Genomic DNA, 115,343 nt, shown 5'->3' with positions numbered 1-115,343 from the left:
TAATAAGCGTTTTTTAGAACAGGAGGGAATGACACCTACCGAATATAGGATGCTCTTTGAAAGTAGATTGGATAAGTAACGTTCATAAAAGGCATTTAACCTTTCAACCACTAAAATCTATCAATTTTTTCTGGTAATTTATCAACTTTGGTGAGAAATCTATCAACTTTCTTAAAAATCTATCATTCGACAAAAAACTATACTCCCATTTCAAAAAAATCGGAGACATTATGTCCCCGATTCTGTGTTTAGATCTAAAACTTTTTCTCGTTGTTTTGTTAATGTAAAGAATGCGACCGATCCGATCAGTGAAGTAAGAAATAACGTAGCACCCATCGGCACTGCTGTTGTTTCGTCTATGCCAACTAGTGGAGAAACAAAAGATCCTAATAAAAGCGGCAGCAAGCCTAATAATGCACTGGCACTTCCCGCTCGATGTCCTTGCTTTTCCATCGCAAGGGTAAAGGAGCTTGTCAAAATCATTCCCATTGATGTCATATAGATAAAAATCGGAATGACAAGTGTTGCAAGCGGGCCTTTCATAATCGTCATGATTAAAAGGACAGTCGTTGCAGTGACAGCTGTTATAACAGCGACACGAAGCAAGCTTTTTTCATGAAAAATTCCACCTAAACGTCCAATCATAAAGCTTCCTGAAATAATGGCTAATCCATTAATTCCAAATAAAATACTAAATGCTTGTGGAGAAACATCATATATACCCTGATAGACAAAAGGTGTCCCTGAAACGTAGGCAAAACTTCCACCATGTATGAACCCGACTGTCAGGGCATACCCAATAAATGAACGATCTCTAATTAAACTTCCCATCGTACGAACAGAATGACCTACTGTGCTTGGCATTCGCTTCTCAATTGGTAAAGTTTCCGGCAACTTTAATGAAATAATTGTCACAATAATAATGCCTAGTATACTTAAAAAATAGAAAATGGTATGCCAGCTTGCAAAGGGTAATAACAAGATAGCACCACCAGCGATCGGAGCCAACATCGGAGCTGTCGCATTAATAACCATTAATAACGCAAAGAATTTTGTTAACTCTTTTCCACTAAATACATCTCTTACTACAGCACGCGACAGAACAACACCAGCTGATGCTGTAAGTCCCTGTAGGAAACGGGCAATAACCAATACAATTATATTCGGTGCAATCGCACAAAAAAGTGATGATAGTGCAAATAGTGATAGTGAAACCATTAAGGGTTTCCGTCTACCTTGTGCATCACTTATTGGACCGACAATTACTTGACCAATGGCAAGGCCAATTAAACAAGTTGTTAAACTAAGCTGTACAAGCGAAGCACGAGCTCCCAAATCTCCAGCGATATCTGGAAAACTAGGCAAATACATATCAATATTGAGCGGTCCTAATATACCTAGTGAACTTAAAAGAAAAGCTAATGCCAACCGCTCTTTTCCTGTTGGATTATGTAGCATATAATTTCTTACACCTCTCATCTTACAATTTCCTCTATCTATCCTACACCTTCCATTAATAGATTGAAAGCAAAAGAAAAACTTCAATTCTTATTTCAAGAGATTGAAGTACTAAGGTTATTATTTCCCATTTAGTGCTTTTTGTAAAAGAATCATTTCCTCAGCCAATTTATTAATACGACCGATTACTTCGGCATTTTTGATTTCATTCTCTTCGTTAAAATCATCATTTTGCACAAATACATTCCCTACAGGAACGACACCTTTTAAGTAACTTAAAATTGGCTTTAAATGATATTCCGTGACCAAGAAATGTTTATCGGTACCACCTGTCGTAATCATTCCTGTAACTTTCGATTTAAAAGCATCAATTGGCAGGTGATCAAATAAGTTTTTCAATGCTCCGGTAATGGAAGCTTGGTAAATTGGTGTACCAAAAATAAGAAAGTCTGCGTTTTGAATGGTGTTTACAACCTTGATTGTATCGTCATTATAGTAACTAAGGGGTGTTCCATTTACGAATTCAACTTCGTATTCCTTTAGATCGACTAACTCAATTTCGATTGTGGGATCAGCAGATTTTGCTGCCATAAGAACTTCATAAACTGCCTTTGGTGTTTTTGAACCAATTAGTGAACCTGATACACCGACAAGTTTCACGCTACCTACCTCCTATTTAAACACACTTGTGCTGTGAAGAGGCTGAACTCTTGATGAAGGATCAATATATTTTTTTGCATTATTAATGGCAATTGGTGCTTCTCCCAGCCCTACTGCAATCAATTTAACCTTTCCTTCATATGTCGCAAGATCCCCTGCAGCATAAATGCCTTCGATATTTGTTTCCATTTTTGAATTTACAATAATTGAATTTTTCTCCATATCTAAGCCCCAGCTTTTAATTGGCCCTATTGATGTGATATTTCCATAATTGACAATCACATGGTCGACTTCAATTATTTCTTCGTTACCATCCTTACTTACAAGTACAATTTGTGTTATTTTTTCACCATTTCCAATAAGTTCTTTGACAGCATAAGGAATCTTTACAGACACATTCGATTCATGTAATTTATCTACACTGCTTTCATGTGCTTTAAATTCTGCTCTTCTATGACATAATGTTACTTCCTTAGCAAAACCATCTAACATTAATGACCAATCTAGAGCAGAGTCTCCACCACCACAGACAAGTACTTTCGATCCTTTAAATTCATTTAGATCTTTTACAGAGTAATGTAGGTTTTTGCCTTCATATGTAGCTGCATTTTCTACATTTAGTTTTCTTGGCTCAAATGCACCTATTCCTCCGGTGATTAAGATTGATTTTGTATAGTGTTCACCTTTCGTTGTTGTTAGTGTAAAAACATCCTCTTTTTTAGATATCGTTAATACTGTTTCATTTAAGCATACGTCAGGTGAAGCATAATTTGCTTGTTCAATTAAATTTTCAATAAAATCCTTGCCAAGAACTTTTGGAAAGCCTCCGATATCATAAATATATTTATCAGGATATAATTCTGCAACCTGACCACCTAATTGTCCTAAGCTATCTATTATTTTCACCGACATTTTTCTCATACCTGCGTAGAAACTTGAAAACAATCCTGTAGGTCCGCCACCAATGATTGTAATATCTGTAATTTTTTGTTCCATCATGTTTCTCCTTTCCCTAAATTAATGGGTAAAAATCTTAGTTGCTATAGCAACCATCAACAATATGCTTCCTTAATAAGTTGTAAAATACATTCCGGTTTTGTGTACACATTAAAGAATTTGACTTTGTATCTATTCAGCAAATCATTAATATCTAAAAATTCCTTAGAATGACTATATAAAATAATTGGAACATCTTTAGAAAATTGCTCAAGGTGATCCTCTAAATCTACTACTTCTGTATCAACAAGCATCACTACTTTCTTATCTATTTCGATATCTTGACCTTCCATGATGGTTAGACCAGGATCAGTTTTAATAAGTAAACTCAAACTTTTTTTAATATGAGGATTATTGGAAACTATAGCAACGGTAATCATGACATGATCCCTCCTTGTTTTTACTATACATGAAAAGAAAAATTTCTCCTTCATGTAAATGGATGATATTTTCCTCAGTCAAAGGTCGTAGATGTTCTCATTTCGTTTTCGGCCTGAATTTTCCACTGTTAAATATCCGGTCACCCTGTGTCAGTACAAAGCAAAGTTTTCTTTCTTCCTTTTTGTTATATAAGTAGTGCAAAAATCACCAATTTAAGATATCTTTATAGTATCGATCATTTATCTACCATTTCCTTTCAACCTAGTAGCGAACATGAAAAGTGAGGTGCAATTTATTGGATGTAAAAGAAGCTTACAAACTATTGGAACTACCAGAAAACTCAACAATGGATGAAGTTGAAAAGCAATACATGACATGGATCAAAAGAGATCGGGCCCTCCAAGGTGTACCGAATGATGAAAAACCATTTGATATGGCCAAAATAACGGATGCCTATAATACTATTAAACAAATAAATGTATACGGTTCCATCACTAAAGAAGAAGACAAAACATTTAAGGATAAGCTCCAACACTTTCTTCATTATCATAAATTACACATTGCCGGGGCCATCATTTTACTTATTTTAGTCGGTTCATTTATCCAAACATTTGTAAATAATTATCAAGAGAAAAAAGAGTTAGCTAGTCTTCCCCCTGAAGACCTTGGCATTATGCTATACGGTGATTATTTTTCACTTGGAAGTGATGTTTCTCCTGTTTCAGAAAATGTCCTTTCTATATTTCCTTCGTGGGAGAGAGTCACAACAAACTCTAGTTATGCACCAACAGAAGTTAACGACACAATGGATGCAGGTAATCAGCAAAAGAGTGTGATTACACTTATGCAAGATCAATCAGATGTATACATTGTCGGTGAAGAAAATTTTGAACAGCTCGTGCAGCTTGAATTATTTCAGCCACTTGAATCTTCTATTAAAGATCAGGTATCAGAGGATCACCTTATTTATGGAAAATCACCAGAAGATGAAACAGAACAAATTTATGGTGTAGTAATTGATAATCAATCTCTATTTAAAGGGGTTGAGGTAAAAGAAAACAAAAGAATTGCGGCTATCAGAGTAGATGCGGATAAGAAGGATAATGCGCTCAAACTAATGACAGAATTAACAAAATAAACACACATGGGACAGTTTGATTATTCAAACTGTCCCATGTTTCGAATGAAGCTTTTTATTTACAATGTCACACCGGTTTTAAAAATACCAATTTCTCTAAAATGATTTTTCTCATTATTTACTTTTTCGCCACTCGCAACCTTGATGACATATGAAATAAAATCTTCAAGCAGCTTTTCCTGTGATTGCCCATCGATAAGTGTTCCTGCATTAAAATCAATCCAGTGCGGCTTAGTTTCATAAATTTGTGTGTTTGTTGAGATCTTTATCGTTGGTACAAATGTACCTAAAGGTGTTCCTCTTCCAGTAGTGAATAAGACTAATTGACAACCAGCTGCAGCTAAAGTTGACGAAGCCACTAAGTCATTACCCGGGGCACTTAATAGATTTAGTCCACTCGTTTTTAGAGTCTCTCCATATTTTAGGACGTCGACAACTTGTGATGTACCCGCTTTTTGTGTACAACCAAGAGATTTATCCTCAAGAGTAGTGATACCTCCTGCTTTGTTACCTGGAGATGGATTTTCATAAACCGGCTGATCATGACGTTCAAAGTATCGTTTAAAATCATTGATAAGGTCAACGATCTGGTGAAAGACCTTTTCATCCTTCGCTCGCTCCATTAATATTTCTTCCGCTCCAAACATTTCCGGGACCTCAGTTAAGACTGTTGTTCCTCCCTGAGCAACTAAATAATCTGAAAACTGACCTAACAATGGATTTGCAGTAATTCCAGAAAAGCCATCTGAGCCCCCACATTTTAGTCCAATTTTCAATTCTGAAAGAGGAATTTCTTCACGCTGATCGTCTTTGGCATTTTCGAAAATTTCAAGTAATAGCTTTACTCCTTCTTCTACCTCATCTAAGACATCCTGCGAACTTAGAAATTTTACTCGATTAGAGTCAAAATCCCCCAATGATTCTTTAAATTCCTTAATCTCGTTGTTTTCACAGCCTAACCCTAATACTAATACCCCACCTGCATTTGGATGCTTAACAGCATTACCTAAAATTGTCCTTGTATTAACATGATCATCTCCAAGCTGAGAACATCCGTAATTATGCTTTAGCACTTGAATATGTTCAAATGGAGTAATATTTCCGACTTTTTCCTGAAATACCCGTATCATTTGATCAGCAATTCCATTTACACATCCTACCGTTGGAACTATCCAAAGCTCATTACGGATCCCAACCCTTCCATCCTTCCTTCTAAATCCTTTAAAAGTAGCATTATTTTTTGAAATTTGTTCCGCTTGAAACTTTGGAGCATACTCATATTCTTCTACACCTGATAAATTTGTTTTTGTATTATGAGTATGCACCCATTCTCCTGCTTCAATAGATTGTGTAGCATGCCCAATAGGAAAACCGTACTTGACGACATTTTCCCCTTTAAGGATTGGCTTTAATGCGAATTTATGTCCTTTATTAACAGTCTCTTTTAATTGGATCGTGGAACCGTCTATTTCAAGTAGCTGATCCTGATCAATTTTCTGAATCGCTACTGCAACATTATCAGTTTCCTTTATCTTAATAAACGCTTTCATTTTTCTCACCCTTTTGTTGCAAGAATTGTGTTAATGCCTCAGTCATTCCGTATTGATTAATGGTCTTTAACTGAGTCGCTACTGATTCAGTTAGATGAGGAATTTTTGATAAATTCGTTCCCCATAGCTTCTCATTAGAAAGAATTGTTAAAGCAAGTTTTTGGATGTTGTCTGCATATAACGACCAACATTCGGTAAATAAGTGTAAAGTAGATTCATCATCGACAAGTGTAATCGACTCATCCCCACGCTTTCCTTTATAAAAATACAGCAATGCACTTAACGAGAATACAGTTGCTTTAGGTAACTCACCAAATCTTTCAATATAATCAACTAAAGTTGGTAAAATTCGTGCTTGAAACTTAGAAACTGAGTTTAAGGAAATACTAGATAGATAGTGGTGAATAAATGGATTTTTAAAGCGATTTAGAACATCTTCTGCAAATTGGGACAAATCTTCATCTGAAAAAGGTAAGGTTGGGATAATTTCTTCATAGATCACTTTTTCAACAAATTGCTTTGTTAGATCACTTGTCACTGCTTCACAAACAGTATTAACACCACATAAATAAGCAACAGGTGTCATTGCAGTATGGGCACCGTTTAAGATGCGCACTTTTTTTAGTCTGTAAGAGCTTAAATCATCAACAACATGCACATATAGACCTGCCTGCTCCGCTGGAAATTCTTCTTTAATAAATGATGGTCCCTCAATAACAAAAAGATGAAATTGTTCTCCTACGACCATTAATTGATCAATATAGCCAAGCTCCTCTGTTTTTTCTTGAATTGAATCCTTTGGATATCCAGGGACTATGCGATCGACTAATGTATTACAAAATGTATTCGCCTCTTCAACCCATTGGGAAAAACCGGATTCCAAGTTCCAAGCGTCCGCGTAGGCAAACACAATTTTTTTCAGTTCATTTCCATTATCTTCGATTAGTTCACATGGAAAGATAATAAAGCCTTTATTTTTGTCCCCTTGAAAAGCTTGGTAACGTTTATATAAGAAGGCAGTTAATTTACCTGGGAAACTTTTTTGAGGGCGATCTGTTAGAAGATCTTCTTCACGATATTGAATACCGGCCTCTGTTGTATTTGAAACAATAAATCGCAAATCCGGATTTTCAGCTAACTTTAAATAATCATCATATTGGTTGGTAATATTGATCCCCCGACTTATACTATCAATGATTTCATGCTCACTTACAGGCTTATTTTCTTTAATTCCCTGCAGATACAATGTATATAAACCGTCTTGTTCATTAATGGTATCAACTGCACCTTTTTTAGTGGATTGAACAACAACAACCTGGCCATTGAACAAGTTTTTCTTATTCATGACATGGATTTGCCAATCGGTAAATCCACGTAAAAAATTACCTGTTCCGAATTGCAATACTTTTTCAGGAAATGTGGTATACTCACTTACTATTTTTTTCGATAACTGATCCATCTCCGTACCTCCCGGTTCATTCATGCACACGTTAACATTCTTTTTTGAAAAAATAGCTGAGCCCATGACAAAAGCTCAACTATTCGACTTTACATCGGCAACTGAATGCCGACTTACAACATTTGTTGTAAGAAAAACTGGTCCTTCCTCATCGTTACCTGCATCCAATACTTGTAACAACTTTTCAGCCCCTGCGATACTAATTTCCTCAATTGGTCTTTTCACCGTCGTAAGCGCTGGAGAGGTATACTCTGAGAATCCAATATCATCAAACCCTATAATTGAAATATCAGCTGGAATAGCAAGCCCTGCTTCATTTATCGCTTTCATCGCACCAATTGCCATATCGTCATTAGAACAAAAAACAGCAGTAGGGCAATTGTCGAGAGCTAATAATGTTTTCATCCCTTCATAGCCACTTTCCATATTATAATTACCCTTTACCATATACTCAGGGAGAATCGGTAGCTGACATTCCATTAATGCCTTTAAAAAGCCTTCCTTTCGTTCTTGCGCAGACTTAAAATGGGGAGTACCCTCAATGATCGCAATATGACGATGTCCATGCTTAATGAATAACTGAACTGCCTCATACACACCTTCTTGGTCATTTGATAGCACATTTACTACAGAGCGCTCTTCGATTTGTCTATTTAAAACCACTAGCGGTATTTCTTTTTCCATCACATGATAGATAAAGGCATTGTCAATATCGCTTTGGCTCATTAAGATAATGCCATCAAATCTTTTACGGGTAATCATGGAATAATCCTTCATATCCTGGATTCCCTTTATATATAAATTATAGTTTTCATCAATGACAGTATTCACACCTTTAATTGTTTCAGACAAAAAACTGGAAGATGTCCCATTCGATATACTTGTGAAAAACAATCCAATTGTATATGATTTTTGTAAAACCAAGCTTCTTGCATGCACATCGGGTGAGTAATTTAATTGATTGGCAATTTGAATGATTTTCTGTTTTGTTTTTTCCTTAATTAGCGGACTATTATTAAGTGCGCGTGACACGGTTGTGTGTGAGACATTTGCGATTTTTGCAATATCCTTGATTGTAACTCCCACTTCAATACCTACTTTCAAGTTCCTTTTCAATTAGGGTATCACATACCTTACCCTCGTACCATCAGTTCCTCAAACTGAAAATATTCTTTCGCGTTATGATAGGAAATTCCTTGAACAATTTGACTGAGTAATTCCTGATCATGCGGTACTTCTCCACTTTCCACCCATTCTCCAATTAACATACAAACAAGTCTTCTAAAATATTCATGTCTTGTATAAGATAAAAAGCTTCTTGAATCTGTTAACATTCCAATAAACTGACTGAAGATCCCTACATTTGCAAGTGCCTTCATTTGATCCAGCATTCCTTCTTTATGATCATTAAACCACCATGCTGTACCAAATTGGATTTTCCCTTTAATCCCACCGCCTTGGAAGCTTCCGATAATACTAGCAAGCACCTGGTTATCTCTAGGATTCAATGAATAAAGAATGGTTTTTGGAAGTGCATCTTCCTTATCCAGTGCATCAAGCAGCTGAACCAACGGTTTTGCGATAAGATCGTCATTCATGCAGTCAAACCCTGTATCAGGACCTAATATTTCAACCATTCTCGTATTATTATTTCGTAGGGCGTTAATATGTAATTGCATCGCCCATCCTAAGCTTGCATATTTTTTCCCTAAGAAAACAAGTGTATAAGATTTATATTTCATTTCTTCTTCTAATGTTACTTTTTCACCTGCCAGTGCCTTTTGGAAGACGGCATCGACTTCCTCTTTGTCAGCATTCATAAACATAGCAGTGTCAATTGCATGATCTGATACTCTTCCACCAAGGGAATGGAAGAACTCGACTCTTTCTTCAAGTGCTGATAAAAACTGATCATAACTTGTAATCTCTTTGCCTGATACTTCAGATAGCTTACTAACCCATCCACAATAGGTATCACGATTAATTTCTAACCCTTTGTCAGGTCGGAAGCTTGGTAACACCTGAACATCAAAGTCATCGGCAGCTTTTAGCTTTTGATGAAATTCTAGTGAGTCGGTTGGATCGTCTGTTGTACAGATGACTTCAACTCCAGACTTTTTAATTAACTCTCTAACAGAGAACTCTTTTTGATTTAATAATTCATTTACTTTTTCCCATATCATTGGAGCTGTTTTTTCATTTAATATTTCAAATATACCAAAGAATCGTTGAAGTTCTAAATGTGTCCAGTTGTAAAGCGGGTTTCCTATTGTCATTGGTATTGTTTTTGACCAAGCTAGAAACTTATCATAATCACTCGCATTACCTGTAATATAATCCTCATCGATTCCATTCGCTCTCATCGCTCTCCACTTATAATGGTCTCCATATAGCCATGCTTCAGTGATGTTAGCAAACTTTTTATCTTCATAAATTTCCTGTGGACTAAGGTGACAATGGTAATCAATGATTGGTAAGTTTTTTGCATATTGATGATATAATTCTACCGCTACATCATTTGATAATAAAAAATTCTCTCCCATAAACGTACTCAAATTCTTCAGCCCCTTTGTTTGATTGAAAACGTGAACATTTTATTGAATTCAAAACAATGAATCTATTAAATCACATAGTAACTCAATAATGCACACGTTAACATTTAACTTCATTATAGATGATACAGGAAAATACTTCAATATTTTCCTGTATGATTATTTGCCTCTTTTTTGATAAGTCCATTGATGTCTTCTTTCATTTGAAAAAATTCAGGACGCTCGTTTGGTGTTTGATTTGGTGAATGAATCGTTAACATGAGCTGTCCGTCAAAGGTGTGAAATAACATCCCATGTCCACCATCTTTTTGAAATAATTCTTGTTCATGATGAATCCAAGGCCCTGTTATATTTCCTGTTTGCGAGTATGATACTCCTATGGCATAGCCATTTTTTCCTCCGCTGGACCATAACATCAGTAATTCTCCCTTTTTTGTTTGATACAAAAAAGGACCATCTGTAACATAATTTTGGTCATGAGCCGGTACAGTCCACTTTGCTTCACTTGCTTTGAACAATAGGACAGGGTCACTAATGGCTGTTCTTAAATCCTTGGAAAGCTTGATTACACAAATTTCCCCATCTTGTACTTGCAGCCATTCATGACAAAAGATTAACCACGGCTGTTCGGTATCATCAACATATAACGTTCCGTCAAGACATTCCCAATTTCTGGGAGTAATGGGCTCATCCGTTAATGGAGTGAATGGTCCTTGCGGTTGATCAGCAATAAGAACCTGAGTTCCACGACATTGATTTTCAGCCTTAAATGACGCAAACATATAATATTTTTCATTATATAGATGAACCTCTGGTGCCCAAAAATGATGATCTGCCCAAAAGCTTTCAGCAGGTCTAAAAGCAGAGTAAGGTCCTTCCCAGTTTTCTAAATCTTTACTTTTATATACGTTAAAGCCAGTTCCCTTCCCTTTCCACACATTTTCATCTGTTGTTCCGTATAAATAATACGTTTTTGTCTTGGAATCAGGGAGAATAAATGGATCACGTATACGAATATCATTTTTTTTCAGCATGCTGGACACCTCTTTTTAAGAATCTATCAACTTTTGCCAATAATCTATCATCTGGCAATATTCGACTCTACCAAAAGGGTCAAAGCACATACCTTCATACTTTGACCCTCATGTTTATTTTAGATTTTCAATTAGTGTTTCAGCCTGAGAAATTAGGATAGACTTTGCTTTGTTAGAAACACTCTTCTCTGCGTTCTTGGCATTTAACTCTTTGTTAAACTTTTCTAAGAATGAAATACCTTTCTTATTTGAACCTTTGTCAATATGATGCTGAGCCTGCTTTAAAGAATTTTCCAACTTACGTACAAGAGATCCTCTTACCTCACCTTTTTCAACATACATATTCAGTGTGTTTTTTAGTGCAGTAACTTCACCAGGCATAGACAATTCTGGAGTTGGCACTTTACTCCAATCTGTATCTGAACCAAAATAATAACTTGTATAGGATGGCTGATTATAGCCTACGTTTTGCCATGCAATACCTGTTCGATATTGTGGGTCATGCATTAATGTATAAAGTTTTCGATCTGTAACCTCAGAACTTATGTAAATTCTGATCGCCTCACTATCCTCTGTTCGAACGAGCAATTCTTCTCTCCAATCACCGAAAATGTCAGCAACTAAGGAAGGGTTTCCCTTTGTATGGTTATTTGTTCTTGTATCTGTTGCTGTTAATACTGTCCCTTTTTTCCAATCTTGGATGGTAGGAGTTTCATCGATTGATCCATTTACAATTTGAATCGTCATGTCAGTCGACCATTTTATATTCATATTTGTTCCTGGACCTGATGTATTGATTTTTGAACCATTTGCTGTCCAAAGACCAACTGCCCATGTTTCAAGCCCCTTGTGGTCAGGATCAACATCACCTATCATACCTCGACCGGTATCTTTTCCTGTATATCCACCATAGATTACTTCTCCTGTTGCTGCGTCACGAAGGGCATAGCCATAAGGAGCATATCTACCACCTTCATGAACCATAAAGATTTCAAGCCCGTCACGTTCAGGGTCAATATCTGTTACATGTAACGCATCACCATGACCTAAACCTGCTGTTACTCCAGGGGTTGCACTTTCCGGTGGCATCACATCACTTGAGCTATATAATAATGAACCATCATGATCAATTGTAGCAGATCCGTAAACAATTTCCTGTTTTCCATCTCCATCCACATCTGCAGTACTTAATGAATGAGCACCTTGAGTTGTAAGAGTTCCATACTCTTCACTTGTACCTAATCGTCCATGTGGTCCGTCATTGAACGGATTTGTCATTGGTGTCCAACCGCTGTCAACATCCCACTGTTCTTTCAAGTGCTTTCCATCCCAAGTATAAGCCACCATTGTTGCTCTTGTGTAATAGCCTCTTGAGAAGATAGCAGAAGGTTTTTGACCATCTAAATAGGCAACACCAGCTAAAAAGCGGTCAACGCGATTACCAGGCTCGATTCTGGACATGGCATAATCTCCCCACATCAAGCCATCGTCATGACGTTCATGTTTATAACGAATTGTTTCAAGCTCTTTTCCTGTTTCTCCTTCGAAAACGGTTAAGTACTCAGGACCTTTTACAATAAACCCTTCAAAATCTCTTAAGTCGTTGCGTGTACTTCGACTTGGAGCATATTCATCAATAAAGTAATCAGCCAGTGCTTCAGCATCCTCAGTCGATAATGGATAATCATATTGCTTTTCAATTCCAAAGCATTCCTCAAGGGTTGCCGGCCAATTTCCATTAACAACTTCTTCATGATTATGCCAATTTTTAAACATATCCACTACATGGTTATAATAATCTTCACTGCTCATCCGATAGTCATCTTGGTTGCTATAACCTGCTTTTTGGTCTTCTTTTAGCATAGTTATGTATTTTTCCGAGGTTACTTGCCCATTTTTATCATAATTGATTACTTTTGTTCCAGGAGCTGTCTTGAACATCAACTCACTTTTTCCATCACCGTCAAAGTCATACACTAAAAATTGTGTATAATGGGCACCAGACCGAATATTGACTCCAAGATCAATTCGATATAAAAGCTTTCCATCAAAAGTGTAGCAGTCAATATACGTATTTCCCGTATACCCTTTTTGTGATACATCTTTTGAGTTAGATGGATCCCACTTTACAAAAAATTCATATTGTCCGTCGCCATCAACATCACCGACACTCATATCATTGGCTCTATAGGAATATGCTTCACCACTAGGAGTGACTCCGTCAGCCGGCTTTTTAAGTTTTAGATCATAATATGTATCTTTCCAAGGTGATGCGTTACTGCTTTGATCTATTTCTTTTCCGTCTTTAACAGCTGACACATAGTATTTTGATGTTGCTGTCCCCTTTTCATCTAAAAAGTTCGTACTGTCATTAACAGTTCCGATCTTTTTCCCGTCACGATACACATGGAAATTTACACCCGTTAACCCCGAGTCAGAATATCCAGAGACTTCACTTGCGAGTAGTCGCCAACTTAAAAAGATTCCTTCTGATGTCCTTGCAGCTACCAGCCCTCTGTCGAGATATTCCAGTTGAACTGCATTTTTGTGATTTGCTTTAGGTACAGATGCCAATGTACCACTTTGAAAACCAGTCATTACAAGAGGAGCTGCGATTGATAAGGATAAAAGTGTTTTCGTTAAAGAATGTTTTTTCAAGCTTTCTTCATCACCTTTCGCTTATTTAGGGTATAGAAAAAGTGTACTGATTACTTGATGGGGACAATTGCGAGAGTAAATAGAAAAATAGTAGGTCATCTAATGCTTAAGTAACTTTTTCTTTTTGTTCTGTAAAAGAACTTACTAGAAAACAATGATCCTCCTTTTTGTAAGCACTTTCAAAAAATGAAACTAATGCCCATTATAAGGACTATGCTAGTTGATTCATATAAAAAAAACCGTTATTTTCCTCAGAAAAACAGTGTTGTTAACCCTTAAAAAGAAAAGGGGCCGACCCAAAAGTCTAGATTTTACACCTTGGGTTAGCCTTTTTTCATACTTTGATCTTTTAACTCAGACAAACGTAAAAACCGGGACGTTCCATTGCGCTCCAGACACTTGCTTTCCGCGGGGAGGAAGCTGAGCCTCCTCGCCTTCGGCTGTGGGGTCTCAGCCTTTCCTCACTTCCCGCAGGAGTCAAGTGTCTTACGCTCCATTCCACTATCGAACTAAAATTGTATTCATAGAAGCAACACTCCTACGGAAACAGTCTTTTTTAAGAATAATTAAACAACAAAAAAATCGTCCCATTTTGTATAATTTAGTTACCACACCAAATTAGCCAAGAAAGGAACGACTTTTTATGAAATATGAACATATCTCTTCCGTTAATTATAACATGAATCAGTTAGTTCTTCCATTAGACCTTGAAATTCTCATCCCTCAAAACCATTTATCTACCAAGTCTTCTTTTCAATTGTAGAGTTACTGCGTGAAAAAGGATTAGTAAAGCTAGAACACTATTTTTTTGATGGGACGAAAATAGAACCAAATGCAAATCAATATACTTTTGTTTGAAGAAAAGCCACTGAGAAATACGAAGAAGTTTAGATGACAAATATCGTCAACTCGCTTACAAATTGAGCACATCCTTGATGAAGAGGAAAAGTCCGCCCCTTCCGCGGAGCGAGAAGAAAAACTGAAAGAAACACCGATTACTTCGGAACAGATTGAACATAGTATTAAAAAGTTAGAAAAGCATATAGAAATTTTCAACAAATAAGAAAAAAAGGTGCTCAAAAAGTCGTCGTTTAACGACCTTTTGAGTCACCCTCTCTCTAAACAGCTAAATTTACTTAACGGTCAGCCTGTCACTTCCAGTTATGGTTACACCTGAATCAAGGTAACCTGTTAAAGATACTTCAACTTCACCTTTTATGTTGTCTAATGCAGCTATAATTTCTTGACGGTTCACTTTAATTGTAGCCTTCTTACTATTTCCACTTACATTTCCAAAAATGGTTTTTCCATTTACATGTAGTTTAACGGCTTTAATATTTCCTTTATTATTGGATGTGAAGTCTACTTTAATCGTAACAGAGTTTTCCCCACCCTTACTTTTTACATTAATTACTTCAGGGTTAACTTGAACACCAACTCGTTCGACTTTCCCCGTATGAATAGCCGGGAACTGTGGTTTTTCCATGTCCTGACCTAAAAAGTAACTTGGATGTGGAGGTTGATTATATCCTACATTCTGCCATGCGATAGCAACCCTATATTGGGAATCATGCATGAGAGTTGGGATACGGTGCTCTGTCACAGCAGTTGTTGTATAAACACGCAATGCACTGCTATCGTTTAATCTCCAAATTGCTTCCTCTCTCCAGTCTCCTAATAAATCAGCTTGAAGGGCAGGATTTCCTTTTGTCCAGTTATTTGATGTTACTTCAGAATCTGTTACTAAATTATCCAGACTATTTGTTTCAGGATTCCATTTATCAATTTTTGCTGTACCTAAACCATATGTTGGGCTGCCTTGTGTTTCATCAAAATCATGGTCTAACAATTCACGAAGTAAGTCTCCATCCCACCAAATTGCAAAGTTTGATGTTGGGATGTTTGTACTGATTTTTTCGCCTTTTGCTGAATACATTCCGCCTGTTCGATCATTCCACGCTCCACCAATTGCCCAAGCTTCTGCACCTGGATAGCGGGGATCTACATCAGCTGATACACCTCTACCTGTATCCCTGCCTGTTTTTACACCCCAGATGATTTCACCAGTTTCTCCATCACGGAACGATAATCCATAAGGTGAACTTGAGTTTTCATGTACGCCAAAAATCTCCAATCCTGGTCTCGTTGGATCTAAATCACTTACATGTTGAGCATCACCATGTCCCCAACCTGTCGTATGCAAACCTGTTCCATCATGATCAATTGCTGCTGCGCCATAGATAATCTCGTCCTTACCATCAAAATCGACGTCTGCAATACTCATGCTGTGATTCCCCTGTCCTCTGTAGGCTTCATTTCCGGAGGTATTGCTATCAAAATTCCAAAGTTTTGTCAGTTCTCCATTTTTAAAGTTATAAGCTGTTAAAACAGCTCTTGTGTAATAACCACGAGCCATGATGATACTTGGCGTCTTTCCATCTAAATACGCAACTCCGGCAAGAAAGCGGTCAACCCGGTTTCCATAACCATCTCCCCAATCACTAACATTGCCTCGTGCTGGATCATATTCCGTTGTTGTTAACGCTTTACCTGTTGCACCTTCAAATACAGTTAAATATTCAGGTCCACTTAAAACGTAACCTCCTGAATTTCGGTAATCAGCATCAGCATCTCCGATGACTGTACCTTGTCCATCCTTTGTACCATCTGCTGTTTTCATCACAATTTCAGATTTACCGTTTCCGTCAAAATCATATACTAGGAACTGTGTATAATGAGCGCCAGCTCGGATGTTTTTACCTAAATCCAATCTCCATAAACGCGTTCCATCTAATTTATATGCATCAATATAAACGTTACCTGTGTATCCGGATTTTGAATTATCTTTCGAATTAGATGGATCCCATTTTAAAATAATTTCATATTCGCCATCTCCATCAAGATCACCAATGCTTGCGTCATTCGCATTGTATGTGTATTCCACACCATCAGGGGTTGTTCCGCCTTCTGGTTTTTGCAGAGGAATGTCAAAGTATTGATTGCTTAATACATTGGCTTTATCTGCTGTTTGTTGTTCTTTTCCATCTATAACTTCACGAACCTCATATTTAGCATTAACTGTTCCTTTTGAATCAACAAAATTTGTACTAGATGTAATTGGTTTATCATTTACTTTTTTACCGTCACGGTAAAGGTTAAAGGCAGTATCCTCAGAATCAGTACCTAGTAAGCGCCAGCTAATAAAAACCCCTTCATCTACCTTAACGGCAACAAGATCACGGCCTAACTCCTCCATTTGACGAACCATTGTATTAGCAATTGGTGTTTTAAGAGGAGAAGAAATTTTTGAAAATCCCCCTACATTTACTGCACGTATTTTGTAATAAAAATTTGTTGTCGTAGCAACAGAATCAACAAATGTTGGCTTTGTTGATGTACCAACCAAGGAATAAGATCCATCCTCTGATTTTGAACGATAAATATAGTACATAACTGCATCTTCTATTGCTTTCCATTTGAATTCAACTGAATCATTGGTTGCCTTCGAAAGGACAAGATTTGATGGTTCATTTGGAGCTTGGACTTCTTCATCATATACATTGACAGTTACTTCATTACTTGGTGTTGATTCAACATCCTCTTCATTAATTTGTGTCACCGTATATGTGTATGTAAGCCCAAGTTGTGCAGTCGTATCTATGAATTCACCATTTTCCGTACTTCCAATTTTTGTTGCCGTTTGTTCTTCTTCTAGCTTGCGGTAGATATTATAGCTTTTAGCACCATCAACCGTGTTCCATTTTAATGAAACACTTGATTCTGCACCCAGCTTCTTATCCACTGCCTCTAAGCCATCTGGTGCAATCATCGGGATAATTTCTAATGAATTAATTCGCCCGTTCTCTCCAATTGCAATATTGAGTTGTCCATCAGTAACCTCTGTATTCGCCTTAACCTCTTCGAATTTTCCGGCACTGGAGGAAATGGACCCATTTGATTTCCCTTCTATCGAGAAGCTTGTTCGATTTGAAGCAATTTGATCACCGGTTTTTATTCTAACTGTGTATTCCCCGTTGGGAACATCCACCTTAAATTCCTTCCCGCCAGCAAGGGCAAAATCCCTTAGCAAAGCATCAGGCTCACCTCTATCACGAAAATCAACAGAAGAGCTGAATCCATACCCCTTTTCAGTACTGTAAACCAAGGTATTTGCTACTTGGTTATACCCTTCTGCAACAGGACTTGCAGCAGATCCAAAATCAAATTTTAAGTTATTTGTCGCAGTTTCTGCAGCTGTAACAGATGGTGTGGCTAATGGTGCAAGTCCACTAAACATCGATGTTAACATCACCGTACTTGTTAATACAGAAAACTTTTTCGTTAAACTCTTCCCCACGAATTATTACCTCCCATTTTTTAATCCCCTGATGCCGATAGCTATCTACATCATGTCACTTTTTGAAAAATCCACCCCCTGGTACTCCAAAAATGTAAACCCTTACAATTTTGGAGGTTATAAAATTAAATCTTTTATAGTTTAAAATATATAGGTCTGGAAAAACATGCAGATAACAGGTTTTATCGTTTAAAAAACAGAGGAGTTCACTTTTCATTAGCAGGTATTTTAATAATTATGGCGGATTCCTCTCTGTTTATGGTTGATATATTTCTAGCAGTGGTTGATTTATCGCTCCAAGCAGCTATGTACCTACTACTAAACTTACAAAAAGTAGAACCCCTGATAGTAGCTTCTATCAGGGGTTCATTATCTGGATTTAACTTATTGTCACTTCTCCCTGAGCTGCCCCAGTCGTTTGCTCGTCTTTCATTCGAAATGTGATGACCTTGTGCTCAAAAGGTCCAATTTCGTATTGACCCTCCTCAAGCTGTTGGCCTGTCACACTATCAATTCCACTATCTGGTATAGACACAGTTCCGCCAGCTCCGTCCATATTTACAATCACCCAAATAGTTTCGCCGTTTCCAATTCGCGGAGCTACAATCGTGCCTCTTGAGACATCTGTTTTAAGCTGTACATTTGCTTCTTTTGCATAATGATCAATAAGATTCTTTAGTAAAAGGTCTCCCGATTCTCCTGATGGAAGTGAACCAAGCATGACAATTTTCCCTTTACCGTATCTGTGCTCAGTCATAAAAGCTTCTCCATCAGAGTTACCGCCCCATATTGTACCCACTGCTCTTCCAGCCGTAGGTTGAAAAACAGAACTCCATAAACTTAACGGAGCTTTAACTCCATTAAATTCACCATACGTTTCAGTTCCATCCATTGGATACGTATAAAGTGTTTCAACTCCAGCTAATTGCTCAAGCTTTCCTAACGCTGCATCTGTATGGATCGTATGGTGTTCTGTTCTTCCTCCAGTAAGTGGACCAACAATCCATATTCCGCCTTCTTCAACAAATTTTGTAGCTTGTTGCAGATAATCATTAGACACATAGTGGACAAAAGGTGTGAATAATAATTTGTATCCTTTTAAATTCGCACCCTCAGGAAGCAAATCACGGTGATAACCTGCAGAGAGCACTCTCTCGTAAAAAGGTATGATAAGAGAACGATAATCTAAATCTTTATGTGGCTCTGTTTTCATAAAAGCTCTTGCTCTATCTGAATACGTGATCGCTACCTCCGCTTGTAAGGGTCTAGTTGATGTAATGATTGATTCAAGCTCTTTCCTTGCAGCTTCTACTTCTTTTACATTTTCAAAACCAACAGTCGGCTTTCCCCAAGCACTAATAACAGACCCGTGCGGCTGTTCACAGCCTGTACGTTGCTGTCTCCACAACCAATAACAAAACGCTTCCCCGCCTAACGCATATGAAGCGACAGCCTCTGCTTTTAAATAACCATTTGGATGAGGAGCCGCATAACTTTCAAGTGATGCACTATGTGATGGGCTTGTTTCCATAATCCAATAATCTTGACCTGATTTAAAATTTCTCCATAAATCACAATTAAATAAATAAGAGGCAAAATTACTTCGCTCAGCATACGTATCAAATGATGCAAAATCGAGATGCTTGTATAACCTTTCATTATCAACATGAAAGAAGGTTGTGCTATTATGTGTAATTGGTGCTTTCGAATATTGACGGACAATCGCTGCCTGCTCATCTGAAAATTCAGCAATTTTTTCATATGAAAAAAGTTGATACATTGTACTTAAACTTGAGTTATGAAGAAATGGAGTTGAGATTGGCTGTGGAACCTGATCAAAGGAATGATAATATTGACTCCAAATATGAGTTCCCCAAGATTTATTTAATGTATCAATTGTTCCATACCGCCCTTCTAACCATTTATGCCACAATGTTTTACATGTTTCACACATACATTCACTTACATGGCATTTAAACTCGTTATCTAGTTGCCAACCAATCACACCAGGTAAATGGCCTACAGCTTTTGCTATTTCCCCGGTAATGATAGCTGCTCTTTTTCTAAAATAAGCATTGTTCGTACAAATATGCTGCCTCGATCCATGGCTCATTACGTTTCCTTTTGCATCAACATGTAATCTTTCCGGATGATTGTGTGTTAACCAAATTGGTGGAGTAGGTGTTGGCGTACACATAACCGTCTCAATTCCATGATTGTATAGTCTTTCAATGATATTAACAAAAAAGCTTAGATCAATGTTTCCCTCTTCCTTTTCCATCGAGGACCAGGCGAATTCCCCGATTCGCACAACATTAATACCTGCTTCTATCATCAAATTAAGATCTTCTTCAATTGTTTCCTCATTCCACAATTCAGGATAATACGCTGCTCCATGATATAGTTTTTTTGCCATTTGTTGACTCCTTTACAAAATTAAGATCTTATATCTTCATCCTATAAAAAACCACGAAAAACCGTGGTTCTAACAAAATAGAGCTCTTACACTCTATTAACATATCCAGCGATAGGTAATTGAAGCTCTCTCATCTCCTCAATCACCAATTTCCCTACCTCTTTTGCTCCATGTTCGCTAAAGTGAGTATTGTCTTCAATTCCATTTGGATAATTCGGCTGTTCGTTTGGTTTAAAGATGGTAAAGAGTTTCTTAGATCCCTCTATACCTAATTCCTCATATAATTCCTTCGTCTTAGCCCATAAATCAATGAGAGGAACATCAAGTTTTTCTGCTAGCTGCCTCATTGCATTTGGATATTCTCCTAGTGAGTTTTCAAGCTTTCCCTCTTCATTAAATCTTCTCCGGTGAACAGGAGTGATTAAGATAGGAACTGCTCCTTTAGCACGGGCTCCTACAATATATTCTGTTAAGCTTGTTTGAAAAGTTGAGTAAGGCTCTGTTCCATATGATTTTTGATCATTATGTCCAAACTGAATAAAAAGAAAATCATTTGGTTGAATTTCGTTCAAAATAGCTTCAAGCCTTCCTTCTTCTATAAAGCTGTTTGAGCTTCTTCCTCCCATTGCCTTATTAATAATCAGAACATTCTCAGAAAAAAATTCGTGAAAGGTTTGACCCCATCCTGCCATAGGTGCCTCATGACTCGGGCAATTCGCAACGGTTGAATCTCCTGCTAAATAGATCGTATATAAATCCTTCATATAATCTCCTCCGCTCAGACAAAGAACATTAATTATACACTTGTCTATTACTCTTTATTAATTCAGCTAAGAAAACGAGAGTTAAACCCTGCCCCCATCCTTGAATTCGCTTATAAGGGACTTCCTTGTAGCCATCAGCATCGTTCATAACAGCTGTTCCTGCAGATACCTTAGATACTTTACCGTCCTCTTCAATCTCATTTACGATGCCATTAATGGATTTTTGAATGATTTTATTGTATAAAGAACCTCTTTTAAGAAGTGCAGCTGCTATTGCAGCTGATCCGGAAATCTCTTCATACGAGGTTGGATCATCAACGATCGTATGCCAAAGACCACTTTCACCTTGAAGTCTTACCAGGGCACTGAGCTGATCACGGAGAGAGCAATCAATAACCATATAAGACGGATCTTGAACCTCAATTAATTCAAGAGCCTTCGCCATCGTTAAAGCAGCCCAACCATTTCCGCGCGCCCAATAGATGGAAGACATATGATTTTTTGCGATATTATCCCAGCCGTGGTAATAGAGATTTGTAACAGGATCCTGTAAAAATTCTTCATGACCGTGGTATTGCTTTAATCCGTCCCTGAAATAGTCTTCGCGATCTAAAAGTTTCCCGACTCTCACTAGGAATAATCCAGCCATCATCATCGTATCTACCCAAGCCTGTTCAGGGAAGACATCTTTTACAGAGTTAACCGTATGCTGAAAAATACCATCTGCAAATCGCGCTGCATCATTTTGAAGATAATTTGCCATTTCTTTAATAACATTTAAATATTTTTCATCTTCTGTTACGTTATATAGAGTAATCAGTGTGTGGCCAATAGATACTCCATTAATTGAAAGCTTTGGTAAACCATCCTCAAGCCTTTCATCAACCCATGCTTTTAATAGATCGATATATTCCTGCTTTTCTGTAGCTTCATAAGCAGCCGCTACCCCATAAAAGGCAACTCCGCCTGGCCAGTCCCAGTTAAAATCCATCTCAAATGTTCGTTTTACTACTTTATCTATCAATTCGATCATTTCACTCTCATCAAACTGCAATTTTGGCATTCTCTCCATCCTCCAATTCATCCCTTTTGTAGAATTTCATTTGCTTGCTCTCTAAACTTTTTTGCTCCCTCTTCTGGTGTAATTTTCTTATACATAATTTCATCTGATATATTTTTTAAGACTTCAATTACCTGGGAACTTCCCGTTGGATCTGGCGGTTGCATTTCATTTGTTATCCCTATTGCTTTCTCAACATAATGAACGATTTTCAATTCTTCTCCTGAGAGCATCGGCTTTATTTCTTCAGAAACTTTAGATGAAACAGGGACACCTCTTTCACCCTTCATCATTTTATTTGCTTCCACATTGTTTACAAAAAAATCAATGAATCTAGCAGCCTCTTCTTTATAATTAGAGCTTTTTGGTATGGATAATAGCATGCTTGGCTTTAAGAAAAGTGCGTTATTTTTGTAATGCTCAGGTGGTAAATTTAATTTCAGAGGTGACTCAGTTAATTGATCAAAGCTTGCATATTGATTGGAATAATTCCACGAAACTGCCGACTTTCCATTAACAATTAAGTCATCTTCCATCACCCTAACAGCAGCTACCTCATTCGGAGTAGGAAATGCCCCTGCTTCGACCAGCCTTAACTGCATGTTAAAATAATCAACAAATAACTGATCATTTTTATATGCTAGCCCTGTTCCTTTTTTATTGTAAAATTGTTCACCTTTTGTCCTTAAATAATAAGGAAAGAAAATATCAGGTGGGTGCATTCCATTTGATCCATAAACATTTGCTTCTTCCTTTATGTCTAAAGCTATTTGCTCCATATCTTCCCAAGCCCAGGTATTATCATTAATTTTAACACCAGCTTTATCCAACAACTGCTCGTTTGAAATAACGGATAGTACATTAATTCCAACAGTAAAGCCATAAAGCCCCTCGCCCATTTTCCCGCTGTTCACAATACTTTCCTTGATAGAAGAAGTATCAATTGTATCGTTCTTGATAAATGGTGTTAAATCCTCAAGCAAACCTTTTTCACTGTATTGTGATAAAAAAGCCATATCCATTTGGATAACATCAGGAAGTTGATTTCCAGCTGCCATAGGTGCGAGATTTTTCCAATAATCATCCCAATTTGCGAATACAGGTTCAACGTTAATTGTGGGGTTTTCTTTTTCAAAGAGCTCAATAATTTCGTTCGTCTCCTCATGTCTGGGGTGGCCTCCCCACCATGCTACTTTAATTGTGATTGGTTCTTCATCGTCAACACTTCCGATTTGATTTTGATTAGACTGACATGAGGTTAATAAAAACAATAAAAATAGAATAAGAATTAAGAGATAGGTGTTTTTCACAGTTATTCATCCTTTGTAAATGCTTACATGTATAGTTATAGTTTAGTAGGATTCCGTAGAGTTTTTAATGAAAAATACAGATTGAAATGATGAAAAAACAGTGGTTTCTTCATCATTTCAATTGTAAGCATTTACGTTCAATCTATCTAGCTAAATCTTATTCTTCATTGATGGACTGTCTCATTTTTATGGTTAATACTATTAAAAGCATTCATTGCCGGCTTAGACATAACCAATGCTAATACATTTCCGCTGCAAACAATCATGAGTGGTGGAGCAAACGAAAGCAAAATAACTAACCCAACACTACTAATAAGCATGATAAATGTTTTGAATGGATTCATAATCATCACAAAAAATGAATTTTTTAGGACATCAAAAACCTTCATGTTATAGTGAACATACATTGGAAACATATAAAGTAAAGAACAAACAAAAATAAGGGAAATGATTAAAAAAGGAACGTTCATCAAGTTTTGAACCATTGGAGAAGCTTGTTTAAGAAATTGAAAATCGATAAATAGGATAATACCTACCACCGATAGAACCGCTCCAAACATATTGCTTTTCAAAAACTCTTTTTTATAAGAGCCCCAAAAAAGTGAAAACACCGGTGCCTCTAAATCACCCATTGCCCATCTTCTCACAACGGCAAACATGGCAACTGTTGCGGGATAAAAACCAAGGACAACGAAACCCAGCAAGGAAAAACCGATCCACAATATATTTAAAAGTGCTAATCGTGAAATCCATTCCAGTATGTTGTTTACGCTACTCATCATTCCATGTGTTTCCATCGCTCTGCACCATTCCTTTTTTAATAATTTCTTTAAACTATCAATTAAAGGGTTAGGCTTAGACAGCTTAACCCTTTAATCCACTTGTACTAATTCCTTCAACTACATGTCGTTGGAATAAGAAGAAGATAACAAATACAGGGATTAAAGACACGATCGACATCGCAAACATGGCACCCCAGTTTGAAACTGTTTCATTACTTAAGAACATATTTAATGCCATAGATACTGTGTACTTATCTGGACTATTTAAGTAGAGTACTGGTCCTAGTAAGTTATCCCATGTCCAGTAAAATGAAAAGATCGATACAGTAGCTAACGCCGGTCTAATTAATGGTAAAATAATCTTATAGAAAATCTTAAATGTTCCACATCCATCTATTGTTGCTGCTTCATCTAATTCTCTTGGTATTGTTCGAATAAACTGAACCAAAAGGAAGATGAAGAACGGGTGACCAAAATATGCCGGAATGGCAATCGGTTTAATGGAGTCAAGCCAACCTAATTTTGAAAAGATAATGTACTGAGGTATCATAACAACCTCATTTGGCAGCATAAGTGTAACCATCATAATGGCAAACCAAAAGCCTTTTCCGAAGAAACTCATCCTCGCAAATCCGAAAGCAATTACAGCTGAAGAAATGACTTGACCTATCATCGTTACGATAACAAGAAATACCGTGTTCTTAATAAAAACAGCGAATGTGTTCCCGCCAATTCCTTCCCACCCTTGAGCATAATTTGATAGAATAAACGGATCTGGAATGAGCGATTGTGCCGTCACGAAGATTGAATCACTTGGCTTAAAGGAACTCATCAACAGCCATATAACAGGGTAGAGCATAAGAATAGCAAACCCTCCAACAAGGATGTGATAAATCCACCACTTCGGCTTTCTTGCTTTCGGTATTTCAAAGCGCTTAGTAGTTGTATTGATTTCTGTATTCGTTTGCATTCTTATTTCCCTCCTTCCGATTCATAGTGAACCCAAAACTTCGATGTAGCAAAGATAATGGCTGTTAGGATTCCCACAATAATGAGCATGATCCATGCCATTGCTGAAGCATATCCCATATTAAAGAATTCAAATCCTTGTATGAATAGATATAGTGAGTAAAGTAGTGTACCATCTAAAGGACCACCCGTTCCCTTCGAAATGATGAAGGCAGGAACAAACGTCATAAACGCTGCAATGGTTTGCATGATTGTATTAAATAAGATTACAGGGCTTAACATTGGAAGAGTGATTTTCGTAAACTTCTGCCAAAAATTCGCTCCATCAACACTTGCCGCTTCATAATAAGTCGCTGGAATACCTTTTAATCCAGCCAAGAAAATTAACATAGATGAACCAAATTGCCATACAGATAAGAAGATAAGCATCCATAGTGCTGCTGTTGGATCACCGAACCAACGAACGTCTGGAATACTAAAAAACGCTAGCAATAAGTTGATAATTCCTTCATCACCAAAAATATTACGCCACATAATGGCAACGGCAACACTTCCTCCAATTAAAGAAGGTAAATAAAACAATGTTCTGTATATACCTACAGCTCTTGATGCTGTATTAAGCACCATGGCAATTAATAAAGCGAACCCAAGTCTTAAAGGAACTCCAGCAAACACATAGATAAGAGTTACTTTAAGGGATTGCCAGTATCGCGGATCTTCGGTGAACATTTTTTTATAGTTTTCAAGACCAATCCATGTTGGAGTAGCGAAAAGGTTATATTGTGTGAATGATAAGTATAATGAGGTAATAATTGGGATTAACGTAAACGCTAAAAAACCAATGATAAAGGGACTAATAAATGCGTAGCCTTTCATATTTTGTTTTAGGGCGCGTGCACTCATACGATCATTTCCTTTCTCCCAAATAGTGATGATGTTTTAAAGTCTAGTAGCTGATCGTTTGATGACCAGCTACTAGTGTTTTAATCACTATTTATTTTGAGATAATATGCTTTCAGCTTGCTGTCTAAATTGTTTTGCAGCATCTTCCACCTTCAACTGACCATAACTCATTTGTTCTGATATGCTATCTAGAAGTTCAATAATTTGACCTGCTCCGATTGGATCCGGACCATCAAATGCTGAGCTATTTTGTTCAGCCCATTCAACACTGTCAAATACTTGAACTTGTTCTGGTGACAACACCGGCTTAAGTTCCTCCTTCACGACAGAAGAACCAGGGATACCACGATCACCTAAATTTAATTTGTTGGCTTCAACATTATTTACGAAAAAGTCGATAAACTTCGCTGCTTCTTCTTTTTGTTTGGAATTCTCAGCAACAGACCAGAACATACTAGGCTTTAAATATAGACCATCACTTGTGTTAGGCCCTGGCATATTTTGAATTTTCAGTGGTCGATTAGCTACTTGTTGGATACCAACGAATTGGTTCGACCATTGCCATATTCCTAATGCTTCCTCTTTTACAACCGGATCATCCTCTAAGCCCTTTAATTGAGCAAGGTAATCAGGAGTTGGAACAGCACCATCTTTTACTAAGCCAGATGTCATACTAAAGAAATCAATAAACATTTGGTCATCTTCATATCCTAAAGCAGTACCATCTTTACTATATAAAGACTTACCTTGTGTTCTTAAGTAGTAGTTAAAGAAAACATCCGCTTTCATACCTGTGTCCATAAAGAGACCGGCGTCTTTTGCTTTTGCAGCAATTTCTTTATAGTCATCCCAAGTCCAATCTTCAGCTAAAGAATCAACACCAATTTTCTTCAGTAGTGCTTCATCATAATGAAAACCTACAACGTTTACTCCTAAGTTAAAGCCGTATAACTTGTCACCAATTTTTCCACCGTTAATATAATTTTCAGTAAAATTTGTTGTATCAATTTGATTACCAATATATGGATATAAATCAGCTAACTGTCCATTTTCTGCATATTGCGAAAAATACGAAAGATCCATTTGAATAATATCAGGAAGCTGTTGCGCAGAAGCTTGAGGCGCTAATTTCTTCCAGTAGTCATCCCAGCTTGCATATTCTGCTTGAATCTTTACACCAGGATTTTCTTTTTCATACATGTCAATAATTTTCAATGTGTAGTCATGTCGAGGCTCAGATCCCCACCATGCAATACGGAGTTTGATTTCTTCCTTTTCACTTCCACCACCTGAATCAGAAGATTCTCCAGAAGAACTATTACTTCCACCGCTGCAAGCTGCCAAAGCAAAGACCATGACAACTGCTAACAACCCAAACAACCATTTCTTCATTTCCCTTCCCCCTTATCTTTTCTGTTACCGCTTACAAACCCTATTTTATAAGGTTTATAGGTCTTTTGAAATGCAAAAAACAGATAACTCTGTTTAAAAAACAGTGAATTGTGATACCTATTTTTTATACAGTTTTATCTCTTTTTAATTACGGGTATTTCAACCTATGAAAAAACTCACAATCCAGATCAATAGATTGTGAGTTTGACTAATTAATTGACCTTCTTGTATTCAGAAGGAGAATAGCCTGTAAATTTCTTAAATACTTGGCTAAAATATTGTGGATTATCTCCAAATCCGATGCTTTCAGCTATCGCAAAGACCTTGATATCTTCCATTAATTCTATTTGTTCCATTGCTTTATGGATTCGCTGATGTGTGACATAACTAGAAAACTTTTCACCTGTTTCCTGTTTAAAAAGTTTGCCTAAATAGTCCGCGTTCATATATACCTTATTTGCGACCCATTTAAGTGACAGCTCCGTATTAGCAAGATTTTTCTCCACGAGGTCCATCATCTTCTGAATAACCTCTGAGTGGTTGGATTTATGTTTTTCATAATAATGTTGAGTAATTTCATTTGCAGTGGCTAAAAAGAATTCTTTCATTTGTTGAATTGTATCCATTTCCAACAATGATGACATTTTCCCTGTATAGGATTGAATCCGTTTAGAATCAGTTTGTTGAATCATCACTAAAAATAACTGCATTACATATGAGCGTGCTAATCCGTTGGAAAGCCTTTTGTTAGCAAGTTCATGAAAAAAGAGTAAGATTTCATTTTCAACTTTTTCGATATTTCCGGATTTAATAAACAGACATAAGCTTTGTCCATCATACTCATAATCTGTTAATTTCGTATCCTGCTGAATATCGTTTTTCGTAATAATGCTTCCTTCCCCTAAATAAAAACGGTGATTTAAACATTCTAGTGCCTCTAAATATAGTTTTCTAACATTTGTAATGCAATCCATTTCGCTAATTGCAACCGTCATGTGCATTTCATAGATTTTATAGAACTGATTTCGTAAATGTTCAATTTTACCTTGAAGAATTGAAAAATCCTGTTCAGCAACAAGGAATAATGCATATTCTCCTATATTCGTTGATAACACGGATCCAGAAAAAAGATCTTCCCCAAGGTTTTCGATGACAAACATATGCTCATAATGATATTCTCCTTCAATACGGAAAATGATAAGCCTAATAAATTCGTCATGAAAATTGACTCGTAAAAGCTTCTCATAAAATTGAAGACTTTGATTGCTATCTAACTTACTTGTAATAAATTCCTTAAGCAACTGCTTTTTCACATACGGCTGGATCTGATCCAACCGACTCTTCATATCAAAGAGAGACTGCTCTTTCTTTGCATCATTTGATAAATCATTCATAATACTTGTTAGTGCTTCAACAATGCTCTTTTCATTACAAGGCTTTAATAGATAATGCTTAACTCCATGCTCCATCGCTTGCTTAGCATAGTCAAATTCGTTGAAACCAGACAAAATAATAAATTTTATTACTGGAAATTCTTTCGATACTCTTGTAACTAATTCCAAACCATTCATAATCGGCATTTTAATGTCACAAATAACAATATCCGGTTTCTCTCTCATAATAAAATCATAGGCTTCACACCCATTACGTGCAGTTCCAATTAATTCTGTTCCAATCTCTCCCCAATTGATAATACTTGAAATACCTTCTAAAATAATTCTCTCGTCATCGACAAGTAATACTTTATACATAACTCCACCTCGTTTGATATGGAATGACAATGAACACCTTCGTTCCCATATTTAACTCGCTATCAATTTGCAATCCATACTTTGACCCGAAGACAAACTTTATTCTAGAATCAATGTTACTAAGCCCAATCCCATTCCCACTTGTCTTAAATTCTCCCTTTCGCACTTGTTCAAGTTTTGCTTTGTCCATTCCCAGTCCGTTATCTTCAACAGAGAGATACAGATTTTCCCCTTCTTTATAGGCTGAGACTTTTATTTTGCATGGCTCCATCATCATTTCAAGTGCGTAGTTAATCGCATTTTCTACAAGTGGTTGGATAATCAGCTTAGGTATAAGACATCCTTTAACATCTTCGTGTATGTCTAAAGAAAAATCCAAGCGTTCCTCGAATCTGAATTTTTGTATTGTAATATAATGCTGAACCATCTCAATTTCTTCTTGAACGGTAATCACATCATTTTTTAAACTAATCGCATTCCTTAACAAAAAGCCCAATGATTCAACCATTTTTGATATTTGATTCTGTTTATTAATCTTCGCTAACCAATTAATAGATTCAAGTGTGTTATAAAGAAAATGTGGATTAATTTGAGATTGCAATGCTTTAAATTCTGTATCCTTTATAAGAAGCTGTTTTTCATAGTTTTCATTGATTAAGTCATTTATCCGTTTGATCATGACAATGAAATTTCTGTGAAGAATGCCTATTTCATTTTTTTCTTCGGATGGTTTTAACGTATCTACAGCTTTGAAGTCACCGGTTTGCACGACTTTCATTGCTGAAACTAAGTTTTCAATTGGATCTGTAATTCTTTTTGAAAAACGAATGAAAAAGTAGATTGAAGATAATAAAATAATAAAAAATAAAAAAATGACCATAAACTTAATCGTTGTAACCTTAGCAAACATCGTTTCAAATGGTAATACATTCCAATACGTCCAGTTAGCATACGTAGAATTTGAATATGTGACGAAATAGTTTCTTCCATTTAGTTTTTGAATTTGATAACCTTGCCCATCCGTTACAGATAAATTTAATTTATTTAGCTGAATAGATGTTTCTTCAGCAAAAAAGATATCATCTCCATCTGAAATCGCAATACGCCCTTCTTGTCCTCCCCACTCCCTTGGAAGTTCTTTAACAATGTCATTTAATGATACCTCAATGATTAATGTTCCTAAGTTATCTAGACTGAGATTTTGATATGACCTTAACTGCCTTGCTGAAAAAATAGTATTTTGGGATTCTTTCAGAGAGACCCAGATGTTTCTTCCATCTCCTTCTTTTGCTTTCTGTTCAAGATAATCAGCATTTTCATAGAGAATAGATGCCGTAATTTTTCCAGCTTGATACTCTTTCCCATTTGTATCAAATAAATGAATGGATTGAATATATTCCTCAGACCCTATATAGCTTGTCAAAGTATCTCTAATTTCCTTTTCAATTTGGTATTGATCGTAACTGGTCAGCTCTTTCTTTGCTTCAATTAATGCTTTTTGAATTTTATTATCAGCCAATACTCGATAAGAAACTTCTTCAATATTTTTTAGTTCATCTTCAATCCGGTTTGAAGACATGATTAAAACTTGTGAGGATTTACGATAAATTTGTTCATCATAGCTATTAAAAGCGTATTGAAAACCTAAGATAATGAATGATAAACAAACAACCATGATGGTTGAAATAATGATAATTAACTTATACTTTATCTTTAAGTTATTGTATCTTTTACCAATACATTGCTTTAAGTTTTTCATTATCTTAGGACTCCAATGTTAATTATTTTTGTCTGTTTTCTATTACTGTGAAATTTCAAAGAAGTAACGGTAACCGCTTTCAATTTAAGGTAAAAAGACTTGAATGAACAGGGTTGTTTCCCTGTTCATTTTTATGCTTTAAGAGGGTACCCCATTGTTGACATTAAGGCAAGTCCAGGTTGTGTAGAGTCCAGGCGACTATATTGAACAATAATCGGAAGATCACTTTCTACTTCTATAGAATAAGGCACACCAACTGGTATTTTCTCACCGTTTAATTCTATGGATGAAGTTCGAAGGTGGTTACTCCTTTTCCCTTGGATCACAACTGGAATCCTTTCCATAGGCTCACGATCTTCAAAATAAATTGTAATAAAGACTTGAGCATCTTTTTGATTACAATTTAGAATACAGATGGATTCGTGACTAACTAATTCTCCAGTACTTAGCGGTGGAATATATCCATCAGGTATTATCCAATGTGTTTCTCCTTTACCAGTATACATATAAATGCCTCCTTAAAAATGAACTGATTAGCCCATTATATTTATTATATTATTTTTATTTAACATTGAATACCCTTACATTCATCCTCTTAAAGAGAATGAAACAGCCATTTTCCCCTTATTATATACACTATTTTTAAATAGACATATATAATTTTCAGACGAAAAAGTTTAGAAAACAGTGTATTTTGCAAGATTAATAAAGTACAAGATCAAAAGGTTCATTTCGATCACAGGTAAGGATGCCATTTTTTACAGTTAACCTAGCAACCTGGATAGACGAACGTTTTGCGTCATATTCATCTAATGAAATTTCTTCATTTCTACCTGGATGTGTGAAATAAAAAATAAAGGCTTCTTTTCCTTGAACATGAACATCTGCATGATAACCAAATGTTTTATCATCAGGTTTTTCACCAGGCTGATCAAGAATCGTTGTATTGTACTCCCAAACCTCACAATCATTTGACTTATAAACCGCTTGACCAGCCCATTTATCAACGATCATCCAATGCAATTCCTAAATCAGTTCCGTGAACCCAAGCTACTCCCTCACAATGTACAGTTGCCCTTCGATTTGTATAGATCATCCACCACTCTTTTTCCTCTTCATTCCAAATAATCGTTGGATCTGCTGCACCATCAAAGATTGGATCACGAAACAAAGGTGCTTTTGGTGATGTTAGAAGACTCAAGCAACTTCACTCCTTTAATCAACTTTAGCATCTAATTTCAAAACAATTATTTAGTAATAGCCGTACAAAAATAGTGCACTATCCTAAGGATAACGCACTATTCCTTGTTCTAAGTTATTTCAAGTCTTCCATTTTTACAGCATCCATATCTGTAAACGTATAATTCTCACCAGCCATTGCCCAAATAAATGTGTAGTTGCTAGTTCCTACACCTGAGTGAATTGACCATGGTGGAGATAACACAGCTTGTTCATTCTTAACAACTAAATGTCTCGTTTCTTTTGGTTCACCCATAAAGTGGAATACTCTTGAATTCTCATCCATATCGAAATAGAGATAAACTTCCATGCGACGATCATGTAGATGTGCAGGCATTGTGTTCCACATATTGTTTGGCTCTAATAAAGTCATTCCCATCATTAACTGACAGCTTTGAATGCCATCTGCATGAATGTATTTATAAATAGTACGCTTATTTGATTCACTATCAGATCCTAAATGATTTGGCTCCGCATCTTCAATCGGTGCTTTTTTCGTTGGATATTGTTTATGTGCCGGTGTAGAAACAATATAAAATTTCGCTGGATCTGAAGAACTTTTACTTTCAAATAAAACCTCTTTGTTACCTAAACCAACATATAAACAGTCTCTTTTATTTAATGTATAAGCTTGCCCATCAACTAAAACCGTTCCTTCAGCACCGATATTAATGATGCCTACTTCACGTCTCTCTAAAAAATATTCTGTTTTCAGAGTTTCCTGATCTTCTAGTTTAAGAGCCCCAGTTGTTGGGATGGCTCCCCCAGTTACAACACGATCATAATGAGAATATGTCATATTGATTTCACCTTGAACAAAAAGTGAATCCATTAAAAAATCGCTTCTTAATCTTTCTGTTGTATATCCTTTAAAATCTGTTGGGTTTGTCGCATGTCTAATTTCCATATTTTCTTTCCCCTTTCAATTTATATTAACTTTAAAAGTAGCAACTTATGAGCTCATCCATCCACCATCAACGCATAATATATGGCCATTCACATAACTTGACGCTTCAGAAGCTAGAAAGATGACAGCACCTTTTAGATCTTCAGGAGTGCCCCAACGGCCTTGAGGAATACGGGATGTAATGTACTCGTTTCTCTCTTTATTTGCTCTAAGTTGTGATGTGTTATCTGTTTCCATATAGCCAGGAGCGATAGCGTTTACATTCACACCTCTACTAGACCATTCATTTGCAAGAGATTTTGTTAATCCAGCTACAGCATGTTTGCTGGCAGTATAAGCAGGAACTCTTAAACCCCCTTGGAAAGAAAGCATCGATGCCACATTGATGATTCTCCCTGAACCATGTTCAAGCATATGCTTTCCAACCTCTCTGCAAAGTTGAAACACAGAGTGCTGGTTAACCTTAATCACTTCATACCAATCATCATCAGAAAAGTTCTCTGCATTTTCTCTTCTAATAATACCGGCATTATTTACTAAAATATCGATTCTATTTGTAATCTGTATCGCTTCAGATACTAACTTCCCGGCAGCATGATCTTCTGACAAATCAATTTTCAAATCATGAAAGGTACCGCCAATAGATTCAATTTTATTCCGCGTCTCTGTCATATCACTCATACCGGCACCTATAACGGTTGCACCTGCTTCTGCTAATCCAACTGCCATGCCTTGACCTAAACCACGGCTTGCTCCTGTTAATAGAGCAACTTTTCCCTTTAGAGAAAAAAGTGATTCCATTTCTACCCCTCCTCTGTTTATTATCGTACTTAAATGTTCGATATTGTTCAGTATAGTTTGATTATAGCACAAATAAAAAAGATGACAACGATTAATTATTCGTTTGTCATCTTTTCAGATAAAAATTTTGGCTATTTTCGGTTACATTGTTGTTTTTAATACGGTTAATGATTAAAAATTAGTTCGTTTCATTGCGCTGCAGACACTCGATGCGCCGGGGAGGAATCTGAGCCTCCTCGGCTTGCCTGTGGGGTCTCAGCCTTTCCTCACTTCCCGCAGGAGTCGAGTGTCTTCCGCTCCATTCCACTATAATGTTTAAATAATATTTATAACAATCTTTGCGAAAACAGGGTTATTTTAAAATGATAAATTAGATTTTTTAAAACGTTTGTTAATGTTCGTTTTTCGAATAACTTTACTTCATTATTCAACCAAGATTATTTCAGATTTCAGAAAACTTATATGACTTTCTTTCTAATCAACCTAAATAGGATTAGTCTCTTATTATGAAAACTTTTAGAATAAAACAATAAAAAACCTTCTGCCCAAAAGCAGAAGGTCACCTCTATTATAATACAAACGCAAAATAAGCTATAAAAATAAGTGCTAATACATAGACAATCGGGTTCATTTCTTTATGTTTTTTTAGTGTCAGCATTGTGATGGGATACATAATAAATCCTAGACCAATTCCCGTTGCCACACTGTATGTTAGAGGCATCATGATGATTGTTACAAACGCCGGTATCGCAATTTCAAGCTTTTCCCATCTTATGTGACGGACCTCACTTGCCATTAGTGCTCCAACAATAATGAGTGCAGGTGCAGTAACTTCAGACGTAACAATGGAAAGCAACGGTGAGAAGAATAAAGCAACAGCAAAGAACCCTGAAACAACAACTGATGTAAATCCTGTTCTTCCTCCGGCAGCAATACCCGCTGATGATTCAATAAATGAAGCTGTTGTTGAAGTTCCCAAGACAGAACCTGCAACAGATGCTGAAGCATCTGCTAGAAGTGCACGGCCAGCATTCGGAATTTTATTTTCTTTTACTAAACCTGCTTGATTGGCGATGGCAATCAATGTACCAGCTGTATCAAAAAATGCTACGAAAAGAAACGTAAACACAACGGCAACTAACTCAATTGAAAAGATCTGATCTAATTGCAGCAAAGCTACACCAAAAGTCGGCTCTAAACTTGGGATAGCTCCAACTATTGCTGCCGGCTTCTCAATAATCCCAAACAACATCCCTACAATTGACGTAAGAACCATTCCATAAAATATACCGCCACGAATATTTTTCACCATAAAAATTACTGACACGATAAAGCCAAATATCGTTAATAAGGTTGGCCCTGATTGTATATTTCCAAGTGATACAAATGTTGCTTCATTTGCTTGAATAATACCTGAATTTTTCAAACCAATAAACGCTATAAAAAAGCCTATTCCAGTACCTATTGCAAATTTTAAATCTTGTGGAATGACCTCAATTATTTTTTCACGTATCTTAAAAACACTAAGAATGACAAATAAAATACCTGAAATAAACACACCTGTTAAAGCTGTCTGCCAAGGTATTCCCATTCCAATGACAACTGAGTAGGTAAAAAACGAGTTTAGTCCCATACTAGGTGCTATCCCAATTGGATAATTGGCTAATAGACCGATCAATAAAGTTCCTATAATAGCTGAAACAGCTGTTGCGGTAAATACAGCCCCTTTATCCATTCCCGCTTCTGATAATACGATAGGATTCACCACTAAAATATATGCCATTGATAAAAAAGTCGTCAATCCTGCTAAAATCTCTTGTCGATACGTTGTTCCTCTATCTGAAAACCGAAAAAACTGTTTCATCATTAACCTCCAATATCTTTTTTCAAACAAAAAAAGCCTTAGGATTAATACCCTAAAGCTTAGAAAACAAAGATTACACACAATGACCTACCAGCCAGTGTTCATATGTAACCCTTGTAGTCATGCTATTTAAGGTAGCTTGGTAGAAACGTTTAGGCCATATCCCTAAACTTATACAAGGTAATATATTATATTGATATAAGAAATCATTTTAAAGATAAATTGACCTTTCGTCAATGTAAAAAACTCTCAAATTTATTTCCTTATATGAAAATAATATTCCAAAAAAGACAAAAAGCTTCAATTCCCTCTCGTCTGAAGAAATTGAAGCTTTCTTAACATCCACAATGAAAAATATATTATTCTATTAAACAACTTTTCTAAAATCAATATGTCTATCAAGTTTTCTTTTAATCCGTTGTAGAGCATTGTCGATAGATTTCACATGAGTATTAAGTTCTTCGGAAATCTCTGCATATGAATGACCTTCCATATATAGCATTAATACACTTCTTTCTAAATCACTTAATAACTCTTTTATCTTTGTCTGAATTTCATTAAGTTTTTCTTTGTTCATTAAAAACACTTCCGGATTTGTGACATTGTCTCCAGTCAGAACATCCATAAGGGTATAAGAAGATTCCTCATTCATCAATGGCTTGTCCAAAGAGATTGATGAATTAAGTGGGCTATGTTTTTGACGGGAGGCTGTTTTGATAGCTGTGATAATCTGCCTTGTAATACATAATTCTGCAAAGGCATAGAAAGAAGCCATTTTTTCTTGTCTGAAATCTCGAATTGCTTTATATAAACCGATCATACCTTCCTGAAAAAGATCTTCTTTATCAGCACCAATTAAAAAATATGATTTCACCTTCGAACGTACAAGATGTTGATACTTACTAATTAAAAATGATAATGACTCACTATCCCCTCCATGAGACATTTCAATTAATATACAATCTTCTAATGAAGAATAACGCTCAACAGGCTCTACTACGGTGTTCATACTCACTCATATCCCTCCTATTTTCTTCTGAGTTTTTGATGATCAATAGACAAGTAGATTACCACTACTTACTTTTAGCTTTGTAGTGTTCCTACAACTCTTAACATGTTCTATTCCCCTTAATTCCTTATCAGTATGTATAAGTTTACATGCTGAAATCTAAAAACGTTGTCGAAATTTATAAGGGATTACAAATTATTTTCATTTTCGATGAGAAGTTATGTTGATATCTGCCCAGAATTATATAATTCAACAAAAAAACCCTTCATTTCTAAAGGGTTTTTTCTATTATCATTTAAACCATGTATTATAAACCCAATTCCCTGCAAAGAGAAATAATCCAAGGAGGATATTACCGCGTCCCATGAATTTTGTTGCTTTAGCTTCTTTCTTCATTTTTTTATTTTTATAAGACGGGTAATCATAACGCATAATAAAGAATCCTGTAATAATGAAAATTGCAACAAGATAATTCATGTATCCAATATACAATTTTTACGCTCCTTCTCATTCTGTGAAAGATATTATTTAACTTTCATACCAATTCGGCGGATTTTCGTTGTGCAATTAATCGTCACATTCAGATCTCTATATAATTTATGCCAATTATCAGGTGTTTTCACTTGAGTATCCCAAAACCTGGGGTGTTTTGCTCTAATATATTCACCAAACCCGAATATGTCAGACTCCTGCTCTTGTGTTTTCTTTATGAACGCTTGAATTGACTTAATCGTATTTTTCGAAGTAACATCCTCAATTTCCTTAATTAGTTTTGAATTATCTAATTCCACATGTTCAGGTGCATCCTTTTCATCTATTTCCGCTTCATATTGAAGATTAACTGTAATTATTGGTCGATCATTTATCAATTTTGTGTCTATTTTAACAACTCTGCTAGACACTCTTACCATCACATAATCTTCTGTGTCAGGTATTTGGACAAAAGCTCCATATCCACCTGTACCATTTCCTCTAACAGCCATAAAGTTGCCAATTTCAAGAGGATCACTGATTCCTACCATTTTATCTCCACTAAAATAGGCTAGCCCTTTAATTTGAATATTTTCCTCTTTTTTTATCGTTATATATGGCAAAAATGAATCCTGGCCTTTACTCGATAGGATCGTCCAAAACTCACCGATAAAATCTGATGGGAATTTCCCTAAATCTACTGCATTTTCAAGCATTGATGATAGATATAAACCCGGAACACGTTCAAAGGTTGGAGTGATCTTCATAAACGGGCTGGCTTCTCCTTTTGAAACAGCAAGCCATGCGGTTCTTCTAATTTCTGAATTACGTCGAAAAAAATCATTGATTCGTTCTACTCCATCTCGTGCTAATTCCTCACTAATGATAAGAATTCTTAAATGTCCTAAAAAAATTTCATCTGATATTTCCTGCTCCAAATTCGCTAGTGCATCATCTAGCGTATGTCCGACAACTTCAAGAATCCACACCGGATCTGCATCTCCTCCTCCGCTCTCTGGTCCCAGTGGAATTTTTCCCGGAACAGCAATTTGGAAAGTTACTTTAAACATTTCATTCTCTGGACCAGAAAATGAATTTGAAAGATGTGACACATTTTCTTCTTCTTGTTCAGCTTTTCCATCTGTTTTATCAATAGCAATACCAAGAACGACCGCACGTTTCTCTATATCTAAGCTATCCCAACACCCTGACAGAAACACAATGCAAAAAAAGAGAAAGAAAACTTTTATGATTATATTTCTATGCTTTGGAGGTTTGTTCATTGTTTTCTCTCCGTTTTCTTTTGACAGAATCTATGAGTAACAATAAAATAGGAAAACCAATTGTTAATATCAACCCAATTTGACCTACAGCTCTGATAATTTCATACATTTGTAATACATTTTGAGGAATCATCGCTAGAAAAAAGAAAAAAGGTAAAATAAAGAAAGACAGCATTTTATGATCGCTTAATCCTATTAATTGACTTAGCATATGAATCGTTAATTTATAGCTCGTTAATAAAGTAGTAAAAACTGATACAACCCAAAGAGCTAAAAAAATAATATCAAGCCTTTGCAGAATGTTTCCTGGTAATGATGTCGTTCTTGCTAGTTCAAGGGTCGGCCATATTAATTTCTTAGTCTCCTCTGTACCGAATACACTCACTGTCGCAATAACAATAAGTGTATATAAACCGCCTGATATGATGATTGCCCATATACTTGCCTTCATCGCTTTGCTAGCTTGTTTCATTGAAGGAATTATAATTGTCATCACAAATGATCCTTGAAATAATGCTGCAATAATAAAAATTCCTGAAATAATTAAGTGCATATCTGGCTCATTTCCCCATATCGGTTGCAAGTATAAGAAATTTGCATTTTTTAACGATAAAACAACAATGATTAACCCAGGCGCCAGGATAAAAGGTAAGTAAAATAATTGAATATAAGCGAAAGTGGTCATATCATGTCTTGTTGTAACAGCAGCCAACACTAACATAACAAACACTGTAACTTCTAAAGGCGTATCTTTTAAAACCGCAGAAATAACAACAGAACCGAACTCACGAGATGCAAGCCCTGTTAAAATCGAGAAAAATAAAACAAATAATCCTCCCAATAGCCGACCAAGCCACTTTCCAACGATTTTTTGACTGTAACCTATAATGGTGAGGTCAGGATATCTCATGCCTAAAAGGGTAATGACAAACAATCCAATAAAGGCCAAAACAATTGCAACAATTGTAACTAAAGGTGCACCTGTATTATTGGCTTGGACTGCAAATAATGGAAGGGGCAGAACCCCAACTCCTATAATTGTACTTATCAATATACCTGATGCAGAAGCTGTTGTAATTTCTTTAGGTTGTTCCATCTTCATCCCCCTTCCTGAGTTGTTTTCCATCTTTTTCAGAATCTGAAGTACTGTGAGTTGGCTGGTTATTTTTCGTATTATTTCCGCCTATCCGATTATCATTTTTAGTGTGTAAAAATGATGGACGTTTTGGCATCCACCATAATGGCCCACGAATGATAACGTCCTTCATCCCCTCGTTATTGAAAGGAGATACCGGGCTCATATACGGTACGCCAAATGATTTAAGTGAAAGCATATGATTAAAAATAAAGATAACTCCAACAACAACACCATATAAACCAAATACGCCGGCTAAAATAACAATTGGAAACCGCAACATTCTTAAAGCAAATGCAGCACTATATGCCGGAGTAGCAAATGATCCGATCGTTGTCATGGCAATCACTACAACTGTTATCGGACTAGCAATCCCTGCCTCAACCGCAGCCTGTCCAATAACAAGAACTCCGACAATCGATAAAGCTCCACCAACCTGCTTAGGAAGCCTGACAGTTGCTTCACGTAAAACTTCCATGGCTACTTCTATTAAGAGGACTTCAATAACAGCCGGAAAGGGAACGCCAGCTCGGCCACCTGCAACGGCAACAGCAAACTCCGTTGGAAGTAACTCAGGATTAAAAGAAATAAACGAAACATATATAGAAGGAAAGATTAGTGAAAACACCAGTGCTAGAATCCTTGCAATACGAACAAAACTTCCCATTAAGTAACGGGAAGAGTAATCTTCAGCTGTTTGATAAAACTGATTGAAAACAACCGGTACGAGTAAGGCAAAAGGAGACCCATCAACCATAATTGCCACTCGCCCCTCTAAAATGCCCCCGACTACTTTATCAGGTCTTTCTGTCGATTGAACTTGTGGAAATGGAGACATGTGATTATCCTCAATAAATTGTTCGATATAACCAACATCTAAAATCCCGTCAATTTCAATTTTTGATAAACGGTATTCTACTTCTTTTATCAATTCTTCCTCTGCAAGACCTCTTACAAAACATATGGCAACCTGAGATTTTGTCATTTCTCCAACACTAAGTGTTTTAATAATAAAATCCGGTGTTTGCAGCCGATATCTGAGCAAGGAGATATTTGTACTAAGTGTCTCAATAAATCCTTCTCGAGGTCCAAGTATAACCTGCTCTGTTTCGGGTTGATTTATGGCACGTTTTTCTACTTTTCTCGTTCCAATCTGAAAAGCCTCTTGAAACCCATCAATTATAATGATCGTTTCACCTTTTAAGATACTTTGTACAAGTTCTGCTTTATTGTTATTTAAAAGAACTTTACTATGATATAGGACCTCATTCATCAATGTGTTTTGAAGTGTATCTCTGTCAATATTTTTTCCTGATAGATGTGTCGGTACAGACATTAAAGGTTTTAATATATCCTGATTTAATGATTGCTGATCAGCAAAATCTGAGAGGTAAAATAATGCCGCAGGATATGTACCAAAAATAGTGAATTTACGGATATTAAAGTCATCATTATCTCCAAGAATCTGTTTAAACCAATTCAAATTCATTAATAAGCTATTATCAATCACTTCATCTTTTTGGGCTTCTAGCTGGTCATGGGGCAATTGTTGTTTGTAATGGACATTTTCCCATTTTTTCTTTGATAATTGAAACCGTGATTTCATAGTTGTTCGCCCCTAAACACAAAGATTCTTGATGATAATTTCTCCATATAATGTGAAAATATTCCTTTTATGATTTAAAAACACGACTTTACGCCAAGGATGGCGGAAGTTAATGACCTATCCTACAATTTAGCTCTTTAAATCGTTAAACATGCTAAATGTATAAAAAAGCATTCGTCTCTTAATCAACGAATGCTTTTATTACAAGCAATATCCACCAATCTATTCTTTTACTCCGCCACCTCAACATACACACCAACAATCTCAAAGGTATCAGCATACTCACTTATCGTATAAGTATCTAAATTCCATGATTTCCCTGGTTTTAAATCGTATATGGATTGAATTTGACTGTCTACAATGGATCCTTTTTTATCATAAAACTGTATATCTACACTAATATATCGATATTCCTTATCTGATGAATTTTTAATGATACCACGTACTGTTGTTTCATAATCACCCTTGTTAATCTCCATTTCAGTGAATTCCAATTTATACGATTCCTGTGCTTCTTCTATCGGTAAGGCATCTGTTAGTGCCTCATCATACACTTCTACAACATGAAATTGTGGTCCGACAAAATAACCTGTAAGCACGGCAATCCCAATGAATAGGAGAAAGCGCAGAAGTCCGAACTTCTTTTTTTGAGGTACTCCATTTTTCTTCAGTTTGTCATAAAAATCAATCTGAAAAGTTAAATCTCGTTTAAAGGAGTCTGCATCATCCGGCGGCAAATCAGAAATTTCAATTTTCGTTCCAGCAAAAAATAACTCCATTGACACATAATGGTTTACTTGTTTCATATAAATATATTCTAATTTCTCATAAGCAACTTCCAACACTTTGGATTGATTAATTTCATTATGGTAAATAAATAATGCGCGATCATCTGTTAACAAAAATAAACCTTTGTAACGATCAATACCACCTGTTGTGATATTAAGTATCGTTTCGTCTTCATATAAAACATTCTGTAATTCATCTACTTCACGATATGAAAGAAATTCATTTGCTTTGGAAAATTCTCTAATCTCTTCTCTTATGTAGTCTATATTTTTCAAGTAAGTGATCCTCCCTTTCCCTACACTAGCACTCTAGAATTATTTTAGCTAAAGGTTTACCTGCCGTGCATAAGTCAAATATCATGAATTATGTTTTTAAAAATCTTTCAGATCTTTTCATTTAGTAATATATATGTATTTAGACCTATAAAAATATAACCTTTAGCAAAATAGCCAAATAAAAAAGAAGTCTAATTCTATGATTAAACTTCTTTTTTATGAATATATTGCAGCTCCTACAACTCCTGACATAATAATGACTAAAGCAGGGTGAATACGAAGCTTTATTAAAGAGAAAAGTGATAAGGCAAAAATAAGTAATAAACTAACAGAGTGCCAAGAGATTGAACCAACTAAGTTGTTGCTTATAGCGAATTTAATGGCAGCATAGCCAATTAAACCTGTAATAATTGGACGTAAGCCATAAAAAGCAGATTCAACATGCTTATTTTTACTTATTTTATAGAAGAATGTCGCAATGATGATAACAAGTAGCAGCGACGGAATAACCATGCCTAACCCGGCAGCGATGGCACCTGTGATTCCTTGAACCTGATATCCTACAAAAATAGCACTGTTTGTTGCGATTGGTCCTGGTGACATCCCTGCAATTGCAATAACATCTGTAAACTGTTGAGTCGTCATCCAGCCCTTATTCATAACCTCCAGCTCGATGACAGGGATCATGGCATATCCTCCACCAAACGAAACAAAACCAATTAATAAAAATGTCCAGAATAGTTCTAACAGTATCATCTTAAATTCCATCCCCCATAAACCATTCTAGTTGCTGTGTTTTAGGTGAGTTCTTTTCTTTTTTCCCATCTACGGAATAACCTAACTTTCGTTTTATGTTAACAAGAACGATACCAAGGATAATACCTGAAAAAATAATTAAAACCGGATGTAAATGAAGGAAAAACAGAACAGCCATTGAACCAAATGAAATAACAAAAGTAGTTTTATCAATGATTGCCGTTTTACCGATCATATAACCTGCATATACGATTAAAGCAACAATAGAAGCGCGAATTGCCTGAAATGCCGCTTCTATTTTCGGATTATTTTGAACTTGTAAAAATACAATACTTAGTATGACGACAATTAGAAAGGTTGGTAAAAACACCCCCAGCAATGCGGCAATTGCACCTTTTATTCCTCCTATTCGATACCCAATAAATGTTGATGAATTTATAGCAATTGCACCCGGAATCGATTCCGCGATTGCAAATACATCTGCAACATCTTCATGACTGACCCATTTCTTCTTATCTACAACTTCTCTTTCGATAAGTGGGATCATGGCATAACCACCGCCAAAGGTGACCGGACCAATTTTTAAGAACGTCCAAAAGAGCTGAAATAACTTTTTTGTTTCATCCTTCATATTTTTCTCCTTTCAAGTTTCTATTACTATTTTTTAAAAAAATTTTTAATTGGAATATTAATCTATATATTTATATGTTTTGTTCTTATCTCTACGATACCATGCTTTTACGAGCAGGCATATTGCAACAAATGCATAGCATATAACGGATTGTTATAGTTAAGTCAATTTTCTTAATCCACCTACCTGAGGTATTATAGAATTAACAAATATATTATCTAATTGGGAAGAGGAGGGAGTTTTCTTGAACATAGAAAACCTTAAGATGTTTTGTTTAGTAGTTGATGAAGGTAGTATTAGTCAAGCAGCCAGACTAAGCTATGTTTCACAACCTGCTGTTACAAGACAAATTCGCCAATTGGAGAACTTCTATGGCACCTTACTATTTGATCGGACTGAAGGCAAATTAACTGTCACCACAACCGGAAAAATGCTTTATCCATTTGCCAAAGCGATAGTAGACGATTTTAACCGTTCGAAAGAAGTGATTCTACAGGCAACAGGAGAATACAATTCAAGCCTCAGAGTTGGGGCATCATTAACAATTGGTGAGTATTTATTGCCAAGCTTGCTTGGTCGTTTTAAAAAACAAACACCTGATATAAAAGTATCATTAACAATAAGAAATACCCCAAGTGTATTAGAAGATTTGTCGAATGACGTCATCGATATTGCATTAGTAGAAGGAATTGTGGAGGATAAAAGTTTTATTGTAGAGAAATTTGCTGATGATGAATTAATTCTCGTTTTCCCAACAGACCATCCTTGGAAGGAAAGGTCAGAAATTAATATAGAGGAATTAGCTCACGAACGAATGATTTGGCGTGAGTCACTTTCAGGCACTCGACTCATTGTTGAAAACGCATTAAACGAACACGGGATTTTAAATAAAATAGAAAGTTATATGGAAATCGGAAGTACACAAGCAATTAAGAGTGCTGTTGAGGCAGGACTTGGAATTAGTATTTTACCAAGATTAACGGTTACAAGGGAATTGGAGCAAGGTGTTCTACAAGAAATGAAGATTGAAGGTGTACATATTAATCGCAGATTATGGCTAGTTAAAAAGCCGCAGAGATTCAATAGAGATGGAGTTACAAAGTTTGTTCAGTTTATTCAGGACAAGCACTACTAGAAAGATCATGTTTAATTTTAACGAAACAATTAAGCTTAATTCCTCAGAAAAAAGGAATTGAGCTTTCTTTATTTAAAAAATCTAATTACCCCTTCTAAACTAATGAATTATCGTACCAATAACACCAGCACACAAAATCACGATCACCGGGTGAACTCGGAAATATAATAGAGATATTAAAGAGATACCGAAAATGAACAAGAGACTTACCATATCCCATGAAATTGAGGTTGAGATCACACCATTTGAAAGAGCTAACTTAATCGCCGCATACATAATAAGACTTGTCACTATTGGGCGCAAACCATAAAAAGCAGATTTCACAAGTTTATTCGAATGGAATTTATAGAAAAATAAAGCAATGACTAAAATGAGAATTAACGATGGCAAACTCATTGCAATAGAGGAGATAATTGCACCTGGTATTCCAGCAACCTTATACCCTACAATCGTTGCACTATTAGAAGCAATTGATCCCGGAGTCATTCCTGCCAAGGCAACTGCATCTGTAAAATCAGTTGTCGTGATCCATCCCTTACCCGTAACCTCCCTTTCTATCACGGGAAGCATTGCATATCCGCCACCAAATGATACAGTCCCAATCATAAAAAACAGAATAAATAATTGTAACAGCATACTACTACCTCCTACATTCCTGCCTGTTGCTTTAACGATTCTTCTTTATGCTCAATCTCTTCATCTTCATTTTTTTCAAACTTTACTAGAATACCTAAATTTTTTTTAATTCTAACAATGATAATCCCTAAAAATGCTCCTAAAAAAATAACGAAAATTGGATGCAAGTGAAACATCAACATTGCCACTATCATGGTAACTGCCAAAGTAAATGTCGCCTTATCCAAAATCGATGTCCTTGCTATTTTTATCCCGGCATATACAATTAAAGCGACAGTTGCAGCTCGAATACCAAAAAACGCTGATTCCACATATGGATTATTCTGAAAGGTTGAAAGTACTCCACAAAGCACAAGCACGATCATAAAGGTTGGAAGTAAAGTTCCTAATGTCGCAGCAACCGCTCCCCTTATGCCGGCAATTCGGTGTCCGATAAAGGTAGCAGCATTTACTGCTATTGCTCCAGGAATTGTCCCTGCAATAGCAAAAACATCTGTTAAGTCCTCACTTTTGACCCAATGTTTTTTATGAACAACTTCTTTTTCTATTAAAGGAATCATTGCATAACCGCCACCAAATGTTACAGGTCCTATTTTGAAAAAAGACCAAAAAAGTTGAAAAACTTTTTCCCATTCTCCCTTCATAAATATCCCTCCTTCCTCATTATTTAACAAAGTGAATTATTTACTTTCTTAATTTCAATTGATCTACTATTACGATATCACGAAGGATGAACATGGTAAATTGCAACAAATGCATAGGTTATAACAGAAGGTTATACGTAATTAAACACACCTGAGAAGTTGAAGATGAATAACAAAAAAGTAACCCTACGAAAACAGATACTGATGCGACCTTTTGAGTCACCCTTTTTTGCAATGGTATTAAGCGTGATTGTTCAATATTTCCCGGAAATCAAACATGGATTGACTCATATAACTTGAGTCAATCCACTTTAAATTAGTTCACAACTGTATTTTTTTGGACATCATTTAATTGTTGAATCATTTCTTGCAACTTCTCTTCTGTTAAGTTTCCATCGCTAAAATTAGATAAAGCTCGTAACGGCATATATTTCATCATTGCTTCCATCATATCTGAGAATTCACCTTCCTCCTCAGTTGCAGCAGCGAATGGGCTTCCTTCCTGCGCTTTCCCTAACAGTTCTTTAGCTAGTGGAGCGACTTTTGGATTTGCAAGTAAATCACCTACTGTTGTATTACGATGAACTAGCAACGGAATTTCTGTAGTCGATTCAACTGTCACTTTTTCTGTTAGGACAATTTCTTTTGAGCTTTTCCCTACTAATAATTCGAATTCTCCACTTTCTACATGCCAATCTTTTAATTCTGTATTATAGTAAGCAAATGAACGTTTATCTAGAGTGAAGGTAACTTCTTTAACTTCACCAGGTTGAAGTTCAACTTTTTCAAAACCTTTTAACTCCTTCTGAGGTCTGCTTACACTGCTTGCCACGTCTTTCACATACAGCTGAACAACTTCTTTTCCTGTAAAAGCTCCTGTATTTTTCACATCGACAGTCACACTAAGTGTTTCTGTATCATTTATTTTATTGGCACTTACACGCAAATTGCTATATTCAAACGTTGTATAGCTTAAGCCATAGCCAAACGGGAATAATGGTTCCACATTTTTTGTATCATAATAACGATAGCCGACGAAAATTCCTTCGCGGTACTCTACTTTGTCTCCTTCACCCGGGAAGAACAAGTAAGAAGGATTGTCGCTTAATTGTTGAGGGAATGTTTCTGCAAGTTTTCCGCTTGGATTTGCATTACCGAATAAAATATCTGCAATGGCACCTCCAAGAGCTTGACCCCCAAGATAGCCTTCAAGTAATCCTTTTACTTTGCCTAACCAAGGCATTTCAATCGGTGCTCCATTACTTAGTACAACAACAATATTCGAGTTCACTTCAGCAATTGCATCAAGTAGACGCTGTTGATTTTCAGGGATGTGTAAGTGTACACGATCATATCCTTCAGATTCATAACGATCAGGTAAACCGGCAAACAAGATAACAGTATCGGCTTGTGAAGCTACTTCCTTCGCTTCTTCAATTAATCCTTCATCGATTGCATCTTTATCACGATAGTATCCTTGAGCATATGAAACATTTGCGTTTGAACCAGCAGACTTTTCGATTTCCTCTACAATATTTTCAAGCTTTGTCGGTTTAATATGAGAGCTTCCCCCACCTTGATATCTTGGTGCCTTTGCAAATTCACCAATTACTGCAAAACTTCCTTCTTTTTTAAGCGGAAGGATGTTTCCTTCATTTTTTAATAACACCATGCTTTCTCTCGCTGTTTCTCTTGCTAGCTGATGATGTGCTTCTTGATCATATGTTGCATTTTCTTTCTTTTCTTCAACAGCTTTAAAAATAATACGTAAAATACGTTCAACTGCCGCATCCAGCTTTTCTTCAGTTAATGTACCATTTTGAACCGATTCGATAACCTTATTCTCACCGATTCCTTTTGAAGCAGGCATTTCAAGTTCAAGACCATTTGCAAGAGCTACGTCACGTTCATTTACAGCTCCCCAGTCAGAAACAACAAACCCTTCAAAGCCCCATTCTTCTTTTAAGATGTCGGTTAATAGATAGTTGTTTTCAGAAGCAAATTCTCCATTTACTTTATTGTAAGAACACATAACGGTCCATGGCTGTGATTGTTTTACTGCTCCTTCAAAACTAGCTAGATAAATTTCACGGAATGTTCTTTCATCAACAATAGCATCTGTTGACATTCTGCGATGCTCCTGGTTATTCGCTGCAAAATGCTTTAACGATGTTCCAACACCTTGGCTTTGTACACCTTTAATATGATTAGCTGCCATTTCAGATGAAAGATATGGATCTTCTGAGAAATATTCAAAGTTACGGCCACATAAAGGAGAACGTTTAATATTCGCACCAGGTCCAAGAAGTACTGCAACGTCCTCTGCCTGGCATTCCTCCCCTAAAGCCACTCCTACTTTTTGAATTAAATTGCGATCCCATGAGCTTGCCATTCCTGCTGCAGATGGAAAACAAGTAGCAGGTACGCTATCAAATAACCCTAAGTGGTCTGCGCCCATTTTTTGTTTACGTAATCCGTGTGGACCGTCTGTAACCATGATAGATGGGATGCCTAGTCTTTCAATCCCTTTTAAATTCCAAAAGTCCTTTCCAGAACAAAGACCTGCTTTTTCTTCTAATGTCATTTGTGAAATAAGTGCTTTCATATCTTTTGTCATCTTAATCCCTCCATGAGTAATCCATATTAGAAAACGCTTTCTACAAAACTATAAGGTTATTATATACAACGTTCCCATCACTCTTTGGTAATATATTAATTTTTTTAGCTGTTTTTTAATATTTTTTACACTTTATGATATGATTTAGGAAATTAGGGTTTGAAGGAGACTGTTATGAAATTTCAAGATTTACAGTTTATTTGCAAAATGATATATGAGTCATTTAGCATTCCTGTTATTTACATAGATGAACATGGTAAATTGGAGTTTATTTTTACTTCTTCCGCTTTTGAAAATTCAATTCACACATCTCAACGAGAAATGTTGAAACAATTTTTTTCACATCATGATCACGATCCATTTCCACTTTTGGTCAAATCGGAATACTATGAGCATTACTTTATGATTCAAGTGAGAAAACATGACGAATACAAAGGAACAATTATTGTTGGTCCTACTCTTCCTCCTGACCTTACAAATGATAGAATAGTTGCACTTGTTAATGATATGAATTTGCAAAAGGATTTAAGAAAGAAACTCATCCATTATTATGAATTACTTCCTCGAATGTCCACTATGAAATTCATTAATATTAGTATGCAACTGTACTATATGCTCTATCAAAAAACACTTGATCCTGCAGATATCATTTTAAAAAATATTGAAATGGGAGATCACCTATTACAAATTGAGGATCCTCATGTGACCATTTCACAACAACGTGAAAATGTGTCGTTTCATCATGATTTTATGTACGAGAAAAGGCTATTTCAATATATTCGTGAAGGTAGGAAGGATGAATTTTTAAAAGTATACAAACTTAGTCCTGAAAAAGGAGAGGTAGGAGTATTATCGAAGAAAAGTCAGTTACGTAATAGTAAAAACCTCGCCATTACTGCCATTACTCTAGCTACACGTGCGGCAATGGATGGTGGACTACATTATGAGATTGCCTATACACTTAGCGACTTGTATATTCAAAACCTGGAAGAATTACAAGATTTAAAATCAGTTGATGCTTTTATGGAACAAGCCTTAAGTGATTTTGCTGATCGAGTACGTAAACATAAACAACAAAAGTACTCTAAACCGATTAATATGTGTTTAAATTATATTTACACAAATTTGTATGAAGATTTAACCCTTACAAGACTGGCTAACCTTGTAGAAATGCACCCTAATTATTTATCAGCTCTTTTTAAAAAAGAAGTGGGAATTTCTATTGCTGAATATATCCATCGAACAAAAATAGATGAGGCGAAGTCGTTGTTAACATTTACAAACTATTCATTATTGAAGATTTCTACGATTTTAAATTTTCATGATCAGAGCTATTTTACAAAGGTGTTTAAAAAATATGTGGGGGTTACGCCGAAGAAGTATAAAAATTCTACAATCAATACTTAAATTACAAATTATGAATAAAACAGCTCAATTCCTTATTTAGAAGAAATTGAGCTTTGTTTTAATTAATCCTATTATAGTTATTTAATTGTAAAAGCTATTTAAACAAACTCCTTTGGATGACGTTTTTCTAGCTCAGGTACAGCATAACCTCTGCCTGACTCAATTAGCCACTTAGTATAATTCTTTAATGCCCCTTTTGCATGGTATGGTCCACCTTCTATCATAACCGTTCTCATTGGATCAATATCCGAAGAACTAGTTGCCATCATTTCATCATGCCATTCATTTAGATAATAAACCGCATCTTTACAAACATCAGGTCTTTCACTAGCGATATTATGTTGTTCATGAGGATCTTCTATAAGGTTAAACAACATTTCTTTATCAAACAGGTGATATCCATCATGGTATGTCCGTACATATAACCAGTCGTCAAATCGTACACTTCTCTGACAAACATGTGCACATTGGGAGACAACTAAGAACTCTCTACCATTCTTCTTCCCATTTTTAATGGTATTTGCAAAACTTTTCCCATCCCAATTAGGTGCAGGATCCTTATCAACCATCTCAGCAATAGTTGGTAACAGATCAAGATGATAGTGTAATTCATTGTCTACTTGACCTTTTTGATACCCAGGCCAACGAATAATCATTGGGATATTGCATGTTCCTTGGTCAGCCGTACCATGTTCTCCATATATCCCTAGTTCTCCCATATTTTCACCATGATCAGCTGAGATGATAATAATGACTTCTTCCATAACTCCTTGCTTTTCTAAAAGCTCAAAAATCATACCTATCTGATTATCCATATGCCGAACACCACAATCATAACCGTCAATCATTTTTCGCATCTCATCCATGTCTCTAATTTCACCTGGATATCGTGGATACTCAGGCTTTGTTTGATTATTGAACATGTTTATTTCATTTACGCTATGCGGACCTACTTTTTGCTTATGGTTTTCAAGCACTTCTTCGGTTAACCACGATGGTAAAGACTCATTATTAAATGGATTTCCAAAATCCTCAGGTGCTCGATAAGGTGTATGTGGATCCCAATAGTTTACATAAAGCATCCAATTGTCTTTATGACCGTTTTGCTCAAGCCAATTTAATACGACTGGAGTTACCTCCTCACCAGATTCCATCCCACTTTTTCCGGTATTATGCATCTCATTGAACCCTGCATAGAATGTCCATGCAGAATGACGCTCAGCAAATGGACTAATAAGTGTCGTTTTCATTCCTAAAGATCTAAATAAAGCAGGAAAACTCTGTGTAGCAAGAGTGTCCTTAAATTGTCTATCTACTCCTTCATGACGTACATCAGCAGCTGTTCCCCCGTGACCTACAACTCCGGAATGTATACCTAACTTTCCTGTCATAAGGGCTGTACGTGACGGTAAACATGGAGCGTCAGAAGTATAATAGTTTGTAAATCTTATTCCTTCATTTGCAATTCTATCAATATTTGGTGAAGTATTACGATGGTATCCATAACATCCTAAATGACTTGGTGTTGTTGAGTCTAAATCTAAAAATAGTACTCTCATAAAATTGGTCTCTCCCTTATATTTAATCTTACCCTTTAACAGCTCCTGCAATTCCATCAACAAAATATCGTTGTAAGAATAAGAAAATAATAATAATTGGTATTAATGCGATCGTTCCACCAGCAGCTATTCCTGTCCAGTCAACAATATTTTCTCCACGCAACGTATATAATCCAACAGCTAATGTGCTGAGCTCAGGTGTGCTAAGAGTTAGTACTAAAGGTAAAAGAAATGAATTCCATGTCCAAACAAATTGCATAATGATAACGCTACCAATTATCGGTTTCGATAAAGGCATTATGACGTGAATGAATGTTTGAAAGAAGTTGCATCCATCGATTATTGATGCTTCCTCTAATTCTTTTGGCACAGCTCTAAAGAAACTAGCAAAAAGTAATACAAACAACACGTGACCACCACCAGATTCTGCAAGGATGATCCCGAGAAGTGAATTCATTAGTCCCATTTCTTTTATCAATTGAAAGATTGGAATAATTGAAAATTCTAAAGGGAAAAATATACTTGCTCCAAGAATAGCCATAAATATTTTTTTACCAGGGAATGAATATCTACCAAGTGCGTAACCACATGTCGCTGTTATAAATAACACAATTACAATAACCGCTACAGTTATTATGACTGAATTAATAAAATACCGATCAAAATTTCCTGCATCCCATGCACGTGTAAAATTTGATAAATTAAACGTTTCAGGAATTAAACTTAACCCTTTCGAGAAGAATTCCGAATCACTTTTGAAAGACGCTGAAACCATCCACAAAAAGGGATATATCCATATAAATAAAACAGCAATTAATGTAGTATGAGTAACGATTTTACTTAATTTGCTCAATTATTCCATCCCCTTTGCATTTTGTTTAAATGGACGTTTTATGATTGCTTGAGCAATGCCAATGAACACAATCGTTAAAGTAAAGAAAATCGCAGCTGCAGATGCGTAACCTAATCTTGGGAGACCCATTTCACTCGAAAATGCATAACGGTATATATAGGTTGATACAACATCCGTTGCAAAAAATGGTCCTCCGTCAGTCATTGTCTTGATTAAATCAAATACTTTTAAAGAACCTGCTACATTCAATAAAAGTATTACAACACCAATTGGAATAAGTTGTGGGAGCGTAATATAAAAGAATGTTTTTACATGTCCCGCACCATCTACTTTTGCTGCCTCATACAGTTCTTTAGGTATGCTTTGAAGTCCTGCTAACCAATAGATCATGTTCATTCCAAGATTCTTCCATACATAGATTAGAATAACAGTTGTCATCGCCATTTTCGCATCACTTAACCAGTTAACTGGTTGATCTATTAAATTTAGTTTCATTAAAGCATAATTCACAGCACCATCTGAACCCCAAATATAAACCATAATAATCCCAACAATTGAGGCAGTTGTAACAACAGGAATAAAGAAAAGAGTACGATATGCACTTGCAAATCGGAGCTTAGGATTATTTAAGATAAGTGCAATGAACAATGCAAGAATAAGTAGTAATGGTACTGCACCTACCATGAAAACAAAACTATTTTTATATGCATTCCAAAAGTGAGGGTCTTTTATGACCTCTTTAAAATTCTCAAGGCCTACGAAAGCTACATTCGAACTTAATCCTGACCAGTCTAACGTCGCATAGTACCAGTTAACAATAATTGGCCAACCTTGGAAAAGTGCATAAAAAATTAGATTTGGCAAAATAAAAAGCCAGCACCACAAGTTCGTTTTTCTAGATAGTGATCCCTTTCGAACTTTTTTAACTGTTTTGGTAGAAAGTACTGTATCTGTATTGTTCATCTTATCCCTTCTTTCTTTACAAATTAAAGGCGAGTATATCTTCTAATAAACCCGCCTTTAATTGAATTTATTTTAGTTCTGCATAATCCTCTTCAGTGTAATTTTCCAATGGATCCCAATTAGGAAATTCAAAATCTGATTTTTCCACTTCTATTCCTTTTTCACTTGCTGTCGTAAGTGCATTGTTCCAAGCTGTTCCTAATTGTTCTGAGTACCTACTTAACTCACCTTCAAAATCTGATACAGCACCAGCTACCACTCCACCAAGAATTTCACCAACATTTGGACTCACATCTTTAAACTCAGCAAATACCGCTGATGTATTTGGGTTTTTGACACTTGGATTAGGAATTACACGTCCAAACTCTTGAGATATATCATAATACTGTTGTAATTGCTCAACTTTGATATATTCTTCATTAATTCCTTTTACAATCGAGAATGCTCCACCCTTCTTTACTTGTTCCTGTTGAAAATAGTCTCCACCATAAAATTCCTTGAGATATAACGCTGCTTCTTCTTGATGTTCTGATGTAGCTGATAAGCCCATCCATGCTGAATTACTTAAAATTGGTAATGAACCTTTTTTTCCCGAATCAGGAACTGGAGGTGCCATAACTCCATACTCTAGATCAGGATTTTCTTTGTTCCAAACACCAATGCACCAAGCTCCTTGCACAATAAATCCTGCTTGTCCTTGTCCAAATAACGCTCTCGCCTCTGGCGCAGAAATGTTCATCGTCTTCGGATGGAAACTCCCATCTTCCTTAATATCATTAAAAAGGTTAAATATATTTAGAACAGGTTCACTATCATACGTTGTCTCATTTGTTGCTAGACTAATAGGTGAATTTGCGTTTATTCCACTTCCGTCTAGTGATGACCAGTCTCTTACAGTCTCCATCCAGCGATTACTTTGTTTTCCACCTTCAATGATTCCGTAATATTTTCCTTTACCAGCTTCTGTTATTTTCTTTGCAGCTTCTCTATATTCTGAATAAGTTTTAGGTGGTTGCTCAGGATCTAAGCCTGCCTCTTTAAATAACTTTTTGTTATAGAAGATTAGACTGCTAGGTACATAGGCTGTTTCTGGGATTGAATAAACCTCACCATCAACCATGGTAATTCCATTTTGGAATGTACCTTCTACAAAAATATTTTTAAATTCATCGTCAATATATGGTTCAAGCGATTGATACCAACCATCTTTTACCAATGTTGAAAGCTTCATTCCTGATGGAACAGGAAACAAATCCGGTGCCTCTCCAGAGTTTACAGCTGTTAAAATAGTATTTTTATATTGATCAATTGTAAGTTGTGTATATTCCACTTTGATATCGGGATATTTTTCCATGAACTGTTTATGGAATTCCTCACGGATATCTTTCGTACTGTCACTCCAATCCATCACACGTAAAACAACTTTGCCATCCTTTTCTCCGTCATTTCCACCTGTTTCTTCACTTGATGACGTACAAGCAGTTAGAGAAAAAACGAATAAAACACACAATAGCAATATCAACCACTTTTTTTTCATCGTGTAATTTCTCCCCTTTGATTTTTTCTCACAAGGTATGTAAGCGCTTAAACACCTTGTTGTTGCTAATTATAGTTGTCTTCATGACTAATGGTCCATGTACGATATTATGATTTCATGTACATTTTTTCAGAATATTTAGTGTTTTACTTCACTTCCATTTAAAACGAAAAAGAATCTACCAACCTGTGATATATAAGGTTGGTAGATTCTTTTTCGTTGTTAACGTATAAAATAATTCTTGGCTAGTTCAACACAACACGAAAACCACAATTACTTGTAGAACTATCAGGAGTATTAGAACTTCTTGCAGCTACGCGGTATCTATTGCAGTAAGATATGTGACAAAGAAATGACCCGCCACGCATGGATCGTTTCCCGGTTGGTTTTGTATACCTCGGATCCCTATTATTTGTCTGAGTATGATACTTTGGTGTAAACCAATCACTGCACCATTCCCACACATTACCTGACACATTGTATAATCCATAACCATTTGGCTCATAAGTGTCCACTGGTGCTGTACCAATATATCCGTCATCAGCACTGTTTACATTTGGGAATGTCCCTTGCCAAATATTACATCGATGCTCCCCCTCCGGTTCTAGCACATCTCCCCAGGGATAAGTTTTTTGAATTAGCCCACCACGAGCAGCATACTCCCACTCTGCTTCTGTTGGTAGCCTCGTACCTGACCACTTGCAATAAGCGTTGGCATCATTCCATGAAACATGTGTTACAGGATGGTTCATTCTATCATTTATAGAAGAATCGGGCCCTTCTGGTTTATTCCAATAAGCACCTTCTACAGGTAGCCACCAAGGTAATCCTTGTGGAAATTGGCGAACTTGATCTTTTGTTTTTTTGGATGCTAATAAGTGAAAAACAAACGACCATCCAAATACCTCTGCCTCTGTTTTGTAGCCTGTTGCATCAACAAATGCTTTAAAATCTTGATTTGTAACAGTATACGGAGAAATGTAAAATTCATTTATTTTAACATTGCGGATAGGACCTTCACCATCAGCTGGAAAACTCTCTTTTGTATCAGTTCCCATCAGAAACTCTCCACCTTTTATATGAACAAAGTGTGATGTATCGATTCCATTTTGTTTTATTTTAGGAGTTTTACTTTCTACCTGTTCTTCACTTGTGCTTCGACTTACACTACAACAAGATTTTTGCACCTTTTCCACTACTATTCCTCCTTTCTAATTCGAAAAAACAAATTAATAATGATCTCTAGTCATTTTTTATATTTTTCATAAATAAATTATACCTTAGTCTAGTAAAATACTAAACTAAGGTATAATAATCCTTTTTTTATTTAAAATAAGTTACTCATCATCTTTCTAGTAAACGCAATTCTGGCTTCATCAATTTCTTCAGGAAACTCACTAGGATGTTTTTGTTTCAACTCATTAAATTGATGTTCTCTTCCAGTTTGAACAAGTCTTTCTCCATAGTTTTTAAGGTATCCCTTCGCATGGTATGGCCCGCCTTCCTTCATCACAGTCCATAGAGGATCAACGTCATCACCCGATTTGAGCATCATTTCATCATGCCATTCATGTAAGTAGTATGTTCCTTCCATACAAATATTTTTGTTTTGTTCTGCAACATTGTTTTCTTCTCTTGGATCCTCTTTAAGATTAAATAGCATTTCTTTATCAAATAAATGATATCCATCATGGTATGTTCTCATATATAACCAATCGCCGAAACGTACACTACGTTGTGCAACGTGGGCACATTGAGACACAACTAGGTAGTCGCGTCCACAATCTTTTCCTTCTGTTAATACAGAGGCATAACTTTTTCCATCCCAATCTGGTGAAGCCGGTAGCTCAAGCATTTCTGCAAGTGTAACAGGTAAATCTAAGTGGTAATGCAATCCATCATCAACAATACCTTGTTGCATACCAGGCCAAGAAATAATCATTGGAATGCGGCATGTTCCGTCATCAGCTGTACCATGCTCTCCATAAATTCCTAATTGACCCATATTCTCACCATGATCAGCAGAGATAATGATAATCGTGTCTTCCAGAATCCCCTTTTCTTGTAACAAGGCAAAGAGTCTGCCGACATGATCATCAAGGTATCGAATACCACAGTCATAACCATCAATCATCGCTCTTAAATCGTCCATGTTTTTGATTTCACCAGGACTTCTTGGGAATTTCTCACTTTCTACATTCGTATACGTATTTCCGTTATGATCAATAACTAATTCGTGTACTGTATGTGGGCCCACAGCTTCCTTGTGCTTTTCTAATGTTTCTTCATTTGCCCATTCTGGTAGCGGCTCTTCAGCAAAAGGATTACCAAAACTCTCAGGTGCACGATATGGTGTATGTGCATCCCAGTAATTTACGTAAAGTAACCAGTCATCTTTTTCTGCATTTCTATCTAACCAATCTGTTACAACAGGTGAAACTTGTTCAGCTGATTCCATTCCAAACTTACCAGTATTAATAATTTCGTTAAAACCGGCATAAAAATTATATGTTGCATGTCTCTGAGGGAATGGACTAATTAAAGTTGTATTTAATCCTGCTCCTAATTGTAAGAAAGAAGGAAGAGATCCCCCAACTGATAATCGACCAAAAAGGTTACGATTAACTCCTTCAAGTTTCATATCACCAGCTGTTCCCCCATGGCCTACTAAACCATTACGAATCCCAAATTGACCTGACATCAATGCAGTTCTAGATGGAGCACACGGTGCATCTGAAGTATAGTAATTATTAAAACGAACGCCTTTTTCTGCAATTTTATCAATATTTGGTGATGTATTACGGTGATAACCGTAGCATCCTAGATGACGTGGGCTTACTGAATCTAAATCTAAAAATAAAATTCTCATAATTTCTTTTCTCCTCTTTCTTTATTCTAGTTGCATGTGAGTTATTATATTTTCTCTAGATAATTAAGCATCTTTTGCAAGGTCATTATTTGAGTTATTCCTTTTTCTTAAATCTTCTATTATTTGTCCATGAATTTTATCCAGTTTATAGAACTGCAGTAATATAAGAACTAATGCAAAACTGATGACCGGAAACCATATAAAGCTAAATTCAATCGCTTTCAAAGTTTCAGTGGATTGTTGAGTTAAAGCCGGGTCATAATTATACATTGCTAATAACCAAGCTCCAGCAGCTCCTCCTATCCCCATTCCAAACTTAGCTGCAAAGGTAGAACCTGAGTATAAAAGTCCTGTAGCACGAACACCTGATTTCCACTCACCATAATCAATCGTGTCAGCAATTAGAGAGAATAATAGACTCGGAACGAACCCTAAACCTAACCCGCCAAGCCCTACACCAATTAACAATAATGGTATGGATTGTGTAATTGAACTGAAGTAAATGATTAGAGATCCTACAATTGCAACGACAATCCCAAACTGCATGGTTTTCTTACCGCCAAGTCTCTTAGTAACAAACGGAATTAACAGTAAGGATACAATCGTTAAATAATTTAAAGCCATGACAACAGGTACAATATCTTCTCTTCCAAAGTTATATTTAAGGAAATAAACGGTTGTTTGGTTACGAATTATAAACACGAAGAAGAAAGCAAGTTTTGCAGTAAAAATAATTAACCACGGTATATTAAACGCTTTCATTCCATCTTTTAAAGGTATACTCTTTTTACTACTATTATAGTATTCTCTTTCTTTCGTGTTTTTGAAAGCATTGATAAACATAGGAATTGATATAATACCGAATACTGTCATTGTTAACGCGAAACCTTTAGCATCATTACCATTTCCAAGGTAAGCAACTAAAGGTAACGTGGCAACCGAAACTATAAAACCACCAATTTGCCCGAAAATCATACGAATAGAAGTTACTTCATGACGCTCTTGTGGATTATTTGACATGCTTGGTAGCATGGCTGATAACGGAATGTTAATAAATGTATAAATAAGGCCTAATAAGATGTAACTAGAATATGCAAATAAGATCTTTCCTTGAGTATCTAGGTCTGGAGTTAAAAACGTTAAGACACCTACTGCTGCAAACGGGAGAGCCAACCATAGAAAATAAGGTCTACATTTTCCCCACTTCGTACTTGTTCGATCTATTACATATCCTGCAAGTAAATCTGTTCCAGCGTCGAGAAACCTGACGATCAAGAATAAAGTACCAACAACACCTGCACCTATACCATAAACATCTGTATAAAAATAAAGTAAATAAGTTGAGACCATCACAAAAATTAAATTTGAAGCTGTATCTGCTAAACCATAACTTATTCTTTCTTTCCATGAAACTTGATCTACTTTATACATAAGTAACCCTCCCATATTTGTGTTAAATTTGAATCAAAGTCAAATGCTTGATTACTTTTATAGTACAAAATATTGATTCTAATTCTCTGCCACCACCTTTACACTAGTTAAGTCTGTAAACTGTACTTCAAATGGTCTAACTTACGATTTTCCTAAAGCGCCTTAAACCATTACAAAATCATTGTGTTTTGAGAAAACATCACAATAACTGTAAACGCTTAATCTCCTTGTTGGTAATAAGTATACGAGAAATGTCGATTTAGAGTCCATGTACGATTTATCGATTTCATGTATGATTTTTTACAACCTTTTATTTTTCTATATTTCTAATAATGGAGATCATGTATAGTAAATTTATAGAAAATCATTTGGGTTGGAGGGATTCATATCATTAACATAATGGGAGTTTTCTTTGATAATTTAATTCCAAATTGGCATACACAAAAAGAAAAAATTGATTACAATGTTTTTATTTTAGTAGTAAAAGGAAAAGTCAACTATTCAATAAATGGAGAACAGATTATTGCTGAAAAAGGAGATCTCGTTTTTATTCCCTCTGGAACCTTACGTGGAGCAAAGAATCATGAATCTGGTGAGCATCAAAAATACACTGTTGCGTTTACAATGGATGAAAATGTAAACTCTTCAAATCCATTTCCTATTAATAAAAAATTTCATAAAATTAAAACAAGGAACCCCGAATATGTAAAGCATCGTTTTGAGAGATTATTCGTCGATAGTAGAGGTGATAGAAAATTCCGATCCTATATATGTGTCGGAATACTTCAGGAATTACTTGGAATGTTTGCACGAGAACTAGATAACCCTACAGTTACACCAAGCAAGGTAAAATACACGTCTATCGTTGAGAACTACTTATTAGAAAATTATCGTAAAAACATTGAAATTGAACAGCTGGCAAAGTTGATTAACCGATCACCAAGTTACACTATATCAATCTTTAAGGAACTAATGGGTCAATCTCCCATTAGATATATCCATCAATTAAGAATTATTGAAGCATGTAATCTCTTATTAAATACCGATATGACAATCGTAGCTATTTCTGATTATCTCGGATACTATGATCCTTCCTATTTTTCTCGCATGTTCAAAAAATTAACTGCTATGTCTCCTAAAGAATTTGCTATGTATGGACATCAGGTTGAGGTTGCTGCTTTATTTTCATAAAAGGATTCAAGGAAAAAAATAAAGAGGCTGGGACATAACTAGCTTCAAATAGTGAGAAAGGTGAATTTGAGGATACTCAAATTCACCTTTCTCTATTTATGAGGAAAATTCTTCTATTACCTTAGTTGTTGGCAGTGAATTTTCTTAAATTCACTGCCATTAACGCGAGTCCCATTTCGTTTTCAACCTTCGGTTTTCCTCGTACCGAAAATCGAGTGAAACGCAAATTGGCCTTCAAGAATCCAAAAACTGGTTCCACATCGATTTTACGTTTTCGATAGATGGCACTCGTTTCTTCTTCTGAAAGCTTCACTCTTACATATTCTTTTTGCTGTTCCCATTTTTCATTCACCATTATTTTTCGATTGTTACCTTCTTTTGCTTTTGTACATGATGAACGGAATGGGCATCCTGTACAGTCCTCAGATTCATAGATTTTATAATTCCGTTTGAAGCCTGTACGGTTATTACGGACAGAATGATATTGAAATTCAAGGCGTTTCTGATTAGGGCATGTATATGTATCTGTTTCCTCATCATACTGCCAGTTGTCGGGATTAAATTTGTTTTGTTTGTGCTTTTTCTTTTGTTCTTTCAAATACATATTATACGTAATAAGTGCTTCTCGTTTTCTGTTCAAAAGGATATCATTATAGTTTTGTTCACTACCATAACCTGCATCTGCGACAAGGTGTTTTGGCAACTCGAAATAATGCTGCTCAATCTCATCTAGAAATGGAATTAACGTATGCGTATCTGTTGGGTTAGAAAATAAACTATAGGCAAGCGAGTATTGACCTTCCGTGGCGATTTGTACATTATAACCTGCCTTCAATTGTCCATTTTTCATATAATCGTCTTTCATTCGCATAAATGTTGCTTCTGGATCTGTTTTAGAATAGCTATTCCGCGCACCAAGGATTTCAAGGTCTTGTTGGTATTTCTTTTTTCTCATGACAAAATCAATCAACTGTTTACGGATTTGTTTTGGGTATTTACGATCATTTCTTAAAGCTTTTCGTTCTGTAACGTCTGACGATGCTTCAATTTGTTTATCATATGCGGTTACGACATCGTCCACTTTTTGAACAACTTCAGTGAGCTCTTCTAATGATAACTGTTCATCGCTTTCACGTTCAATTTCAGGTATGATTTCGTTCTCAAGTAGCTCATGGTGTAGCTGGTTTGACTTTTCAATTAAACTTTGATGATATTTCTCAACCGATTTCTTCCAGACAAACGTAAATTTATTCGCATTCGCTTCAATCTTTGTACCATCGATAAAAATCGCTTCTTGATCGATAAGTTTTTCTTCAATTAATTGACAACGGAATTGGACGAAACACTGGCGAATTAATTCTTTCACTTCTGGTTGAACACGGAATCGGTTGATTGTACGGTAGCTGGGTTCATATCCTTGAGCTAACCACATCATACGGATACTGTCTTTTAATAGGGATTCAATTTTACGTCCTGAAAAAACAGATTGTGAGTAGGCGCATAAGATAATTTTTAGCATCATGCGTGGATGATAGGCAGGGCAACCCTCATTTCGAAGAAATGGTTCGAACGCTTCATGAGGAATACTTTCAACTAAATGATGGACATGGAAGGCGATATCATTTTTTTGTAATTTTACTTCTAAATCTAAAGGCAGAACTAATTGATTCATGGTATAATTTCTAAACATAAGGACCCTTCTTTCGGATGAAATTTTGTGTGGTAACTTTATTTTATCAGAAGTGGTCCTTATTTTTATTCAAAAAAATCAAAGCCGGTGAAATTTTACTCGTCGTAAAATTTCACCGGCTTTTTCATTTCAGAGTGGGTTTTGTCCCAGCCTCTTTAACTATCTTATTTATTTCTTATTCATACCAATAAGGTTCTCTATTAAAACCTAACATCCGGTTGATGACGAACTACATCTGATGTTTCTACATAAAAAGTTAAAAGCCTCTCTTTTAATGCAGATATAATATCAGTATACTTTTGCTCATTGATCCGGTTTTCTACTTCATTTGGATCTTCTTTTAGATCATAGAACTCATCCTGTTCATATAATCGTTTAACATACTTATAGTCCTTTGTTCGTACCATGATTGCTTTCGTGTGTTCCGGTCCTTCACTACGCTGCATTTTCAACCTTGGATAGTAAAGAGCTCCAGGTTGTTGTTGATCAGTGGCTTCTAGTTCCATACAATGGGTTTCTCCGTGTAATCTTCCACCTTGACAGAATACTGCATCTCGATGTTCATTTACTTCACCAGCTATTAAAGGAATGAGTGATTGTCCAAAATGAGTGTGCTCTGGTTGAATCCCTACCAGATCTTCTACTGTTGCTGGAAAATCTATTAATTCAACTAGTGCATCTCTTACACCTGGTTCTACCTTATGAGATGAAGGTAATTTTACGATAAATGGTACCCCACTTAAACTATCCTCAAATGTGTTTTGATTTTTTTCTACTATATTAAAATCCCCTGTATAGTCACCATGATCCGAAAAGAAAAATATGGCTGTGTCATCATATATACCTGCTTCTTTTAAAGCATCCATAATCATCCCAAACTGATGATCTACTCTTGCACACATGCCGTAGTACGTTGCTCTTAGTTCATCCCATTTTTCTTCAGGCCAGGATTCCATATTTTGAATGTCAGCTATACCCTTTAACATACAAGGTTTCCCTTCAAAATTTTCAGGTGGCTTCACTCTTTCAGGAAGTTTGTTACGATCAATCATACTAAACCATGGTTCTTCCACAACATAAGGTGGATGCGGATACATTAGTGGCAGGTAAATACACAATGGTTTATCTTCTGGAGCATTTTTAATCCGATCAATCGCTCCGTGTATATACCCCCAATCATAATCTGCAAAACCTTGTAAGCCATGACCTTCCTCAAGTTTCCCTCCATAAAATGAATAATAATCAGGAGAATCCGGTTCTCCACGCCAATTATCATTTAACGTAGCAGAAGTCAGTTTCATCGTTTGATCAGGTACAAATTTTTCGTCACAGTATTCCGAAAAGTCTGCATTTTGTGGGATTAAGTCATTTTTTCCTCCCCACCAAACATGGTAACCGTTTTGTTTGAGTGTGCGCAATAGAACAGGATCTTCCGTCTGCATCATATGGAAAATTGTTCTGTTCCCTTTTACATGCGGATACCATCCGCTCATAAACGAACAGCGACTTGGTGTGCAGACAGGGTTCTGGCAGTAAGCGTTCGCAAAAGATACGCCCTCCTTTTCTACTAAGGCATCAAGATTCGGAGTAACAGCTGCTTGATTTCCTAAATGTCCCATGACATCGCTTCTCCATTGATCTGGGTTGAAAATAATGATATGTGGTTGCTTTTGAGTCATAATAAACCTAAACCTCCAAAAAATTAAATTTTTCGTGCTTTAATTTCTGCTACAATGCTCGCATACTTATCGCTGTCTAAATTGTGAAAGATCATAGCAATAATACCGATGACTGATGCAATGACAGGTACGATCGTGACTGAGAATAAAATACCATGAAGTGCTTCAGGAGTCTGGGTAGCGTTTGCAATATAACCTGTTGAAGCTAAGATAATTCCCGATAATGCACCACCAATCGCCATTCCTACCTTTTGAGTAAAGATAAAAGCAGAATAAATTAACCCTTCAGCTCTGAGTCCTGTTTTCCATTCCCCATATTCAACCGTATCAGGAACCATTGCCCATAATAACGGCCTAGATAGTCCCATACCTACAGCGGCGATCCCACCAAATAAGAAGATTGAAAGATTGCTTGAATGATAGAAATATAGACCTAACATCCCTAAAGAAGTGATGATTTGACTTACTATCGCTAAGTTCCTTTTTCCCATCCACTTAACAAATAATGGACTAATGATTACAAACATTGATGTGATCGCAAGTGTTACTAGTGAATAAATCGCAAACATGCCAACATTTCCATAGTTATACTTAAAGAAAAATAGCATTGCTCCATTTTGAATCGTAAATGAAATGGTATTTGTGACAATAAAAATCAAGATAATCAATAAAGGAAAATTTGATCCAATCACCTTTGCTTTTGCTGCAAATGTATACTTTTCTTTATTGGCAGAATTCTTTACCTGTTCATTTCTCTCAATGCCTTTTGTTCCAAAAAATGTGATGATCAACGTAATAATCGTTACAATTCCAAAAATTCCGGATACGACTAAAAAACCAGTACTTTCTGATGAAAAGGACTTAACAAATGGTAAAGTAGCACTTGTTGCGATGAGTGTAGCAACGGTTCCAAAAACAACTTTAATAGATGATAGAGTGGATCTTTCTTGATAATCCTGTGTAATAACAGTCATCATAGAGCTGTATGGAATATTAACAACTGTATACATTAACCCAAAAAATATATATGTTGCATAAGCGTAAACAAGCATACCTGTGTCACTAAAATTTGGTACTGTAAAACATAATACACCTGAAATAGCCAAAGGGACTGCTCCAAATAATATATATGGTCTGAATTTACCCCACCTGCTGTTTGTCACATCTACAATGATTCCTGCAGTAACATCCGTAATCCCATCAATTAATCTTGTAATTAAAAATAATGTTCCTGCCGCTGCTGCTGATATCCCAAATACATCTGTGTAGAAATAAAGTAAGTATGATGAAATCACCATAAAGAAAAGATTTAAACCAAAGTTACCAATAGCATATTGAATTGACATTTTTAATCCTGCTTTTTGTGGCTTAAGATTCATTGATTGGTCTTGGACTGTTGCGTGTTGCATGCTCATCTTTGTACCCCCTTAAGGTAAGAAAATTTACGAAAACTCTTATGCCCTAAAATCTTTAAGCGTTTTCATTAAATGAAGTTTAAATCTTTTCTTTCCTTTCGTTTGGTACTTTTTTATTATTTTTGGTGTTTTTTATTATAATTTCATAATATCCTAATTTAGTAACAAAAAGACCCTTCTAAACAGGATTAGAAAAGGTCATTTGATACGAAATTAAATTAAATTTCCTCTATCTTTATATTGTTTGGGGGTGAGGCCTGTTACCTTTCGAAATACCTTAGTGAAATAACTTTGATCATTAAAGTTTAACAAAACACTAATATTTAAAAACGATGTGTCCGTCAATATTATTAATTTCTTAGCTTCTTCAATCTTTTCCTGTTGGATATAATTTTTTAACGTTTGTCCAACCTCCTTTTTAAATTGTGAAGATAAATGGACTGGACTTACCCCAACAAAATCTGCTATCTGTGTAATGCTAATATTGTCATATAAATGCTTGTAAATATATCGAAAAGATTGATTGATCATTTCTGAATACTTTGCTTGATTGCTCTTCTGAACACGTTCTGCCAAGTCAAAGAATGATTCGTCCCGTACGTTATTTACACTATTCACATCTATCGCATCTTCAATATTCTGTATATAGACATCACTTAACGTTCTTGCAAAATCCCATTCCAACCCGCCTTCTATTGCTGCTCTGGTAGCCAAGGTTATTCCACAAATCGCCAAATTCTTTTGACTTCTTACATAACTTTTTTTTGCTAATATCCCTGCTTCTCCTAATTTTCTCTTACCTAGGATGCTCACCAAATCTTCCTTTCGCCCTTCTCTAATACATTGAAGCATTTCTATTTCGTAGAACTCAGGAGGATGAAAGGATTGCTCTTCCCGACGTCTAGAGACCTCCAATTCGGGAGGATTTTTCGGTATTTCGATATTCAGTTCTTGTTGTTGATATTTCACTTCGTTCGAATTCAAACGTTCGTTATACAGTAGAAAAAATAACATTTTACTTATCAAAAGTAGCTGTTCCTTATGAATCACCGGGAGGCTTTCATAATAAAAAATGAGCTCTTGTTTTCCTGTTATTTTTGAATAGTCATGTAATAGTCCGTCAATTACCTCCTCAGGTAGCTTACGAGATATTGAAGGGCCAATAATAAACTTTCCTATTTCTTCTCCATCTGTTTCCATCGACATCATAATAAAATTTTCAAGAAATTGGTTTCCTGCTAAAAAAGGGATATTAGAATTTTTACATTTTTGATTTATTAATTCTGTAAAATACTCAGTTGAATATAAGGGATTTATTGATGATACACTTGTAAAGGTATATAAAACCTTATCCTTTGAATCTATAAATTTGATTGGAACCTTAAACGATTCAAATAAAAGTTTGGCTATATATTCTATGTCATATGGTTTTGGAGCTCGCATTTCATATACCTCACTTCTTAAATTCATGACAACATTTTCATCAATTTTCAAGAGAACGTCAAGCATGGAAACTCTTCAGGAAACGTTGTACCATTCAGTCCCCAAATACAAATCGAAAATCTAAACGTGTAACTTCCCTTAGCTCTTTAACTGCAAAATCTAATTGATAAAACTCTTCCCTTTCTCCAAGGTGGTTAAGAAATTCGTTCCTTTGAATGGTCAAATCTAATTTATCCCGATCAAAAAGTATCTTCATCTTTTCAGTACCCTCCAACACCACACCATCAGATTCTTCTGTAACCTTCATAACTGGTGTAATAAAACGCTCAACAATTGATGTTGGTCTTTCTGTGAAAGAATATGTATCAGACAAAATCATTTCAGGAATATTCTTCTTTTTCCATATAAACTTCCTAGATAATCTTTCTAGGTTTCCAACTTCATATGCTCCGGCAAGATCCATTTCAAGTACATCATCTTCTTGACTTGTGACAAAATGAATAGCAGAAGCATGACATGATGCACCCTCTGACTGAAATTGATGATTTATGATTGGTACAGAATGTCCTTGTGAACCATTACATAAAAATGTATACCGCTCTTGATTAAAATATCCCTCACAATACATTCCACTTCCTAAGTCCTTTAAAAATGTTTCCCCTTTAGCTTGCAGTATAAAATGTCCAACATCATTATGATTATGCGGCTCATCATTATGACCACCTTTGCTGGCAAAAACGTACTCATTATGTCTTGAAATGAACCACTGTGAATCTTTCAGGTAGTATGTCGCATTTCCCCAAGGTTTTCCTGATTTATTTTCATCAAACCAAATTAAATTTCTAAATGCTGGTGCCCACCTGCTGCAATGATCATCAGTATATGCTGCACGAAGCTCTGTTTCAGGGACTTCAAGCTTCGGAAAAACGTCCTTTAAATAATGACTTAAGCCTAAAAAGACAGATCCTTTTTCTGTCGAATCAGAGAAATTTACAACCTGATTTTTATAAATAAAACATTTCTGTTGGAAGGTAGCTATTTGATGGACCTTTTCTATTTGAAACAAATCGATTTCTCCGCATGTATTTATCTTTAGTAAGTCGGAGAAATACACATAAAAACCAAAGCCATATTGCCAGTATCCATATCCCTCCATGCATGCTCCATCTTCATTAAATCCTATTAAGTAATAAGACATAGCTTGAAGAACTCTATCAAGTATAGAAGACAACATGTGATGATCATTTACAACATACAGAGCAGCAGCTCCAATTGAACCTGCACAAACTGCTGCCCAGTTATGGGTCGATTTCTCCCATTCGAATGATTGATGTTGAAATGGTTCTAGGACTCTTCGGTACACTTCCTGCTTCACTCTCTTTTGAATAAGCGGATCTAGAACATGGTCCAATATATGGCTTATTTCACTAAGTGCGAATGCAGTCTCAGCAGCAAAAAGATCAATGCTATATCGCGGATTTTTTATAGTTTGAAGAAAAGTATCCTTAAGTTCACCGTCCATCTCAGGACTGTTTTTCAAATGTGCAGGTAAACACCAGGTGTACTCATTACATATAGACCAAATTGTCTCTTGTAATTCCCTCAAATAAACGGATTCGGTTGGTTCTAATAAAGTCATGAGGGCAAACGTATTTAGGCGCCTTCTTTTGGCAAAGTAGCTTTTTTCATATTCAAGTCTCGAGCCTGTTTCTCTGAAGATCGTAAATTCTTGAAAGGTTAGTTCCTTCATTGGGTTTTGGAGCAACCTTTCTGCTTCTTCTCTAATTTCTGTTAATATTGAATTGTATGATGTTTTTTCTTTTATACATTCAAACCAATGTGTTTGTTCTTTCTTTGATGAGAAAAACAGAGTTGAGGATTTACTTTCTGATAATGACTTCATAACCTTATTACGTTCAATGAACAAAGGATATTCACCTCTCAATTAGGTTTATTATTTTTACCTTATGAAAAAATAAAGAAACCTCATTCAAAAACCCTTCCTATGCAACATCTTCTCTAGTTTCAAGAGGTTTTTAAATTAACGGATTCCCCATAAGTTAGCATGTCAAAAGACTTCTATTTAACATGCTATTGTAACTTACTTGCAGGAGAAATAGATTCCCACTTTTTAAACGCTTACAAAAAAGGGCAATGTAATAGTTTTTACTTCTTCTCTCCCTATTCAGCATTTTTTACTATAACTTTCACGATAAACCTAGTAATTTTAGAGAGTTTGCGAGTATGTTCATCATTTCAATATTTATTAAGCCTTCTTTTGTATGTGCAGGTGTCAAGCATACTACACGCCCACCACCATAGGCATGCGTCCAACCTGCAATAGTGTTTCCTTTAGGTGAAACTGCTCTTAGAAATACGTTTGTGTTGGCTTCATCACAAGTAACAAAATAATGTTCATCAAGTAGCACAAAATGGTCTTTTACGATCGCAGGTTCACCTGTTGGTTGATAACTGACAAGCTCGTGCTCACTGGGGTGAAAATCAAATTTGCCTCGAACCATTTCATAATACTTTCCTAGAGATTCATATGATGACAATCCCGAGTGCCATACAAACCAACCGCCACCTTGTTGTACATATTGACAAACTTTCTCCTCAAGTTTGTCATCCATCCAGAATTCAACATTTTCATCTATAGGGTTTAGCTTATTCGCTTTGTATAGGACAACAACATCTGGCTGTTCCAGTAATTTTACTTCTAATTGTTCTGCCTTAATATACTCTACTTCTACCTCTTGGAACATTTTTATTGTTTTATTAAGTGAAAGTGAGATGTTCTCTTTCTGATGATAATAGTCACCTATAAGTGCAAACACTTTCTTCATTTTGACCTCCTTAATCTTTACCGAAAGAAGATAAGAAAACCTGGACTAATACTTTTCAACCCAGGTTTTAAGCAATACTATGAACTGCACAAGGTTATTTCGGTTCTTTCGACAATTATAAAGGGTATCTCCGTAAATTCTATTAAACTTTCAATAAAAAAAGCCAACGTCTATCTTTCCAACTCATAGGCAATCTCTTCAATACTTTTGTCAGTAAACCCTGAGATGGATTGCCTTGTTTCTAGACTAATTTTTCTCCACCAAACCAAAGCAACACATCTAGCATATGTTACTTAAAACAAATCTATTAATAAAAAACACTGATCATCACTTTCATGGTAAGCAAATTCTGTACTATCCATAGACTGAATAATTTTTTCTTTTAAATTCGATAAAGGAATATCTTTATTGTCTAAGAGCAAAGGTTTTAAATGATTAAACCCAAAGGGATCTGTTACACCATCCGTATAAAGTAGTATTCTACTTCCTCTTTGATATGGGATTGATGTTGTTTTAAATTCTATACCCTCAAAAGTTCCAATGGGAGGAAATGATGAATGAATCTCTTGAATTCCTGTAGAGTCTTGTAAAAATGCAGGAGGATGCCCCCCATTTATAAAGTCTATCTTTTGTGCAGCTGTATCAATTAATAGGTAAATAAATGTACAATAATACATTGACTGTTCACTATTTTGAAATAAATTGTGAAGATATTGATCCAACTCTTTCACAACAGTTTGAGGATTTCCATCTACTGAAATTAATCGCTGAAACAATGACTGAAGAGACATTGTAATCATTGCTGAAGAAATACCATGTCCCATTACATCTAGAATAATTATTCCATAGCGGTATTTGTCAATCTGATAAATACCGTATATGTCTCCGGATAGTTCATTAGAAGCTTTATAATGAGATTCTATATGTATATATTCATTTAATATTCGATCTGTTAATGCTGTTTTTTGTATTTTTCTAGCAAGCTCTAATTCTCTTTTTGTTTCAATTTTAAACGTTTGATTTTCCTCGTATAATTTCAGTAGTTCCTTTTGTTTTTCTTCCAATGACTTTAACGCAGTTTGCAGGTCAGAGACCGCTTTCTGTTTATCCAATAAAGCCGTTTCTAATTCCTTTTTTGTATCAAGTAGAACATTTTCATATTCATTTCGTTTTTTTATCGGAATAAATATACAATCTATAACATTTCGTCCATCACGTACTCTTTTATGAGCATTTACCAGCACAGGAATTTCTGTTCCATTGTTTGCTTCTAGAGAAATATACAATTCATCCACTCTTTTTCCAATTTGAACAAGTGGCACAAAATATAGTTGATAAAATATTCGTGCTGATTTAGGTAAAATTGTATGTACATGCTGATCTATTACCTGATCGGAAGAATAACCGAGTAACTCGCATAGAGTTTGATTAACTGATAGAATTACGCTATCTTCGGATAATGATAGAAATCCACTTGGTGCGTAGTTCAACTGTTCATCCATTCTTGTCTCCTTAATGTTTATTATTATCAGTTATAGAACTCTTTAAGGTATTGTTGAATAACGTGTATCGTTTCTTCAGGGTGACTCATATGTGGACAATGACCAACCGCTTTTAACTTTATAAATGTACTATTTGATAATTGATCGTTAAGATATTCTCCAACCTCAGTTGGTGCAATAATATCGTTTGAACATTGCATAATGAAGGTAGGAACAGTTACCTTAGATAGATCCCCACGATTATCAGAGAAAAATGTGGCTTCAGCAAATTGGCGGGCAATGACTGGATCTGTTGAGCAAAAACGATCTTCAAGAGCCTTTGATAAAGAAAGGCTATCAGGATCATTAACAAGTGTAGAAGCAAACATATTTGCCCAACCAACATAGTTTTTTTCCATCATTTCAAGTAACCCCGACAAATCTTCTTTTTCAAAGCCCCCATAATATGAAGGAGGATCGTTAAGATAACATGGAGATGGACCTATCATTATAAGGTTAGAAAAATAATTGGGCTTTTTTATTGATGCTAACATTCCAATCATACTGCTAACTGAGTGACCAACAAAAATCGCATTTTCCAAATCTAAGGTTGAGCAAACCTCTAACACATCTTGCACGTATCCTGATAATGTACGATATCTATCTCGGTCATATGATTCCAAAGCTGTTTTGCCCATACCTACATAATCAAATAAAATCACTCGATACTTGTCTATAAAGGCATCTTTAACTTCTTTCCAAACAGTCTGATCGCAACCAAAGCCAGGTGCAAAAATGATTGTTTTTTCCCCTATTCCTTCAATTTTCACATTGTTACGAAGCATGATATTTTTCATAAGGTTCCTCCCTAAAATGATACCTTATATTATCTTAACATTCTTTTCTATCATCGGTTTCTTTATTATTTGAAAAATTTTTATATTTAAGTATAGCTATATAAAAAAACCTAAGACCTTTACTATAAAGGGCTTAGGTTAAACTTTTATCTCATAGAAAGTACTTCCCTCTCATACTTCTTTACATCTTCCAACCAATTCTCCTTTACTGGAACACCATTTTGCTCACAATAGTAATCCCAAATTGCACCAAATGGATATGTTTTAAATTCTTCCATTAATGCTAGTCTTTCCGTGAAGTTTCCTTCTTCTTGAAGCTGTTTTAAGTGGTTGTTCGGTACAAGCATTGCATAAAGTAGAGATTTAATCATATTACGTGTTCCGATTGTCCATGCTGCTACACGATTAATACTTGCATCAAAGAAATCTAGACCGATCATAACTTTGTCTAATGCGTCGTTACGAACGATTTCAAGAGCGATTTCTTTTAACTCGTCATCAAGTGTGACAACATGATCACTGTCCCAGCGTACTGGTCTTGATACGTGTAATGCTAGTTTATCACTGTATAAAAGCATAGAAGAAATTTTGTTTGATACCATTTCTGTTGGGTGATAATGTCCTGTATCCAATAAGCAAAGTTTGTTATTTTTTAATGCATAACCCATGTAAAATTCGTGGGAGCCCACAACATATGCTTCTGAACCAATTCCGAATAATTTGCTTTCAACAGCATCGATATTATATTGTTCATCTATTTCTACTTCAAAGATTTTGTCTAAAGACTCTTTTAAACGTACTCTTGGTGTTAAGCGGTCACTTGGTACATCTTTGTAACCATCCGGAATCCAGACATTTGTTAAAGCTGGTGTTCCTAACTCTTTTCCGAAGTATTCAGCAATTTTACGGCTTGCGATACAGTGATTAATCCAGAATTCACGGATTTTCGGGTCTGGATGTGATAGCGTTAGGCCATCTTCAGACTTTTCATGTGAAAATAATGTTGGGTTAAAATCAAGTCCCAATCCATGTTCTTTTGCCCAATTCACCCAGTTTTCAAAATGTTTTGGTTCTAATTGGTCACGCTCTACAACTTCTCCATTTGTTTCAGCATAGATTGCGTGAAGGTTAACGCGGTGTTTACCCGGAATTAACGATAGAGCTTTTTCTAAGTCACTTCTTAATTCTTCCGGAGTTCTTGCTTTACCCGGGTAATTACCTGTTACATCAATACCTCCTGATAACTCTCCTTTGTTCACTTCAAATCCGCCAATATCATCACCTTGCCAGCAATGGATTGAGATTGGTACTTGTTTTAATTGCTCAAGTACTTCCTCTACATTAATACCCCACTTTTCATATTCCTTTTTGGCTAATTCATAGCTTTCTTTTACTGACATTTTTATCATCCTCTCACGTATTGTTGTTTATATGTTTTTACTTCAAAAGAGTCTTTAATTGTTGCTCTTGCATCTTGAATTGTCGTAATTTCACCTAAAGCCATAAATTGTGCCACAATATTTCCGATAGCTGTAGCTTCGATTGGCCCTGCACAAACCTCTTTATTCGTCACATTTGCAATCATTTGGTTCAGCATTTCATTTTGACAACCGCCGCCAATGACATTAATTCTTGGGAAGCTTTTCTCAAAAATTTCCTCAATTTCATTAATTGCTTGTTTATAGCTTTCTGCTAAACTATCATACACACATTTTGCCATTTGCCCTGGAGTTTGCGGAATTGGCTGATTTGTTTCCTGACAATACTTTTGAATTTCTGCCAGCATATTTTCCGGCTTTAAGAAGCGGTCATCGTCTACATTTACTATTGAATTAAATTCTTGTTCTTTTTCTGCTAACTGGACTAACTCCCCAAACGAGTATTCATCATGATAGTTGCGCTTTACTTCTTGAATCATCCAAAGCCCCATAATATTTTTCAGAAAACGGTAGCGATAATCAATCCCACCTTCATTTGTGAAGTTGTATTTAAGCGCTTGCGGGACACAAATTGGGAAACGGTTTTCAACACCGATTAATGACCATGTACCAGAGCTAATGTAAATTGTGTCATCAACCTCAGGTACTGAGATTACTGCTGAGCCCGTATCATGTGTTGCCGGCAATACCACTTTCATATCAAAACCAAACTCTTCGACAAGCTCCTTAGAAAGTGTTCCCAACACCGTTTTAGGTGGTAATATTTCATGGAACATCTCTTTGTTAATCCCCAGCTTCTCAAGAAGCTCATGATCCCACTTTTTTGTAAAGGCATTAACAAGCTGAGTGGATGTTGCATTTGTGTATTCGTTAGCCTTTTTTCCTGTTAATAAAAAATTAAAATACTCAGGAATCATTAGAAATGACTTAGCTTTTTGTAATACTTCCGGTGATTTTTGCTTTAACGCAAACAATTGATAAATGGTATTGAATTTTTGAAATTGAATTCCTGTTTCAAAGTATAATTTTTCCTTTGGAATGAGCTTAAAGACCTCTTCCATCATTCCATCTGTTCTTGGATCTCTATATGCGATCGCATCTGTTAAGAGGTTGTCATTCTCATCAAGTAAGACATAATCTACCGCCCACGTATCTATACCAATACTATCCGGCTTGATACCGAGTTCATTACACTTTTTTATACCCAATTTGATTTCCTGAAATAATGCCTTAATATCCCAACAGAAATGTTCATTTCTTTCCACAATCTTATTTTCAAAACGATGAATTTCATCTAAATTTAATTTTCCATTAGCTAAATGTCCAAGTATCAATCTTCCACTTGAAGCACCAATATCTACAGCTAAACTATATTTACTCATTTCTGCACCTCACTTCCGGAAACGCTTTCTTTCATTTTATTTTAAAGTATTTTCACAAGCATTCCTATATCTTTATTCATTCATTTTTATGTCCTTATTTGCCAATACTAATAGAAAATAAAAAAGTCATATCTCTTACCTTTTACAGTAGAGATATGACTAATTTTTTAATAATTGTTCTCGAAACTTCTTTGGTGTATAACCGAATTTGCTTTTAAAAACTCGATAAAAATAACTGATATTTTCATATCCTACCTCTTCTACGATGGAAGAAATAGATAATGAAGTATTCTCTAACAATTCCTTTGCAATGGTTAATCTTTTTTCTTGAACAAGTTCTTTAAACGTATAGGTTGTTGCTTTTTTTATTTCTTTACTTAAGGTGTAATGAGGTTGTTTCAGCTTTTCTGCCAATTCATATAAAGAGGCATGTCGAAAATGTTCTTCAATATATTTTAATGATTCTACAATAATATATTGCTTATTCGTATCCTTGTTGTATCTCACCTTATCAGAATGCTTAATGAGCTCTATCATTAGCAGGCCCATATATAATTTAATCGTTGATTCTGATAACACGGTGGGATTCATAATTTCCACGATAATTTTTCTAATAAGCTCCTGGACACTTTCAATTTCTGATACAGCAAAATATAAATATTGCCCTTGTTGTGTTTGGTCGAATAGGCTGCTAATTAAAAAGTTTGAAATTAAATTTTCTGTTGTTAAGTAAGAAAAAATAAACGAAAAGAATTCCGGTTTAATAATAAAATTAATAATTATATCCTCTTCATTACATGCCTCAAGTTCATGTTCAATATGTTGATTAAGAAATAATAGATCTCCCTTTTTCAGTTTCAACCTCTCATTTCCAACCGTTTGGGTAAGAGAACCATTAAATACATAATTCACTTCTATATAGTTGTGTTTATGCTTTGGAAAGTGCACAAATCTAGTATGTTTTCGTACCATGATCATTGTGTTCTGATTCAGAAATCGTTCTCCTTCAACAATGAAATTTTCCTGACTAGTATAGAGGTCCTTTTGAACTTCCTGTTTTTGCTGAAGCATTATTTTTTCTTCATCATTTAGTTGTAAAAGCTCGTGTAAAAGATTTGCACTCATCTTGATCCCTCTTTTTTTCTAGCAAAAAACGGAATAGTCTGAGCTACCCCGTTTTATACATTTATACAGCAATAAGGATAAGTTCGTGATAAAAAAACTTACTTTATCTCGACTGTTTTTACCCGGACGCCTTTTTCCTCTAAAGCTCTGCAATATGATTCTTCAATATGATCATCTGTAATGACATAACCAATTTGTTGTATATCCGTAATTTGGGCAAACGTTCTTACACCAAACTTTGTGGAATCTGCCATAAGGATTGTTTGGTCTGCGATTGACATCATTTGTCGCTTTAATAACGCCTGCCATTCGTTTGAATCACTTAAACCTGCATCAATATGTACCCCTTTACATGAAAGAAATGCTTTATTCACATGGTACATATTGAGTGACCTTTCGGCTAATGGACCGACATAAGAAAGTGAGTTAGGCTGAAGCATGCCTCCAGTTGAAATGACACGAACTTGTTCTTTTTTGCTGAGCTCGACTGCAACTTTAATGGAATTGGTTAGTACTGTTAATGGTACATCCGGCATTTCTTTAGCCATATACCATGCTGTTGTACTGGCATCAAGAACAATTTGATCACCTGGCTCTATCAGCTTTACTGCCTCGATAGCAATCGATCTTTTTTCTGAAGCATTTGTAATTTCTCTTTCTGCATAGGAAACTTCCGTTTGTTCATCCTGTATACTGACAGCTCCGCCATGACTGCGGCGTAACAGATTTTCTTTTTCTAATCTTTCTAAGTCACGTCGTATTGTTTCTTCGGTTACTTTAAAAATCTTGCTTAACTCCGTTACCCGGACACTTAGTTTTTCATTGACAACTTCAACAATTTTTTTATGTCTTTCCGCTACAAGCATTAAAAATACCTCCCAGTACTGCAATAAGAAAATAAAGATTGAGGTCTGAGCTTACTTTGCGAAAAGAGACAGCTCTTATGCTTGTAGGCTCTAGATACTTATTATACAAGAGTATAAGTTAAAACGCATATTTTTTCATACTAATGCGCTTTCATTTATTATAGGTAAAAAACAAGGTGTAATAGAATTTTTCTCCTTATACACCTTGTTTTTACAAATACATATTATCTAGTAAACGCTGCCGGTACTCCACCATCAACTGTCAGCATACAACCCGTTGTACGATCTGATTTTGAAGAAGCAAAGAATAAAATCGATTGTGCGATATCTTTTGGATAGATATTCACTAATAAAGTTGTACGTTTGCGATAGTGTTCTTCTAATTGATCCGGGTGAATTCCGTATGCTGCTGCACGCTCTTCTCTCCAGCTTGATCCCCAAATAGCAGATCCTTGAAGTACTGCATCTGGAAGTACAGAGTTTACGCGGATTCCAAACTCTCCACCTTCTGCTGCAATACATCTTGCAAGATGAGTTTCCATCGCTTTTACAGAGCTGTAAGCAGCTGCATTTTTACCTGCATATACAGAGTTTTTCGAACCGATGAATACCATGTTTCCGCCAGTACCTTGTGATTTCATTTGTTTGAACGCTTCACGAGCTACTAAGAAATATCCAGTTCCTAGAACGTTCATGTTTAAGTTCCACTCTTTTAATGAAGTTTCATCGAATGGGCTTGAAGTTGCAAGACCTGCATTGTTTACGATAATGTCCACACCACCGTAAGTTAAAGCAGTTTGTTTGAATGCTTCTTGAACTGCTTCTTCACTTGTTACATCCATTTTCACTGCAAATGCGCGACCCTCACCATATTGCTCATTGATTTCTGCTGCTACCTTTTGAGCACCCTCTAGGTTAAGATCAGCGATTACAACATGTGCACCTTCTGCTACAAATTGACGGCAAGTTTCGCTACCGATACCGCCAGCACCACCTGTTACGAAAGCAACTTGTCTTGAAAACTCAGCTTCTGCAGGAGCTAAAGATAATTTGTAAAGCTCTAATAGCCAGTATTCTACATTAAATGATTCATTTTCATTTAAAGAAACAAAGTTTCCTAAAGTAGTAGATCGTTTCATAACCGCGATCGCACGGTGATATAAAGCACCACTTACGTTAGCCATTGGGATGTTTTTACCTGTGTTCACCATTCCGATACCAGGAATCAAAATAACACGTGGAGCTGTTTCAGAAATTTGATCGCCTTCGTTTTTGTTTCTTTCGAAGTATGCTTTGTATTCTTCTTTAAAACTTTCGATACCAGCTTTTACTTTTTCTACTAAACTAGCAACATCTTGTTCTTGAGGATTCCAGTCGATGAATAGTGGTGTCATTTTTGTGTGAACTAAGTGATCTGGACATGCTGCACCAACTTGAGATAATTCAGGAGCGTTATTGCTGTTTACGAATTGTAGAACATCTTCAGCATCATCATATGTTAATAGCATTTTCTTTTCTTCGCTAACTGCACCGCGAATCACTGGCATAACTTGTGCTAAAGCGTTTTTACGATCTTCTTCAGCAAGTGCTTCGTATTTTTGTCCGCCAAATACATTTTCTTCTACTAATTTAGCTTGAATATATTGTTCTGCTTCATTAATAACAGAAATTGTTTTTTCATAGCTTTCTTCAGCAGTTTCGCCCCAAACAACTAGACCGTGTTTTTCCATTAATACTAATTCTGCGTTTGGATTGTTTTTAACACCTTCTGCGATCATTTTTGAAAGTGTGAATCCCGGGCGTACATATGGTACCCATACAAAACGATCTCCGTATATTTCTTCAGCAATTTGGCGACCGTTGTCTGCACAGCATAGTCCAATGATAGCATCCGGATGTGTATGGTCAACATGCTTGAATGGTAAGAATGCATGTAATAAAGTTTCAATTGAAGCTCGTGGGTGTTTGCTATCGATCATACAGTGTGCAAGGTAAGCAACCATTTCTTCATCTGACATTTCATCACGTTCGATTAGTGGACGAATATCTTCCATTCTTAAACCGGTGAAGTTGTGCGCTTTCATTGTCGCTAAATCAGATCCACTACCTTTAACGTACATCACTTCAACGTCACGACCTCGGAAATCTTTTTCAATTGTTTTCATTGAAGTGTTTCCGCCGCCCCAGTTACAAACAGAACGGTCTGAACCGATTAGGTTTGAGCGATATACTAGCTCTTCTACACCTTTTGATATTGAAGCTGCTTTTTCTTTATTCCATAAACTTTGTACCACTTTGTTTCCTCCTCTATTTTATTTGCATTTGTTTTTGTTTGATTATCTGTTTTTAATTATATACTATGTTTGTTTGTTTTTGAATATATTTTTTGTTTATTTTTGAATTTATTTATCTTCAACAAGAATATAGGTTGCTTTTATAGGACCGTGAACCCCTACAATGAGATTCAATTCAATATCAGCACTATTACTTGGTCCTGTAATAAAATCAATGCAGGAAGATATGTTTTTCCCTTCTTGGACTTGCTTATTAATGTGTGCAGTAGCTTGCGTCATTCTTGGTACAAGAGTACTTTTTGGAACAATGGCAATATACGTTTTCGGTAATAAGCTAACTGATCTCCCTTTGTTTTCACTGCTGAATAAAACAACTGTCCCTGATTCTGCAAGAGTGATATCACTAAAAGTGATACCCACATCAGCCTTTTCTGCTGCCTCTATGTTTTTTTCTTTAAGAACCGGATCCCAAATGTGTACATCAATATCCTCTTCAGGAAGCTTACTTAACAGCCCCTCTTCTAATCCAAACTCTTTATGACGATCATCCTTCCAAGTTACAACACTTCCGGCTTCGTACTGCTTTAACACATCACGGATTTTTTGTGGGAGTTGCTCATAATTCGTCTCAATAAATTGGGTATGAATAACTTCACAATGTTTTTTCAGAACCTCAACCAATTCATCTTGTGTGGCATCTTTTAACACATCATATTGAGGGGTTGTCGTCCATTGTGGTTTTGTGACTGTTTTCACTCTTTCTCTTCCTAATTTTTCAGCTATTGTATTGAGAAATGAATCGCGATTTGTGATTTGTCCTGCTGCCATCTTTTTATTCCCCTCCTTTTTCTCTCTTTTTATACCAGTCTCTAAATCTCTCTTTACTTGGTGCCGGGAAATCACGTACATCTGTCCAAGGCTTCATTGGACCTGGTCCTTTTTGAATACTGTTTTCTTTTGTAAAAGGCGCCATGACCGATGAAGCGGATTTTGTACCTGTTTTATAAAGACTTGGTGAACTTGCTGCCAGCTGAAAGCCTTTCATCGCAAGCTTTTCACCAAATGGTGATTTCTTTTCATCTTCAACAATCTTTCTTCGATGTTTAATTAATAGTTCATGAAGTGGAATTTTCACCGGGCATGCATCTGTGCATGCTGCACATAAAGATGAGGCATACGGCAGCTCCTTGTAATCCTCATAACCGCCAAGCAAAGGTGTTAAAACTGCTCCAATTGGACCAGCGTAAATAGAGCCATACGAATGTCCACCTACATGACGATAAACTGGACAAACATTGACACAAGCTGCACAGCGGATACAGTGAAGTGCACTTTGGAATTCAGTTCCTAGTATGTTTGATCGTCCATTATCAACAATAACCAGATGGAATTCTTCAGGCCCATCAACATCACCATCGTCTTTTGGTCCAGTTAATCCTGTAATATAACTAGTTAATTTTTGTCCAACAGAGCTTCTGCATAGTAGACTTACCATTATATCTAGCTCTTCCCAAGTTGGAACGATACGTTCCATACCCATAACCGTAATCTGAGTTTTCGGTAAAGCGGTTACAAGTCCTGCATTTCCTTCATTTGTGACAAGACTTATAGACCCTGATTCAGCAACAGCGAAGTTACAACCTGTAATACCAAGATCAGCACTTAAGAAATCTTGTCGAAGTTGTTCTCTGGCAAAAAGGGCAAGCTCTTCTGGAATTTCCGATTTATCATAGCCTCGTTTTTCTTTAAATGTGTCACGAATTTGCTCTTTGTTTTTATGAAGAGCAGGAACAACGATATGTGACGGTGGATCATGGTCATCAAGCTGAAGAATATATTCACCTAAATCCGTTTCGATTACTTCACAGCCTGCATTTTCGAGTGCGCTATTTAAGTGTATTTCCTCTGTAACCATTGATTTTGACTTTACAACTTTTTTCGCTTGTTTTTCTTTTGCTACCTTTGTGATGTACTCATTAGCCTCTTCTTTTGTTGAAGCAAAAAATACATGACCACCACGTTTTTTTACATTTTCACTTAACTGCTCCAAATAGTAGTCAAGATTCTGAAGCGTGTGCGACCTGATTTCTTCGCCAAGCTTACGCCATTCTTCCCAATTCCCCAGCTCTTCTGTTGCCAACAGCCGTTTTCCTTGCATTCTCTCTTGCGCAGATGCAACCGCATTTCGCATAAAGGAATTGTTTACACCTTTATCAACTCGATCAAAAAACTTTTCATCGCTTATTTTCATCGCCATTTTACTTCACCTCGCTGTTCAATACTTCCGCTATATGCATAACCTTAATTTGCTTCCCTTTTCGATTAATTCTGCCACCGATATTCATTAAGCAGCCGCAATCAGCACCGATTAATACTTCAGCACCTGTTTCTTCTATATGTCTCACCTTTTCATCTACCATTTGCTCTGAAATCGGAACCATTTTGACAGAGAATGTTCCACCAAATCCACAGCAATCATGACTGTTAGGAAGTGACTTTACATCTAAGCCTTCAACATTGTCTAAAAGCTTTCCGGGTGCATCCTTTACACCTAGTAACCGTGTCATATGACAGGATTTATGATACGTCGCACAAGCTGGTAAACTAGCATTCACGTTTTCTACTTTTAACACTTCTACAATAAACTGTGTTAATTCATATGATTTTTTCGCTAATTTCTCTGCTCTTTCTTTCCATACCGGCTCATTTTCAAACAGATGGCCGTATTCTCGTAACATCGCAACACATGAACCAGAAGGTCCTACTACATAATCTGAGTTCTCAAACGTGCGAATCATGTGTTTTGCCACTTCTTTCGTTTCTTTATGATAGCCGCTATTAAAAGCGGGTTGTCCACAGCAGGTTTGCTGTTCCGGAAAATCAACTTCACACCCAAGCTTTTCTAAAAGCTCTACAGTATGTTTCCCAACATTTGAATAAAACACATCTGCCAAGCATGTAATAAATAAGGATACTTTCATTTCCTAATTCCCTCCATTCATTTAGGAGCAGTCTTTTTTATAGATTATACTACTAAACCCACAAAATATCACCCGTTTTTATTTGATTATTTTGTTTTGTTTTTATTTGTTTGGATTTTTGGGGTTTGTGGGAAGGTTCAAAAGTAATTTAAGTTAGTTAGTAAAATACTTGAGTTGCAGTGCAAAGTAGATTTTATCCTTCATTTTCTCTTTGGGATTTGGCTTTTGGCATTCTATCTTAATGAAGGACCTTTCTTTTGTGGAGAGACCTGCTTTTGTCCTTCATCACTCGTATGAAGGACTTTTCTCTCTTGATGTGCCCTGCTTTGTCCTTCATCAACCTTATGAAGCACTTTTCTCTCGTGGATGTGCCCTGCTTTGTCCTTCACCAACCTTATGAAGGACTTTTCTCTCGTGGATGTGCCCTGCTTTGTCCTTCATCAACCTTATGAAGGACTTTTCTCTCTTGATGTGCCCTGCTTTGTCCTTCATCAACCTTATGAAGGACTTTTCTCTTGTAAAACAGCTCCCCTTTGTCATTCATCAAATTAAAGGACAAATCTGCACCCCTTACCACACTTCTTTAACGCTACCTAAAACAAAAAAGCTGCTGAGTTTTATAAACTCAACAGCTTTTCCAATGAATTATTCTGTTTTAGTTACTTTTTCTTTTTCAGCTTTTGCTTCTGTATCTTCAGTTGCAGCCTCTGCATTTTCTACGGCAGCTTCTGATTTATCCTTTTCAATAACTGATTTCATTTCACTATAGTCATACTTCGAACGGTCAACTGGAGTGAAATCTTGTGGTGTGTAGAAGCGTAATAGGTCCCCTTCAACAAGCTTGTCAGAGTAACTTAATTTCATCTCAACAATTTCTTTTTGTTTTAACGCCTCTTCTGTTGCTTCTACTTTCGTACCAGTTGATGAATCATAGTATTTTCCACCAGTGTATACTACTTCTGGACTTACAAAGTCACCATTTCTAAATGGAACCAGTTCATCATGTTCTTTTGATAATAAATCTGTTCCAAATTGTACATACTGCTTTGTATCAATACCTAGTAAATGCATTAATGTAGGAAGAAGATCAATTTGACCACCGTATTGATGCATCGTTCCGCCTTCAAGGCCAGGTGCATGAATGAACAACGGCACTCTTTGAAGATCTGAACTTTCTAATGGTCCAACTTCTTTTCCTAGAACTTTAGACATTGCTTTATTATGGTTTTCTGAAATACCGTAATGGTCACCATACATGACAACAATTGTATTTTTATCTAAACCAGATTCTTTCAGATAATCAAAGAATTCTTTTAAAGCCTCATCAGCATAGCGTACTGTCTGGAAATAGTTATCAACAGACGGATCTCCAGTAGTATGAGGTTCAATTGTTGCTAATTCCTGATCCATTTTATACGGGTAGTGGTTTGTTACAGTTATAAACTTTGTATAAAATGGCTGTGGCAATGATTCAAGTAACGTTTCTGATTGCTGGAAGAACGGCTTATCCATTAAGCCATATTCTGCAAGATCTTCTGGTTTTAAATCATAATAACTTGAATCAAAGAAATGATCATAACCAAACGACTTATAAATTTCGTCACGATTCCAGAACGAGCCTTTGTTACCGTGGAATACAGCCGAAGTGTATCCCTCTTGACCTAAAATAGCCGGTGCAGACTGATACGTGTTTAAGCCTTTCGTTGAAAAAGCAGATCCTTGTGGAAGACCAAACAACGAATTTTCCAGCATAAATTCAGCATCAGCTGTTTTTCCTTGTGCTGTTTGATGAAAGAAATTATCAAAATACAACGTATTAGAATCTTTTGTCAGTGAATTCAAGAAAGGAGTTACTTCCTCTCCATTTAACTTATAATCGATAATGAAATTTTGAATCGATTCTAAGTGAAGATAAACAACATTCATTCCTTTTGCAGCACCAAAGTATTCTGGATTCGGGCTTGCATAATTAGAACGAGTATAGTTAAGCACTTCTGTAATATCATTACTATCTGCCATTGCTCGCTTAGCAGATGCTCTTGTACTTTGTACAGCATCATAAATCGTATAGTTGTACATACCTAAATACTTTACAATATAGTTTCGGTCAAATGTTCTTGTTAATAGCTGTGGACGATCTTTTTCAGCAAGTCCAAGGTTAATGCTCATAATAAGAAGTGCAGCTAATAGAACAGAACCCACTTTTCTAAGCTTAATGACTGGTACTTGTTTGTTTTGTCGACGGAATAAAATTCCTAACACAAGTATAATAATTGGATCCAAGAAAATTAAAATATCTGTTGTATGCAATAGTGAAGTTACACTAGTACTAACATCCCCAAAGTTTTGCGTTTGAGTCAATGTTGGAAGTGTAATAAAGTCACTAAAGAATCTGTAGTAAACAACATTGGCAAACAATAAAAAGCTCATTAAAAAGTCGAACACAATTAACCATAGTAATTTTCTTTTTCTTGATAATAAGGATAATCCAAGGAACAATAAAGCTGATCCTAATGGATTAAAAAATAATAGAAATTCCTGCAAACCATTTTCTAAGCCTAAATTAAATTCATTATGTTGAACGAAATATGTTTTTATCCATAATAATAAAACAGCTAAAAAGAAAAGGCTCATATAATTATTTTGGATGTTATTGATAAACTTCCTCATTATTTCACCTCTTGTTCAAATTCGAAAATCAAAGTCATTCAATTATTCTATTAGATTTTCATCATAAAGTAAAGGTCTTGCTGTTAGTCTTATTTTACCAAATATCCTTTGTGAGCTTGATATAGGTATTTAAACATATTTCATTTAATGTAACTAATTATGATCTATTGACCTATGGTTCTCTTTTTTTTTGTAGAATAATATAATTTATTTTATTAGTATTAAGTTATAGGAGAAATTGGCTTTAGAGTATATAATATACATATAATATGTTTGATCTTTCACAATATTGAGGTGGCCGCCATTGTCATATAAAAAAATTATCCTACTTACCATAGCAATAGGGATTATCCTATTTTTAATTCCATACTGTATTCCCATCATTTTAGCACTGATCACAGCTATCTTATTAGAACCCGCTGTTCAAGTTGGTATACGTTCATTGAAAATAAAACGACAGTTTAGTGTTACCCTTGTCTTTATCTTGTTTCTGCTGGTGTTCGGGTTAAGTGGCTACTGGATCATCACAACATTAGTCGTTCAATTGTTGGATGTTACAAAAAATTTCCCAGACTATTATTACCTTTTCGCGGATGAAGCACAAGCGTTAATTAAAGACTTTCAGGGTTATTATATTCAAATTCCGAATGAGTACCTATCAACAATTCAACAAGCAATTGAATCGCTAAAGGATTTTGTATTGGGATTAGCAACATCTATTACAAAAAATTTATTTGATTTTATCGCATCTATTCCATTAATTTTGGTTCACACGATTATTTACTTAGTAGCCATGTTCCTATTCTGTCTAGATTTACCAAAAATCAAGACGAGAGTTCTAAGTATTTTTTCTGATTCTTCTAAGGAAAAAATTGATTTGGTTGTTACTCAATTATTAAAAGCTTTTATTGGCTTTTTTAAAGCACAGGTTATCTTCTGTCTCATTACATTTATTTTGTCATTTGTAGGGCTTCTTATCTTAAATGTAAAATATGCCCTCGTTTTATCGCTATTAGTTGTTTTAGTCGATATTTTGCCAATTTTAGGGGCTGGTTCCTTCCTCGTTCCTTGGGCTGTATACAATTTTGCTTTCGGAGACACACAGCTTGGCATAGGTTTAATTATACTTTTCGTTGTTATTACCATTGTCCGACGAGTAATTGAACCTAAAATCTTAGGAGCCAGCATAGGGATCAGTGCTCTCTCCGCTTTGATCAGTATGTATGTTGGCTTTGAGTTAATTGGCTTTATAGGATTGATTGCAGGTCCAGCGCTCATCATCATCTTGCAAGCTTTGTATCAAGCAGGTTTTATTAAATTAGGGAAATTAAACAAAATATAATATGACTTAAAATCTTCTATTTATACAGTGAAACACATGCTTATAAATAGGAGGTTTTTTTATTAAAAAAACTATGTGTTAGCAACCACTCATAAGTCATGCAGGGGATGATCGACAGAGGTTTAAGTAAAGCTTTACAAGCTCGTGGCACAATTAATAGAGATTTTAAGGTATAATAAAGGTGTTATTGTTATAATGATATGTGATTGAACGTCTAAAAAAATAATCACCTACACACCAAGAGAGGTAATCTATAATGAGCACAGAACAATTAAATCTACAAGATCTAAAAAAAATCAAAGTAGAATTAACACGATTTATGATGGCTTATCAATTTGCTTTAGATGAATTAAATACGAAAATTAATATTTTAAAGGACGAATTCACATATATCCATGACTATAACCCAATTGAACATGTGAAATCGCGTTTAAAGTCACCGGAAAGCATCTTCAAAAAAGTCATAAAAAAGGGATGTCCTTTGTCTCTTGACTCTATTAAGGACAATATTCGTGATATTGCAGGAATTAGAATTAATGTTTCTTTCATCTCTGACATTTATGAAATTAGCAACATGCTCTCACGCCAAAAGGATATTCATGTCGTCGAATATAAGGATTACATCAAAAATCCAAAGCCTAACGGATACCAAAGTCTCCATATGATCTTAGAAATCCCTATATTTATGTCAGATCGTGAGGAAATCGTAAATGTAGAGGTTCAAATCCGGACTATTGCAATGGACTTTTGGGCAAGTTTAGAACATAAAATCTACTATAAATATAATAAGGAAATTCCGAAGAGATTAAGACAAGAACTTAAGGAAGCAGCGACTGTTGCAACACAGCTTGATCAAAAAATGGAGCGTCTTAACCGGGAAGTGAATGCGTATAAAGAAACAGCAGCTGAGCAGGATAAAACAGACTCCATTATTACAATTGAAAAAAATAAATTTCAGCTACCAATGGCATTAATTGAATCGTTCATTTCAGAGAAATAGTTTTTATTAAAATACCGTCAACCTTTATAGGAAGACGGTATTTTTTCATGTTCACCTTTTTATCGCCTTCAACAACATAGCTTCTCCGCAAAACGACATCACTTTGTTTTCCTCTGTAACAATTCGAAATTTATGTTTTACTTTTTCCGGGGCATTAAGAATAGTATTAGTTACTTTCTCTTTTTCTTTTTCGGACAACTGCATACGGTCACACCAGCCCATAAATTCAAATCTTTTCTCAAAACGAGAGATTTCATGAATTTCAAAACCGGCTAATTCTATCTTCCCGATCCACTCTGTTTTTTTCCAAGCTCGATAATGACTATAGTCTCTCAATTTTTCAATCTTATTATAAAAGTGATCGAACTCATCATTTTCGGGTGCAACATTATCATTTAATAAAAATTGTCCACCACATTTTAACACACGATAAACTTCTCGAATAAATTTTTCAATGTTCGGGAAATGGTGAGGAGCAATACGGCAAGTAACAATATCAAAGGCTTCATTAGAGAATGGCATTTTTTCAGCATCACCTTCAACAAACAAAACGTTAGAATGGCCGTTAGTTTGAATGAATTTTTCAGAAGCAGTCAGCATTTCAGGTGTTAAATCCATTGCAGTAACCTGTCTAACAACGGGAGCAAAAGCATTTGCTGTATGTCCACCTCCAGTTGCAACATCAAGAACCTCTTCGTTTCCAGTTATAGAGGCCATCTCCAGCAACATCTTCAAATCTGTACCTTTTCGGTGTATTTGACTTTCTACATAATCATTTGCACTACGACCAAACTGCTTTTTCACATCATTTTTGTTATTCAACTCGTTCTCCTCCATCTCTCGATTTCATTTTTTCCATCTTCTACTTTATTATAATGACTAGGATGCGATAAGAAAATTACATTCAGTTTATGAATTAAGATAAGGAAAAGTTATAATGTGATTGAAACCTTATATTTTTTTGCTTTTTTTGCAAAGATTGTTGCTTTTACGATAATATTTTTACATCTATAGTGGAATGGAGCGGAAGACACTCGACTCCTGCGGGAAGTGAGGAAAGGCTGAGACCCCGCAGGCGAAGCTGAGTTATCATGAACGAAACTAGCTCCTTACTCGTAAATTCGTAGGTTAATTTGGTAAGAATGTTTATTGGTAAGTAAACAAAAACCAAATCAGAGCTACATTACGGAAGGAGCTAGTTATTATGAAGGATACCATAAAATTTGTAGGTTTAGACGTATCAAAAGAAAAAATTGCTGTCGCTATTGCAGAAGAGGGCCGTGAAGAGCCTAGATATTACGGAATGATTGCACATACACCTGAAGCAATAAGGAAATTAATGAAGAAGCTTGGAGAACCTCACACTCTACGAGTGTGTTATGAAGCAGGACCAACTGGATATCCATTATATAGATTATTAACCTCGTTGGGTGTCCATTGTGAAGTGATTGCTCCGTCATTAATTCCTAAAAGGCCAGGTGAGCGTATAAAAACTGATCGTCGGGATTCAATTCGAGTAGCGGCGTTATATCGATCAGGTGAATTAACTTCTATTTATGTTCCAACTCCAGAAGACGAAGCTCTCCGAGATTTAGTAAGAGCACGTGAAGATGCAAAAGAAGATGAGCTAAGAGCTAAACATCGTTTAACTAAATTTTTATTACGTAATAATATTAAACCACCAACTGGGGTTAATAAATGGACTAAAAAGTACCGCGAATGGTTAGATGCTTTGAAGTTTGAAAAGTCCTCTTTACGAGTTGTTTTCCAAGAATATTATCACCAAATAAAAGAATTAGAACAACGTGTTCGAAGGCTCGAAGAGGAAATTAAAGTACAATCTATTGAAGGTGTTCATGCACCAATAATTCAAGCCCTACAAGCATTAAGGGGTGTAGCCCTTGTAACGGCTACTAGTCTTGCGGCTGAAATTGGTTCATTTAGGCGTTTTCGAACTCCCAAAAAATTTATGGCTTATATTGGGCTAATTCCGAGCGAATCCTCTAGTGGTGATAAAAGAAGACAAGGAGATACGACAAAAACAGGAAATCGACATGTTAGACGTTTATTAATTGAAGCTGCATGGAGCTATAGATATCAACCTGCAGTTAAAGGGGAATTAAAAAGACGTCAAGATGGTCAATCGCCAACAGTTCAAGCGATATCCTGGAAAGCTCAAAATCGACTTCATCGAAAATATTTTCGACTAATATCTAGAGGGAAAGAACACGGTAAAGCAATTACTGCAGTGGCAAGAGAGTTGGCAGGTTTTATTTGGGCTATTGCACAAGAGGTAGAAGAGGCTTCAAGAGCTTGAGTATTAAATAGGTCTTTAAAATTCGATTTATTAAAGTTTTTTAAATGATTCAGATTTTGTAGATTTTAAAATAGATCCATGAGAATAGGGCTCGAAGGCAAAGTAAAATACCGGAAAGGAAAATCCACGCGCCTCCTCTGTGCTAATCTTAATTAGATTAACGCACGCGCCGAGTTAGTGGAAAAGTCCTTTATACGGAAAGATAAATTGTGATAACCCACGAATATCAGGATGCTAACCGCAGTAGAGATTTTGCCTTCGTGCCGTATTCTTATCGTCTATTCAAATAAAGTAATCAGGAGGTAAGGATAATTCATTATTTCTTCCTTAGCTTAACGCAGTATCTCAACTCTAAGAATAGCAGTCAAGGAGAACACTTGACAGCCATTCTTAGAGTTGAGGATGGGTTAGTAAGCTAAAGAAGGAGTTAATCTAGCCTGAAAGGCTAATAGGACAACAAAGTAAAGAAGCCGAAAATAGCTTCTCTTCTTAAAGATACCCAAAAATCATTCAATTACTAATTTAGAGTGGGAGCCTTGACAGTTTCGTTCATATCAGGAGGCTCAGCTTCCTCCCCGTGGAAAGCGAGTGTCTGCAGCGCGATGGAACGAACTTATTTTTACCATAAACTGTAGTAAAAGCAACAAATTATGCCCTTTATTTAAATAAGAGGCGCAAAAAAATCCTTACCACCTCATTTTTCGAGATGCTAAGGATCTTCTGCTCTTAATTAACCTAAACCTATTTAGGTAATAAACCAACCATTTGCAATCCATAAACAATTCCATCTTTATCAACAGATTTTGTCACATGTTTTGCTACAGCCTTTACTGATTCTTCAGCATTTCCCATTGCTACACTATTTGTGATTTTTGAAAGCATATCAATATCATTTAAGCCGTCCCCAAAAGCATATTGGCGTTCTGGTGAGAATCCCAGTCTTTCAACGAGCTTTTCAATTCCTTTTGCTTTGGAACCTCCATTAGGTAGAATATCTACTGAAAGAGGATGCCACCTGATAAAATCAAAGTCTTTGAAGGTTTTTTCGTATTGCATTTCTTCTCCTTCACGACAGAAAAGAAGTGATTGGTATAAATCACGTCCTTTATAATAATGCGGGTCATGAGTAGGGAAATGATTAACTTTCAATGTGCTAATACTTTCATTAATATACTCATGCTCAGGAACATTTGCTTTCATATCTTCATGGTCCATAAACACAACCGGATGTTCATTTAAAAGGGCTGTTTCTGTTAATTTTTCAAGTGCTTCTATATTCAACGGGTTTGAGTATACGACATCTCCATTTAATACAACATACTGACCGTTGTAGCTTACATATGTATGAATATCCAATTCCTCGCGCAAATCCTCAAACATAAAAGGAGCACGACCAGTTGCAATTGCGACTTCATGCCCCAGATCCTTTAATTGAAAGATCGCTTCCTTCGTAGAGGCTGGTAACATTTTATCATGTGTCAGCAATGTTCCGTCTATATCAAAAAATATTACGCTGCGATTTGTCATCGTGATTCCACCTTTCGTTTTACTTACCACTTGTCATTATATAGTAAAAAAATGATATTTTACATAATACTGATTTCATACTGTTCCTCTTTCAATAAATTGAACAGAAAACTCTTGATGGGTAACCTCTGAATGTACCGCTTGAAGAAACATATTTTCCCCCATTTCCTCAAGGGGTAATTCAAAAGATGTAATGTTCATCATTCTTGCAATCGGTTGATTATCAAATCCAATGATCGCAAGCTGTTTTGGAATCGACAGTTGGGAATTTTGGCATGTAGTTACAATTCCAGCTGCAACCTGATCATTTGTCACAATTAAGGCAGAAGGAGGAGAAGTCATTTTCAGCACTTTTTTGATCACTTTCTCACCGTCCTCAAAATAAAGACAATGATCCATAATATACTTTCGATGGTATTCTAACTGATGCTTGGTCAAAAAGTCTTTATAGGCTAATTCTCGCTCACGGCTATTTGTTCCATACTTTCTTCCAATGCAATAGCCAATGTTTCTATGCCCTTTTTGATACAAATACTCTAGTGCATCAGTAAATGTGTTATAGTGATTGATAAATGTTGTAGATAACTCTTTTCCCTGAATATTTTCACATAATACGATTGGTCCATATTGTAAATGTTCTTCAATAACAGAAACATCACAACTTCTTGAACATATAATCAGAGAATCAATTTGCTTATGCTTCAGCATTTGTAATGCTTCCAGTTCTCTACTTTCCTGATAATCTGTTTGAAACAAAACTAATTTATAATTATTTTCAAGTGCCTGCTTTGCGATCCCCTTTAAAAGAAGAGCAAAATAAGGATGATCTGAATATGGCAGGACAACCCCCATTAATAGTGTTTTTCCTCTGCTTAAATGAACAGCATTCATATTTTTATGGTAATTACTAGTTTCTATTGCCTTTAAGACGGCATCCTTCTTTTCCTCACTAACATATGGATGGTTATTGATGACACGAGAAACTGTTGTGACCGAAACCCCAGCCATTTTAGCTAAGTCTCTAATATTTGTCATATTCTCACCTTTACTCGTTTTGACAGTTTTCTTCTGATTTCATTCTACCATTAGCTTCAACAAAATAATCGTCGAAGTCATGAATCGGTTTTACTTTTAACGATTGCCCGGAACTTTTCATACACAAATAAGCTGCAGAATAGATAACAAAACATAATAGGATTAGTCCAAACACAAGTATCTCTCCTCGCTATTATTTCTTGGTTATGAGTGTAATGTATGAAACGCGTTCCAGGTCAATAGGTGAATATCAATTTAATAGCCTTAACTTGTAAGTAAGGCTTTTATCTTTATCTATTAAAGCATTTTAGTAGGCAAAACCAGTTATCTGCAGAATACCAATATGAGGTTTCCTAGCTTAAAAGAAAAAACGCAACGTAATTTTAGCCAATACGTTGCGTTTTTCAAGCCATATTAACAGTACTAATTTTTCTCATTGTCTTCTTTATAACTTTATAAAAATAGAAAAAGGAACAGTATACACTTAGTGAACCCAGAAAGAAGGCAATGATAAATGTAAACTTCAGGCTTAAAACAATAAGAATTCCATTGATGATAGCAACTCCTGCTGAAGATATGGGATTTCCTATTGTAACCAACAATGAACTTTTTAAACTCGGTAGAAGTTTCATTTCAAAGTGTACGATCATGGAAAAGAAATAAGTGTTCCATGTGAAAAGGAAAGCTGCCAATCCAATAAACATGTAGGTAAAGATCATTGATTGTTGATAAAAAAATACGAAGTAATTTAAAAATAAACTAAGCCATAAAAAACCAAATATAAACCCGCCTTTAACGCTCTGTTTGTAGTTTTCTTTGTAGTATTTCAAAAATGCTTGAAATATCCGTACATCTCCCTCACCCAATATCCATCTTCTTACTACTGCAAACATGGCACATGTTGCGGGAAAAAATAATAGTGGTAGTAAAATCGCAAAGGGCAGCAATTGCAATGACATATGTGTCATATCATTGACCATAAGGCTTAACATAATATAAACGATAGGGAAATTTAAGAAGAGCCATATTAGATTAGTAAAAGTGAATCGTGTAATGAGAACAGATATTTTATAAAAACTTCCCATCAAACCGTTTATTTCCATTATTACATCCTCCTCACTGGTAGACCCCATTAAGATTAATAACGATTTTCCCTCTAGAAAATCAGTAAATGGTTATACAAAACGTGTATTAACTCTAGGAAAACCATTTACTGATTAGGTTGAAAGTGGTTATGAATTACTTTCTACTTTAAACGTACACTCAGTTTCTTAACCGCTTGATTAGGTAGTAAACGAACACCTTTTTCCGTCTTCTCAATTGATAGACCTTCACATGAATGTACCTCTTGAATCCCTCTTAAAAACATACTCCAATGATTCGAAGTACCATTCGTTGAAATATAGATTGTATTGTCCTCCCGTTTTGCTTCCACACTAAAGCTTTCAGTTCCATTCTTGTCATATATAATTGTAGATGTCTCTATTCCTTCTTCCAATTCAAATAAATGGATCTCCACATTATCCTGGTAATGATAATCAGGTCTATATTCTTCCTGACCAATTGCTACTAAACTATTTGGGCGAACATATAAAGGTAAACTTTGATATCCATGTACTTCTTTTCTCCAAGTGCCTCCATCTACTGTTTCCCCAGTTAAGAAATGCGTCCATGTTCCTGATGGGAGATAAAAAGAAACTTGGCCGTCTTCTGTAAAAATTGGGGCAACCAATATGGAATCTCCAAGCATGTATTGACGATCTAAATTCTCAACAGCAGGATCATCCGGAAATTCCAGCAGCATCGCTCTCATGACAGGGTATCCTTTTTGTGAAGCATCACAGGAGGCTGAAAACAAATAAGGCATTAATCGGCATTTTAATTTAGTAAAGAAACGAAGTACATCAACAGATTCTTCATCATATAACCAAGGTACCCTATACGATCTGCTTCCGTGTAATCGGCTGTGGCTAGATAATAATCCGAATGCGATCCACCGTTTATATATATCCGCAGAAGAGGTACTTTCAAATCCTCCTATATCATGGCTCCAGAATCCAAAACCGGACATACCTAATGAAAGGCCACCACGTAAACTCTCCGCCATTGCCTCATAGGTAGAGTCACAATCACCACCCCAATGAACCGGGAATTGTTGTCCTCCAGCTGTTGCTGATCGTGCAAACAAGGACGCTTCACCTTTTCCTCGCGTCTCCTCCAGTAATTCAAAAACAACCTTATTGTATAAATAGCTATAATAGTTATGCATTTTTAGCGGATCTGATCCATCATAATAAACGACATCTGTTGGAATTCGTTCACCGAAATCTGTCTTAAAGCTATCAACTCCCATATTGAGTAACTTTTTTAAATAAGACGTATACCATTTGCATGCTTCAGGATTTGTAAAGTCAACGATCCCCATACCTGGCTGCCATAAATCCCACTGCCACACACTTCCATCTGCCTTTTGTAATAGATATCCCTTTGAACTTGCCTCATCAAACAGCTTTGAACGTTGACCGATGTATGGATTAATCCAAACACAAATATTTAATCCCTTTTCTTTTAATCGTCTCAACATTCCTTCAGGATCTGGGAATACCCGTTCATCCCATTCAAAATTACACCATTCATACTCTTTCATCCAGAAACAATCAAAATGAAAAACGTGTAATGGGATATCTCTCTCCTTCATCCCATCTACAAAATGATTAACTGTTTCTTCATCATAATTTGTAGTAAATGATGTTGTTAACCAAAGTCCGAATGACCATGCAGGCGGCAATGCTGGCTTACCAGTTAGACTCGTATATTTTTCCAAAACCTCCTTAGGAGAAGGACCATTAATGATAAAATACTCTAAATATTCTCCACTAACGCTGAACTGAACTTTGGATACTTTTTCTGAACCGACTTCAAATGACACATTTTCCGGATGATTCACAAACACACCATATCCCCGATTAGTTAAGTAGAAGGGGATATTTTTATAAGCTTGCTCTGTGCTGGTTCCTCCATCTTTATTCCATATATCAACGCTTTGGCCATTCTTTACGAATGCGGTAAACCTTTCTCCTAAGCCATATACAGACTCACCTACCGACAGACCCAGTTGTTCTTTCATATAGGTTTCATTATTTCTAGCTTTCACATATCCCATATTCCGTGGACCACTGCTTGTTAATCTTCCTTTACTATTAAAAAAATCAACTGACCATCTATTATGTTTATTAATCCTTACTGTTAAATCACCGCTCTTTAAGCTTGCTTCCTGTTCACTCTCTTCTATTTCAACATTTGATTGTAAAGAAGAATTTATTTTAAACTCCGGTCCAAGTTGTTTTCCACCTTTAAAGTGGTACATTTGAACCCTAATCACATCAGGCATTGGTGAAGAAAACTGCATTGTAATTAAAGGACCTGTTAACGTATCTCCTCTTGTTTGGATATGCTTGTATGGTGCATACACAGTTAAAGATTTTTCATTCCTTTCAATTGCATTCACTTCATAAGGGCTGTATATTTCAATACCTTCTCTATTTAACCAATTTCCATTACTAAACTTCATTTATATCCATCTCCAATTCATAGGTTTATTCTTTTACTGATCCAAGGGTAATCCCATGGATAAAAAATCTCTGTAAAAATGGATAAACAACTAACACCGGCAGCATTGCAATAAATATTTTTGCAGCATTTAATGTTCTGTTTGATAGTTCACTCATCCGTTTATATTGATCCTCAGTCATATTCGCAGGATCAAGTACAACGGTTAGTTGCTGAATATATGTTTGCAATGGATAAAACTCTTCTCTTGTCATAAAAATTAATCCATATAGAAATTCATTCCAATGATAGACAATACTAAATAAACTAATTGTTGCTAGAACCGGAATAGATAAGGGAATATACAATTTGTATAAGATATACCAAGGTCCTGCCCCATCTACTAGGGCAGCTTCTTCTAGCTCCTTGGGTAAATTACGGAAAAAGTTAATAACCAAGATGATATTAAATACAATTGTTTGAGCCCCACCTACTAAAACAAGTGACCATATGCTATTAAGTAGGTTATATTCTTTAATCGTTAAGTAAAGAGGTATTAAACCGCCATTAAACAACATTGTAAAAATAAGCAGCCACATTAACACATTCCGCATTTTAAAGTCTTTTACTGTTTTAGAAAGTGGATATGCCATTAGAGGGACAATAAGAAAATTAAGACCTGCTCCTAAAACAACTCTCTGAATAGAGATCCAAAACGACTCAAAAAATTGAGTATCGCTTAATAATTGTTTATAGGCGCTTATGTTAAATCCAACAGGCCAAAATGTTACTTCACCTGCACTTGCAGCGGCTTTTGAGCTAAACGAGAGAGCTAGTGTATACCAAAGTGGAAGTATACAGGATATTGAAATTCCAACTAAAATAATAATGAGTAAAATGTCCAATGCTCTGGAACCAAAAGTCTTATCTCTGACCACGTAGTATCACTCCAATCTATTAAAAAATACGATAGTTTGTTGTTTTATAAGCTAAAAAGTAAGATAAACTGATTAAGATAAATCCTGCTGCTGACTTTAATAGTCCTACTGCAGTGGCTAGCTCATATTGTAAATTTAATAAACCTGTACGATATACCCAGGTATCAATGATGTCACCTGTTGAATATACTAGCGGGTTATATAAATTAAAAATTTGGTCAAATCCTGCATTCAATACATTCCCTAAGCTTAGTACAGCCAGCAAAATGACTGTTGTTCTAATTCCCGGTAAAGTAACATGCCATAAACTCCTGATACGTGACGCACCATCTATTGATGCAGCTTCATACAGTGCTGGATTTATTCCTGTTAACGCTGCAAGATAGATGATTGTATTAAAACCAAACTCTTTCCATATATCACTCCCTACAACAAGAAAAGGAAATAGATCTGCCCTTCCAAAGAATAGTATTGGGTCAATACCAAAAAATGATAAGAGTTGATTTACAGGACCTACATAAGCAAAAATATCTAAGAGGATGCCCCCTAGGATGACCCATGATAGGAAGTGCGGTAAATATACAATCGTCTGTATCCATCTTTTTACGATCAATACACGTAACTCATTTAGCATTAAGGCAAAAACTAAAGGTACAATCAGGTTACCTATAATCTTCAAAACAGCAATATATATGGTGTTAAAAAAAATGTTCATTGTATCATTTAAAGAAAACATATACTTAAAGTGTTCCAGACCAACCCATTCAGACCCAAACACCCCTTGAACAGGATTATAATTTTGGAATGCAATGGCGATACCAAACATTGGAATAATACTGAATAAGAAGATCCAAATAAATCCCGGTAAAAGCATAATATAATAATGCTTTGCAGAGCTTTTGCCTTTCATTTTCATTCCCCTCCTTACAAAACGATTAGATTAATAGAAAGCGCCGGAGATAATCCGACGCTGTATTAAGAATTACTTTTTCATTACTTCTGCTACTTCATTCGTAATTTGATCTCCACCTTGTTTTTTCCAGTCCTCTACGAACTTATCAAAAGCATCTAGTGATTCGGCACCCATTACGATTTTCAGGAAGATTTCATCCTCCATCTTTTTCAGGTTTACCCATCTACTTTCCATTGTTTTTGTTTGGGCATAAGTTTGGCTATAAATTCCGTTTATTTCTTGATCAACAAGAGGTGATCCACCAACCATTAACGCATATGAACGTGTCCACGTACCTAAATCCGCATTTGGATCCCAATGCTGAATACCTAACTGATCGTACGGCTCCAATTTAACATTTTTAATCTTTTCTAAGTCTGAAACTAACAGCTTATATTCAGGCTTATCTTTATAATCATCAGGAGTTTTCTTGCCTGCTAATACTTCTCTTATTGCTTGTACAGAGTATTCTGTTTCATCTGAAGGAGCGAAAACAAGTCTTAGAGGATAAAAGCCTGGTCCTCCTTTACTAGGATCAAACGTTGATTCATTAGCTAATAAATTATTTAACATTTTCATAGCAGCTTCGGGGTGTTCGTAATCCTTTCGAACAACAACAAAGCGACTTGACGGCGTACTCATGTGAGGTGTATATTTCCCTTCTGCATCAAGAGGTAAAGCATAAGCTTGCCAGTTTGCATCAGGGTTATTAGTAACAGCATCTGTTATCGGTCCATAAGGCATCCACCATGGTGCAAAAAACATTCCAGACTGACCATTAATTACAGATTCTCCGGAGTCTTCTCGAACACCCATCTCTTGATCTATTAATCCTTTAGCATACATATCTCTTAACTTCGCTAACGCCTCTTTTGTCTCTGGAAGAGTAGAACCATATACCGGTTTACCATCCTCTCCTTCTAACCAATATCCAGGGTAAGAATGATAGGCAGAAAAGATTCCATCAAAACCATATAGATTATTTGTAGATTCTAAGAAATTCGCATATAATTTATTGTTAATATCAGGGCCTGAAAGACCAATTGTATCTTTTTTCCCATTTCCATCTGGATCTTGTTCAGCAAATGCCTTTGCTACTTTTTCTAAGTCTTCTACTGTCTTAGGTGCTTCAAGCCCTAATTTCTCAAGCCAATCTTGACGTATCCATAATAAGTGCACTCCATCAGCTTGTAATTGTACACTCGGAATCGCCATCATTTTCCCATCAAATGTAACACTATCTTTCGCAAGACCATCTGTACTCTCAAGAATCCTTTTTATTGCGGGAGATGCATAGTGTTCATAAACTTCAGTTAAATCTGCAAGTTGCCCTGCTTCATACATTTGTCTTAATTCAACCGGTCCTACAATCATGGCATCTGGCAGATCATTACTAGCAATCGCCAAACTAACCTTCTGATCATAATTGGATGGAGCAGCAGTAAAATGGTGTTCTACATTAATATTAAGGTTTTCCTTTACACTTCTGGTATATTGATTATCTAATGGTGTATCTTCTGCTGGTAACGTTTTATCACTTGGATCCACTTCTTGACCTATCCTGATTGTTACTTCTTCTTCATATTTACCAAATGGATCTGGCGGATTATTTGGATCAATTTCTAGCTTGTTACTAGTTTCTTCCGATGAATTTGAACATGCTGTAACGAATAGTAGAAAAAGTGCGACCAAAATGAATAAAGCTTTTTTGACTGAGCGCATGCGCATGTTTCTTCCCCCTTTTAGTTGTTACGATTGATCTTACGAATATAATATAGCATAAATGTAACCGCTTCCATGATAGAAAGCGGTTTCTTATTTTGGGGATAAATGACCGGAAATTCCTTTGAGTATTCCAGATTATCCCTGCATTATATACATAATCAAACATTTATCTCACTTACAAAGAACAATCCTCACCCTAATGCTTGTCTTCTATACTCACTAGGTAAGACACCTGTTGCCTTACGAAAAATTCGGCTAAAATATTTGTCATCAGTATATCCGGTGTTTTCTGCAATCCAAGCTATTGTTTTTGTTGTATGCAGCAAATATTCCTTTGCTTTTTCAATTCGAACATGACGAACATACTCATTAAAGGTCATACCTACAAACTCCTTAAAACATTGGCTAAAATAACTACGACTCATATTAACTTTTTTAGCAACATCTGAGGCATGAACCGGATTAGCCAGTTCTTCATGTATTATCCTTATTGCTCTTGTTAAACTTTCCTGTACTCCGGTAGAGAAATGAGAGCTTCTCATTGAATCACATATAATATTTCTTGCAGTATGAAACCACTCTTCTACTTCATACCAGAAATGAATTCCTTCTGGTAATTCGATTTTAGAACGAATAGGACTACATATTTTTATCCACTCATTAGCAAAAAAATAAAGTAAATTGATTAACTTCGTTGTAGGTAAATGTAAGTTTTTCAATTCTTGTAATACATTATTAAATTCATCTAGCTTTTGTATAGAATTAAAAGAAACCATTCTTTCTTTTACTTTATTTATGTTCTTCTCGTTAGCATCTGAATTATTAGTGAGTAATCCAATGGAGGTAGTTAAGATTTTATTGTGAGGATGGAAATCATAAAAATAATGTTTTTCATTATATTGAATCAACAGTTCTTCCAATTCACGTTTACTTGTTTTCTTAATCTCCCTTACTTTTAACACCATATAATGTTGAAGAACATTTATTTTCATTAGGAGATTTAATAATTGTTTTTCTTCACTCTCTTTTTTTGTTTGCCAAACTAAAAAACTTTTACTTAGTAAATCAGGTTTACTTGGTAATTTTATACCAAATAGACTCATTTCATCTTCGTTCCAAACTATCTTTTCATCTGTTGTCATAAGGACTAAACAGCTCTCAAAGGTAAAATCTACGGTTGAATCTTCAGGGGAATCTTGTACTATTCGTTTCCCTTTCCCATTGGCTAATTTATTTCCAACCCTCTCTAAAGCTTCATCAAAACTACTCATCTCTATTTTTGCAATATAATCAATAGCTCCTAACCTTAAAGCATCTTGAATATACTCAAAATCCTGGTGCATTGTTAACACTACCATTGATATATAGGGGTGCTTTTCACCAACAACCCTCATTAATTCTAAGCCTGACATAACAGGCATTGCCAAATCAGTTATTAGTAAATCGACTTCATTAGACTCAATAAAATCCAAAGCCTTCTCACCATTTTTCGCTTCACCTATGATGATCATGCCATATTTTTCCCAGGGAATAGTCGTAATCAGTCCTTTTCTGACCATCTTATCGTCATCAACTATAAGCACTTTAATCATCCATTTTCATCTCCAAAACTGGCAGAGTCAATACTATACTGGTTCCCTCACCTACTATACTGTTAATCTCAAGCTCTGCTTCCCCTTCATAATAGCTTTCCAACATTCTTTTTACATAGTTTATTCCAATACCCATCCCTGCTTTCTGTTGTTTAATTTGGTTTTGATTTAATATTCTGTGAATGTCTGTTTCCTTGATTCCATCTCCATTATCATGAACCCCTATTCGTATTCTGTCCTCTATTCTAGTTACTTCTATATAAATATATCCATCATCACTAAGTCCATGGTAAATAGCATTTTCAACTAGTGGTTGTAGAATAAATCGTGGAACAGGCATATGTAAGTAGGAATCCTCCGTTTGAACTCTAACATCAAATTCAAAATCATACCTGAACTTTTGGATTTCTAAGTATTCTTTTAACGTATCTAACTCTTCAAATATCGTAGACGATTGACCAGCCTTTCCTAAATTATAATATAGCAACCTATTAAGTGAAGAAACTAGCTGACTAATATCCTTCTGATTATTCATTACAGCTAGCCAGTTAGCAGTATCTAGCGTATTCATTAAAAAGTGAGGGTTGATTTGATACAATAACTTCTCAACTTCTAAATCAGCTCTTCGTTTTTCTTTCTGTTCCACTACTTTAAATAACTCTGATATTTGATTTTTCATTTTATGAAACTGTCTTAATAAATGATCAAATTCAGGGATAAAGGTCCAGGAGGTGTTATATTTAAAATCACTTTTTAACATCCCACCTATCTCCTTATCAAATTTTTGTAATGGTCTATATACCATCTTCCAAAGTAGCCAGGCAATGGTAAGACTAACTATACCAAAGAAAATGGATAAATAAATCATTTGGACAATCCATTGATTCTTCTCTTTATTATATTCTGAAATGGGTATTAATGAGACAACACTCCAACCTTGATCACTCGTTTCTTTAAACCAGTAGTAATCTGATAATAAACCTGAATCACTATTAAGATCTCCTTCATTGAAATATGTTTTTTCTATAAAAAGCGAATTCATCTCACTATAAGAAATTTTCCCTTTATTATCTAAAATCAGATAACTCTGTTGATCGGTATGATTACCTTGTAAGATATTCTTTGTAAGGTCCAAACTAGATTCGATATACACATAAACTTCATTTTCAGATGACAAATCGACCTTTCTCCAAACTGATAGAACATATTTATCGTTATAAGGTTGATTGCTAATATGCGGACCATAATTTGTAATCTTATAGTTGTCAATAAGCATTGGTAATTCCTTTACAGAAAAATCACCTTTAACTCCATAGGTGTTAAAGAGATACTTGTTTTCATCAGCTAAATAATACATGGTTAACCCAATGCCTGGATTAGTAAAGGTAATCTCGTTTATCTCTGTTTTTATATCTTGATAGAGCTTTGCACGCTGGTAAGGTTCTTCAGAATAGAAATATGAATCTAATTTCACCCCCACACTGCCCGGAATAGCAAGCTGCTGGGATACATGATTTATATTACTAATTGTATTTTCAAGGGATTGCGTAACACTTTTTAGATTATTTTTAACTCCTGCTTCTACTTTACTATTTAGAATTGATGTCATGGCATTATATGAGATAAAGGCAGTACAAATAAAGGGAATTAGAGTCCCCATTGCAAAAATAATGACTATTCTTTTTTTTAATGTTAGCTTTTTTATAAAGGAAAATATTTTATGGTTTCTTTTCATTTTGCCAACACCCTTGATCTTTCTCTATTAATATTTTATGTAATATCATATCATGGGTATTCTCTTTTGAAAACGGTAACAATTATTAACTTTTATATGTAATGAATATGACTACATGATTCTCCTTTCTATTTATATTTAAAGTAAAGAAAGCACATTTATAGGTACGGTGCTGCTCATATTGTCGACAAAAGGGGTTCGGAATGTTTTACATTCCGAACCCCTTTTAAAAGTATTTTTCTTATTTCCAATCCATTTTCAACAACTTCTCATACGCGTTTTCCCCATAATAATCCTTAAGATTAAACATAACAACAGTCAAGATCATAAACAATTTCAGACAGAAACTTGTTGCCTTTTAAATTTCTAATAGCTTGTCTCGCTTCTTTTTCTGACTCATATTCGTACATTTTCATACTTTCATTTAAAAAGACCGTAATTACCCACATGAATAGTACCTCCAGCTATATCCTTAATATTTCTCTAATCCGAAAATCATTTCCATTTCAATTCTTTTCGTTTCTATTATTAATTGGCAGAATTTACGCCAACTTTGAGGTAAATTCGTAATTTTTCTTTGTATATACATACCCTTCCAATATCATACGCGCTGTACGAACAACCTTGATTGCACCAATGTTTCCAGCAATAAAATCTACCTTGGTTTCCATGATCCCAGCAGGATGACCTAATCTAACAACTTGTTGATTCACATTTACAATCTCTGATAAGATTGTACCTTTCAAAAAAGCTCCTGCAGTTGTACAAATGGCACCTGTTATTGCTAGTGCTTGATGTGGTTTTTGCATTGACATCATTCTTATTGTACAGTCCATATCTGCAGCTTTTCTTTCGACCCCTGTTACATCAATATAATCCATTGGCTGAGCTATTATCGTCATTTTCGGGACAGCAGGTGATTTTTTTGTTGCTTCTTCTTTTTTTGAAAATTGACACATCTCGGCTGCAATAGATCTAATAATTTCTAATTCTATTAACTTTTCTTCTGTTAGTTGATCAGGTAATTCATTTCCCGTAAGACCAACATCACTGGCATGAACAAACACTAATGGGTTCGCCACATCGATAATAGATATGTTTACTGGTCCGAAAGGTGTCCGTATAACATCTATAGCGTTCCCGGTTGGAAACAATTTGCCAGTTACCGCACCTTCTGCGTTCGTGAATGAAAGATAGATCGGGGAGCCTGTTCCTGGAACTCCAGGGATTGAACACATTCCATCGGTTTTTACTTGACCGTTTTCAACCTCTACTTCAGCAATAATCACCTTTTGAGTATTTGTATTAAATATCCTTACAGTTGTAATAGGTTCAATTGCGGGGACTAGACCTTGTTCAATAGCATAGGGACCTACTGCAGAAGAAATATTTCCGCAGTTTCCTTTAAAATCAACTAATTGATTTTCAACACTCACTTGAGCAAAGGTATATTCTACATCGATCTCTTTCAGATTCGACTTTTTAATAATAGCTACTTTACTTGTTAATGAATTTGCCCCACCAAGACCGTCAATCTGTCTGCGATCCGGACTTCCCATTATATCCAATATAAACTCATCCCAAAGCAAACGATCTGCCGGCATATGATCATAATTAAGAAATACGCCTTTACTTGTTCCTCCACGCATAACAACAACAGGCACTCTCATCTAAATAACCACCTTTTCTTATTCACTTTTTAAAAAGTACCGGTGCTTTTAAAAATATAGTATGATATGTTATATCATAAGTAAAATAGATATTTTATTTAAAAAACGCAAAAAAAAACTTATAATCAATTGATAGGAGATGAGTCATATGGATGAAAAGGATTGGAATGCTATCCTCGTACTATATCAAGAGAAAAATATTAGCCGAGCATCAGAACGTTTATATATTTCGCAACCAGCATTAACATATAGACTTAAAAACTTAGAAAAGGAGTTTGGCACAAGGTTATTTTTTAAAATAAAAGGAGGCATTGAGTTTACTTCAGAAGGCTTACATTTAGTTGAGTATTCCGAGGAAATGATTAAAAAATTGCAAAAAACGAAGGACTTTATGATAGATATGCAAAGTGAAGTAAGAGGAACATTAAGGTTAGGAGTTTCAAGTAACTTTGCTCAATATCGGCTCCCGAAAATATTAAAGAAGTTTTCAACAGAATTTCCAAATGTTCAATTTAATATTACGACAGGTTGGAGCACTGATATTTTAAACTCTCTTAATTCTGCTACTGTACAATTAGGAATATTACGCGGAAATTACGAATGGTATGGAAAAAAAGCACTGTTACATAAAGAAAAACTTTGTTTGATTTCTAAAAAAGAGATCGATCTGGAAAACTTACCAAAGCTTCCACTCATTAATTATAAAACAGATAGTTCACTAAAAGCCCTAATTAATGGATGGTGGCATGATAGATTTTCGGAACCTCCATTCATAATGATGGAAACAGACCGACTAGAAACATGCAAAGAAATGGTTAAAAATGACTTAGGTATTGCTATCGTACCGAATATTTGTCTTCAGCCTTCAGATAACTTGCAGATCCACGAATTATCCTATAAAAATGATGAACCTGTATTTCGATCTACATGGTTAATGTATAATCAAGATGCATTAAAGCTTTCCACAGTTAAAAATTTCATTGATTTTTTATTAAAAGACCCAGCTATTTAGTTAAATGAACCATCTATCATTGGGATTTTTCCTTATCCTCACTGATGGTTAGAGAAACTTATCACATAAAAACTTTACTCCTGATCTTAGTCAGATCTTCACCGCATTTAACTTCCACTTTTGTTTCACTCGAATCTTAAAGTGGAAGTTAAACTTCACCTTAGGAAATGGGATAATAATCTTCAATTTTTCATCATTAAGATAAATTCCCAAAATACAATAATCTTGCTTGGCGATAGATATCTAATTTTCTAGATTATAAGTTTTTTTTTATAAAAATGATAAAAATTATATATTTTACTTATTTATCTTAGTGTAATATTCTAAAAACACGAAATATTATTTCTCTTTGCTAATGTAAAGAGAAGTTAATGAATTAACGGTTTCGAACTAATTGTAAGCGATTTCTTTTCGGGAGGGGATTATAATTCTTACTTTTTTAGGAATTTCAATGGTTGTCGTTTTTACTTATTTGATCATGGCGAAAAAACTATCACCTGTTACTGCTTTAGTCATTGTACCTATCATTTTTGCAGTAATTGGTGGATTTGGACTAGAGCTTGGAGATATGATGCTTGATGGTTTAAAAGAAGTTGCTCCTTCAGCTGCATTACTACTGTTTGCTATATTGTTTTTCGGAATTTTAATAGACGCAGGCTTATTTGATCCACTGATCAATACTATGATGAAATTCGTCAAAGGAGATCCGGTAAAAATAGCAATTGGTACTGCAATAATTGCGATGACTGTCGCACTTGATGGCGATGGAACAACTACCCATATGATTACTATTTCTGCAATGTTAGCTCTTTATCTTCGAATTGGTATGAACACACTTGTTCTCGCAACAATTTCTTTGCTTTCTGTCAGTATAATGAGTGGTATGACTCCTTGGGGCGGACCGGCTACAAGGGCAATTGCCTCTTTAGGTCTTGATGCTAATGAATTTTTCCTGCCACTTTTGCCGACAATGTTATCCGGGATGGGATGTATACTTTTCATCGCCTTTGTTCTTGGAAGAAAAGAACGGGCGAGAATTGGTATTATTAATGTAGAAGAAATACCACAACAATCTTTACAATTAAGTGAAGCTGCAGCAGCTTTTTCAGTTCAAGATACGATGAAACGACCAAAATTGAGATGGGTAAACTTCATTTTAGTTTTAGCAATTATGACCGTATTGGTAATGGGGTTAATTTCAGCTCCTATTCTATTTCTAATTGGATTTGTAATCGCTGCCATGATTAACTATCCAACTTTAGAAGAGCAAAAAGAACGAATACTATCACACGCCGGAAATGCTTTAACTGTTGTTATATTAGTATTTGCAGCTGGTATCTTCTCCGGAATTTTTTCGGGAACAAAAATGGTCGATGCCATTTCAAATGCATTAGTATCAATTATTCCCGAATCTGTAGGCTCATTTTTCCCTCTTGTCGTTGCACTAACAAGTATGCCATTTACTTTCGTTTTATCAAACGATGCTTATTACTTTGGAGTTTTGCCAATTCTAGCTGAAGCAGGAGCAGCTTATGGGGTAAGTCCATTAGAAATCGCCAGAGCATCCGTATTAGGTCAACCTGTCCATTTCCTAAGTCCGCTTGTTGCATCAACTCTTTTACTAGTAGGAATGGTCAAAAAGGATATTGGCGAATTCCAACGCTATGCATTTAAATGGACTGTTCTTTGTTCATTAGTCATTATAGCTGTTGCTTTCGTTACAAGTGCTATTAATTAAAAATTTATCTAAAATAAAACGAAGCCGCCCAAATTCAGTTAATAACCTGAATGATGGACGGCTTAATTTTTTATCAATTTATTAAATAAAAACTTTATCACAAATAGTTTCGCTAATTATTATCGTATACCTTTGTAATTACTTTCACAATCTTTTTCGCTAGATTCATGACTGTGTACAATCGCGTATCATTTAAAAATTGAGAAGTTGGTAATGGATCAATATAATTTACAATCCCCACAAAGTGGCAATCCCCCACTTCTGGGAGCATTTTTTCAAGTGCTTTCCCAGGAGTTAGAGGCCCCTCTCTGAAGATTACATCACCCACTTGATTTTTAGCACCAATTGACGCATCTATACTAATGATAAGCGGCTTTTTAAACCGTTTATTGATCTCTTTCACAATTCCTTTTAAGTTAAACGCATGTACAGGTTCTTCTAATGTTCCATAGACACGTAAAGGAACTCCGTTTTCTTTTAGCATTGTACCTACTAAAGGACCCAAGGAATCACCAACATATCGATCAGATCCGATACATAAAAAGACAATATCATTACCTTCTCGTAATGTATTCTCAATCACTTCTTTTATTTTTAGCGTTAATATTTCTATATCTATTTCTTCTGTCTCTCTATTAGATTTCAAATGATATGAATAACCTTCTTGACTCTTATTTTCTTTTTCGAAATGAAAAAAACCCACGATTATCACCCTTAAGATTAAATTCCCGCTAAAAATTGTCAATTTTAATAATTATAGCTTTAAACCAATGGATATAACAATAAATTTATGCCGATACATGTGACTGAGTTTTCTTTTTGACTTTTACATATTTTAAAAATCTAAAAAATGGCGGGAGAGTGATGCAAACAGTGACAACCCTAAGTACCTGCACAGCGACAACAAATGTAGCATCCCCATGTAGAACTAAAGCTGTAGTAGTCATCTCAGCAATACCACCCGGTGCAAATGCTAAACCTGCAGTAATAAATGATATATCTGTAATAGTCGAAACAAAGTATGCACATATAAACATAAAAAGAATTAAACCTATTGTACTCAAAAAAGAAACGAACAAAGTTTTATATATCCCTATAAACATATTTTTATGAAAGCGGGAGCCGATGCTTGCACCAATAAAAATTTGCGATAGTATGATGAAAGTATGCGGCCACCACGCCATCAGATCATACCCAATAAACATAGAACCAAAAGATTTGAAAGTTGCAACACTAATCATGCTTCCAATCAGCCAAGGGGCAGGAATCTTCATAAATTTTACTATTTTATATCCAATCCATGCGATGAGTACATAAACAAACGTCATAGTCAGTTGATTTATCTCAAATGTAATTGGTTCTGTAACAATTATAGATTTATTTACATCCAGCCCAGAATGTCCAAAAAAGAATGAAATAATAACGGGGATTGTTAGGATGACTAAAAAACACGCATAGCCTGAATAATACTAACAACACCAGTATTCGCCCCAACCTCTTCTGCAATACCAGGAATTGAAGACAAACCACCTGGTGCAGTAGCGAAAAAACTACTTAACATATCCAACTTACTATACTTCCATAACACAATACCTGAAAGTAAAGAAAAGAAGATCGACAATAGAAGCATGATTGTAATAGTTGGCCAATTTTCAAAAAAAATGTAGAATACAGAACTATTTACCTTTTGTCCTAATTCGATTCCCAATAAACACTGTCCTAGATATAACCAATATTTTGGAATTCCATTTTGATGAAGAAGAGCTACTGACAAAAATTTCGGCCTAAAAATTGAAAGAAAGGTCGCTGTTAGAAGTGTCCCGATCATCCACCCAATTGGAAGACCTGTTAAAGAGAGAAAAAAACCACCAATACCACTAAATGTTATAAACCAAATATAATGAAAAAAATTTTTCATTGTAATCCTTCTTTCTCTCATTTACTTAAGTATGCAACCTGTAGTTTTGCTTGTTAAATAAAATATAGTATAATTTGAGAAATAAATAAAATATCGGTTTTTTATTAATATATATAAATAATCCTTATGGCTAAAAAGGGAGGTTATTCTTTTGGATGAACGTGATTGGATGGTTTTACAAACTCTTTATAAAGAAAAAAACATGACAAAGGCTGCTCAACTTTTGTATATTTCTCAACCAGCTTTGACAAACCGTTTACAGCAATTAGAAAAGGAATTTGGCGTACAAATTGTTAATCGCGGGAGACGCGGGGTTCAATTTACTCCACAAGGAGAATATTTGGCAAAAAGTGCACATGAAATGCTCTTAGCCATACAAAAAATAAAGGAAAATGTCCTCAACATGGAGGATCAGATGGTCGGTACTTTAAGATTGGGGGTTTCTAACTTTTTTACGGATTATATGCTTCCAGATCTTTTAAAGCGCTTTAAAGATCAATATCCGGATATTGAGTTTAAAGTAACAACAAACTTTAGCAGCCATATTGCTCATTTAATTTACAATCAAGACGTCCATATCGGAATTATAAAAGGAGACTATAATTGGAAAGATCAAGAGCACTTACTTTTTGAAGAAACCATTTGTATTGCATCAAAGGAAAAAATAGACATACATAATCTTCCTAACCTGCCAAGAATTGATTATCATACTGATTCATCACTAAAAAATTCCATCGATAAATGGTGGTCTGAACATTTCAACCAACCACCGCTAATTAGCATTGAAGTTGATAAAGTTGATACATGCAAAAAAATGGTTATGAATGGTTTAGGTTATGCTATCTTACCTAGTTTAATAGTAAAAGATGTAAATGATTTATATATAACCACTCTTACATCAATTGATGGAAAACCTATCGTTCGTAAAACTTGGATGATTTATCACAAGGATTCATTAAATTTAAACATTGTAAAAGCATTTGTAGACTTTGTGGAAAAAGAATATAAAGAATAGTCTGAACTAACAAGCACTTATTTATTCCGCTCTTACCGGGCAGTAAGATTCCCACTTCAAGAATTAAGCAAAATAAAGAAGATAAGTGGGGGATAACTGCCCGTAAAGATGCGAACAAGGACAGGATGTTCAAGTCAGGCACGCCACAGGACGTGAATATTTATGCGTGATTATTTTCACTGACCATCAGTGGGAATTGCAGAAAACATCCACTGATAGAGGTCTCACCTTATGAAATCTCTACCTTTTCTTTCGAGTATTGAGCAGCATTTGTTCCTGCTAATTTCCCAAAAACAGCTCCTGACATTAAACCTGATCCACCAGGGTAATTTTTATAAAAGATTCCGCCTACCATTTCACCTGCTGCATAAAGACCAGCTATAGGTCTCTCCTCTTTGTTTAATACTTCACCTACTGTACTAACATGTAACCCTCCAAAGGCAAAAGTAATTCCGCAAGTAACTGGATATGCATAAAAAGGAGCTTCCTCTATTCGTAATGCCCAATTTGTCTTTGGTAAAGGGATTCCAACTGTTCCTTTTCCGTCTTTAATAGTTGGATTATATTCACCTTCTTGTACAGCCGAATTATATTCTTCTATTGTTTTTAAAAATTGAACTTTATCTACAGACATCAATTCTGCCAATTCTTCTAGTCTATCTGCTTGATAGTAAGTAGCTTCTTCCAGATTGTATTCCTTGCGCAGCATTGGACGCACTTGAGAATCAAAAAGTTGAAAAGCTATTTGGCCTGGCTGTTTTAAAACTTCACGACCATACTTGGCATATGTGTAGTTACGGAAATCAGCCCCCTCATCAACAAATCGGTTTCCTTCTTTATTAATTAATAGACCAAGAGGGAATGAGGACTTTTTATAAATATCACCCGGCTTGTTAAAGTCACCCACTTTAGGAGCATGATAATCTGTACCGATCGAGTGACAGCCAGTCCAGCCAAACTCACCATATTTTTGAGCACCGATTGCTAGCGCCATTGTAATTCCGTCTCCAGTATTAAATTCTGTTCCTCTAACAATGGCAGCTTCCCATTCTTCGCCAAGATATTGACTCCGCATTTCTCTGTTTGCTTCAAAGCTGCCGCAAGCTAGAATGACACTTGTTGCTTGAATAATAATCAAGTTTTCACTTTGTTCTACTTTAATAGCAGTAATCTTATCATTAACTGTGACTAACTCAGTAGCCCGTGAATTATACCAAATGTCGATGCCTATTTCTTTAGCTCTGTTAAATAGACTTTTTATTAAACCTACACCTTTATTTTCCGTTTTTATTGGAAGTCCACCCCAAAAATGACGCTTCCCTTCTTTTTCAAAGGATTGATTTTCATAGTTTAATTCAAATTTAATTCCATGTTTGCGCATCCATAAAATCGTTTCAAAAGATTTAGAAATAAGCTGGTTTGCTAGATCTGATTCACTTTTACCTTCTGTCACTCTCATTAAGTCATTATGAAAATCAACTTGAGTATATTCTGGCATTACAATCTTTTCAGCATCTTTATCAGTAAGTTCAGGAATGATCTTTCTAATATCTTCTAAATTATTATAGGCAACGCGAATGGCTCCGTCTGTAAAAAAAGAATTACCCCCACGCTTTTCTACAGGACCTCGTTCTAAAACAAGAACTTGTGAACCATTTTCCTTCGCTGCGATTGCTGCACACAAAGCTGCATTTCCAGCTCCTACTACAACCACATCATAATTCTGTATTCTCTCCATGTTACCCCTCCTAAGTAATTGACTTAATAACTTCTATAAAACTAATATATGTCAATATCAGAAATTAATAAAATATCGTTACTTTATAATATTCCATAAACAATGATTATAGCTGAATATATTGTAGAAAGTATTAACCAATCTTTAAGAGAATAGAGGCATACAATAATCACCATGATTATCGGAATTTAAATAAGATGACCCCTGTGGGACTGAGGTCATCTATTAGAAATATAGGCTCTATTAACTGTCCAATTTACAGGGGAGTACAGCTAGTGCTTCTTTACAAAATATTTTATTAACCTTCTTTTACTTGGCTTTCATCTTGATTTTTTAGCTTTTCAAGTTCATTGTTCAATTCATCCTCATTCACATAGTTACGATAGTAAGCATCATGCTGAGTTAAAGGACTCGTAAATTGATCGCCGGCTTGGACCTCTGCTTCCATTAATAATATACGTTCCTCAGCACGGGCTACTCCTCTGGATATTGTGTCAGTTTGGAATGATGCAGTGGCATTCTGAATTTGTTTTATTGACTGAGCCACGTTTACTCTTGATGCTAACAGAACCTTTTTATGTTGTAATTCACTGTGAATTTCCTGAAGTTCTTGCAGCTTGTCCTTTAGCATTTTGGTTTGTCCTTGAATAGACCCATATTGCTGCTGAAAAACATTAAGTTGCTTTTCATAATTTAACTTTTCCTGAACAGCTAATTTCGCCATTTGTTCATCTTCATGTTGAATAGCCAGCTTAGCTTGTCTTGTTCTTTTATCAATTATATTCTTTGTATCAAGAATCAGAGCAGCCTGTTTATTTTCCACAAAAAATTGACGGGAAAGGGCCTTCTGAGCTTTTACCATTTCCTGCTCCATCTCACGCGAATATTCATTTAACATTGCGATCGGATCTTCTGCCTTATCAAGCAAACTATTCATATCAGCCTTTGCAATTGTTTTAATCCTTTTAAAAATTCCCATTTTAGTTATTCTCCTTTTTAGTCGTTATGTTTCTTTCCCACTGATCTAAAATATTTTCATTTTGGTTGATAACAGGTTTATGTGAAGACATAAGTGATGTATCAATTAACTGTTGCATAGATGAAGTCTTTGCTTTTCTTCTAAGCATTTTCACTAAAAGAATCAATATAGCGATCCCAATAATAAGGAAAATGAGAAAGCTAATCCAGGAAAAACCTCCATGCTGAGGACCATACATTTGGTGATGCCCACCAAATCCTCCTCGTGGGCTCATCCCTCCAGGTCCGTGTCCATGTGGCCCTGCTGCTAGAGCGCTATAACCTCCGACCAAAAAATAGACTCCCAAAACCATTGGTGTAATAATTGCACCCCAGAATACTGTTTTCTTCATCGTTTCTTTCCTCCTTTCGTTCTCGATGTGTATAGAATAGTAGAGTTTGGTGAAAAAACGGTGAAAGGAAACGGGGTCTCAAGAAAAATTTTGCTACTCTATCAAAAAAAGACCTTATACCATTAAATGGTATAAGGTCTTAAAAGAATCATCTTCTATAAGCCAAATAGATTAGGCAAGAATAAACTTATTTGAGGGATATATGTAACTAACACAACAATCGCAATGATCGCAACATAAAACGGTACTAATGGTTTGAGAAGTTTTTCGATCTTAACCTTCCCTATGCTGGCACCTACAAATAACCCTGTACCGACAGGCGGTGTAATGGTCCCAATACATAAGTTGAAAATAAAGAATATTCCAAAGTGAACTGGATCAATTCCTAAGTTTGTAGCGATTGGTAAGAAGATTGGCGTAAATATTAGTATAGCTGGTGCGATATCCATAAACGTACCAATCAACAATAAAATAATCGTAATACATGCTAGAATAACAAATTTATTATCTGAGATTCCTAAAATTAGATTACTAATCGCCTCCGGTAATCCTGTTAACGCCATAACAAAGGACATACCTGATGATGCAGCAATTAAAAACATGATGACTCCTGTCATTTTTACTGCTTCTATTAAAACACTTGGTAATTGCTTAAGAGATATTGACCGATAAAATAGTAAAGCTAAAAATAATGAATAAACCACACAAACTGCTGATGCCTCTATTGCTGTGAAAATACCTGATAGTATCCCCCCGATAATTATCACAATCAATAATAAACTAGGAATTGCTTCGATGATGATCCTTTTGCCTTCATTAAAAGAAACCCTTGGTGCTATTGGATACTTATGCTTCTTTGCAATAATATAAGCCACTATCATAACAGCTAATCCCCATAAAATCCCTACAACATAACCACCCATAAATAAAGCAGCTATAGAAGTTCCTCCACTTATTAAGGAAAAGATAATAAATGCCGAACTAGGAGGGATTAACATTCCTGTTGGAGCTGATGCAATATTTACTGCAGCTGAAAATGTTTTATCATAGCCTTCTTTTTCTTGTAAAGGTATTAACGTCCCTCCAATTGCTGTTGATGCAGCAATTGCAGAACCGGATATAGATCCAAAAAACATATTTCCAATAATATTCGTATGAGCCAATGAACCAGGTATTCTTCCACCTAACAACTTAGCTAAATTCACTAGTTTGATAGCGATTCCACCATTATTCATAATAATCCCTGACAAGATAAAAAATGGAACTGCCAATAAGGAAAAGCTATCTAAACTTGTAATCATCTTTTGTGCAGATGTAAATAATGACACATCAAAAGGTAAAACAATGATAACTGTTGCAAGTGATGCAGCAGCTATACTAATAGCAATGGGTATACCTATAAACATAAGGACGGCAAACACGCTAATTAATATTAAACTAGCTTGTAACTCCATATATCTCACCTACTTTCATTTAATGGAACTTCACGTATTAGCATGCTTTTTTCTCTTCAATTATAATAACTTTTTTCTTCCTATTTTTAATCTCCTGTATATTAATCACGCTATAAAAAAGAATGAATACTCCTGACAAAGGTAATGCCAAATATACATATCCCATCGGCAAATGGAGTGCTGGAGAAATCTGGGCCATCGTTAGAGATACTGCCTTTGCACCACCATATACCATAACCGTTGCTGAGAATAATAGGAAAAATGCTTGAATGACAATATCTAATTTCTTTGCAGAATCTTCATCTAAACGGTCTCTCAAATATGTAATGGCAATATGCTCACTTCTTCCAACAACATAAGCAGTTGCCAGCATAGCAAGCCAAATTAAACTATACCTTAACAGCTCTTCTGTAAATGTACTAGGGTTTTTCAAAATAAAACGACTTAATACCTGCCAACTTGCAACCGCTATCATAACTAAGAATAAAGCACACGTCAGAAATTCTATGACTCTATCGACACTTTTCTTTACATATCTCATCGTATCGCCCTCTATCATTTATTTTCCTTCATTTTCATGATCTCTTTATA

General features: G+C 35.6%; 94 protein-coding genes, 1 pseudogene and 1 riboswitch (2 of these 96 cut by a window edge). Of the genes and pseudogenes, 11 read left to right on the top strand and 84 right to left on the bottom strand.

What is annotated here, in order from left to right:
• Positions 1–79, top strand: the 3' end of a protein-coding gene (locus HWV59_RS08575; RefSeq protein ID WP_175638619.1) for an AraC family transcriptional regulator. Its footprint begins 770 nt before the window's first position; the window shows 79 of its 849 coding nt (coding positions 771–849); the start codon falls outside the window, past its left edge; its stop codon occupies positions 77–79.
• Between the two features lie 149 nt (positions 80–228).
• Here HWV59_RS08575 and HWV59_RS08570 read toward each other — a convergent pair whose 3' ends face one another.
• The 4 genes from HWV59_RS08570 to HWV59_RS08555 form a co-directional block, all read right to left on the bottom strand.
• Complete coding sequence (locus tag HWV59_RS08570) at positions 229–1,458, bottom strand: Bcr/CflA family efflux MFS transporter (protein ID WP_175640019.1); 1,230 nt, start codon at positions 1,456–1,458, stop codon at positions 229–231.
• Positions 1,459–1,578: 120 nt separating this feature from the next.
• Complete coding sequence (locus tag HWV59_RS08565; RefSeq protein ID WP_175638618.1) at positions 1,579–2,118, bottom strand: NADPH-dependent FMN reductase; 540 nt, start codon at positions 2,116–2,118, stop codon at positions 1,579–1,581.
• A 12-nt stretch (positions 2,119–2,130) separates the two neighbouring features.
• Complete coding sequence (locus tag HWV59_RS08560) at positions 2,131–3,117, bottom strand: NAD(P)/FAD-dependent oxidoreductase (protein WP_175638617.1); 987 nt, start codon at positions 3,115–3,117, stop codon at positions 2,131–2,133.
• Positions 3,118–3,170: 53 nt separating this feature from the next.
• Entirely contained in the window at positions 3,171–3,494 is a 324-nt protein-coding gene (locus HWV59_RS08555; protein ID WP_175638616.1) for a hypothetical protein, read from the bottom strand.
• Positions 3,495–3,790: 296 nt separating this feature from the next.
• Between HWV59_RS08555 and HWV59_RS08550 the strand changes: the two genes are divergently transcribed.
• Positions 3,791–4,633 (top strand): J domain-containing protein, encoded by an 843-nt coding sequence (locus HWV59_RS08550; protein ID WP_175638615.1) that lies wholly within the window; start codon positions 3,791–3,793, stop codon positions 4,631–4,633.
• Positions 4,634–4,692: 59 nt separating this feature from the next.
• Here HWV59_RS08550 and HWV59_RS08545 read toward each other — a convergent pair whose 3' ends face one another.
• From HWV59_RS08545 to HWV59_RS08400, 31 genes are all read right to left on the bottom strand, one after another.
• On the bottom strand, positions 4,693–6,183 hold the full coding sequence (locus HWV59_RS08545) for a UxaA family hydrolase (protein ID WP_175638614.1): 1,491 nt from the start codon (positions 6,181–6,183) through the stop codon (positions 4,693–4,695).
• A complete protein-coding gene (locus HWV59_RS08540) occupies positions 6,167–7,642 on the bottom strand; it encodes a tagaturonate reductase (RefSeq protein ID WP_175638613.1) in 1,476 nt (491 codons plus the stop codon). Before HWV59_RS08540 ends, HWV59_RS08545 begins: the two co-directional genes overlap by 17 nt.
• Positions 7,643–7,717: 75 nt before the next feature.
• A complete protein-coding gene (locus HWV59_RS08535; protein WP_175638612.1) occupies positions 7,718–8,728 on the bottom strand; it encodes a LacI family DNA-binding transcriptional regulator in 1,011 nt (336 codons plus the stop codon).
• A gap of 47 nt (positions 8,729–8,775) precedes the next feature.
• Positions 8,776–10,185: a glucuronate isomerase gene (gene uxaC / locus HWV59_RS08530; protein WP_175640018.1), complete on the bottom strand. Its 1,410-nt coding sequence runs from the start codon at positions 10,183–10,185 to the stop codon at positions 8,776–8,778.
• A gap of 149 nt (positions 10,186–10,334) precedes the next feature.
• The gene (locus tag HWV59_RS08525) at positions 10,335–11,228 is read right to left on the bottom strand and encodes a glycoside hydrolase family 43 protein (protein ID WP_175638611.1); all 894 of its coding nucleotides are present in this window, start codon (positions 11,226–11,228) and stop codon (positions 10,335–10,337) included.
• A gap of 114 nt (positions 11,229–11,342) precedes the next feature.
• Positions 11,343–13,826, bottom strand: coding sequence for a rhamnogalacturonan lyase (locus HWV59_RS08520; protein ID WP_175640017.1), 2,484 nt, complete (start codon positions 13,824–13,826; stop codon positions 11,343–11,345).
• A 1,192-nt stretch (positions 13,827–15,018) separates the two neighbouring features.
• Positions 15,019–18,195, bottom strand: coding sequence for a rhamnogalacturonan lyase family protein (locus HWV59_RS08515; protein ID WP_407941625.1), 3,177 nt, complete (start codon positions 18,193–18,195; stop codon positions 15,019–15,021).
• Between the two features lie 427 nt (positions 18,196–18,622).
• Positions 18,623–20,659, bottom strand: a complete 2,037-nt coding sequence (locus HWV59_RS08510) for a beta-galactosidase (RefSeq protein WP_175638610.1) — start codon at positions 20,657–20,659, stop codon at positions 18,623–18,625.
• Positions 20,660–20,745: 86 nt separating this feature from the next.
• A complete protein-coding gene (locus HWV59_RS08505; protein ID WP_175638609.1) occupies positions 20,746–21,423 on the bottom strand; it encodes a rhamnogalacturonan acetylesterase in 678 nt (225 codons plus the stop codon).
• Between the two features lie 28 nt (positions 21,424–21,451).
• Entirely contained in the window at positions 21,452–22,486 is a 1,035-nt protein-coding gene (locus tag HWV59_RS08500; RefSeq protein WP_175638608.1) for a glycoside hydrolase family 88/105 protein, read from the bottom strand.
• Positions 22,487–22,503: 17 nt separating this feature from the next.
• On the bottom strand, positions 22,504–23,793 hold the full coding sequence (locus HWV59_RS08495) for an ABC transporter substrate-binding protein (RefSeq protein WP_407941568.1): 1,290 nt from the start codon (positions 23,791–23,793) through the stop codon (positions 22,504–22,506).
• 164 nt (positions 23,794–23,957) lie between these two features.
• Positions 23,958–24,590 (bottom strand): YesL family protein, encoded by a 633-nt coding sequence (locus tag HWV59_RS08490; RefSeq protein WP_175638607.1) that lies wholly within the window; start codon positions 24,588–24,590, stop codon positions 23,958–23,960.
• A 67-nt stretch (positions 24,591–24,657) separates the two neighbouring features.
• Positions 24,658–25,545 (bottom strand): carbohydrate ABC transporter permease, encoded by an 888-nt coding sequence (locus HWV59_RS08485; RefSeq protein WP_175638606.1) that lies wholly within the window; start codon positions 25,543–25,545, stop codon positions 24,658–24,660.
• A 2-nt stretch (positions 25,546–25,547) separates the two neighbouring features.
• Complete coding sequence (locus HWV59_RS08480) at positions 25,548–26,447, bottom strand: carbohydrate ABC transporter permease (RefSeq protein ID WP_102230190.1); 900 nt, start codon at positions 26,445–26,447, stop codon at positions 25,548–25,550.
• An 87-nt stretch (positions 26,448–26,534) separates the two neighbouring features.
• The gene (locus HWV59_RS08475; protein ID WP_175638605.1) at positions 26,535–27,839 is read right to left on the bottom strand and encodes an ABC transporter substrate-binding protein; all 1,305 of its coding nucleotides are present in this window, start codon (positions 27,837–27,839) and stop codon (positions 26,535–26,537) included.
• A 212-nt stretch (positions 27,840–28,051) separates the two neighbouring features.
• The gene (locus HWV59_RS08470) at positions 28,052–29,590 is read right to left on the bottom strand and encodes a response regulator transcription factor (protein WP_102230188.1); all 1,539 of its coding nucleotides are present in this window, start codon (positions 29,588–29,590) and stop codon (positions 28,052–28,054) included.
• Positions 29,583–31,349: a cache domain-containing sensor histidine kinase gene (locus HWV59_RS08465; protein ID WP_102230187.1), complete on the bottom strand. Its 1,767-nt coding sequence runs from the start codon at positions 31,347–31,349 to the stop codon at positions 29,583–29,585. The genes HWV59_RS08470 and HWV59_RS08465 overlap by 8 nt, the downstream gene beginning before the upstream one ends.
• 131 nt (positions 31,350–31,480) lie before the next feature.
• Positions 31,481–31,855 carry a sensory rhodopsin transducer gene (locus HWV59_RS08460; RefSeq protein ID WP_175638604.1) on the bottom strand — a complete coding sequence of 125 codons (375 nt, stop codon included), beginning with the start codon at positions 31,853–31,855 and terminating at the stop codon, positions 31,481–31,483.
• Between the two features lie 196 nt (positions 31,856–32,051).
• Positions 32,052–32,363 (bottom strand): glycoside hydrolase family protein, encoded by a 312-nt coding sequence (locus tag HWV59_RS27025; RefSeq protein WP_235991696.1) that lies wholly within the window; start codon positions 32,361–32,363, stop codon positions 32,052–32,054.
• On the bottom strand, positions 32,353–32,550 hold the full coding sequence (locus HWV59_RS27020; RefSeq protein ID WP_235991695.1) for a hypothetical protein: 198 nt from the start codon (positions 32,548–32,550) through the stop codon (positions 32,353–32,355). Before HWV59_RS27020 ends, HWV59_RS27025 begins: the two co-directional genes overlap by 11 nt.
• Before the next feature lie 114 nt (positions 32,551–32,664).
• Positions 32,665–33,495, bottom strand: a complete 831-nt coding sequence (kduI, locus tag HWV59_RS08450) for a 5-dehydro-4-deoxy-D-glucuronate isomerase (RefSeq protein ID WP_102230184.1) — start codon at positions 33,493–33,495, stop codon at positions 32,665–32,667.
• 45 nt (positions 33,496–33,540) lie between these two features.
• On the bottom strand, positions 33,541–34,296 hold the full coding sequence (gene kduD, locus HWV59_RS08445) for a 2-dehydro-3-deoxy-D-gluconate 5-dehydrogenase KduD (RefSeq protein ID WP_102230183.1): 756 nt from the start codon (positions 34,294–34,296) through the stop codon (positions 33,541–33,543).
• A gap of 568 nt (positions 34,297–34,864) precedes the next feature.
• The gene (locus tag HWV59_RS08440; protein ID WP_102230182.1) at positions 34,865–36,160 is read right to left on the bottom strand and encodes an NCS2 family permease; all 1,296 of its coding nucleotides are present in this window, start codon (positions 36,158–36,160) and stop codon (positions 34,865–34,867) included.
• Between the two features lie 97 nt (positions 36,161–36,257).
• Positions 36,258–36,359, bottom strand: a riboswitch (purine riboswitch).
• Between the two features lie 168 nt (positions 36,360–36,527).
• The gene (gene sigH / locus HWV59_RS08435; RefSeq protein WP_102230254.1) at positions 36,528–37,169 is read right to left on the bottom strand and encodes an RNA polymerase sporulation sigma factor SigH; all 642 of its coding nucleotides are present in this window, start codon (positions 37,167–37,169) and stop codon (positions 36,528–36,530) included.
• A gap of 291 nt (positions 37,170–37,460) precedes the next feature.
• Positions 37,461–37,661, bottom strand: a complete 201-nt coding sequence (locus HWV59_RS08430) for a CLC_0170 family protein (RefSeq protein WP_102230181.1) — start codon at positions 37,659–37,661, stop codon at positions 37,461–37,463.
• 32 nt (positions 37,662–37,693) lie between these two features.
• Positions 37,694–38,923, bottom strand: coding sequence for a Ger(x)C family spore germination protein (locus tag HWV59_RS08425; protein WP_102230180.1), 1,230 nt, complete (start codon positions 38,921–38,923; stop codon positions 37,694–37,696).
• Complete coding sequence (locus tag HWV59_RS08420; protein WP_175638603.1) at positions 38,901–40,019, bottom strand: GerAB/ArcD/ProY family transporter; 1,119 nt, start codon at positions 40,017–40,019, stop codon at positions 38,901–38,903. Before HWV59_RS08420 ends, HWV59_RS08425 begins: the two co-directional genes overlap by 23 nt.
• Positions 40,006–41,664: a spore germination protein gene (locus HWV59_RS08415; RefSeq protein ID WP_175638602.1), complete on the bottom strand. Its 1,659-nt coding sequence runs from the start codon at positions 41,662–41,664 to the stop codon at positions 40,006–40,008. Before HWV59_RS08415 ends, HWV59_RS08420 begins: the two co-directional genes overlap by 14 nt.
• 230 nt (positions 41,665–41,894) lie before the next feature.
• Positions 41,895–42,728, bottom strand: a complete 834-nt coding sequence (locus HWV59_RS08410) for an FxLYD domain-containing protein (RefSeq protein ID WP_175638601.1) — start codon at positions 42,726–42,728, stop codon at positions 41,895–41,897.
• Between the two features lie 216 nt (positions 42,729–42,944).
• Positions 42,945–43,484: a chromate transporter gene (locus HWV59_RS08405; protein ID WP_102230253.1), complete on the bottom strand. Its 540-nt coding sequence runs from the start codon at positions 43,482–43,484 to the stop codon at positions 42,945–42,947.
• A 1-nt stretch (position 43,485) separates the two neighbouring features.
• Positions 43,486–44,115, bottom strand: a complete 630-nt coding sequence (locus HWV59_RS08400) for a chromate transporter (protein WP_175638600.1) — start codon at positions 44,113–44,115, stop codon at positions 43,486–43,488.
• A 244-nt stretch (positions 44,116–44,359) separates the two neighbouring features.
• On the opposite strand from HWV59_RS08400, the gene HWV59_RS08395 reads away from it, so the two are divergent.
• A complete protein-coding gene (locus HWV59_RS08395) occupies positions 44,360–45,250 on the top strand; it encodes a LysR family transcriptional regulator (protein ID WP_102230175.1) in 891 nt (296 codons plus the stop codon).
• A gap of 99 nt (positions 45,251–45,349) precedes the next feature.
• On the opposite strand, the gene HWV59_RS08390 is transcribed toward HWV59_RS08395, so the two are convergent.
• The 3 genes from HWV59_RS08390 to HWV59_RS08380 all read right to left on the bottom strand — a co-directional run bounded on the left by HWV59_RS08390 (position 45,350) and on the right by HWV59_RS08380 (position 49,147).
• Positions 45,350–45,886 carry a chromate transporter gene (locus tag HWV59_RS08390; RefSeq protein ID WP_175638599.1) on the bottom strand — a complete coding sequence of 179 codons (537 nt, stop codon included), beginning with the start codon at positions 45,884–45,886 and terminating at the stop codon, positions 45,350–45,352.
• 11 nt (positions 45,887–45,897) lie between these two features.
• Positions 45,898–46,530, bottom strand: a complete 633-nt coding sequence (locus HWV59_RS08385) for a chromate transporter (protein WP_175638598.1) — start codon at positions 46,528–46,530, stop codon at positions 45,898–45,900.
• Between the two features lie 316 nt (positions 46,531–46,846).
• Entirely contained in the window at positions 46,847–49,147 is a 2,301-nt protein-coding gene (locus HWV59_RS08380) for a glycoside hydrolase family 3 C-terminal domain-containing protein (protein WP_175638597.1), read from the bottom strand.
• Between the two features lie 174 nt (positions 49,148–49,321).
• On the opposite strand from HWV59_RS08380, the gene HWV59_RS08375 reads away from it, so the two are divergent.
• Entirely contained in the window at positions 49,322–50,554 is a 1,233-nt protein-coding gene (locus HWV59_RS08375) for a helix-turn-helix domain-containing protein (RefSeq protein ID WP_175638596.1), read from the top strand.
• Between the two features lie 98 nt (positions 50,555–50,652).
• Here the strand turns inward: HWV59_RS08375 and HWV59_RS08370 are convergent, their stop codons facing one another.
• The 7 genes from HWV59_RS08370 to HWV59_RS08340 form a co-directional block, all read right to left on the bottom strand.
• A complete protein-coding gene (locus HWV59_RS08370; RefSeq protein WP_175638595.1) occupies positions 50,653–52,113 on the bottom strand; it encodes a sulfatase family protein in 1,461 nt (486 codons plus the stop codon).
• A gap of 28 nt (positions 52,114–52,141) precedes the next feature.
• Positions 52,142–52,966, bottom strand: a complete 825-nt coding sequence (locus HWV59_RS08365; protein ID WP_235991694.1) for a carbohydrate ABC transporter permease — start codon at positions 52,964–52,966, stop codon at positions 52,142–52,144.
• On the bottom strand, positions 52,967–53,929 hold the full coding sequence (locus tag HWV59_RS08360; RefSeq protein ID WP_175638594.1) for a carbohydrate ABC transporter permease: 963 nt from the start codon (positions 53,927–53,929) through the stop codon (positions 52,967–52,969).
• A gap of 67 nt (positions 53,930–53,996) precedes the next feature.
• Entirely contained in the window at positions 53,997–55,466 is a 1,470-nt protein-coding gene (locus HWV59_RS08355; protein WP_175638593.1) for an ABC transporter substrate-binding protein, read from the bottom strand.
• Between the two features lie 245 nt (positions 55,467–55,711).
• Positions 55,712–56,662, bottom strand: coding sequence for a formylglycine-generating enzyme family protein (locus HWV59_RS08350; protein ID WP_175638592.1), 951 nt, complete (start codon positions 56,660–56,662; stop codon positions 55,712–55,714).
• A gap of 131 nt (positions 56,663–56,793) precedes the next feature.
• On the bottom strand, positions 56,794–58,335 hold the full coding sequence (locus HWV59_RS08345; protein ID WP_175638591.1) for a sulfatase family protein: 1,542 nt from the start codon (positions 58,333–58,335) through the stop codon (positions 56,794–56,796).
• A 63-nt stretch (positions 58,336–58,398) separates the two neighbouring features.
• On the bottom strand, positions 58,399–59,766 hold the full coding sequence (locus tag HWV59_RS08340; RefSeq protein ID WP_175638590.1) for an MFS transporter: 1,368 nt from the start codon (positions 59,764–59,766) through the stop codon (positions 58,399–58,401).
• A 399-nt stretch (positions 59,767–60,165) separates the two neighbouring features.
• Between HWV59_RS08340 and HWV59_RS08335 the strand changes: the two genes are divergently transcribed.
• Positions 60,166–60,957, top strand: a complete 792-nt coding sequence (locus HWV59_RS08335) for a helix-turn-helix domain-containing protein (protein WP_235991693.1) — start codon at positions 60,166–60,168, stop codon at positions 60,955–60,957.
• 121 nt (positions 60,958–61,078) lie between these two features.
• Here HWV59_RS08335 and HWV59_RS08330 read toward each other — a convergent pair whose 3' ends face one another.
• The 18 genes from HWV59_RS08330 to HWV59_RS08245 all read right to left on the bottom strand — a co-directional run bounded on the left by HWV59_RS08330 (position 61,079) and on the right by HWV59_RS08245 (position 85,125).
• Positions 61,079–62,647: an IS1182 family transposase gene (locus HWV59_RS08330; protein ID WP_175638589.1), complete on the bottom strand. Its 1,569-nt coding sequence runs from the start codon at positions 62,645–62,647 to the stop codon at positions 61,079–61,081.
• A gap of 200 nt (positions 62,648–62,847) precedes the next feature.
• Positions 62,848–64,326 carry a sulfatase-like hydrolase/transferase gene (locus HWV59_RS08325; protein WP_175638588.1) on the bottom strand — a complete coding sequence of 493 codons (1,479 nt, stop codon included), beginning with the start codon at positions 64,324–64,326 and terminating at the stop codon, positions 62,848–62,850.
• 23 nt (positions 64,327–64,349) lie between these two features.
• Complete coding sequence (locus HWV59_RS08320; RefSeq protein WP_175638587.1) at positions 64,350–65,741, bottom strand: MFS transporter; 1,392 nt, start codon at positions 65,739–65,741, stop codon at positions 64,350–64,352.
• 213 nt (positions 65,742–65,954) lie between these two features.
• Positions 65,955–67,250 carry an AraC family transcriptional regulator gene (locus HWV59_RS08315; protein ID WP_175638586.1) on the bottom strand — a complete coding sequence of 432 codons (1,296 nt, stop codon included), beginning with the start codon at positions 67,248–67,250 and terminating at the stop codon, positions 65,955–65,957.
• A gap of 28 nt (positions 67,251–67,278) precedes the next feature.
• On the bottom strand, positions 67,279–69,111 hold the full coding sequence (locus tag HWV59_RS08310) for a heparinase II/III family protein (RefSeq protein ID WP_175638585.1): 1,833 nt from the start codon (positions 69,109–69,111) through the stop codon (positions 67,279–67,281).
• A 280-nt stretch (positions 69,112–69,391) separates the two neighbouring features.
• Positions 69,392–70,030, bottom strand: a complete 639-nt coding sequence (locus HWV59_RS08305; protein WP_102230161.1) for a ThuA domain-containing protein — start codon at positions 70,028–70,030, stop codon at positions 69,392–69,394.
• 293 nt (positions 70,031–70,323) lie between these two features.
• The gene (locus tag HWV59_RS08300; RefSeq protein ID WP_102230160.1) at positions 70,324–71,532 is read right to left on the bottom strand and encodes a SpoIIE family protein phosphatase; all 1,209 of its coding nucleotides are present in this window, start codon (positions 71,530–71,532) and stop codon (positions 70,324–70,326) included.
• A gap of 26 nt (positions 71,533–71,558) precedes the next feature.
• Complete coding sequence (locus HWV59_RS08295; protein WP_175638584.1) at positions 71,559–72,368, bottom strand: alpha/beta fold hydrolase; 810 nt, start codon at positions 72,366–72,368, stop codon at positions 71,559–71,561.
• Between the two features lie 146 nt (positions 72,369–72,514).
• Positions 72,515–73,768, bottom strand: coding sequence for an L-rhamnose isomerase (gene rhaA, locus HWV59_RS08290; protein ID WP_175638583.1), 1,254 nt, complete (start codon positions 73,766–73,768; stop codon positions 72,515–72,517).
• Positions 73,769–73,773: 5 nt separating this feature from the next.
• Entirely contained in the window at positions 73,774–75,189 is a 1,416-nt protein-coding gene (rhaB, locus tag HWV59_RS08285) for a rhamnulokinase (RefSeq protein ID WP_102230157.1), read from the bottom strand.
• A 159-nt stretch (positions 75,190–75,348) separates the two neighbouring features.
• The gene (locus tag HWV59_RS08280; protein WP_102230156.1) at positions 75,349–76,314 is read right to left on the bottom strand and encodes an AraC family transcriptional regulator; all 966 of its coding nucleotides are present in this window, start codon (positions 76,312–76,314) and stop codon (positions 75,349–75,351) included.
• Between the two features lie 98 nt (positions 76,315–76,412).
• The gene (locus HWV59_RS08275; protein ID WP_102230155.1) at positions 76,413–77,180 is read right to left on the bottom strand and encodes a DeoR/GlpR family DNA-binding transcription regulator; all 768 of its coding nucleotides are present in this window, start codon (positions 77,178–77,180) and stop codon (positions 76,413–76,415) included.
• Positions 77,181–77,404: 224 nt separating this feature from the next.
• Complete coding sequence (locus HWV59_RS08270; RefSeq protein WP_175638582.1) at positions 77,405–79,474, bottom strand: bifunctional aldolase/short-chain dehydrogenase; 2,070 nt, start codon at positions 79,472–79,474, stop codon at positions 77,405–77,407.
• A 108-nt stretch (positions 79,475–79,582) separates the two neighbouring features.
• Positions 79,583–80,302, bottom strand: a complete 720-nt coding sequence (locus HWV59_RS08265) for a LutC/YkgG family protein (RefSeq protein ID WP_102230153.1) — start codon at positions 80,300–80,302, stop codon at positions 79,583–79,585.
• A gap of 4 nt (positions 80,303–80,306) precedes the next feature.
• A complete protein-coding gene (locus HWV59_RS08260) occupies positions 80,307–81,731 on the bottom strand; it encodes a LutB/LldF family L-lactate oxidation iron-sulfur protein (RefSeq protein ID WP_175638581.1) in 1,425 nt (474 codons plus the stop codon).
• A gap of 1 nt (position 81,732) precedes the next feature.
• Positions 81,733–82,455, bottom strand: a complete 723-nt coding sequence (locus HWV59_RS08255; RefSeq protein ID WP_102230151.1) for a (Fe-S)-binding protein — start codon at positions 82,453–82,455, stop codon at positions 81,733–81,735.
• A gap of 394 nt (positions 82,456–82,849) precedes the next feature.
• Positions 82,850–83,014: a hypothetical protein gene (locus HWV59_RS08250; protein ID WP_175638580.1), complete on the bottom strand. Its 165-nt coding sequence runs from the start codon at positions 83,012–83,014 to the stop codon at positions 82,850–82,852.
• An 86-nt stretch (positions 83,015–83,100) separates the two neighbouring features.
• On the bottom strand, positions 83,101–85,125 hold the full coding sequence (locus HWV59_RS08245) for an LTA synthase family protein (protein WP_175638579.1): 2,025 nt from the start codon (positions 85,123–85,125) through the stop codon (positions 83,101–83,103).
• Positions 85,126–85,429: 304 nt separating this feature from the next.
• Between HWV59_RS08245 and ytvI the strand changes: the two genes are divergently transcribed.
• Both ytvI and HWV59_RS08235 read left to right on the top strand, forming a co-directional pair.
• Complete coding sequence (gene ytvI, locus HWV59_RS08240) at positions 85,430–86,467, top strand: sporulation integral membrane protein YtvI (RefSeq protein ID WP_175638578.1); 1,038 nt, start codon at positions 85,430–85,432, stop codon at positions 86,465–86,467.
• A 256-nt stretch (positions 86,468–86,723) separates the two neighbouring features.
• Positions 86,724–87,467 carry a GTP pyrophosphokinase gene (locus HWV59_RS08235; protein WP_102230147.1) on the top strand — a complete coding sequence of 248 codons (744 nt, stop codon included), beginning with the start codon at positions 86,724–86,726 and terminating at the stop codon, positions 87,465–87,467.
• 51 nt (positions 87,468–87,518) lie between these two features.
• Here HWV59_RS08235 and HWV59_RS08230 read toward each other — a convergent pair whose 3' ends face one another.
• Positions 87,519–88,289: a class I SAM-dependent methyltransferase gene (locus HWV59_RS08230; RefSeq protein ID WP_175638577.1), complete on the bottom strand. Its 771-nt coding sequence runs from the start codon at positions 88,287–88,289 to the stop codon at positions 87,519–87,521.
• 382 nt (positions 88,290–88,671) lie between these two features.
• On the opposite strand from HWV59_RS08230, the gene HWV59_RS08225 reads away from it, so the two are divergent.
• Positions 88,672–89,784, top strand: a complete 1,113-nt coding sequence (locus HWV59_RS08225) for an IS110 family RNA-guided transposase (RefSeq protein ID WP_175638576.1) — start codon at positions 88,672–88,674, stop codon at positions 89,782–89,784.
• A 741-nt stretch (positions 89,785–90,525) separates the two neighbouring features.
• Here HWV59_RS08225 and HWV59_RS08220 read toward each other — a convergent pair.
• The 12 genes from HWV59_RS08220 to HWV59_RS08165 form a co-directional block, all read right to left on the bottom strand.
• Positions 90,526–91,311: a Cof-type HAD-IIB family hydrolase gene (locus HWV59_RS08220; RefSeq protein WP_175638575.1), complete on the bottom strand. Its 786-nt coding sequence runs from the start codon at positions 91,309–91,311 to the stop codon at positions 90,526–90,528.
• Positions 91,312–91,386: 75 nt separating this feature from the next.
• On the bottom strand, positions 91,387–92,346 hold the full coding sequence (locus HWV59_RS08215) for a LacI family DNA-binding transcriptional regulator (protein ID WP_175638574.1): 960 nt from the start codon (positions 92,344–92,346) through the stop codon (positions 91,387–91,389).
• Positions 92,347–92,356: 10 nt separating this feature from the next.
• Positions 92,357–92,521, bottom strand: coding sequence for a hypothetical protein (locus HWV59_RS08210; RefSeq protein ID WP_175638573.1), 165 nt, complete (start codon positions 92,519–92,521; stop codon positions 92,357–92,359).
• A 229-nt stretch (positions 92,522–92,750) separates the two neighbouring features.
• On the bottom strand, positions 92,751–93,449 hold the full coding sequence (locus HWV59_RS08205; protein ID WP_175638572.1) for a YesL family protein: 699 nt from the start codon (positions 93,447–93,449) through the stop codon (positions 92,751–92,753).
• A 143-nt stretch (positions 93,450–93,592) separates the two neighbouring features.
• A complete protein-coding gene (gene yicI, locus HWV59_RS08200) occupies positions 93,593–95,917 on the bottom strand; it encodes an alpha-xylosidase (RefSeq protein WP_175638571.1) in 2,325 nt (774 codons plus the stop codon).
• Between the two features lie 25 nt (positions 95,918–95,942).
• Complete coding sequence (locus HWV59_RS08195) at positions 95,943–96,833, bottom strand: carbohydrate ABC transporter permease (RefSeq protein ID WP_102230141.1); 891 nt, start codon at positions 96,831–96,833, stop codon at positions 95,943–95,945.
• A 19-nt stretch (positions 96,834–96,852) separates the two neighbouring features.
• Complete coding sequence (locus HWV59_RS08190) at positions 96,853–97,743, bottom strand: ABC transporter permease (protein WP_407941567.1); 891 nt, start codon at positions 97,741–97,743, stop codon at positions 96,853–96,855.
• Between the two features lie 72 nt (positions 97,744–97,815).
• Positions 97,816–99,507: an extracellular solute-binding protein gene (locus HWV59_RS08185; protein WP_102230252.1), complete on the bottom strand. Its 1,692-nt coding sequence runs from the start codon at positions 99,505–99,507 to the stop codon at positions 97,816–97,818.
• Positions 99,508–99,701: 194 nt separating this feature from the next.
• Positions 99,702–101,102 (bottom strand): helix-turn-helix domain-containing protein, encoded by a 1,401-nt coding sequence (locus HWV59_RS08180; RefSeq protein ID WP_175638569.1) that lies wholly within the window; start codon positions 101,100–101,102, stop codon positions 99,702–99,704.
• Positions 101,095–102,837 carry a sensor histidine kinase gene (locus tag HWV59_RS08175; protein WP_175638568.1) on the bottom strand — a complete coding sequence of 581 codons (1,743 nt, stop codon included), beginning with the start codon at positions 102,835–102,837 and terminating at the stop codon, positions 101,095–101,097. Before HWV59_RS08175 ends, HWV59_RS08180 begins: the two co-directional genes overlap by 8 nt.
• Positions 102,838–103,139: 302 nt before the next feature.
• Positions 103,140–103,286, bottom strand: a complete 147-nt coding sequence (locus HWV59_RS08170) for a hypothetical protein (protein ID WP_175638567.1) — start codon at positions 103,284–103,286, stop codon at positions 103,140–103,142.
• Between the two features lie 93 nt (positions 103,287–103,379).
• On the bottom strand, positions 103,380–104,507 hold the full coding sequence (locus tag HWV59_RS08165; RefSeq protein ID WP_175638566.1) for a 2-methylaconitate cis-trans isomerase PrpF family protein: 1,128 nt from the start codon (positions 104,505–104,507) through the stop codon (positions 103,380–103,382).
• A 148-nt stretch (positions 104,508–104,655) separates the two neighbouring features.
• On the opposite strand from HWV59_RS08165, the gene HWV59_RS08160 reads away from it, so the two are divergent.
• Both HWV59_RS08160 and HWV59_RS08155 read left to right on the top strand, forming a co-directional pair.
• On the top strand, positions 104,656–105,519 hold the full coding sequence (locus HWV59_RS08160) for a LysR family transcriptional regulator (RefSeq protein ID WP_102230136.1): 864 nt from the start codon (positions 104,656–104,658) through the stop codon (positions 105,517–105,519).
• A gap of 427 nt (positions 105,520–105,946) precedes the next feature.
• Positions 105,947–107,257 carry a CitMHS family transporter gene (locus HWV59_RS08155; protein WP_175640013.1) on the top strand — a complete coding sequence of 437 codons (1,311 nt, stop codon included), beginning with the start codon at positions 105,947–105,949 and terminating at the stop codon, positions 107,255–107,257.
• A gap of 112 nt (positions 107,258–107,369) precedes the next feature.
• Here HWV59_RS08155 and yyaC read toward each other — a convergent pair whose 3' ends face one another.
• Entirely contained in the window at positions 107,370–107,960 is a 591-nt protein-coding gene (gene yyaC / locus HWV59_RS08150; RefSeq protein ID WP_235991692.1) for a spore protease YyaC, read from the bottom strand.
• 85 nt (positions 107,961–108,045) lie between these two features.
• Positions 108,046–109,196 (bottom strand): annotated as a pseudogene (locus tag HWV59_RS08145) (AbrB family transcriptional regulator).
• A 130-nt stretch (positions 109,197–109,326) separates the two neighbouring features.
• Between HWV59_RS08145 and HWV59_RS08140 the strand changes: the two are divergent.
• Complete coding sequence (locus HWV59_RS08140) at positions 109,327–110,190, top strand: LysR family transcriptional regulator (protein ID WP_175638565.1); 864 nt, start codon at positions 109,327–109,329, stop codon at positions 110,188–110,190.
• Between the two features lie 229 nt (positions 110,191–110,419).
• Here the strand turns inward: HWV59_RS08140 and tcuA are convergent, their stop codons facing one another.
• The 6 genes from tcuA to HWV59_RS08110 form a co-directional block, all read right to left on the bottom strand.
• Complete coding sequence (gene tcuA / locus HWV59_RS08135; RefSeq protein WP_175638564.1) at positions 110,420–111,928, bottom strand: FAD-dependent tricarballylate dehydrogenase TcuA; 1,509 nt, start codon at positions 111,926–111,928, stop codon at positions 110,420–110,422.
• Positions 111,929–112,226: 298 nt separating this feature from the next.
• Entirely contained in the window at positions 112,227–112,907 is a 681-nt protein-coding gene (locus HWV59_RS08130; protein WP_175638563.1) for a PspA/IM30 family protein, read from the bottom strand.
• 1 nt (position 112,908) lies between these two features.
• Positions 112,909–113,298 carry a hypothetical protein gene (locus tag HWV59_RS08125; protein WP_102230131.1) on the bottom strand — a complete coding sequence of 130 codons (390 nt, stop codon included), beginning with the start codon at positions 113,296–113,298 and terminating at the stop codon, positions 112,909–112,911.
• A gap of 155 nt (positions 113,299–113,453) precedes the next feature.
• Complete coding sequence (locus HWV59_RS08120) at positions 113,454–114,752, bottom strand: TRAP transporter large permease (RefSeq protein ID WP_175638562.1); 1,299 nt, start codon at positions 114,750–114,752, stop codon at positions 113,454–113,456.
• A gap of 37 nt (positions 114,753–114,789) precedes the next feature.
• Entirely contained in the window at positions 114,790–115,293 is a 504-nt protein-coding gene (locus HWV59_RS08115; protein WP_102230249.1) for a TRAP transporter small permease, read from the bottom strand.
• A 14-nt stretch (positions 115,294–115,307) separates the two neighbouring features.
• Positions 115,308–115,343: the final stretch of a TRAP transporter substrate-binding protein gene (locus HWV59_RS08110; protein WP_175638561.1), read on the bottom strand. Its footprint extends 960 nt past the window's final position; only the last 36 of its 996 coding nucleotides appear in the window; its start codon lies beyond the right edge, outside the window; it ends in the stop codon at positions 115,308–115,310.

Source organism: Metabacillus schmidteae (assembly GCF_903166545.1).
In the GTDB taxonomy this organism is placed as follows: Bacteria; Bacillota; Bacilli; order Bacillales; family Bacillaceae; genus Metabacillus; species Metabacillus schmidteae.
Note: the sequence above shows the minus strand (reverse complement) of the source record. Positions and strands in the feature narration are given on the sequence as shown.

Excerpts from the sequence above, each read along its gene's own strand:
- sigH (WP_102230254.1), bottom strand. The coding sequence starts at position 37,169 with ATGAACACCGTAGTAGAGCCTGTTGAGCGTTATTCTTCATTAGAAGAT.
- HWV59_RS08540 (WP_175638613.1), bottom strand. The coding sequence starts at position 7,642 with ATGGATCAGTTATCGAAAAAAATAGTAAGTGAGTATACCACATTTCCT.
- HWV59_RS08375 (WP_175638596.1), top strand. The coding sequence starts at position 49,322 with ATGAAATTTCAAGATTTACAGTTTATTTGCAAAATGATATATGAGTCA.
- HWV59_RS08490 (WP_175638607.1), bottom strand. The coding sequence starts at position 24,590 with ATGGAAACACATGGAATGATGAGTAGCGTAAACAACATACTGGAATGG.
- HWV59_RS08225 (WP_175638576.1), top strand. The coding sequence starts at position 88,672 with ATGAAGGATACCATAAAATTTGTAGGTTTAGACGTATCAAAAGAAAAA.
- HWV59_RS08510 (WP_175638610.1), bottom strand. The coding sequence starts at position 20,659 with ATGGCAAAAAAACTATATCATGGAGCAGCGTATTATCCTGAATTGTGG.
- kduD (WP_102230183.1), bottom strand. The coding sequence starts at position 34,296 with ATGGAATCACTTTTTTCTCTAAAGGGAAAAGTTGCTCTATTAACAGGA.
- HWV59_RS08245 (WP_175638579.1), bottom strand. The coding sequence starts at position 85,125 with ATGAGGAAGTTTATCAATAACATCCAAAATAATTATATGAGCCTTTTC.
- HWV59_RS08390 (WP_175638599.1), bottom strand. The coding sequence starts at position 45,886 with ATGCTGTTACAATTATTTATTCTGTTTTTTATGATTGGGACTGTATCA.
- HWV59_RS08515 (WP_407941625.1), bottom strand. The coding sequence starts at position 18,195 with ATGTTAACATCGATGTTTAGTGGACTTGCACCATTAGCCACACCATCT.
- rhaB (WP_102230157.1), bottom strand. The coding sequence starts at position 75,189 with ATGAGTAAATATAGTTTAGCTGTAGATATTGGTGCTTCAAGTGGAAGA.
- HWV59_RS08480 (WP_102230190.1), bottom strand. The coding sequence starts at position 26,447 with ATGAGTGCACGCGCCCTAAAACAAAATATGAAAGGCTACGCATTTATT.
- HWV59_RS08305 (WP_102230161.1), bottom strand. The coding sequence starts at position 70,030 with ATGAAGAAAGTGTTTGCACTTATAGGTGACTATTATCATCAGAAAGAG.
- HWV59_RS08525 (WP_175638611.1), bottom strand. The coding sequence starts at position 11,228 with ATGCTGAAAAAAAATGATATTCGTATACGTGATCCATTTATTCTCCCT.
- HWV59_RS08205 (WP_175638572.1), bottom strand. The coding sequence starts at position 93,449 with ATGGAAATAAACGGTTTGATGGGAAGTTTTTATAAAATATCTGTTCTC.
- HWV59_RS08325 (WP_175638588.1), bottom strand. The coding sequence starts at position 64,326 with ATGACTCAAAAGCAACCACATATCATTATTTTCAACCCAGATCAATGG.
- HWV59_RS08160 (WP_102230136.1), top strand. The coding sequence starts at position 104,656 with ATGGATGAAAAGGATTGGAATGCTATCCTCGTACTATATCAAGAGAAA.
- HWV59_RS08320 (WP_175638587.1), bottom strand. The coding sequence starts at position 65,741 with ATGAGCATGCAACACGCAACAGTCCAAGACCAATCAATGAATCTTAAG.
- HWV59_RS08400 (WP_175638600.1), bottom strand. The coding sequence starts at position 44,115 with ATGAAGGATGAAACAAAAAAGTTATTTCAGCTCTTTTGGACGTTCTTA.
- HWV59_RS08460 (WP_175638604.1), bottom strand. The coding sequence starts at position 31,855 with ATGTATACTGGTAAAGGAGAAACACATTGGATAATACCTGATGGATAT.
- HWV59_RS08425 (WP_102230180.1), bottom strand. The coding sequence starts at position 38,923 with ATGAACAAACCTCCAAAGCATAGAAATATAATCATAAAAGTTTTCTTT.
- HWV59_RS08370 (WP_175638595.1), bottom strand. The coding sequence starts at position 52,113 with ATGAGAGTACTATTTTTAGATTTAGACTCAACAACACCAAGTCATTTA.
- HWV59_RS08335 (WP_235991693.1), top strand. The coding sequence starts at position 60,166 with ATGGGAGTTTTCTTTGATAATTTAATTCCAAATTGGCATACACAAAAA.
- HWV59_RS08500 (WP_175638608.1), bottom strand. The coding sequence starts at position 22,486 with ATGCCAAAATTGCAGTTTGATGAGAGTGAAATGATCGAATTGATAGAT.
- HWV59_RS08560 (WP_175638617.1), bottom strand. The coding sequence starts at position 3,117 with ATGATGGAACAAAAAATTACAGATATTACAATCATTGGTGGCGGACCT.
- HWV59_RS08355 (WP_175638593.1), bottom strand. The coding sequence starts at position 55,466 with ATGAAAAAAAAGTGGTTGATATTGCTATTGTGTGTTTTATTCGTTTTT.
- HWV59_RS08465 (WP_102230187.1), bottom strand. The coding sequence starts at position 31,349 with ATGAAAAACTTAAAGCAATGTATTGGTAAAAGATACAATAACTTAAAG.
- HWV59_RS08260 (WP_175638581.1), bottom strand. The coding sequence starts at position 81,731 with ATGGCGATGAAAATAAGCGATGAAAAGTTTTTTGATCGAGTTGATAAA.
- tcuA (WP_175638564.1), bottom strand. The coding sequence starts at position 111,928 with ATGGAGAGAATACAGAATTATGATGTGGTTGTAGTAGGAGCTGGAAAT.
- HWV59_RS08475 (WP_175638605.1), bottom strand. The coding sequence starts at position 27,839 with ATGAAGAAATGGTTGTTTGGGTTGTTAGCAGTTGTCATGGTCTTTGCT.
- HWV59_RS08440 (WP_102230182.1), bottom strand. The coding sequence starts at position 36,160 with ATGAAACAGTTTTTTCGGTTTTCAGATAGAGGAACAACGTATCGACAA.
- HWV59_RS08235 (WP_102230147.1), top strand. The coding sequence starts at position 86,724 with ATGAGCACAGAACAATTAAATCTACAAGATCTAAAAAAAATCAAAGTA.
- HWV59_RS08190 (WP_407941567.1), bottom strand. The coding sequence starts at position 97,743 with ATGAAAGGCAAAAGCTCTGCAAAGCATTATTATATTATGCTTTTACCG.
- HWV59_RS08360 (WP_175638594.1), bottom strand. The coding sequence starts at position 53,929 with ATGAACAATACAGATACAGTACTTTCTACCAAAACAGTTAAAAAAGTT.
- HWV59_RS08415 (WP_175638602.1), bottom strand. The coding sequence starts at position 41,664 with ATGAAATCACGGTTTCAATTATCAAAGAAAAAATGGGAAAATGTCCAT.
- HWV59_RS27025 (WP_235991696.1), bottom strand. The coding sequence starts at position 32,363 with ATGATCGTTGATAAATGGGCTGGTCAAGCGGTTTATAAGTCAAATGAT.
- rhaA (WP_175638583.1), bottom strand. The coding sequence starts at position 73,768 with ATGTCAGTAAAAGAAAGCTATGAATTAGCCAAAAAGGAATATGAAAAG.
- kduI (WP_102230184.1), bottom strand. The coding sequence starts at position 33,495 with ATGGAAATTAGACATGCGACAAACCCAACAGATTTTAAAGGATATACA.
- HWV59_RS08120 (WP_175638562.1), bottom strand. The coding sequence starts at position 114,752 with ATGGAGTTACAAGCTAGTTTAATATTAATTAGCGTGTTTGCCGTCCTT.
- HWV59_RS08255 (WP_102230151.1), bottom strand. The coding sequence starts at position 82,455 with ATGAAAGTATCCTTATTTATTACATGCTTGGCAGATGTGTTTTATTCA.
- HWV59_RS08485 (WP_175638606.1), bottom strand. The coding sequence starts at position 25,545 with ATGCAAACGAATACAGAAATCAATACAACTACTAAGCGCTTTGAAATA.
- uxaC (WP_175640018.1), bottom strand. The coding sequence starts at position 10,185 with ATGGGAGAGAATTTTTTATTATCAAATGATGTAGCGGTAGAATTATAT.
- HWV59_RS08170 (WP_175638567.1), bottom strand. The coding sequence starts at position 103,286 with ATGTGGGTAATTACGGTCTTTTTAAATGAAAGTATGAAAATGTACGAA.
- HWV59_RS08555 (WP_175638616.1), bottom strand. The coding sequence starts at position 3,494 with ATGATTACCGTTGCTATAGTTTCCAATAATCCTCATATTAAAAAAAGT.
- HWV59_RS08280 (WP_102230156.1), bottom strand. The coding sequence starts at position 76,314 with ATGAGTGCAAATCTTTTACACGAGCTTTTACAACTAAATGATGAAGAA.
- HWV59_RS08275 (WP_102230155.1), bottom strand. The coding sequence starts at position 77,180 with ATGCTTGTAGCGGAAAGACATAAAAAAATTGTTGAAGTTGTCAATGAA.
- HWV59_RS08115 (WP_102230249.1), bottom strand. The coding sequence starts at position 115,293 with ATGAGATATGTAAAGAAAAGTGTCGATAGAGTCATAGAATTTCTGACG.
- HWV59_RS08300 (WP_102230160.1), bottom strand. The coding sequence starts at position 71,532 with ATGGATGAACAGTTGAACTACGCACCAAGTGGATTTCTATCATTATCC.
- HWV59_RS08185 (WP_102230252.1), bottom strand. The coding sequence starts at position 99,507 with ATGCGCTCAGTCAAAAAAGCTTTATTCATTTTGGTCGCACTTTTTCTA.
- HWV59_RS08295 (WP_175638584.1), bottom strand. The coding sequence starts at position 72,368 with ATGAAAAATATCATGCTTCGTAACAATGTGAAAATTGAAGGAATAGGG.
- HWV59_RS08470 (WP_102230188.1), bottom strand. The coding sequence starts at position 29,590 with ATGTATAAAGTATTACTTGTCGATGACGAGAGAATTATTTTAGAAGGT.
- HWV59_RS08130 (WP_175638563.1), bottom strand. The coding sequence starts at position 112,907 with ATGGGAATTTTTAAAAGGATTAAAACAATTGCAAAGGCTGATATGAAT.
- HWV59_RS08220 (WP_175638575.1), bottom strand. The coding sequence starts at position 91,311 with ATGACAAATCGCAGCGTAATATTTTTTGATATAGACGGAACATTGCTG.
- HWV59_RS08345 (WP_175638591.1), bottom strand. The coding sequence starts at position 58,335 with ATGAGAATTTTATTTTTAGATTTAGATTCAGTAAGCCCACGTCATCTA.
- HWV59_RS08570 (WP_175640019.1), bottom strand. The coding sequence starts at position 1,458 with ATGCTACATAATCCAACAGGAAAAGAGCGGTTGGCATTAGCTTTTCTT.
- HWV59_RS08315 (WP_175638586.1), bottom strand. The coding sequence starts at position 67,250 with ATGCTTGACGTTCTCTTGAAAATTGATGAAAATGTTGTCATGAATTTA.
- HWV59_RS08125 (WP_102230131.1), bottom strand. The coding sequence starts at position 113,298 with ATGAAGAAAACAGTATTCTGGGGTGCAATTATTACACCAATGGTTTTG.
- HWV59_RS08420 (WP_175638603.1), bottom strand. The coding sequence starts at position 40,019 with ATGGAACAACCTAAAGAAATTACAACAGCTTCTGCATCAGGTATATTG.
- HWV59_RS08180 (WP_175638569.1), bottom strand. The coding sequence starts at position 101,102 with ATGATTAAAGTGCTTATAGTTGATGACGATAAGATGGTCAGAAAAGGA.
- HWV59_RS08165 (WP_175638566.1), bottom strand. The coding sequence starts at position 104,507 with ATGAGAGTGCCTGTTGTTGTTATGCGTGGAGGAACAAGTAAAGGCGTA.
- HWV59_RS08545 (WP_175638614.1), bottom strand. The coding sequence starts at position 6,183 with ATGAAAGCGTTTATTAAGATAAAGGAAACTGATAATGTTGCAGTAGCG.
- HWV59_RS08340 (WP_175638590.1), bottom strand. The coding sequence starts at position 59,766 with ATGTATAAAGTAGATCAAGTTTCATGGAAAGAAAGAATAAGTTATGGT.
- HWV59_RS08385 (WP_175638598.1), bottom strand. The coding sequence starts at position 46,530 with ATGAAGGGAGAATGGGAAAAAGTTTTTCAACTTTTTTGGTCTTTTTTC.
- yicI (WP_175638571.1), bottom strand. The coding sequence starts at position 95,917 with ATGAAGTTTAGTAATGGAAATTGGTTAAATAGAGAAGGTATTGAAATA.
- HWV59_RS08175 (WP_175638568.1), bottom strand. The coding sequence starts at position 102,837 with ATGAAAAGAAACCATAAAATATTTTCCTTTATAAAAAAGCTAACATTA.
- HWV59_RS08380 (WP_175638597.1), bottom strand. The coding sequence starts at position 49,147 with ATGACAAAAGATATGAAAGCACTTATTTCACAAATGACATTAGAAGAA.
- HWV59_RS08505 (WP_175638609.1), bottom strand. The coding sequence starts at position 21,423 with ATGAAGGATTTATATACGATCTATTTAGCAGGAGATTCAACCGTTGCG.
- HWV59_RS08215 (WP_175638574.1), bottom strand. The coding sequence starts at position 92,346 with ATGACAAATATTAGAGACTTAGCTAAAATGGCTGGGGTTTCGGTCACA.
- HWV59_RS08265 (WP_102230153.1), bottom strand. The coding sequence starts at position 80,302 with ATGGCAGCAGGACAAATCACAAATCGCGATTCATTTCTCAATACAATA.
- HWV59_RS08330 (WP_175638589.1), bottom strand. The coding sequence starts at position 62,647 with ATGTTTAGAAATTATACCATGAATCAATTAGTTCTGCCTTTAGATTTA.
- HWV59_RS08405 (WP_102230253.1), bottom strand. The coding sequence starts at position 43,484 with ATGATACTGTTAGAACTATTCTGGACATTTTTATTAATTGGTTTTGTT.
- HWV59_RS08520 (WP_175640017.1), bottom strand. The coding sequence starts at position 13,826 with ATGACTGGTTTTCAAAGTGGTACATTGGCATCTGTACCTAAAGCAAAT.